Below are 111,807 nucleotides of genomic sequence, written 5' to 3' on the forward strand. Positions count from 1 at the left end.
TCGACCTGCCGGGCGATCGCGGTGCGCAGCGCCTCATCGGCCTCGCCGATCAGTCGGATCCGGGGCTGGGGGAGCGCAGGGACGCGCGCCGCGAAGGCGGCGGCGTCCTCGAGGTGCACGGCCTCCGCGCCCACGCCAGCGGTGCGGGCCGCGTCCGCGAGCCCCGGCGAGTCCGCCGAGACCTCGACCTCGGCGCCGACGGTCGCGGCGGCGTGCAGCACCCGCTCGAGCTCGTGCGGCGCGGCGCCCGCCGCGGCGCGGATCATCACCGGCAGAGGCAGGTGCCGCAGCACGTTGATCTCGCCGTGCAGGTCCTGGACGTCGCGCGGTGCGAAGGCGCCGGTCCAGTGCTCGCGGTCGCTGTGCCGTGCCTCGGCGAGCCAGTCGCCGGTCGCGGCACGCGCATCGGGGACCTGCTCCCCATCGGCCCAGTCCATGAGATGGACCAGGTAGTTCGGGCCGCCGGCCTTCGCGGTCTGACCGATCGCGGAGCGCTTCCAGCCGCCGAAGGGCTGGCGCTCCACGATCGCGCCGGTGATGCCGCGGTTGACGTACAGGTTCCCGGCCTCGACGTGCTCGGTCCAGTAGGCGATCTCCGCCGGCTCCAGGGAGTGCAGGCCCGCGGTGAGCCCGAACGCCGTGCCGTTCTGGATCCGCACCGCGTCCTCGAGGGTCTCGGCGTGGATCACGCCCAGCAGCGGGCCGAAGTACTCGGTGAGATGGAAGGTGGAACCCTCCGCCACGCCGGTGCGCACGCCGGGCGAGAACAGGGTGTCGGAACCGTCCAGCGCCTGCGGCGGGGACAGCCACGTCTCCCCGGGGGCGAGCTCGGTCAGTCCCGAGCGCAGCTTCTCCCCGGGCGGTTCGATCACCGGTCCCATCTGCACGGTGGGATCGGTGGGCCGGCCGACGTGGAGGCTCAGCACCGCGTCGGCGAGCTGCGCGGAGAAGCGCCTCGAGACGGTCACCGAGCCGACGGTGATCACGAGCGAGGCCGCCGAGCACTTCTGACCGGCGTGCCCGAAGGCGCTCGCGGCCACGTCGCGGGCGGCCAGGTCGAGATCCGCCTGCGGGGTCACGATGATCGAGTTCTTGCCGCTGGTCTCGGCGAGGATCCGCAGCTCCGGCCGCCAGGACGCGAACAGGGCGGCGGTGTCCGAGGCGCCGGTGAGGATCAGCTGCGAGATCCGCGGATCGGCGATCAGCGCCCGGCCCACCTCGTCCTCCGGCACGTCCACCAGGGTGAGGACGTCCTGGGGGACCCCCGCCTCGTGGAGCAGGCGGCCCAGCAGGGCGCCGCAGCGGCGGGACTGGGGAGCCGGCTTCATGATCACGGCGCTGCCGGTGACCAGCGCGGAGAGCATGCCGCCGACGGGGATCGCGACGGGGAAGTTCCAGGGCGGCGTGACCAGGGTCAGCGGGCGCGCGCTCGGGACGAGATCGCTGCGCCGCGCGAGCTGCTCGGCCTGCTCCGCGTAGAAGAGGGCGAAGTCGATCGCCTCGCTGACCTCGGGATCGCCCTGCTCGAGGGTCTTGCCCGTCTCGGAGGCCATCACCTCGAGCAGCTCCGCGCGGTGGGCGGCGAGGGTCCCCGCGACGCGGCGCAGGATGCTCGCCCTGCGCTCGACGCCCTGCTGCTCCCAGGCGGGCTGCGCGGCGAGCGCCCGGGCGACGGTCGCCTCCACGGCCTCGACGGACTCGAGGCGAGCGGCGCGCGCCTCCTCGACGCCGAGCTCGGAGCCCCGGATGCGATGGGTGATCCGGGCCGCCCACTGCTGGTTGGCGGGGGTCGACAGGTCGGTGTCCGGGGTGTTGCGGAAGGCGCCCGGCACCGCGGGCAGGGCGGGGGTGCCGAGCTCGAGCCGCCCCCCGCTCCCAGCGACCTCCGCGGCGCGGTCCTGATCGCGGTGGGTGGTCGCGGAGGTCTCCGTGAGCGCCCGTGCGAGGGACGCGGCGAAGCGCCGCCGCTCGCGATCGAAGAGCTCCTCGGAGCGGTCGAGCTCGAACGCCGCGGAGAGGAAGTTCTCCGAGGACGCGTTCTCCTCGAGACGACGCACCAGGTACGAGACGGCCACGTCGAAGTGCCGGGGGTGCACGATCGGCACGTACAGGCGCATGGTGCCGGTCGCCTCGCGCACCACGGCCTGCTGACCGGGCGCCATGCCGGCCAGCATCTCGAACTCCACGCCGTGCCCGGGGCCGGCGGGGATGGCGCGCTCCTGCATCAGCAGGTGCGCGAAGGCGACGTCGAAGAGGTTGTGCCCGGCCACCCCGAGCTGCACGGCCTCGAGCCGCTGCGGGTCCAGCGCCTCGAGCAGCATCCGCTTGTACTGGGCGTCGGTCTCCTCCTTGGACAGCAGCGGCGCCTGCGTCCAGCCGTGGACGGAGGCGTCGACCTGCTCCATCGCCAGGTTCGCTCCCTTGACCAGGCGCACCTTGAGGGGGGCGCCGCCCTCCGCGACGCGACGCTCGGCGAATCGGCGCAGGCGCTGCATCGCCGAGGGCGCATCGGGCAGGTAGGCCTGCAGCACGACCCCGGCATGCAGCGAGGAGAGCTCGGGACGGTCCAGCAGCGTCTCGACGACCCGCAGGGTCAGCTCGAGGTCCCGGTACTCCTCCATGTCCATGTTCACGAAGGTGGGCCGCTGTCCGCGGGAGGCGTCGAGGTACAGCGGCAGCAGGGTCTCGACGATGTGGTCGACCGTCTCCTCGGCCGCCCACAGCGGCAGATGGTCCACGATCGAGGACACCTTGATCGAGACGTAGTCGACGTCCTCACGACCCACCAGCTCGCGCACGCCCTGCAGACGGCGCGCGGCCTCCTGGGCGCCGAGCACGGCCTCGCCGAGGAGGTTGATGTTCAGGTTCGTGCCGTCGGCCGTGAGGCGAGCGATCGCCGTGCCCAGCGGGCGCGGGCGCGCGTCGAGGATGAGATGCGAGACCATCCGGCGCATGGCCGCCTGCGCGAGGGGCACCACGAGCGAGGGGGCGAGGGCCGAGGTGGCTCCGCCGAGAGCGATCACGCGACGCAGCGGCGCAGGCAGGAAGGCGGGCGGATCCTGCGCGAGCCGCCGCAGCTCGACGGCGGCGGCGCGGGGGTCCTCGGGCCGGATCACGCGATCCACGAAGGCGAGCGTGAAGTCGAGACCCTTCGGGTCCTGGAGCAGGTCGGACAGCATCCGCGCCGGTCCCGGCACGGGACGGGCGGCCGCCGCGTCCACCCAGGAGCGGACCTGCGTCGCGACGTCCTCCACGGTGACGGAGGTGGGGTCCGGGGTGTCGTGGGGGGACTGCGGAGGGAGTTCAGGGGACAACGGAGGCTTCTCCTCGATCACTGCGCCGGTGCGGTGGGACAGGGCTGAGGGATGACGAGATGTGAACGCCTCCGCCCTGCCTCTGATGGTATGACCTCCGTGGCCCGCCGGCCGCCCGGACGGGGCTCCCGGGTGGGGAGAACCTGTGATGGAGTCGGGACCGTTCGGTAGGTCCGCCGCACGCGCGGCGAAGCGGCTGTGGCACGATGCAGGGCACACACCGGACGATCCTGGAGGCAGAGATGAAGAAGCTCATTTTCGTGGCCGGACTCGCGATCGGCTTCGTGATCGGCTCCCGCGCCGGTCGCGGCCCCTACGAGTCCCTCGAGCGCACTGCGCAGCGGGTGGCCGAGGACCCCGAGGTCCAGCGACGCGCCACCCAGGCCCGGGAGACCGCGACGAAGGTCGCCAAGGACTCCGCCGAGACGGTGAAGGAGAAGGGTCCGGAGGTCGCCGCCAAGGCGCAGGGCGCGGTGGCCGGTGCGGCCGACTCGGCCAAGGAGCGCCTCGGCGGCGGCGAGGAGGCCCTCGACGAGGGTGCCTCGGCCGTCGCGGAGAAGTCCGCCGACAGCGCACGGGCCGGCGGCGACGCCGAGGTCGGCGAGGACGAGCCGCTGAGCTCCTGAGCCGCTGATCACCCGAGCGCGTCGGCCCCGGGGCCGACGGACCCGGACGCGCCGGGGTCACCCGAGGACGGCGACCCCGGCGCTCTCCTGTTCGTGCAGGAAGCACGGACCGCACAGCGACATGTACGTCACCTCGGCACCGTCGATCGCGACCTGCTCGCCCTCGAAGACGAAGCGCCCCCCGACGACGCGGCAGTTGAACTCGGCCTGCGAGCCGCAGCGGCACATCGTGGGGAGCTTCTCGATGTTGTCGGCGAGCTCGAACAGACGCGAGGCGCCCGGGAACATCGCGGTGCGGAAGTCGGCGCGCAGGCCGTAGCAGATCACCGAGATGCCGTCCTGCTTCGCGATCCGGAACAGGTCGTCGATCTGCGGCGGCTCGAGGAACTGCGCCTCGTCCACCAGCACGCAGTGCAGCGGACGCAGCGAGCGCTCGTCGGCCGCGGCCCTGACCCGCGCGCGCAGGTCGTCCCCCGTCGCGGCGAGCACGTCCACCCGCCGTCTGGCGCCGCCGCGCGCGACCACCCAGTCCTCGCCCTTGGTGTCCAGCGCCGGCTTCACGGTGAGCGTCGCCAGCCCTCGCTCGTCGTAGTTGTACGCCGTCTTGATCAGGGTGTCGGACTTCCCGGAGTTCATCGCTCCGTACTTGAAGTGCAGCTTGGCCATGCGCGGTGCTCCAGGGATCGGGGGAGGGCGGGGGTCAGAAGGCGTCCAGCACGCTGGGCCGCGGCCCGGCCAGGAGCGCGTCGACGAAGGACTCGGCGGCCGGGTCCGCCGCGGCGACCAGGCCCTGGCGGCGCGCGTCGGCGAGCGTGCGACCGCCCACCAGCAGCAGGGAGGCGGCGTGGACGTCGAGGCGCACGGTGCCGAGCACGGGGGGATCCGCGATGCCGGGCGCCGCGGCACCGGAGGATCGGGCCTCGAGGGGACGGGCGACGATCTCCCCCTCGGCGGCGGAGACCAGGAAGTCACCGGCCGCGGCGCAGGTGCCGGCGGGGACGGTGCCGTCCTCGACGACCAGGCGGACGGCGCCCGCGAGACCCGCCGGGGCGGTGCGGGCGCGCAGGGTCGCTGCGGTGTCGACGACGCGCATCATCACCAGCGGGACCGGCGACGGGTCGGGGCGTGCGCGGCCGCCGGGCAGCACGTCCAGCAGCGGGTCATCGGTCCGCAGCCGCAGGCGCACCAGCTCCGTCACCGTCGCCCACGAGCCGAGCGAGCGCAGCAGCGCCAGCCTGTCCTCGCGGGTGCGGCCGAGGATCTCGTGCACGTCGAGGCCCACGCCGTCCCCGGCGTCGCCGCGGCGGGTCCAGGAGAGGTATCCCTGGTCGTCACCGTCCTCGTCGACCAGCAGCAGGGCGGACCATCCTCCGCCGGGGAGCCCCTCGGGGAACAGCGGGCCCTCGCGGCGCAGCATGGCGTTGTCCTCGGCGCACAGGCGGTGGTACAGGTCCCTCACCCGCGGCATCGTCCCGGCGGTGACGGGGACCAGGTGCCGCCGCGGCACCGGTGCGATGCGCTGCAGGTCCAGCAGCGGCACGATCAGCGACTGGCCGCGGGCGACCACCTGGTAGCCGTAGCGGCGGTAGATCGCGGGATTCGAGGGGTAGAGCATCGACAGGGGCATCGACTCGGCATGGCAGCGCGCCACGACGGCGGTGAGGAGCCGACCGAACAGTCCCTCCCCGCGGTGCGCCGGATGCACGGCCAGACCGCCGACGCCGCCGCAGCGTGCCGTGGCGCCCCCGAGCATGATCCGGTCATGGCGGATCCGGGCACCGGCGGCGAGCACGGCGCCCTCCCCTGCGGACAGGGAGGAGGAGTCGATGCCGATCGCGGTCTGTCCGGGAGCGAAGTCCCGTGCCGCGTCCGGGGCGGTCGGATCGAAGGAGCCGCCGAAGGCGTCGGCGGTCATCGTCGCGTAGGCGAGATGGTCCTCGGCGGTGAGATCGCGTACCGGCATGCGGGAGAGTCTAGGGGCGCGGCCTGATGCATACTGACCACGCCCGCCCCGTCCCGAGGAGATGCAGTGAGTCCACGCCGTGACCGCAAGCCCTATACACGGGCGAACAGCGCCGGTCGCTCCGCGAAGGAGAAGCTGTCCAACCGGCTCTCCGCCGGCGATCCCCGCAGCGAGCAGGATCCGCAGCGGCGCATCCCGGTGGGCCTGTCCACCTCCTCGGTGTTCCCCTCCGGCGTCGAGGAGGCCTTCCGCCTCGCGCACGAGATCGGCTACGACGGCATGGAGGTCATGGTCTCCTATCCCAAGGACAGCCAGGACCCGTCGATCCTGCGCGAGTACTCCGAGCGGTACGAGCAGCCCATCCTCTCCCTGCACGCGCCCACCCTGTTCTTCCTGCAGGGGCTGTGGGGACGGGATCCCTGGGTGAAGGTCGAGCGCACGATCGAGATCGCCCAGGAGCTCGAGGTGCCCACGATCGTGGCGCATCCGCCGTTCCGCTGGCAGGGGAAGTACGCGCGGGGCTTCGTCGAGGGCGTCGCGGCGCTCGAGGAGGAGCACGGCATCGCGATCGCGGTGGAGAACATGTATCCCTGGCGGCTGGGGCTGCGCGAGGTGCTGAACTACCTGCCGGACCACGACCCGACCGACGAGGAGTACGAGCACGTCACGGTCGACCTCTCCCATGCCGCGACCGCGGGCGACGACGCGCTGGAGATGATCGAGCGCCTCGGGGACCGGCTCACGCATCTGCACCTGGCCGACGGCTCCGGCCGGTCGACCAAGGACGAGCACCTCCCGCCCGGCGAGGGCAATCAGCCCTGCGCGGAGATCCTGCGCCGCCTGGCCAACCGGGGCTGGGAGGGGTCCGTGCTGCTCGAGGTCACCACCAGCAGCAACGCCGTGATCCGGGAGCGCACCCTGCGCCAGAGCCTCGCCTTCGCCCGGCACCATCTCGGCCATCACCTCGAGGACGAGGAGGACGTGGGATCCACCACCACCTGAGGGCGTGCCCAGGCGCAGGTGTGACAATGACGGATGCATGAGCAGAGCCGCGACGGCCTCCTGCATCGACGACACGGACTGACGAGGTAGCGCACGCAGATGGGGAACGGGAACACAGGGATCGTCCACAGGAACACCAGCCTGCTGGCGGTCGAGATGACCCTGCCGCAGGTCACCGTGACCTCCGACGAGATCGACGAGATGCTCGCCCCGGCCCGCAAGCGACTGCGCCTCCCCAAGGGCGTGCTGCAGCGGGTGGCCGGGGTGTACGAGCGCCGCTGGTGGCGCGATCGCGAGAACGGCTGGAAGCAGGGCGTGGTGCTCGCCGCCGAGCGCGCCATGGCCAAGGCCGGGATCATGCGCGACCAGGTGGGCCTGCTGATCAACGCGTCCGTCTCCCGCCAGCACCTCGAGCCGGCGGTCTCCACGGGCATCCACCACTCCCTGGGGATGCCCACCAGCTGCATGAACTTCGACATCACCAACGCCTGCCTCGGCTTCGTCAACGCGATGGCGATGGCCGCGGGCATGATCGACAGCGGCCAGATCAAGTACGCCGTGATCGTCGGCGCCGAGGACGTCGAAGAGGTCCAGCGCGGCACCATCTCGCGGATCAACGCGAAGAACTCCACCCGCGCGGACTTCAACAACCAGTTCGCCTCCCTGACCCTCGGCTCCGGTGCCGCCGCGGCCGTTCTCGGCCCCGCCGACGAGCATCCCGAGGGCCACCGCCTGACGGTCACCCAGGCCCGCGCCGGCACCGAGCACCACGAGCTGTGCGTCGCGGACATGCAGGACATGCGCACCGACTCCAACGGACTGCTCGAGAACGGCATCGGCCTGATCGTGGACACCTGGAAGGGGGCCAACGAGGCAGGGCTGGACTTCAAGAGCATCGACCACGTCATCCCGCACCAGGTCTCGATGGTCTACACCCGCAACTTCTCGAAGATCACCGGGGTGGGGATGGACCGGATCCCGGTCACCTTCCCGGACTGGGGGAACATCGCCGCCGAGGCGGTCCCGATGACCCTCGCCCACATCCAGGACGACGTGAAGCGCGGTGAGCGCGTGCTGCTGATGGGCGTCGGCTCCGGACTGAACACGGCGATGATGGAGGTCCAGTGGTGAGCACCACCCGCAGCCCGGGACGGCGACGCGCCGCGACCCCCGAGGAGCCCCAGCGCCCGACGCTCGAGCATCCGCAGATGCCGGGCGTGGACCCGCGCCTGCACCGCAGCCTCGAGGTGCGCGACCACACGGGCGAGCTGCGCCGCTGGCACCTGCTGGACTCCGGCCCGCTGCTCGCCGAGCAGGGGATCCGCCCCCGCGGCACCCTGCTGGCCGTCCACGGCAACCCCACCTCCTCCTTCCTGTTCCGCTCGCTGGTGCGCGCGGACATCCCCTGGCGCCTGATCGCGGTGGACCAGCTCGAGATGGGCTGGTCCGAGCGCACCGGCGTCACCCGCCGCTACCAGGACCGCGTCACCGACCTCTCCCTGCTCACGGACGCGCTGTCCCTGCGCGGGCCGGTGGTCACCGTCGGCCATGACTGGGGCGGTCTGATCTCGAGCGGGTGGGCGCTCGACAACCGTCACGACCTGGCCGGGATGATCCTCACCAACACCGGCGTGCACCAGCGGCTCGAGGAGGCGCTGCCGAAGGCGCTGCAGCTCGCGACCGCTCCGGGATTCCGCACCGCCTCGACCTCGGTGACCGACGCCTTCCTGCGCACCACTCTGGCGCTGTCCCGGCCCCCGCTGCCCGCCGAGGTGCAGGACGCCTATCTCGCGCCCTACCGCTCTCGTGCTCGGCGCCGCGGCATCGACCAGTTCGTCGCCGACATCCCCGCGCACGCCGACCACCCCTCCCGCGCCACGCTCGAACGGGTCGCCGAGGGCATCACCGAGCTGCACGTGCCCACCCTGTTCGCCTGGGGACCGCGGGACATCACCTTCTCCGACCGCTTCCTGCGCGATCTGATCGAGCGGGTCCCGCATGCGGACGTGCATCGCTTCGAGTCCGCGTCCCACCTGGTGTGGGAGGACGCCGACGTCGCGGGTCTGGTCGCCGACTGGCTCGAGACCACCTTCGGCACCGCCGAGGAGCCCCGCGACCACGCCCCGGACCGGCGCCCCGTCTCCGCCTTCGCGGAGCAGGCCCCCGAGCGGCCCATCGGCGCGCGCATCACCGAGCTCGCCGAGGACCCGCACCACGCCCACCGCTCCGCCGTCGTCGAGCTCGGCGGCGAGGACGGCGAGGGGCGCGAGATCTCCTGGTCGCTGCTGAGCCGCCGGATCGACGACATCGCCGCCGGGCTGCTCGCCCACGGCGTGAGGCCCGGCGACCGGGTGAGCCTGCTGATCACCCCCGGCGCGGACCTCACCGGCGTGCTCTACGCCTGCTTCCGCATCGGGGCCGTGGCCGTGGTGGCCGATGCGGGGCTCGGCGTGCAGGGCCTGACCCGCGCCGTGATCGGCTCCCACCCGGACTGGTTCATCGGCATCAAGCGCGCCCTCGTGGGCGCCCGGGCGCTGGGCTGGCCGGGCCGGCGGCTCTCGGTCGAGCAGCTGCCCACCGTGGACCGCGCCGCGCTCGGCGTGGAGACCTCGATCGCGGAGCTCGCCCGCTCCGGGTCGCTGATGCGGGACCTGGGCGCGCCGCTGGACGCCCCCTGGCCCGCGCCCGACGCCGACGCCGCGATCCTGTTCACCTCCGGCTCCACCGGACCCGCCAAGGGGGCGGTGCTGACCCATCGCCAGCTCGGCGCGATGTTCGACGCGGTCGGGGACACCCTGCAGCTGGCCCCCGAGCGCGGACTGGTGGCGGGGTTCGCGACCTTCGCGCTGCTGGGCCCGGCGCTCGGCGCGCCGACCGTGGTGCCCGACATGGACATCACCCGTCCCGGCGAGCTGACCGCCCCGGCGCTCGCCGCCGCCATCGCCGCCCTCGGCCGACCCGCGGTGTTCACCGCCCCGGCCGCGCTGCGCAACATCATCGACACCGCCGACCAGCTGGACGACGCGGGCCGCGCCGCGATGGCCCGCGCGGCCAGCTTCTTCTCCGCCGGCGCCCCGATCCCCGCGCACCTGCTGCGGGAGCTGCGCGCCCTGATGCCGCAGGCGCGGACGCTGACGCCCTACGGCATGACCGAGTGCCTGGCCGTGGCCGCCATCGACCTCGAGGGCATCGAGGAGGCGGGCGAGGGATCGGGCGTGTGCGTGGGCCGTCCCGTGCCGCGCGTCGAGATCGCGATCGCGGTCATGGACCCGCAGGGACGCACCACCGGGGAGATCACCCGCGACGCCGACGTGACCGGCGAGATCCTGGTGCGGGCCCCGCACGTGCGCGACCGGTACCTCATGCTCTGGGGCACCACCCGGACGTCCATGCGCTTCGAGGGCTGGCACGCCACCGGCGACGTCGGCCATCTCGACCCCGCCGGCCGACTGTGGGTCGAGGGCCGCGCGGCGCACGTCCTCGCGACGGCCGACGGTCTCCTCACCCCCGTCCGTGTCGAGGAGGCCGCGGAGTCCGTGCCCACGGTGCGGCGCGCCGGCGCCGCCGTCGTCGGCCCCCGCGGCACCCAGCAGGTGGTCGTGATCCTCGAGACCGAGGACGGCTACCGCCCCGGGAAGCCCGGCAGGCCGCGCCCCGCCGACCCCTCCCTGCAGGAGGCCGTGCGCCGCGCCGTGCGCGAGCGCTGCGGCACCGAGGTGGTGGCGGTGTTCACCACCCGCTCCCTGCCCACCGACATCCGCCACAACTCCAAGATCGATCGGGCGGCCCTGTCGCGCTGGTCCGAGCAGACCCTGCGCGGAGAACGGGCGGACGCCCTGTGAGCGCGTCGACCGTGCTGGTCACCGGTGCCTCCGGGATGCTCGGCGGGGCGGTCGCCACGGCCCTGCGCGATCGCGGGGCGACCGTGCGCGCCTTCCAGCGCCGTCCCGCCGGGATCGACGGCGTCGAGGACGTCACCGGCTCCCTCACCGAGGCGGCGGACGTGCAGCGAGCGGTCCGCGGTGCCGACGCCGTCGTCCACCTGGCGGCGAAGGTGTCGATCTCCGGCCCGGAGAGCGAGTACCGCGCCATCAACATCGAGGGCACCCGTCATGTGCTCGACGCGCTGCGGGCGAACGGGGGAGGGGCGCTGGTGAACATCTCCTCGCCCTCGGTGGCGCACCTCGGGCGCGCGATCGTGGGCGCCGACGCCACCGCCGCCGACCCGACGAAGGCCCGCGGACCCTACGCGCGCACCAAGGCCGCCGCCGAGCTGCTGGCGATGGAGGCCGACGGCGCCGACGACCTGCTGGTCACCTCGATCCGTCCCCATGTCGTGTGGGGACCGGGGGACACCCAGCTGGTGGGCCGCATCGTCGATCGCGCCCGCAGCGGCCGGCTGCCGCTGCTGGACGACGGGATGGCGCTGATCGACACCACCTATGTCACCAACGCCGCGGACGCCATCGTCGCCGCCCACGACCGCATCGAGGAGGTCCACGGGGAGAGCTTCGTGGTCTCCAACGGCGAGCCGCGCACGGTCCGTGACGTCTTCGCCGGCTGGTGCGAGGCGGCCGGGGTCCCGGCGCCGACGCTGCGCGTCCCCGGTGCCGCCGCCCGCTTCGCCGGGCGGGTCATCGAGCGGGTGTGGGAGAGGCGACCCGGCCACGACGAACCGCCGATGACCGAGTTCCTCGCCGAGCAGATGTCCACCGCGCACTGGTTCGACCAGCGTCGCACTCGCGAACGCCTGCGCTGGAGCCCGCGCGTGAGCCTCGACGAGGGCAATGCGCACCTCGCCGCGTGGTTCCGCGAGCACCCCGTCGTCTGACCGCCAGCCCTCGTCACAGGAGCACCGTCCACGATGACCGAGCACAGCACCCCCGAGACCGCAGGCGCCGCCGAGACCGCAGGCACCGCCGAGGACGAGGCGTCCCTGCGGGCCGAGATCGATGCGGAGCTCGCCGCGGAGCGCGCCGCCCGGCAGCGCGCGCCGCAGCGGCTCACCGGGCTGGTGCTGCTGATCGGCGGCCTGGTGGGATGGATCTCCGCTCTCGAGCTGCAGGTCGGCAAGGAGTTCCTGCTCCAGAACCCCGGCGCGAGCCTCTCGTGCGACGTGAACCCCTTCATCTCCTGCGGCAGCGTGATGATGACCTGGCAGTCCGCGGCGCTGGGGATCCCGAACATGGCGATCGGACTGGGCGGGTTCGCGATCATGGGCGCGACCGGTGCGCTGATGGCCACCGGCGCGGTCCTGCCCGCCTGGTATCGCTGGGCCCGGCTCGGCGGGATGAGCTTCGCCTTCGGCTACGTGCACTTCCTGGCGATCTCCGCGATCTTCGCGATCCGGGCCCTGTGCCCCTGGTGCATGGTCGTCTGGGCGGTCACGGCCCCCATGTTCTTCGCGACCCTCGCCCGCACGATCGAGAGCGGTGATCTGCGCCTCCCGTCGCCCCTGGCGAGCGTGCTGCGCCGCTGGGTGGTGCTGACCCTGCTGTGGTACCTGCTCGTCGTGGTGGTGATCGCGGCGGTGTTCTGGCGCCAGTGGCTGGCGGTGCTCGGGATCGCCTGAGGCCCCTCGCACGCTCCGCGATGGACGACCTCTCCTCCACAGCTCCGCGCCGTCCCCAATCTGCCGTGCGACGGTGAGCGGAACGCTCCCGCGCGCCTAGGTTCGAGGGCATGGGAGCACAGGAGCGGTCCACGAGGGGTCGCGCCGGGAGGCACCGCCGCACCGGCCGGGCCCTCATCGAGCGCCGGGACCACACCGAGGGGGACTCGACGAGGCGCCGATCCCTGCCGGCGCCCTCGCCGTCCGCACTGATCGGCCTCGCCGTGCTCGTGCTCATCGGTCTCGGAGCCGTCCACCTCTCCGGCTCCGGCACCGCGGTCCCGCTCGAGGCCGAGCCGGTCCAGGAGGAGCCTGCCGCGACGGTCCCTGCCGCCACGGCGACGGACGCGACGGCGCCGGACGACGCCCCGGAGCGCGAGGCGGAGCCGGCCGCCTCGGCGACGCCGCAGGAGGTGGTCGTCCACGTCTCCGGCGCGGTCGCCGCCGCCGGGGTGGTGCGCCTCCCCGCCGGTTCCCGCGTCGACGACGCGCTGGAGGCCGTCGGCGGGCCGACGCAGGAGGCGGACCTCACCGCCGTGAACCTCGCCCGTCCCCTCGCCGACGGAGAGCAGATCCACGTGCCCGTCCCCGGGGAGGCGCCGCCGCCCCTCGCCGGCCCGGACGCCGGCGAGGAGGCCGCACCGGGTTCCGCGGAGGGCGGCGCGTCCGGGGACGGCCAGGGCGACCGGGCCGGCACGATCGATCTGAACGCCGCGAGCGCCGCCGAGCTCGAGGAGCTGCCGGGCGTGGGACCCGCGATCGCGCAGCGCATCGTCGAGCACCGCGAGCGGAACGGTCCCTTCACCGCGGTCGAGGGACTGCTGGAGGTCTCGGGCATCGGCCCCGCCACCCTCGAGAAGATGCGCGATCGGGCGACCGTATGACGCGCTCCGACCTGCGTCTGCTGCCCGGCGCCACCTGCCTCTGGGCGCTCGCGGTGCTCGGGATCACCGCGGGCGCCGCGGCGGCCGTGGCCGCCGCTGCCCTGCTGGTCGCACTGGCCCTGACCGCCCTCACCCTGGTGGGCCGCACCCCCATGGCCCGCGCCCTCTCCGCGCATCTCGGCATCGTGGTGCTCGCCGGGGCGCTGCTCGTCCCGGCGCTGCAGCGCCACGGCGCCGCCGAGGAGCAGCTCGCCGACGCCGCCTCGCGCGGTCTCACCGTCGAGCTGACCGTCGTCGCCGCGGCGGACCCGTCCGCGCCGCGCGGCGGACCCGCATGGGCGCGCGACGGGGTGCAGCTGCGCGCCCGCACCGTGGCCGGTCCGGCGCGGATCGGGCGCGGGCAGGTCGCCCTGCCCGCCTCCGTGCCGGTGCTGGTGCGCGCCTCCGACGGGAGCATCGAGGAGCTGTCGCGCGTGAGAGACGGGGACCACGTCCGGGTGCGCGGCGCGGTGGCCACGAGCGGCTCGCTGGTGGTGCTGCGCGCCCGGGAGGTCCGGGCCGTGGCCCGCTCCGGCGCGGCCGGCGCGGCTCAGGACGCTCGCCATGCCCTGCGGCAGCAGGCGCGGGAGGCGACCGCGCACCTGCCCGACGACGAGGCGGCGCTGGTGCGCGGCATGACCACGGGCGACACGCTGGGGATGGGGGAGCGGACGGAGGAGATCATGCGGCGCGCCGGCATCTCCCACCTGGTCGCCGTCTCCGGCGCGAATATCGCCATGGTCCTCGGCGCGGTGCTGATCCCGCTGCTGCTGCTCGGCGTGCGCCGCCGCCCGCGACTCGTCGCGGCCGCGCTCGTGATGACCGGATATCTGTGGCTGGTCGGCGACGAGCCGAGCGTCCAGCGTGCCGCCACCATGGCCGCGCCCCTGCTCGCCGCCCGCTTCGCCGGGGTGCGCGCCTCCCCGGTCGCAGCCCTCGCCCTCACCGTCGCGCTGTGGTCCGTGCTCGACCCGGTCACCGCCGCGTCCGTCGGCTTCCTGCTCTCGGCGCTCGCGACCGCCGCCATCCTGATCGCCTCCCCGCCGCTGGCCACCGCGATCACCGAGCTGAGCGGGGGAAGGCTCGGGCGCACCGCGGCCCTCGTGCTCGCCGTCCCCCTGGTCGCGCAGCTCGCCTGCAATCCGGTGCTGATCCTGCTCACCCCCGAGGTGTCGATCTGGGCGGTGCCGGTGAACATGGCGGTCGCCCCGCTGGTGGGCCCTTCCACCGTGATCGGCCTGGCCGCCCTGGTCCTCGGGGCGGTGTGGTCCCCTGCCGCCACGGCGCTGTACACGATCGCGTCGGGCGGCGCCCACCTGATCCTGCTGATCGCCCGGACCGCCGACGCCCTGCCGGGCTCCCGCATCGCCGTTCCCGAGGGCGCCCCCGGCGCGCTGGCCGCGATCCTCGTGCTGCTCATCGCTGCGCTCGCCCTGGTGGGCCGGCGCCGGCGCCCGGTCCGCTGGGCGGTCGCCGTGCTCCTGGTCGTGGCGCTCGCCCCGGGAATCGGCCGTCAGCTGCCCCACGGCGGGCCACCGCCCTGGACCGTCGCGCTGTGCGCCGTCGGCCAGGGGGACGCGATGCTGCTGCGCCCCGCCGGATCGGCGCGCGAGCGGCCCACCGTGCTGGTGGACACCGGTCCCGATCCCTCCGCGCTGCGCGGATGCCTGGACCGGCTCCAGGTGCGCCGCATCGATCTGCTCGTGCTCACCCACCCGCACGCCGACCACACCGGGGGACGGGAGGCGCTCGACGGCGCGCTCGCCCCGCAGGAGCAGTGGATCTGTCCGCTGCCCGAGGCGGCGGCGCAGGTGGTCCCGCAGACCCCGGTGGTCGCCGCGGTGACCGGACAGCAGTGGCGCCGCCCCGGCGTGGCGCTGCGGGTGCTGTGGCCCGGCTCGGCCGAGGACGCCCGACGGGCGAGCGCCGCCGAGAAGGGCTCGGGGGAGGGGGACGCCGCGAACGACTGCTCGCTCGTGCTCGAGGTGCTCTGGGAGGACGGCACGCGCCTGATCGCGCTGGGCGATCTCGAACCCTCCGCGCAGCGGGAGCTCGCGTCCCAGGACCCGGGCCCCGCGGACATCGTGAAGGTCGCACATCACGGCTCCCGGTTCCAGCACGCCCCGCTCTACGAGCAGCTCGACGCGGACCTCGCCCTGGTGCCCGTGGGCCGCGAGAACAGCTTCGGCCATCCCACGGGGGAAGCGCTCGCGCTGCTGCACGGCACCGGCGCCCAGGTGGTGCGCACCGATGAGCACGGCACCGTGGTGCTGCCCGCCGCACCGGACGCGCCGCCCCGGAGCGTCGGTCCGGCCCGATAGGATCGACCAGTCCCCTGAGCAGTGAAGGAGCCCGCCGTGAGCGATGTCGAGTGGCACAGCGTCGCCCTCGCACCGATCGTGCTGGTCCACGGCACCGAGACCCTGATCGCCGACAGGGCGGTGCAGCGACTGCGCGCCCTGGCGCGCGAGGCGGATCCCACGGTCGCCCTGCACGAGCTCTCCGGCGACGCCGCGGGGCCCGGAGCGCTCGCCCAGGTCGCGAGCCCGTCCCTGTTCGGCGAGCCGCGCCTCGTGGTGGTGCCCGAGCTGCAGTCGGCTCCGGACGCCCTGGTGCTCGAGCTGCTCGACTACGTGGGCTCTCCCGCACCCGACGTGACCCTCGTGCTGGTCCACCGCGGGGGCAACCGCGGCAAGAAGCTGCTGGACGCGCTCAAGAAGGCCGGAGTGCCGCGGGTCGACGCCGCCCCCGTCAAGCGGGCCGGGGACAAGCAGACCTTCGTCGCTGCCGAGTTCGCCCGCGCCCAGCGCCGCATCCAGCCCGAGGCGCTGGTGGCCCTGGTCGACGCCTTCGGCACCGATCTCGCCGAGCTCGCTGCCATCAGTCGGCAGCTGATCGAGGACACCACCCCCGATCCGGGCGAGCAGCCCGCCCAGGTCACGGTCTCGGACGTGCACGCCCTGACCGCCGGCCGCGTCGAATCCACCGCCTTCGCCGTCGCGGACGCCGCCATCGCCGGCCGTGAGCAGGAGGCGCTGCAGCTGCTCCAGCAGGCCCAGCTCTCCGGCGCCGACCCGGTGCCGATCGTCGCCGCGATCGCCTCCAAGACGAGGTCGCTGGCCAAGGTCACCGTGCCCGGGGCGAGCGCCCGCACCCTCGGCATGCCCGACTGGATGCTGCGCAACCTCTCCCGGGAGGCGCGGAGCTGGAGCGACCGCTCCCTGGCGCGTGCCCTGGAGGCCGTGGCCCGGGCGGACCACGAGGTCAAGGGCGCCGGGAGGGATCCGCAGTGGTCGGTGCTGCGGATGGTGATGGAGATCTGCCGCGCCCGCCGCGCCCGCTGAGCGCGACCCGCCCGGTCGCACTGCAGTCGTGGGATCGCGGGATCGCGCACCTGCGGCGACGGCCTCCGCAGACGCAGGAGCGCCCGGTGCGGACCGTTCCGTACCGGGCGCTCCCGGGAGGGCAGCTCAGCTGCCGGAGATCACTTCGAGACGCCCTCGACCAGCTTCGCGAGACCGGACTTGCGGTTCGCGGCCTGGTTCTGGTGGATGACGCCCTTGGAGACGGCCTTGTCGAGCTTGCGGGAGGCGCTCTTGAGCGCCTCGCCCGCCGCGTCGGCGTCGCCGGACGAGACGGCGGCCTTCACCTTGCGGGTGTAGGTCTTGAGCTCGGACTTGACGGCACGATTGCGCAGGCGCGCCTTCTCGTTCGTCGTGTTCCGCTTGATCTGGGACTTGATGTTTGCCACGAAGACTCTTCTCTTGTGCTGCTGCGGTGGATCATCCGAGACGGCCGAGGAACGGAGCCGACGGGGACGGCGGTGGGGATTCGCCTGGAGACGTCGGTCCCGGGTCGCTGCCACGGGTACTCGCCCGGGTCGCACGAGACGTCATCCCTGACACGGCGGAATCACGTCATGCGCACACCGAACGGTATGTCACACATACGGTGCCAGACCTTACCAGAGCCACGGTGCCGAGGAGCAGCCGGTGTGCGGCGTGTCTCGTCGGTGTCCGGCCAGGTCATCCCCGTCCGGCCAGGTCATGCCCGTCCGGCACCGTGCCCGTGCGAGCTCAGCGGCCGTGGACCTCCTGCACGGCGGCGGCGACCCGCTGGTACCGGTCGAGGTCCAGGCGGCCGCCCTCCCGCCGCACAGCGCGCGGGGCCAGGCGCAGCAGCCGATCGGCCCGGACCTCCGAGGGGCGGCCCTGACGGTCCCAGTCGCCGGTGCCGATGTCGACCCAGGTCGCCCCGTGCTCATCGGTGCTCACCCCGCCCTCCTCGGTGCGATCGCGCGAGGTGAGCATGAGCGCGACCAGCACCTGCCCCGAGCCGTCGGCGCCGCCCGCGGAGGCGTCCTCCTCGGCGATCACCAGCACGGGGCGGTCCTTGCCGCGCGAGAGGTCCTCCTCGAAGGGCACCCAGGCCCACACCACCTCGCCCGGATCCGGGCGGTCGTCCTCGTGCGGGGAATAGTCCAGGCGCAGGGGCGCGGGACCGGTGCGGTCGGCGAGCGCCGCGGTCCCGTCCCCGGTCCGGGTTCCGTTCCCGGTGGCACCGCCCCCGGTGCCGGGCGCGTCGGCCGGCTCGGGGCCGCGTCGCTGCCGAGCGCTGCGCACGGCGGCCCGGCTCAGGTCCCGGGCCCCGCGGCGGACCGCAGGACTGCGGGCGGCGGAGCGGAGGGCGGAGCTCAGACGGGACACCAGGGACATGGTTCTCGCTTCCTGGGCGGAGGAGCCGCACGGGATCGGGGACGATGTGAGAATGGTAGGCATGTCTGCCTCCTCCTCGCTGTTCCGCAGCGCCCGGACCGGTGCCGGCGGTGACGAGATGTTCACTCCCGACGGGACCGTGCGCCCCACCTATGCCGCGCTGCACGACGCCCTGTCCGGACTCGGCCTCGAGGAGTTCCGCTCCCGCTCCGACTCCCTCGCCCGCAGCTACCTCGACCAGGGCATCACCTTCGACTACGCCGGGGAGGAGCGCCCCTTCCCGATCGATGCGATCCCGCGGGTGATCGCCGCCGAGGAGTGGGGCCGCGTCTCCGCCGGGATCGGCCAGCGCGTGCGCGCCCTCGAGCGCTTCCTCGACGACCTCTACAACGACCAGCAGGCGATCGCCGACGGCGTGATCCCCGAGGAGCTGGTCACCTCCTCGACCTACGTGGTCGACGCGATGCGCGGCTACACGCCCCCCAACGGCGTCCGCATCCACATCTCCGGCATCGACCTGGTGCGCGACGGGGAGGGCGAGTTCCGGGTCCTCGAGGACAACGTGCGCACCCCGAGCGGGGTGAGCTACGTGCTCTCCAACCGGCGCGCCATGGCGCAGGGCTTCCCCGAGCTGTTCGCCGCCCGGCCCGTGCGCCGGGTGGGGGAGTACCCCGGCCGGCTGCTCGCGGCGCTGCAGGCCGCCGCCCCGGACACCGCCGGCGAGGAGGCCACCGTCGTGGTCCTCACCCCCGGCCGCTACAACAGCGCGTACTTCGAGCACTCGCTGCTGGCCCGCACCATGGGCGTGGACCTCGTCGAGGCCTCCGACCTCGTCGAGCGCAACGAGCGCATCTACATGCGCACCACCGCCGGACTGCGCCGCGTGGACGTGATCTACAAGCGCACCGACGACGACTTCATCGACCCCGAGGTGTTCCGCCCCGACTCGATGCTGGGGGTGCCGGGCCTGGTGCGCTCCGTGCTGGCCGGGAACGTGGTGGTCGCCAACGGGATCGGCAACGGCATCGGGGACGACAAGCTCACCTACACCTACGTCCCCGATCTGATCCGCTACTACCTCTCCGAGGAGCCGATCCTTCCGAACGTGGACACCTGGCGGCTCGAGGAGCCCGACTCCCTCGTCGAGGTGCTCGACCGGCTCGAGGAGCTGGTGGTCAAGCCCGTGGACGGCTCGGGCGGCAAGGGCATCGTCATCGGCCCCGCCGCGAGCACCGAGGAGCTGGAGGCGCTGCGCGCACGGCTGCTGACCGATCCGCGCGGCTGGATCGCCCAGCCGGTGGTGCAGCTGTCCACCATCCCCACCCTGGTCGAGGAGGGACCCGAGCCGCGGCATGTCGACCTGCGTCCCTTCGCCCTGAACAGCGGAGACGACGTGTGGGTGCTGCCCGGCGGACTCACCCGGGTGGCGCTGCCGCGGGGCGAGATGATCGTGAACTCCTCCCGCGGCGGCGGTTCCAAGGACACCTGGGTGTTCGCCGCGGACCGTGCAGCAGGCCCGTCGGACGCGCTCTCCGGGAGCCAGGAGCGCACGGACGAGGGCATCGAGGACCCGACCGACGAGGCGTACGAGGAGTTCGACGACCTCCGCGAGGAGCACGTCGAGGAGCGCGCGGAGGAGCCCGATCCGGTGACCTCCGCGATCCCGATCATCGACGTCGAGACGGACATCAACACCGACGACGCCTCCGACGCCGAGAACGGGGCGGACGCCCGCACCGCCCAGGACCGCACCGACGAGGAGGCCTCCCATGATGCTCAGTAGGATCGCCGACTCGATGTTCTGGATCGGCCGGTACGTCGAGCGGGCCGACCAGACCGCCCGCATCCTCGACGTGTCGCTGCAGTCGATCACCGAGGACGCCTCCCTCGACGAGGGCGAGGCCTGCGCCGGGGTGTACCAGATCTTCGGCGTGGACGGGCTCGAGGAGTCCGACCGCTCCGTCCAGCGGGTGCTGGACCGTCTGGTGACCGACCGCCAGAACCCCTCGTCGGTCGCCGGGGCGCTGCTGACCGCGCGGGAGAACGCGCGGGGAGTGCGCGAGGCGCTGTCCACCGAGGTGTGGGAGTCGCTGAACACCACCAGCCTGGGCCTGCCGCGCGGGGTGCGCCCCTCCCGCATGCACGGCGCCTTCCAGTTCGCCAAGGACCGCTGCGCCGTCGTCGGCGGGCTCATCGACTCCTCGATGACCCGCGACGAGGCCTGGCTGTTCCTGCGCATCGGCCAGCTGCTCGAACGGGTCGACATGCTCGCACGGAACCTCCAGGCGCACGACCTCGAGGACTCCTCGGACGCCTCGACCGTCATGCTGCTGCGCTCCTGCAGCGCGCACGAAGCATATATTCGCTCCTACCGGGGACGGGTCCGCGCCGCCCGTGCCATCGAGTTCCTGCTGCTGGACTCGATCTTCCCGCGCTCGGCCGCGCACTGCCTCAGCGAGATCGACGAGGCCCTGGACACGCTGGCGAAGCTGCACGGCAACAGCTTCGACCGCCTCGGCACCGCGGAGCCGAGCCGCCGCATCATCGGCCGCGCCCTGGCGAGCCTGCGCTTCCGGCAGCTCGACGACATCGTCGAGGACTTCGACGACGAGATGGAGCAGCTGCAGATGGTCACCGGCGCCGTCACCCGCGCGCTCGGCTCGACCTACTTCCACCCCGCGGCCTGAGCCGGGGCGCGGTGAGATGACGGCCCCGCTCCGACTTCGCAGCCCGCTGCGCGGCCGGTCGCAGGTCCGGAACAGCCCGGCCGACCGCGTCCCCAGCCACGGCACCGATCTCGGCGCCTCGTCCCACGCGATCGACCTCGTGCCGGTCGACGACGAAGGGCGCAGCGGCCGATACACCCTCATCTCTCTGCTGCGCCCCGAGCCTGCGGATGCCTTCGCGGGATTCGGTCGCGACGTGCTCGCGCCGATCGCGGGCGTCGTGCGGTCCGTGCACGACGGCGAGGACGACCATCCCGCCCGGCGAGGGCTGCCCTCGGTCGGCTACGCGCTCACCCAGGCGCAGCGGCTGCGCGAGGGATGGCCGGCCCTCGCGGGCAACCACGTGATCCTGGAGACGCAGCACGAAGGCGGCGCGGCATTCGTGGCGCTGTGCCACCTGCAGCGGGGGAGCATCACCGCGCGGGAGGGGGAGCAGGTCTCCGCCGGCGAGCAGATCGCGCGCTGCGGCAACTCCGGCAACAGCACGGAGCCCCACGTCCATCTGCAGGCGATGGACGCCCCGGACCCGGCGCGCGCCCGGGCGGTGCCGATCTGGTTCCCCGGCGGGGTGCCCCGCAACGGCGAGCTGCTGGAGGGCTCCGGGCCCGACCCGCTGTGACGTCGGCCCGTCCGGTGCGGAGCGACCGGCGCGCTCCGCACCGCCCGTGAGACGATGGGCCGATGCCCGGCGCACGTGCGCCGGGCGCGCCATCGACGAGAGGACGAATGCCGGTGACCCCGAGGATCGCGGCCGATGAGGCCCGGGACATCCTTCCCGCGTCGACGCCCCAGGAGCGGCTCCGCAACTTCTGCATCATCGCGCACATCGACCACGGCAAGTCCACGCTCGCCGACCGGATGCTGCAGATCACCGGGATCGTCGACGAACGCGCCATGCGCGCCCAGTACCTGGACCGCATGGACATCGAGCGGGAGCGCGGGATCACCGTGAAGTCCCAGGCCGTGCGCATGCCCTGGCAGGTCGACGGCACGAACTACGCCCTGAACATGATCGACACCCCCGGGCACGTCGACTTCACCTACGAGGTCTCCCGCTCGCTCGCCGCCTGCGAGGGCGCGATCCTGCTCGTGGACGCCGCGCAGGGCATCGAGGCGCAGACGCTGGCGAACCTCTACCTCGCGATGGAGAACGACCTCACCATCATCCCGGTGCTCAACAAGATCGACCTGCCCGGCGCCGAGCCCGACAAGTACGCCGCCGAGATCGGCCAGCTGGTGGGCGTCGAGCCCGACGAGGTGCTGCGCGTCTCCGGCAAGACGGGCGTGGGCGTGCCCGAGCTGCTCGACCACGTCGTGCGGACCCTGCCCTCCCCGCAGGGCGAGCCCGACGCCCCCTGCCGCGCCATGATCTTCGACTCCGTCTACGACACCTACCGCGGCGTGGTCACCTACATCCGCGTGATCGACGGCTCGCTGAAGTCCCGCGACCGCATCGACATGATGTCCACCGGCGCCCATCACGAGCTGCTCGAGATCGGCGTCAGCTCCCCGGAGCCCCACCCCACCCGGGGGATCGGGCCCGGGGAGGTCGGCTACCTCATCACCGGGGTGAAGGACGTGCGCCAGTCGAAGGTCGGCGACACCGTCACCACCTCCGTGCGCGGCGCGACCGAGGCCCTCGCCGGCTACGCGGACCCCAAGCCGATGGTGTACTCGGGGCTGTTCCCCATCGACGGCTCCGACTACCCGGTGCTGCGCGACGCGCTGGACAAGCTCAAGCTCAACGACGCGGCGCTGGTCTACGAGCCCGAGACCTCCACCGCGCTCGGCTTCGGCTTCCGCGTCGGCTTCCTGGGCCTGCTGCACCTGGAGATCATCCGCGAGCGCCTCGAGCGCGAGTTCGCCCTCGAGCTCATCTCCACCGCCCCCTCCGTCGTGTACCAGGTGGTGATGGAGGACCGCACCGAGGTCGAGGTGCTCAACCCCTCCGACTTCCCCGAGGGGAAGGTCCACGAGATCTCCGAACCGGTCGCCAAGGCCACCATCCTGGTGCCGAGCGAGTTCATCGGTGCGGTGATGGAGCTGTGCCAGTCCAAGCGCGGGAACCTCGGCGGGATGGACTACCTCAGCGAGGACCGGGTCGAGCTGCGCTACACGCTCCCGCTGGCGGAGATCGTCTTCGACTTCTTCGACCAGCTGAAGTCGAAGACCCGCGGCTACGCCTCCCTGGACTACGACGTCTCCGGATCCCAGATCGCGGACCTGGTCAAGGTCGACATCCTGCTGCAGGGCGAGCCGGTGGACGCCTTCAGCGCCATCGTGCACCGCGACAAGGCCTACGCCTACGGCGTCGAGATGGCGGGGAAGCTGAAGAACCTCATCCCGCGCCAGCAGTTCGAGGTCCCGATCCAGGCCGCCATCGGCTCGCGCATCATCGCGCGCGAGAACATCCGTGCGATGCGCAAGGACGTGCTCTCGAAGTGCTACGGCGGCGACATCTCCCGCAAGCGCAAGCTGCTCGAGAAGCAGAAGGAGGGCAAGAAGCGGATGAAGAACATCGGCTCGGTCGAAGTGCCCCAGGAGGCCTTCATCGCCGCGCTCTCCTCCGACGCCGCCGAGACCTCCAAGGACGCGAAGAAGAAATGAGCGCCCTCCCCGTCGAGCTGGACCGCTCCGGACCTGCCCGCCTCGGTGCCGTGTGCACCGTGGCGCAGCTCTTCCCTGTCCCCGCCAGCGGGCTCATGAGCGGTATCGACAAGCGGCCCGTGGACGGGCCGGTCCGTCTGCTCACGCACGGCGTGCTGGGCGACGTCCAGGGGGACCGCGAGCACCACGGCGGTCTCTTCAAGGCCGTCTACGCCTATTCGCGCGAAGTGCGCGAGGCCTTCGCCGCCGAGCGCGGGCAGGACCTGCCCGACGGTGCCTTCGGCGAGAATCTCGTCACCGTCGGCCAGGACACCGACGAGACCGTCATCGGAGAGCGGTGGCGGATCGGCACCGCCGAGCTCGAGGCGACCACTCCGCGCAACCCCTGCGGCACCTTCGCGGCGTGGATGGACGACCGCCGCTGGGGCCGTCGCTTCACCGCCGAGGGGCGCGCCGGCTCCTACTTCCGCGTGCTCGTGGAAGGGAAGGCCTCCGCCGGCGACCGGATCGAGCTGCTCGCCCGGCCGGACCACGGCGTGAGCATCGGCGATGCATTCCGGGGCCTGAGCCCTGCACAGGCCCGAGCTCTGTTCGCCTGGTCCCGGGACTCCGGGACCGTGCTCTACGAGTCGCTCGTGCGCCCCGCCCGTCTCGCCCTCGAGAAGGCCGGGGAGAGCAGCGACTTCCCCGACCGCCTGATCTCGACCGGGCGCGGACTCGGGCTCGGCATGGGGCTGTGAGCGCATGACCGGCCCCGTGGGACGGGATCTCTCCGTCTACGTCCACGTCCCGTTCTGCGCTGTGCGCTGCGGGTACTGCGACTTCAACACCTACACCGCGACCGAGCTCGGCGGCGGCGGCTCGCAGGCGGAGTATCCCGTCAACGCGATGGCGGAGATGGACCTGACCCTGGCTGCGGACCGTGCCACCGGCTACGAGTACTCCCAGGTCTCCACCGTCTTCTTCGGCGGCGGCACCCCGACCCTGCTGCCGGCCGACGACCTGGTCGCGATGCTCGACCACCTGCGCTCCCTGACCCCGCTCGCCGCGGACGCCGAGGTCACCACCGAGGCGAACCCCGACTCGGTCACCCGTGCCTCGCTCTCGCGCCTCGCCGACGGCGGGATCACCCGGGTCTCGATCGGCATGCAGTCCGCCGTCCCGTCGGTGCTCGCGACCCTGGACCGCACCCACGATCCCGAGCGCATCCCGCAGGTCGTGCAGTGGGCGAAGGAGGCGGGCCTGCAGGTCAGCCTCGATCTCATCTACGGCACGCCCGGGGAGACCCTCGCCGACGTCGAGACCTCCGTGCGCGCCGCGCTCGCGTGCGAGGTCGATCACCTCTCCGCCTATTCCCTGATCATCGAGGGCAACACGGCCATGGCCCGGCAGCTGCGCCGCGGCGAGCTCGAGGCGCCCGACCCCGACGACATGGCCGACAAGTACGAGCTCGTCGACGACCTCGCCACCGCGGCGGGACTGTCCTGGTACGAGGTCTCCAACTGGGCCCGGACCCCCGAGCACCGCTCACGGCACAACCTCGCCTACTGGCGCGGCGAGGACTGGTGGGGGATCGGACCCGGCGCCCACCGACACCGCGACGGCCTGCGCGCCTGGAACGTCAAGCACCCCAGTCGCTACGCCCGGATGATCGCGGCCGATGAGGCGCCGGTGGCGGACTCCGAGCAGGTCGATCCCCAGGACCGGCTGGTCGAGCGGATCATGCTCGAGCTGCGGATCGCCGACGGTCTCGACGTCGAGGTGGTCCCGCCCGACCGCCGGTCCCTGCTCGAGGTGCATCGCGACCGAGGTCATCTCGACCCGGTGGCACTCGAGGGCGGCCGCGCCGTGCTGACCCGCTCCGGGCGCCTGCTCGCCGACGCGGTGATCCGGGACCTGGTGCCCTGAGCCAGCGGGCGCGACCGAGCGGCGGGAGGTCCGGAGGGCGGACGTGCGAGAGCCCCGGGATCGTGATGACCCCGGGGCTCGTCGGTGCGGGCGAGCTCACCTCATGCGGCGCGGCTCACTTCACCAGGCGGATGTTGAACGGGTAGTTCCAGTACTCGCCCTGGTTGGCCTTGACGGCGCCGATGATCGAGAAGATCAGCTGCAGCAGGGCCGGCAGACCGGCCAGCGGGAACAGCGCCCAGCCGAAGCCGATGGTCACGACGCCGAAGATCGCGATCGCGATGGTCAGCACCACCTGCGCGATGACCACGGCGATCGCCCCGTTCAGGGCCTCCGCGGCGTGGAAGCGCACGAAGCGGTCGCGATCCTTGTACATCAGGAAGATCACCAGCGGCCCGATCCAGCCGAGGAATCCCCAGCTGACCACGTGCCCGAGGACCACGGCGAGCTGGGAGAACATCGCCCACAGGCGGGAGTCGGAGCGGCTGATCGGCTGTCCGGACAGCGCGCCCTCGTACACGCCCTTGGCACCGGGGCCGGGCTCGTCGGGACGCTCGCCGCCGGCGGCGACGTACGGCTCCGGAGCCGAGCCCGGGTGCGGGGGCGCGGCCTGCGCCGAGGTGTGCTGCTGCGACGGCTGTGACTGAGACGGCTGCGGCTGCGGCGGCTGCTGGGCCGCGAAGGGCGCGGCCGCGGGGTTCGGGGAGGGGGCCGACGGCGCGGAGGCGGAGCTCGCGTCGTAGGCGTAGGGATCGTGCGGGTGGAGAGCGGGATCCGAGGTCGGGGCGCCCTGCTCGGCGGAGGGGCCGGGCTCGGTGCCGTACGGATCGTGCGGATGCGGAGTCTGGCTCATGATTCCTTCTTCCTCGACGGTCGGCGCGGATGCCGACGACGTTGCTGATGGGACCAGCCTAGTTCCGCGGTCCGAGGCGGTCTGCGCGGTGAGCCGCCGCGTCGAGCGGGGGATAACCCCCAGTCGTGACCGTCACTCGACCAGGGGACCGTCCCAGGACCCGGCTGGATCAGGCAGGACCCGGCAGGATCAGGACCGGTCGACGGTCACGAAGTCGATGAGCTCCTCGATCCGGCCCGAGAGGGTCGGCTCGACGTCGGCGTAGGAGCGCACGGTGGCGAGGATCCGCTTCCAGCCCAGTCCGATGTCGGCCTTGTCGGCGTGCGGCCAGCCGAGCGCGGCGAGGGTCCCGACCTTGATGTCGGTGCCCTTGGGGACGTGCGGCCACTGCCGGATCCCGACCCGAGCGGGCTTGACCGCCTGCCACACGTCCACGTACGGATGGCCGAGCACGGTGACGTTGCCGCGGGCGCCGGGCAGCGCGAGCACCTCGGCCGCGATGCGCGACTCCTTCGACCCTGTCACCAGGTGGTCCACGAGGATCCCCAGCCGACGCCCGGGCGCGGGGCCGAACTCCTGGACGCGCTCGACGAGATTGTCGGCGCCCTCGAGCTGCTCGACGACGATGCCCTCGATGCGCAGGTCATGACCCCACACCTTCTGCACCAACTCCGCGTCGTGGGTGCCCTCGACCCAGATCCGGGAGGCGCGGGCGGTGCGTGCCTTCGCGCCCTGCACGTAGACGGAGCCCGAGGCCGAGCGCCGGCGGGCCGGAGCCGTGGCGGACCGCGCGATCGCCCGGGTCAGCACCACCGGCCTCCCGTCGATCATGAACCCGGGCCCCAGGGGGAAGGTGCGGCGCACCCCGCGGCCGTCCTCGAGCTCGACCACGAGCTCGCCGGCGATCTTCTCGACCCGGGTCACCGCGCCGGTGAATCCGGTCGCGGCCTCCTCGACGACCAGGTCCCGCTGCGCGGGCACCTCACGGGCCGCGGGTCGACGGCGATGATGAGCGGGTGGACCGGAGGAGAGCACGTCACGGCCGTACCGGTCGGGGAAGTCAGCAGGCACGCGCGACACCGTACACCCGTGGCGAACACCTCCCCGCGCAGCACGCCGGGGACGCGTAGGATTGGCACTTGGCACCGAGGAGTGCCAATGTCCGAGGCCGGCCCCGCCCGGGGTGCACGCAGCGCAGGAGGTGAGCGAGATGGACCCGCGCAAGCTCCAGATCCTCGGTGCGATCGTGGAGGACTACGTCGCGACCCGCGAGCCCGTCGGCTCGAAGTCGCTGCTGGAGCGGCACGAGCTCGGCGTCTCCGCCGCGACCGTGCGCAACGACATGTCCCTGCTCGAGGAGGAGGGGCTGATCCATCAGCCCCACACCTCCGCCGGCCGCGTCCCCACCGACAAGGGCTACCGTGCCTTCGTCGACCACGTGGCGACGGTGAAGCCCCTCTCTGTCCCCGAGCGCCGTGCGATCCGCGCCCTGCTCGAGGACGTCGGCGACGTCGAGGAGCTGCTGGCCCGCACCGTGCGTCTGCTCGCCCAGCTCACCCAGCAGGTGGCGATGGTCCAGTACCCGGCCCGTCGCCAGGCCCGGATCCGCCACGTCGAGCTGGTCAAGGTCGCCGACTCCCTGCTGCTGGTGGTGCTGATCCTCGAGTCCGGCCGCGTCGACCAGCGCACCGTCCCGATCAGCGCCGGCAAGCCCGCCGAGCACTACGCCGGGCTGCGGGACCACCTGAACCGGGTGGTCTCCGGTCGCGAGGTCACCGACCTCGCCGGCCCCCTCGCCGAGTACCTCGAGGCGCTGCCCCGGCCCGAGCGCCCCGCCGTCGCCGAGGTGGCCGAGGCCCTCGTCGCCCTCGCCGCGAGCCGCGCCGAGGACCGCATCATGATGGCCGGGACGGCGAACATCGCCCGCTCCGCCCAGGACTTCGCCCGCGACGTCGAGCCGCTGCTGGACGTGCTCGAGGAGCAGCTCGTCCTGCTGCGGCTGTTCACCGAGATGCACGCCTCCCCGGGCGCGGTGGAGGTGCGCATCGGCTCCGAGCTCCATGACCGCGCCCTCCACCAGGCCGCGGTGGTCGGGGCCGGCTACGGCGCGGGGTCCCATCTCGCGATCCTCGGCCCCAGCCGCATGGACTACGTCACCGGGATCTCCACCGTCCAGGCCATCGCCCGCTACGTCTCCCGCTACCTGGAGTAGCCTGCCGCGGGTCCGTGCGGTCCTCCACCCCGCGCAGCCCCCGCCCCGGCACTCCTGCAACTCGCCTCTCCGCGAAGGAACCCTCACCTGTGAACGACGACTACTACGACCTGCTCGGCGTGTCCCGCGACGCCTCCACCGAGGAGATCAAGAAGGCGTACCGCAAGCTCGCGCGCACCCTGCACCCGGACGTGAACCCGGATCCGGAGGCCGCCGAGAAGTTCAAGCGGGTCTCCCAGGCCTACGAGACCCTCTCCCACGCGGACAAGCGCCGCCAGTACGACATGGGCGGAGGCCCCGGCATGGGCGGCTTCCCCGGTGGGGGAGCGGGCTTCGACTTCAACGACATCTTCGACATGTTCGCCGGTGCCTCCGGCATGCGCGGGCGCTCCCAGGGGCCCGTGCCCCGCCAGCGCCGGGGCGGCGACGTGCTGCGCCGGGTGCGGATCGAGCTGCGCGACGTCGTCTTCGGCACTGAGGAGAAGGTCACCTTCCGCACGGCGGAGCTGTGCGATCGCTGCTCGGGCTCCTGCTGCGAGCCCGGCACCAGCCCCAGCCGCTGCACCGCCTGCAACGGCTCCGGCCACGTGCAGCGGGTCGCCCAGTCGCTGCTGGGCCAGATGGTGACCATGGCTCCGTGCCCCACCTGCGAGGGCCACGGTGACGTCATCGAGAGCCCGTGCACCCAGTGCTCCGGCCACGGTCGCACCGCCGCCGAGCGCACCGTCACCGTACGAGTCCCCTCCGGCGTCGAGAACGGCACCCGCATCCAGCTGCGCGGCGAGGGGGAGACCGGCGAGGCGGGCGGCCCCTCCGGCGACCTCTTCGTCGAGCTCACCGTCACCGACCACGAGATGTTCGACCGTCACGGCGACGACCTCGTGACCACCATCGCGGTGCCCATGACCACTGCCGCCCTCGGTGCGACCATCCCGCTCGAGACCTTCGACGGAGAGCAGGAGCTCGACATCCGCCCCGGCTCCCAGCCGGGCGAGGAGATCACGCTCAAGGGGCTGGGCGTCACCCCGCTGCGCCGCGAGCGCCGCGGCGACATCCGCGTCGTCCTCGACGTGGACGTCCCCGCCTCGCTCAGCGAGGAGGAGCGTGAGCTGCTCGAGCAGTTCGCCGCCCTGCGCGGGGACGAGACCACCCGCCGCAGCAAGGGCCAGCGCGGACCGTTCGCGAAGCTGCGCGAGCGCCTGCGCGACCTCTGAGCCCGCGCGATCTCCGAGCCTGACGGGAGGGACTGCGCCGTGCCGACGACGCCACCGGGTTTCCTGATCCTCGACGACGCCCTGGGAGCGGCGCGCGCGGACGATCGCCTCGTCCTGGACGGCGAGGAGGGGCGCCACGCCGCGAAGGTCGCACGGATCGGGGTGGGGGAGCAGGTGCTGCTCACCGACGCCCCGGGGCGTCAGGCCCTCGCCGAGGTGACCGGTGCTCGCAAGGAGGCGCTGGAGCTGCGACTGCTCGCCGACCCCTCCCCGGCCGTGCAGCGACTGCCGCGCCTCACCCTGGTGCAGGCCCTGGCCACCGGTGGCCGTGACGAGCAGGCGATCGAGTCGGCGACGGAGCTGGGCGTGGACCGGGTGGTGCCGTGGATCGCGCAGCGCTCGGTGTCCGTCTGGCGCGGGGAGAAGCTGCGCAAGGGCCGGGCGAAGTGGGCCGCGACCGCGCGAGCCGCCGTGAAGCAGTGCCGCCGCCCCGGGATCCCGGAGGTCGACGAGCCGGTCACCACGGCGCAGCTCGTCACGGCTCTGCAGGGCCGTGCGGCCGAGGGACGCCTCGTGCTGGTCCTGCATGAGCAGGAGTCCGTCGGCCTGATGAGCCTCGCCCCGCTGCTGCGCACGGCGAGCGAGGACGGGCTGGAGGAGATCGTCGTGATCGTCGGCCCCGAGGGCGGCATCGACCCCGCCGAGCTCGACGCGCTGCGCGAGGCCGGGGCTCGCAGCGTGCTGCTGGGCCCCGAGGTGCTGCGCACCTCGACGGCGGGCCCCGCCGCCCTCGCCGTGCTCAGCGCGATGGTGGGCCGCTGGGGCTGACCGGCCGGATCCGAGGAGATTTCGGGAAACCGCTTGTGCGGCCGACGGGGCCCTGGAAGGCTCCTGGCCCATGCGAGTCAGTGTCGACGCCTTCGTGGCCAGCCCCGGATTCGGGGGATTCATCAGCTACATCGGCGGGCTCTGCGCCGCCCTCGCCGGCCGCGGCGACGTGGAGCTGGACATCCTCCTGCCTGCGGAGCAGGAGGTGCCGGAGTTCGCCGACCTCCCCGCGTCGGCGAGGATCCACCGGTTGGATCTCCCTGCCGCGACGGAGCGACGACCCGGGGTCACCTGGACCGATCGGGTGCTTCCGGCCGCTCTCGACGAGCTCTCGCCCGAGGTGCATCTCGGCCCGGCGTTCATGCTCCCGCCCGGGCACGCCCGTCCCCAGGCCGTCACCGTCCATGACGACATGTTCGAGCGCTTCCCGCAGTTCTACGGTGAGCAGACCCGCGCTTACCTGCGCGAGCAGACCCTGCGCGCCCTCGCGGTCGCCGACGTCGTCCTCGCGGTCTCGGAATCGACCCGCGAGGACGCCATCGAGCGCTGGGCCCCGCGGTCCCCGGTCGTGGTCACCCCGCTCGCGCCGAGGCTCGTGGGCGAGCCCGGGCCCCTCCCACCGGCCGGCGCGCCCCCGTCCTCTCTGCTCAACGTGGGCGGAGCTCACCGCCGCAAGCGTCTGGACGACCTGATCGAGGCGTTCTCCCGTGCCGCGACCGCGGGCGCCATCCCGGAGGACGTGCACCTGGTGCTCATCGGTGTCGAGGGCGACGAGCGCGTCCGATCGCTGCGCGCCGCCAGCCCGGTCCCCGAGCGGATACTGCTCACCGGCCGGATCCCGGACGCGGAGCTGCCGGCCTGGTACCGGCACTGCGAGCTGTTCGTGTACCCGAGCGAGTACGAGGGCTTCGGGCTCGGCCCGCTCGAGGCGATGGCTTCCTCCGCCCCCGTGCTCACCTACCGCAACTCCGCCCTGGCCGAGGTGCTGGGCGGGGCGGCGGCGTTCGCGGATCCCGGGGTCGACGGTCTCTCACGGGCGATCGTCTCGCTGCTCGGCGACAGGGCGGAGCTCGAACGGATGCGGGAACGGGGCTCCGAGCGCTCGGCGGCCTTCACCTGGGACCGGACCGCCGAGACCACGGTCCGGGCACTGCGCGGCGCGATCGACCGCTTCGCCGGTTCCGCGCGATGATCCGCGCAGAGCACCTCGTCAAGGAGTTCACGAGGCCCCGACGCGTCGAGGGGCGCTTCTCCGGACTCCGCTCGTTCCTCAGCACCGACACGGTCCTCACTCGCGCGGTGGACGACGTCTCCCTCGAGCTGGACGACGGCGAGATCGTCGGCTACCTCGGTCCCAACGGCGCCGGCAAGTCCACCACGATCAAGATGCTCACCGGCATCCTGGTGCCCACCTCGGGACATGTCGAGGTCGAGGGCATCGTGCCCTGGAAGGACCGTCGCGCGAACGCCCGCAGCATCGGCGCCGTCTTCGGCCAGCGCACCCAGCTGTGGACCGACCTGCCGCTGCGGGAGTCCTTCGAGCTGATCTCGCGGCTGTACGGACTGGACCGCGCCGACTACCGCCGCTCGCTCGAGGGCTTCGTGGACCTGCTGGACATGGGGCCGTTCCTCGACACCCCGGTGCGCTCCCTCTCCCTCGGACAGCGCATGCGCGGGGACATCGTCGCCGCGATGCTCTACCGGCCCCCGGTGCTCTACCTCGACGAGCCCACCGTCGGGCTGGACGTGGTCGCCAAGGGGCGCATCCGCGAGTTCATCGCGGAGCAGAACCGCACCGAGGGGACCACCGTGCTGCTGACCACCCACGACATCGCCGACATCGAGCATCTCGCCCGGCGCGTGGTGATCATCGATGACGGACGGATCCTCTACGACGGCGCTCTGGACGCGCTGCGTGCCCGCTACGCCCCGTATCGCGAGATCGTGGTGCGGGCCCCGGACGTCCCCGGGGACCTCCGGGTGGAGGGGCCGGAGCTGGTCGGCACCAGATCCGACGGCACCGACCAGCTGGCCACCTTCCGCTTCGACCCGCAGGTGATCTCCGCACCGGCGGCGATCAACCGGGTCACCGCCGCGCTCGAGGTCACCGACATCACCTCGCGCGAGCCCGGCATCGAGGACGTCATCCGCCGGATCTACCTCGACGGCGAGGCGCGCCGATGAGCATCGCGCCACCGCGTGCCCGCCGCTCGGAGTCCGTGACGCACCTCGGCGCGAGGGGGACGATCCGTGCAGTGCTCGCCTGCGCCCTGCAGGCGTGGAGGGCGCAGTTCGTGTTCCGTGCCGCCACCTGGAGCGGCATCATCGGGACCACGCTGCAGGTCGTCCTGGTGCTGCTGGTGTGGACCGCGGTCTACGGCGCCCGCACCGAAGTGGCCGGCGTCGCGCAGCACGATGCGATCACCTACGCCGTGCTCGGCGCCGTGATCGCCACCGTGTTCCAGCCCTTCGTCTACGACACCCTCTACGGGAGGCTCCGCACCGGGGCGATCGCCTTCGACGTCATGCGCCCCCTCTCGGCGGTGCCGATGACCCTGGCCCAGCAGGTCGGCGCCGCTGCCGCGCAGCTGCCGGCCGCCGCCGTCGCGGTGACCGTCGGGCTGCTGCTCGGCGCCCTGGGCGCGCCGGGATCCGTGCTCTCCGCCCTCGCGTTCACCCTCTCGATCGTGCTCGGGTTCGCGATCGCCCAGATCCTCAACTTCATGATCGGCCTGGTGGGGTTCTGGACCCTCGAGGTCTCCGGCGCCTTCCATATCTACCGGATGTTCGTCCAGTTCAGCTCCGGGGCGCTGATCCCGCTGTGGTTCATGCCGGAGTGGCTGAGCGGCGGGCTCTCCCTGCTGCCCTTCTCCTCCCAGGTGTTCGTGCCGCTGACGATCTACGTCGACGCGTCCCCGGGAGCGCACACCCTCGCCGCGATCGGGCTGCAGCTGGTGTGGATCCTCGTGCTCACCGTCCTGGCCGTCCTCCTCTGGCGCCGGGCGATCCGCAGGCTGGTGATCTTCGGTGGCTGAGATCCGTCCGGGACGGGGCACGCTGGCCCGGCCGATCCCGGCGTGGAGGACCTACCTCGTCCTCGTGCAGGGCACCTGGCGCAGCATGCGGGTGCACCGGGTGAACCTGATGATGATGTTCCTGGGCAGTGCGGCCATCCAGGGCACGCAGCTCGCCTTCATCTCGGTGCTGCTCGGTGCGTTCGGGGCGATCGCCGGGTGGAGCGTGGGCGAGGTCGCGTTCCTGTACGGGCTGCGGCTGACGGCGCACGGAGTGTGCACCATCAACTTCGGCCAGCACCGCGGCAGCGCCCAGGCGATCCGCAACGGCGACTGGGACCGGTTCCTGCTGCGCCCCGCAGGCCCCCTCATGCAGCTGCTGACGCGCCACTTCAACCCCGGCACGATAGGGGACCTGGTGCTGGGACTGGCCATCCTGGTCACCGCCGCGAACCTGATCGGGATCCCGTGGAGCGCAGGCATGGTCCTGTTCCTGGCCCTCGCCGCGCTCGGCGGCGGCCTGGTCGAGGCCGGACTGCAGATCGCGCTGTCCGCCCTGGACTTCCGCTGGGGGCCGCTGGTGCGCATCAAGGACATGGTCGATCGCGTCCTGACCGATTTCGGTGCCTATCCGATGACCATCTTCGGCACGGCCGGGACCTGGCTGCTGACCGTCCTGATCCCGCTCGCGTTCATGGCGTACCTGCCCACCACGGTCCTGCTGGGCCGCACCGACGAGCTCGTGGTGCCGGTGTGGACGGCGCAGCTGTCCCCCCTGGCAGGCCCGCTCCTGCTCGTCCTCGGCATCGCGTTCTTCCGGTACATGTCCCGCTTCTACGCGAGTCCTGGGCACTGAGACGGGCACTGAGACGGGCGCTGAGCGGAGCGCCGCGCGGAAGGACCCCGCGGCCTCTCCTCGGGGCGGCGGGGTCCTCGGCGGGTGCGGGAGGTGCTCAGCCGACGGGGGCGAGGGCCTTCCGGGCGAGCAGCTCGAGCTGCTCGCGCAGCAGGGTCGTCTTCTCCTCGGCCACGAACATCTCGCCCTCGACCGAGAGGTCCTCGCGGAAGCCGAGGCCGATCGAGCCGACGACGTCCGCGCCGACCCTGCTCATCAGCGTCTCCAGCATCGGCAGCACCTCGTTCGCGGCGCCCCAGCCGTAGCCGACCAGCAGGGTGGGCAGCTGCTCCCACTCGGCGTAGAGCCAGTCGACGGCGTTCTTGAGGGATCCGGGGTAGGCGCCGTTGTACTGCGGAGTGAGGATCACCAGGGCGTCCAGCGCCTCGATCCGCTCGCTCCAGGAGATGCCGTGGGCGGTGGCCTTGGGCTCGCCCTGCTTGGGACTGGTGACCTCGTCGAAGGCGGGCAGCGCCACGTCGCGGAGGTCGATGAGGTCCACCTCGACGTCGGCGGGGACATGGGTGCGGACCCACTGGGCGACATGCGCTCCCACGCGGTTGGGGCGGGCACTGGCGAGGATGATTCCGAGCTTCGTCATAGTGATCAAAATTTCTCATACTTCCGGCCCCGCCCCCAAGTGCGGGTGGTGTTCCTCGCTCCCGTAGACTCGAGCGCATGGGAAGCACCGACACCGAGCACCGGGATCCCGACTGCGTCTTCTGCAAGATCGTGGCCGGGGAGATCCCCTCCGAGCGCGTCCATGAGGACGAGCGCGTCATCGCCTTCGCGGACCTGCATCCGCAGGCGCCGGTGCACGTGCTCGTCGTCCCGCGGGAGCACCGCCGCGACGTCACCGAGCTCGCCGCCGACCCCGCCCTGCTCGCCCACACCGTGCAGGTCGCCGCCCAGGTGGCGGGCGCCCGGGCCGACGGGGACTTCCGTCTGGTCTTCAACACCGGTGAGAGCGCCGGTCAGACGGTCTTCCATGTGCACGCGCACGTCCTCGCGGGCGGGAAGCTCGCAGAAGGAGAACTGTGACGGACGCCCTGTCCCCGGCCCCCGGCCGCGCCCCCGAGGCGCGTGAGCGGAAGCTGGCCATCCCCGATCATCTCAGCCCGTTCCAGGTCCTCGGGGAGAACGACCAGGCCCTCGCCGCCCTCGAGGACGCCGTCCCCGACACCGACGTGCACGTGCGCGGACACCAGGTGACGCTGCGCGGCACCGAGGACGCCCTGCGTCGCACCGAGCACATCATGCGCTCCCTCATCGAGCTGGCGAGCTCCGGCCAGGCCGTCACCGCGGAGGCCGTCCAGCGGGCCGCGAGCCTCTACGGGGACGACCGGGCGAGCGGGCGGAAGCTCGAGCAGGTGCTCTCGCGCACGATCCTGTCCTCCCGGGGCCGCACCATCCGCCCCAAGACCATGGGGCAGAAGAGCTACATCGAGGCCATCGAGTCCTCGACGGTGACCTTCGGGATCGGCCCGGCCGGCACCGGCAAGACCTACCTTGCCGTGGCCATGGCGGTGCAGAAGCTGCTGAGCAAGGAGATCAACCGGATCATCCTCACCCGGCCCGCGGTCGAGGCGGGGGAGCGTCTGGGCTTCCTGCCCGGCGGCCTCAACGAGAAGATCGACCCCTACCTGCGCCCGCTCTACGACGCGCTGCACGACATGCTCGATCCGGAGTCGATCCCTCGTCTGATGGGCGCGGGCACCATCGAGGTGGCACCGCTGGCGTACATGCGCGGACGCACCCTGAACGACGCGTTCATCATCCTCGACGAGGCCCAGAACACCACGCCCGAGCAGATGAAGATGTTCCTCACCCGTCTCGGGTTCAACTCCACCATGGTGGTGACCGGTGACGTCACCCAGGTCGATCTTCCGGGCGGCCAGCAGAGCGGGCTGCGCGTGGTCGAGCAGGTGCTCTCGGGCATCGACGACATCTCCTTCTGCCGTCTGTCCTCGCGGGACGTCGTGCGCCACCGGCTGGTCAGCGACATCGTCGAGGCCTACGGTCGCTGGGAGATCCGCCCGGGAGGCAGCCGAGACTCCCGACACCGCCCGAGCACGGGGAGCTGAGCATGACCATCGAGATCCGCAACGAGACCACCGCCCTCGTCGACGAGCGGGAGTTCGTCGAGCTGGCCCGCTTCGTGTTCGAGGCGATGCACCTCCACCCGTCCACCGAGATGTCGATCCTGTTCGTCGACGAGGACGCGATGGAGAAGCTGCACGTGCAGTGGCTGGACCTCCCCGGCCCGACGGACGTGATGAGCTTCCCGATGGACGAGCTCACCCCGGGCAGCGCCGAGCACCCCGCCCCGGAGGGCCTGCTGGGCGACGTCGTGCTGTGCCCGAGCGTCGCGACGGCGCAGGCCGCGGAGGCCGGTCACAGCGCCGTCGAGGAGATGCTGCTGCTGACGGTCCATTCGATCCTCCACCTGCTGGGCTACGACCACATGGAGGAGGACGAGCGGACGGAGATGTTCGATCTCCAGCGCAAGCTCCTGCTGACCTTCCTCGCCTCCCGTCCGGCGCACTGACCGACGCCGACGTGGAACCTCCCTCGCAGCCGCACCCACTCCGCCCATGCTGACGCTCGCACTGCTGGTGCTCGTCCCGCTGGTCGTGCTCGCCGGCGTGGTCGCCGCCGTGCTCACCGCTGTCGACGCGGCCCAGATGTCCGTCTCCCGGGGTGTGCTCGAGAAGGCCCTCGCCGAGCGGCCCGTCGGGGTGCGCGAGCGGGTGCTCGCCCAGCAGGCCGACGCCGCGCGCACCCTCGCCTCGGTCTCGCTCGCCCGGATGCTCGCCGAGACCGTGATGGTCGCCGCCGTGGCGGGGATCGCGGTCGCCGTCCGGGACCGGCTCGGATACTCCGGCCTGGTGCTCCCGGGGATCGCCACCCTCGCGGTCGCGGGCGTGCTGGTGCTGATCGTGCTCGCGATCTCCCCGCGCACCATCGGGCGTCGTCGCCCCGAAGCGGTGCTGATCTCCAACCGGAACCTGGTCGCCGCGGTCCGCGCGATCCTGTGGCTGCCCGCCGGTGCGCTGACCACGGTCGGAGCGTCCCTCGCCGCGCGTCCCGGCTATCAGGAGAACCCGGGGGACGGGGCCGAGAAGGCTCGCCGCAACGTGGACCGCGCGCTCGAGGACGAGCACGTGCGCGACGGCGAGCGCGACATGATCCAAGGGGTCTTCGAGCTGCGGGAGACGATGGTCCGCGAGCTGATGGTGCCCCGTCCCGACATGGTCGCGATCAGCGCGGACTCGAGCGCGGACGCGGCCATGCGGCTCTTCGTCCGCTCCGGGTACTCCCGCATCCCCGTCATCGGGGCCAGCGTCGACGACCTGTGCGGGATGCTGTACGTCAAGGACGTGATGCGTGCGATCCACTCGCCCTGGGACCCGCGCCCGCAGCGCCCCGTGCACGAGATCATGCGCGCGGCCCGCTTCGCCCCGGAGTTCGTGGCGGCGGACGAGGTGCTCGCGCAGATGCAGACGAGCCACGTGCACATCACCGTGCTGGTCGACGAGTACGGGGGTGTGGCCGGGATCGTCACCATCGAGGACATCCTCGAGGAGATCGTGGGCGAGATCGCCGACGAGCACGATCCCCGGGAGCCCGAGATCGAGGAGCTCGGGGACGGCCGCTACCGGGTGCCCGCCCGTGCCGGTCTCTCCGAGGTCGGGGACCTCTTCGACCTCGAGATCGAGGACGACGACATCGACAGCGTCGGCGGACTGCTGGCCAAGGTGACCGGTCGGGTGCCGATCCCGGGAGCCCACGCGGTCGTCCACGGCCTCGAGCTCGAGGCCGAGAAGACCGCCGGACGGCGCAAGCGGCTGTCCACCGTGCTGGTGCGCAGGGCCCCGCAGGGCGACCAGATCCCGAAGACCGACCAGGAGGATGACGATGAGCGCTGACCGAGACCCCGACACAGATCCCGACAGGGGTCCCGACACGGATCCCGACCGAGATCCCGGCGCGGCCCCCGATCCGGAGACGGGCGCGCCGCGCACCGACGGAGGATCGCCGGTGCACCGCGCCGGCTTCGTCGCCCTGGTGGGGCGGCCCAACGTCGGCAAGTCCACGCTCACCAACGCGCTGGTGGGGGAGAAGGTCGCGATCACCTCCTCCAAGCCGCAGACCACGCGCCGCGCCATCCGCGGGATCGTCACCCGGGAGGACGCCCAGATCATCCTCGTGGACACCCCTGGCGTGCACCGGCCCCGCACCCTGCTCGGAGAGCGGCTGAACGATCTGGTGCGCGAGACCCTCGGCGAGGTGGACGTGGTGGGCCTCTGCCTGCCGGCGGACCAGAAGATCGGGCCCGGGGACCGATTCATCGCCGAGGACCTCCAGGAGATGCGCAGCGGTCGGCGCGGCCCCAAGGTGGTCGCGATCGTCACCAAGACCGACCTGGTGGGGCGGGACGTGCTGGCCGAGCACCTGATGAGCGTGGACCAGCTGATGGACGTCGACGAGATCGTGCCGATCTCCGCGGTCACGGGAGAGCAGATCGACGTGCTGCTCGAGGTGATCTCCGCCCAGCTGCCCGAGGGCCCCCAGCTCTACCCCGACGATCAGCTCACCGAGGAGACCCGCGACGACCGCATCTCCGAGCTGATCCGGGAGGCCGCCCTGGAGGGGGTGCGCGAGGAGCTGCCGCACTCCATCGCCGTGCTCGTCGAGGAGGTGGTCGAGGTCGACCCGGACGGCGACGCCTTCACCCCGGTCGAGCCGGGCACCGGCCGTGTGGTGGTGCGCGCGAGCCTGTTCGTCGAGCGCGACAGCCAGAAGGGCATCATCATCGGCCGTGCCGGCTCTCGCCTGAAGGACGTCGGCTCCCGCGCCCGGCAGGAGATCAACGCCCTGCTGGGCCGCAAGGTCCACCTCGATCTGCGGGTGAAGGTCGCCAAGGAGTGGCAGCGGGACCCCAAGCAGCTGGGCCGGCTGGGCTTCTGAGGCGAGGAGAGCGGGGGAGTGGCGTTCGCATCGTGGCCGTCGCCGAACGCTCGCCCCGGCGGTGCTACGGTGACCCCGTGCGTGGATCGCTGCTTCTGCTTCGCCGCCGCGACGGGTCCTGAACCGCCGGGAGCCTGTCGCGGCTGACGTGCTGTCCGGCGACCGGTACCCCCAGCGAGAAGGACCTCCACAGATGACTGACCCCACGATCACCACCCCCGCCCTCGCCGCTGTCGCCGCGGAAGGGGACCCGTCGGCCCCCGTCGTCGGCCCCACCGGCGACGCGCCCCAGCAGCCCTCGGGCATGCCGACCCACAAGTACCTGCCCTTCCACGAGCAGATCCGGGTCGAGCTGCCGGACCGCACCTGGCCCACGCGCCGCATCACGCGCGCGCCGCGATGGTGCGCCGTGGACCTGCGCGACGGGAACCAGGCGCTCATCGACCCGATGAACGCCGAGCGCAAGCTGCGGATGTTCGAGCTGCTGGTGCGTATGGGCTACAAGGAGATCGAGGTCGGATTCCCCTCCGCCTCCCGCACCGACTACGACTTCGTGCGCGCCCTCATCGAGGAGGACCGCATCCCCGAGGACGTCACGATCCAGGTGCTCACGCAGTCCCGCGAGCACCTCATCGAGCGCACCTACCAGGCGATCGCCGGGGCGAGGCGCGCGGTGGTGCACCTGTACAACTCGACCTCGGTCGTGCAGCGGGACGTCGTCTTCCGCGCCGACCAGGACGCGGTGCTGGACATCGCCGTGCAGGGCGCGCTGCTGTGCAAGAAGTACGAGGAGACCATCCCGGACACGGCGGTCACCTACCAGTACTCCCCGGAGTCCTACACGGGCACCGAGCTCGAGTATGCGCTGCGGGTGTGCAACGCCGTGATCGAGGTCTTCAAGCCCACCCCCACGGACAAGATGATCGTGAACCTCCCGGCGACCGTCGAGATGGCCACCCCGAACGTCTACGCGGACTCGATCGAGTGGATGCACCGGAACCTGGACCGCCGCGACTCGATCGTGCTGTCCCTGCACCCCCACAACGACCGCGGCACCGGCGTCGCCGCGGCCGAGCTCGGCTACCTGGCCGGCGCCGACCGCATCGAGGGATGCCTGTTCGGCAACGGCGAGCGCACCGGCAACGTGGACCTGGTGACCCTGGGCCTGAACCTGTTCAGCCAGGGCATCGATCCCCAGATCGACTTCTCGGACCTCGGGGAGGTGCGGCGCACCGTCGAGCACTGCAACCAGATGCCGGTGCCCGAGCGCAGCCCCTACGGCGGGGACCTCGTCTTCACCGCCTTCTCCGGCTCCCATCAGGACGCCATCAAGAAGGGCCTGGAGAGGATGGAGTCCGACGCCGAGAAGGTCGGCAAGGACGTCGACGACATGGTCTGGAGGGTCCCCTACCTGCCGGTGGACCCCAAGGACCTGGGCCGTTCCTACGAGGCCGTGATCCGTGTGAACTCGCAGTCCGGCAAGGGCGGCATGGCCTACCTGCTGCGCACCGAGCACGGACTGGACCTCCCGCGCCGCCTGCAGATCGAGTTCTCCGGCATCGTCCAGGAGCGCACCGACTCCGACGGCGGCGAGGTCAGCCCCGAGACGCTGTGGGACGTCTTCACCGACGAGTACCTCCCCACATCCCAGGAGGAGCGTCGCTGGGGCCGCTACAGCTTCCGCGACGTGCATCAGGAGTCCACCGGCGACGGCGCGGACCGGATCACCGTCACCCTCGTGGTCGACGGCGAGGAGCACCGGGTCACCGGGATCGGCAACGGCCCCCTCGACGGCTTCGTCAAGGCCCTGGCCGAGCGCAAGATCGACGTGCGGATCCTCGACTACGCCGAGCACGCCCTCACCGAGGGCGACGACTCGCTGGCCGCCTCGTACATCGAGTGCGAGATCGACGACCGCATCTTCTGGGGCGTGGGCATCGACGGGTCGATCACCCGCGCCTCGCTCGAGGCGATCACCTCGGCGCTGAACCGGAACGCCCGGTCCCGCGCCTGAGCGGAGGGTGAGCAGGGCGATGCCCCCGTCGGGACCGCAGCTCCTCGATCAGCAGCTCCTCGAGCAGCTGATCCTCGAAGCGCTGCGCTCGGCGGGGGATCCCACCCCTCCCGATCAGGTGGAGACCGTCGAGCACGGCACCACCTCCCACGTCGTGCTCACGGACCGGACCGCAGTACGCATCGCTCGCCACCGCCCAGCGGGAGAGCAGCTGCTGCGCACCCAGCGTCTCGTCGACGCCCTGCCCCGACTGCCGTTCGACGTGCCGGTGTCCCGCGGCGAGCCGGTCGTGGCAGAGGGCGTGACCGCGGTGCCGACCGCCCGGCTCCACGGACGACCCCATCCTCCCGGCCACGGGGAGAGCGCGCCTCTGCGGGAACTGCTGGAGGCGATCCACGAGCTGCCGATCGACCCGCAGCACCCGGACCTTGCTGTGCGCAGGGCTTTCGCCGGCGGTGAGCGGTGGCAGGAGGTGCTCCGCGACGAGGTGCCGCCGCTCCTGCCCGCCCGGGTCCGAACCGAGGCCCGGCGGCGCGCCGATGCGCTCTGCGCGCTCGAGATCCACGATGAGGGGACCTGCTTCTCCCACGTCGATCTGGGCGGGGAGAACGTGCTGTGGAGCGAGGGGAGGGTCTCCGCCGTGCTCGACTGGGATCTCGCGACCCACGAGGACCCGGCGGAGGACATCGCCTCGCTCGCCTGGTGGCACGGCTGGGACGTGATCGGCGAGCTCACCGACGAGCCGACGGCCGCGCGCGCTGCGGTGCACCGGGACGCGTTCCCGCTGCAGATGGTCGCGTTCCGGATCGTCTCCGGCGACGATCGCCGTGCGCTCGAGAGGACGATCGATCGGATCGTCCCCGTCCTCGAGCGATGAGGCGGGCCCGGTGGATCCGCCCGTGGACGCCGCTGCTCAGTCCCGTTCCGCGCCGTCGGCGTCGGAGGATCTCAGGTCCTCCTCGCTGAGCAGCGGCATCTCCCCGGTCACGGTCGCATGGGTGGGGGTGGGCAGGTCCCAGCCCGGGGCTTCGTCCGCCGGCTGCGGCTCGGCGGCCGGGGTGCTGCGCGCGGTGAGGGTGACCCCGACGCTCGCGGCCACCACGAGCAGCGCGGCGGTGATCCGCAGCGCGGTCGCCTCCTGGGCGAGCAGAAGCATCCCGGCCAGCAGTGCGACGACCGGCTCGAGACTGAGCATGATGCCGAAGACGTGGCGAGGGAGCCGGCGCAGGGCGGCGAGCTCGAGGGTGTAGGGCAGCACGGAGGCGAGCACCGCGGTGCCCAGCGCGATCAGCAGCAGGGAGGGGTCCAGGAGGCCGCTCACCGCGCCCGGCGCCCCGAACGGCAGCACCGTGAGAGCTCCCACGGCCATCGCGACCGCGAGGCCGTCCTGCCCGGCCACGAGCCTTCCCACCCGCGCGCTGGAGAGCACGTACAGGCCCCAGAAGACGGCCGCGACCAGTGCGAACAGGACACCGAGCAGATCCAGGGAGGCGGCGCCGGTGGCCGATTCGAGACCGAACAGGCCCACGCCGCCGAGAGCCAGGATCACCCACAGCAGATCCGTGCGGCGGGTGGAGAGCACCGCCGCCACGGTGAGCGGGCCCAGGAACTCGATCGCCACGGCGGTGCCCAGCGGGATCCGCGCGATCGAGGCGTAGAACGCGCCGTTCATCCCGCCGATCACGACGCCGAAGACGATCACCGCGAGCCACTGCTGCCGGGTGAACCGGTGCACCTTCGGGCGCACCAGGAGCAGCAGCACCACCGCGGCGATGCCGAGGCGGAGCGCCGTGGTGCCCCACGAACCGATCGCGGGGAACAGCTGGGTGGCGAGCGCGGCGCCGATCTGCAGCGAGAGGCACGAGCCGAGGATGAACAGCACCGGGGTCAACGGCACGCCCGAGGAGGGGCGCGGCGCGCCGGACGTCGAGACGGAGGCCGTGGTCGCGGTGGAGGAGGAAGTCGTCACCGCTCCACTGTGCACAGCGTGGACGAGTCAGGTCCAGCGAATGTTCTCGACCTGTATCGTGAAGCAGAACTTCACGAAGGGAGAGTGGTCCGTGCTGAGCCTGCATCGCCTGTTCCTGCTGCGTGAACTGCACAGGCTGGAGACCATGTCGGCCGTGGCGAGAGCGCAGTCGATGTCCCCCTCCGCGGTCTCCCAGCAGCTCGCCCTGCTGGAGCGGGAGACGAGGGTCACCCTGTTCGAGCAGGTGGGCCGACGGGTCGTGCTCACCGACGCCGGGGTCCGTCTCGCCCGGCGCGCCGAGGAGATGCTCGCCCTCGCGGAGACCTCTCAGGCCGAGCTCGCCCTCGCGGAGGGCGAGGCCGCGGGCGTGCTGCGGGTCGCGTCCTTCCAGACCCCGATGATCGCCCTGGCGCCGGCGGCGGTGGGGGTGCTAGCACGGCACCACCCCCAGCTGCAGCTCGAGATGGCGCAGCAGGAGGTCGAGGATGCGTACGAGGGACTGCTCGCGCGCCGGTACGACGTGATCCTCGGGGAGGACTACCCGGGCGGCCAGCGGGTGGTGCGCCGCGGCACGGACCGCGAGGCGCTGCTGCGCGACCTGCTGCTGCTGGTGCTCCCGGACACCGGCTCCTGGACGGAGGCGCGCACCCTCGCCGATCTCACCGAGGCCCCCTGGGCCCTGGATCCCTCGACGAGCCGCACCGGCCTCTGGGAGCGCACCTACCTGCGCTCGGCGGGGTTCGAGCCGCACGTCCGCTTCACCACTCCGGATCCCCTGCTGCAGGTGCACCTGGTCCGCTCGGGGCATGCCGTCGCCGTGGTGCCGGGCATCATCGCCGCCGAGCATCTCGGCGGCACTCGGGTGCTGCGACTGCCCGGTCACCCCCACCGATCGCTCTACACCGCCGCCCGCGCCGGCGCGGCCGGCCATCCCTCGCTGCTGGCGTTCCGGGCGGCACTGCTCGAGGCGGCCGGCCAGCTCTCCGACCTGCAGGGCCTCGAGACGCTGAGCGGCTGACGGTCCGCCCCGGCTGGGGGCCGTGTGGCCGCGGCGCCGGGCCAGGAACGTGCCTCTCCTCCGCCCGGACGATGCGCACGGAGCGGGCGGGCTGTAGAAAGTTCTCATGACGAGACCTCCCGGCGACGACGCCGTGCCCGCAGCTGCCCCCTCGACGGCGGAGGGCGCCGCCGCAGCGACCGCACCGCGGTGGCAGGCGGCAATGCTGCTGCTGGTCCTGCTGGCGACGGTCTGCGCCGGCGTCGCCTCCCGCGGCACCACCGCCCCGCGGGGGGCCGATGCCCCGGCGGAGGAGTTCAGTGCGGAGCGCGCCGCGGGGGCCGCGGCCCCGATCGTCGCCGAGCCCCGCCCGGTCGGCACGGCCGCGAACGATCGGGCACGGGAGGAGCTCGCCTCCCAGCTGACCGAGCTCGACGTCGAGACCCGCACCGTCGACGGCGTCGGGGCGAGCGCGCAGGGCGCCGAGGCGAGCGCCGGCTACGTGCGCACCCTCGTCGCCACCCGTCCCGGCAGCGACCCCACCGGGACCATCGTGCTGGCCACCCATATCGACTCGGTGCCGAACGCTCCGGGGGCGGCCGACGCCGGCGTCGGCCTCGCGGTGATCCTCGAGACCGTGCGCGCCCTGGGGCCCGAGGCGCTGCGCAACGACCTGGTGGTGCTGCTCGTGGACGGCGAGGAGCGCGGGCTGCTGGGCGCCGAGCACTACCTCGCGGAGGAAGCGGATGAGCTCGTCGAGCCCGTCGTGGTGCTGAACCACGAGGCGCGCGGCATCTCGGGGAGGCCGCTGATCACCCGCACCAGCGGCCCGATGCACACCGTGATCGGCGCCGCGCCGAGCCCCGAGTTCGAGTCCTTCAGCGATGCGCTGTTCGCCCTCATCCCCAACGACACCGACTTCACCGCCTACCGGGAGTCCGGCTGGTGGGGGATGGACATGGCGATCATCGGCGAGGCCTGGGCCTACCACTCCGCCCAGGACGACGTCGAGCACCTCGATCCCGGCACCCTGCAGCACTACGGCGAGCTGACTCTCGCCCTGACCCGGGAGCTCGGGGAACGGGACCTGGGCGCACTCGCCCACCGCGAGGCGGAGGACCCGGTCCAGACCACTGCGCCCTGGGGCGTGGTCCGGATCCCGCCGACCGTGCTGAGCATGCTCGGCCTGCTCGCGCCCCTCGCGGTGCTCGCCGCGGTGCTCGTGCGACGTCGTCGGGGCGAGGTGGGAGGGGTGGCCACCGCCCTCGGGGCCGTGGTCACCCTGCTGGTCATCCCCGCCGCGGTTCTCGGAGCCTTCGCGCTGTGGCGGATGACCGCCCAGGTCACGCCCGAGATGCTCTCGCAGACCGCACGCGAGCCGGTGCGCGCCGAGCTCTTCCTGCTCGCGGAGCTGGTGGCCGCCGCCGCGGTGGCGAGCGCGGGCTGGGTGCTCGCCCGCATGCTCGTCCCGCGCGCCGCGGTGCTGCTCGGCGCCTCCTTCGTGGTCACCTTCCTGCTCGCGGCGCTCGGGCTGTACTCGCCGGCTCTCGGCGCATCGATGATCCTGCCCGCCGCGATTGCGGCCGCCGGGATCCTGCTCGCGACGCTGCTCCCTGGACCGGCGGGCCTCCTCGTCCGGGCTCTCGCCCTGGCACCGACGGGCTGGCTGCTCGGCACGCAGCTGCAGTCGCTGGGGGAGTTCGGCATCGCCTCCTCCGCCGGCGGGCTGGCCGGGACCGCGCTGGTCGCCCTGGCGGCGGCCGGCCCGCTGCTGCTCGGCAGCGCCGCCCCCGGACGCCGTACGGGGCCTCGCCCCCAGCGGCTGCTGATCCCCGTGCTCCCCGCGGCGCTCGCGCTCGGCCTGGCCGTCGCGGGCACCGCCTGGACCCTCGCCGCTCCCGAGCCCACCCAGGAGGAGGCGGTCGCCCATGTCGACGGCGCCGACGGGAGCACCCGCTGGGAGGTCTCCGGGAGCACCGAGTGGGGTCGCGCCCTCGACGGGACCCGGTCGACCTCCGCCCTCGACCTGCCCGAGGTCGAGGTCGAGCACCTCGGGGACGGGCGGGCGCGCCTGGCGATCACGGCACCGCGGGAGGGCTCGGCGCTCACGCTCGAGCCTGCGGCGGGCGTCCTCGCCGATGTCACCGTGGACGGGACGGAGGTGGACTCCGCCGATGGTCTGACCAGCCTGTCCATCCACGGTCTCCGCGCCGGGCAGAGCATTCGCATCGACGCGACCGTGGCCTCCGGCACGGAGCTCACCGTGGTCGAGACCGCCTACGACCCCGCGCTCGCAGGCGGCTGGGTCGCACCGGGCGAGGAGGTGTCGCTCGTCCAGCCGCGCACCGAGGTCACCGTCACCGCGCCGCTGTGAGGGGACGGTGCGCGGCGCGGCCCCTCCTTGCCACCCGGACCGATCAGATATATCTTGACGTCAAAATATTTTACGATCGAGGGAGTGCCGATGCCTCATGAGTGGGACCCGGAGCAGTACCTGCGCTATGGGGACGAGAGGGCTCGCCCGTTCCTCGAGCTCACCGCCCGCCTCCGTGCCGAGGCACCGCGACGGGCGGCCGACCTCGGGGCGGGACCGGGCACGCTGACCGCGCTGCTCGCCGAGCGCTGGCCCGCGGCAGAGGTCATCGCCGTGGATTCCAGCCCGGCGATGATCGAGCGCGCCCGTGAGCGCCCGGGCATCCGAGCGGAGCTCGCGGACCTGCGGGACTGGGAGCCGTCCGCGCCGCTGGACGTGCTCGTCAGCAACGCTGCTCTGCAGTGGGTGCCGCGGCATCTCGAGCTGCTGCCGCGCCTGGCCGGGATGCTCGCCCCTGGCGGATGGTTCGCGATGCAGGTCCCGGGAAACTTCGAGGAGCCCAGCCACACGATCCGGCGCGAACTGGCGGCACGGCAGCCCTACGCGCAGCATCTGCGGGACGTGGCCGTGCCCTCCTCCCATGACGCGGCGACGTACCTGCGCGCCTTCCAGGACCTCGGCCTCGAGGCCGACGCCTGGGAGACCACCTACCTGCACGTGCTGCACGGACCCGATCCGGTGTTCGAATGGGTCAGCGGCACCGGCGCCCGGCCCACGCTGCAGGCGCTGCCCGATCAGCTCCGCCCCGCCTTCGAGGAGGAGTATCGCGCGCGCCTGCGCAGCGCGTACGCCGACACCGGGCACGGCGTCGTGCTGCCCTTCCGTCGGATCTTCGCCGTCGGCCGCCGGCCCGGCTGACACCGTTGCCAGGGGCACTGTTACCAGGGACGCCGACCCGCCCGGGCGCCGGTCCCTCAGCCGCCCAGCGGGACGCTCGCGAGGACCTCGTGTCGCGGGCCGCCGCCGCGGCCCTCGCCGAGCCGCGAGGAGACCAGCTCGATCTCCTCCGCCGGCCAGCTCGGCCCTCGGTACACCGACAGCGCCCGCACCGCGTCGTCCAGACGCCGCCGGGTGGGATCCGGCGGCGGGGTCCGGTCGCGGCGACGTCGACGAGGCGCTCGGGGAGCGCGGGCGGAGACGCGCGCGACGGTGAGATGGGCGCGTCGTCGTTCGCGGCCCCGCTCCTCCAGGAGGTCCTCGTCCAGGAGCGACGAGAGGGCCCCGGTCTCGCCCCCGACACCGATCCACAGCGTGCGGCCGCGGAACGCTCCCGCCCCGCTGAGGTGCAGGGTGAGGGGCTCGTGGCACGCCGCGACCGCGGCGAGCCGGTCGAGGGTCTCGGGCAGCGCACCCTCGGGCAGGTCCGCCCGGAAGGCGAGGGTCAGATGCCGCTGCTCGGGATCGACGAGGCGGAGCCCGGTCCCGTCCCCGCACCGCACGCTCGCGAGGGCGGAGTCCAGGTGCTCGAGCGCCGCCGGTGCGGGGCGCAGTGCGGCGAAGACCCGCATCACGCAGCCGGCGGGAAGCCCTTCGTCGCCGCCGCCGCGATGCGGTTCAGCTGCTTGCGATCCGAGAGGGCGCCGACCACCCCGCCGAGGCCCGGGATCGCCTTGCCGAACAGGCGCACCGAGCGCAGCCCGAAGCGGCGCACCAGGCGTCCGCCGATCGCGCTCACGAGCTCGGACTGGGGATTCGCGGGCAGCTTCCCGGCGACGCCGCGGGCCGCGGCGCCGGCGACCGGCCCGAGGCCGACGTTCCTGAGCACGTCCCCGGACTCCTCGCCGACCAGGGCGGCCAGCACCCGGACCCGCACCTCCTCGTCCTCGAGGTCGTGGCCGTTCACCGCCGCGATCGCGCCCACCATCCGGGTGGACTGCACATAGAACTCGAGCACGTTGGTGGGCAGCAGCACCGGCAGGGTGACGAAGCCGCCGAGCCCGGTGAGGAACCCGCCGGCGGTCACCCCTCGGCGATGACGGCGCACGATCCGGCGCACCGCGACCTCGGGTCGCCTCTTCCCCCGACCGCGCTGCGCCCGGCGGGCGGTGTCCGCGGCTGAGGCGTAGGTGAGCTTCCCGTCCAGGCCGATGTCGCGGATCATCGTCACCGCGCGGTCGAGCGCACCGCCGGACGGGGCGTCCCCGCCCCGGCGCGCCTCCTTCATGGCCTCGCGCGCGGTGGTCCTGGCCGATTCGTCACGGCGCAGCATCGAGAAGATCCCCATGCCCTGCCTCCCTCTGGTCGAGCGCCGCGACGGGCACGGCACGACGGATGATGCGACCCATCATGCCGTGCCGCGCTGCGTCGGACCCTCCTGCCGACCGCTCGGTGGGCCGTCCGGAATCGCCCCGAGCCGTCTCGTGGCCGTCCCGCGCACGTCCGCGTGACGGAGTTCCTGCCCGACACCGCGCGGGCCTGCGGCACGGCGTCTCCCCGCCGCCGTAGGCTCGGTGCACCATGCAGCAGAAGCTCTACCGCGACGATGCGATCGTCCTGCGCACCCACCCGCTGGGCGAGGCCGATCGCATCATCACGCTGCTCACCCGCCGCCACGGCAAGGTGCGCGCGGTCGCCAAGGGCGTGCGCCGCACCGGCAGCCGCTTCGGCGCGCGGCTCGAGCCCTTCAACCTCGTGGACGTGCAGCTCCACGCCGGCAAGAGCCTGCACACCGTGACCCAGGTGGTCACGATCGAGGCCTTCGCCGTGGGCATCAGCGCCGACTACAGCCGTTTCACCGCCGCCAGCGCGATGCTGGAGACCACCGACCGACTCACCGACGAGGTCGTCGATCCTCATCAGGGCGGGTTCCTGATGCTGGTCGGGGCGCTGCGCTCGATGGGGGAGGGCAGGATCGCCCCTGCGCTGGTGCTGGACTCCTTCCTGCTGCGCACCCTCGCCGTCTCGGGCTGGGCGCCCGAGCTGCGGGTCTGCGCCGCCTGCGGCGCGGAAGGACCTCACCACGCCCTCGACATCCGCGCCGGCGGCCTGGTGTGCACCTCCTGCCGTCGGCCCGGCGCGATCGCCGTGCGCCAGTCCGCGATCGAGCACATGATCTTCCTGCTCGCCGGCGACTGGGAGAACGTGCTGACCGCCGACGAGACCGTCATGCAGGAAGCGGGACGACTGATCACCGACACGGTGACCTGGCACCTCGAGCGGTCCGTGCGCTCCCTGCAGTATGTAGAGCGCTGAGAGCGCGGCCCGGCGGAGACCGCGCCACAGACGCCACCGAAGCCATCGACCACATCGACGACACCGACGACACCGACGACACCGACCAGGAGGACCCGATGCCCGGTCCAGCCCGTCACGGCTACCAGGAGCCGTCCCCGCATCCCAGCGGGGCACGGCCCCCGCAGCTGCCCGCCCCCACCGTCCCGGGGCACGTGGCCGTGGTGATGGACGGCAACGGGCGCTGGGCGAACCGGAGAGGGCTGCCCCGCACCGCAGGGCACGAGGCGGGCGAGGCGGCGCTGCTGGACGTGGTCGCCGGAGCCCTCCAGATCGGCGTGACCCATCTGTCGGCGTACGCCTTCTCCACCGAGAACTGGAAGCGCTCCCCGGACGAGGTGCGGTTCCTCATGGGCTTCTCCCGCTCCGTGCTGCGCCGCCAGCGCGACACGTTGAACGCGTGGGGGGTGCGGATCGTGTGGATCGGCCGCGAGCAGCGTCTCTGGGGCAGCGTGATCAAGGAGCTGAGGGAGGCCGAGGAGCTCACGCGCGGCAACACCCGCATGACGCTCTACATGTGCGTGAACCACGGCGGGCGAGCGGAGATCGTCGACGCGGTCCGGGAGATCGCCGAGCAGGCCCGGGCCGGGACGCTCAGCCCGAAGGGGATCACCGCCCGGAGCTTCTCACGCCACCTGGATGATCCCGACATGCCTGACGTGGACCTGTTCCTGCGCACCAGCGGCGAGCAGCGGACATCGAACTTCCTGCTCTGGCACGCCGCCTATGCCGAGCTGGTCTTCGTGCCCGAGCTGTGGCCGGACGTGGACCGCGTGGTGCTGTGGCGCGCGATCACCGAGTACGCGCGCCGGGACCGACGGTACGGAGCAGCGGTGGACGCGCCGGACGGTCAGCCGACCGAGCGCTGATCCGCGCCCTGCTCGCCGGGTCCTGCCTGCCCGGAGCGGCCCAGGACCTCGGACTGCTCGGCCGCGAGCACCAGCGGGGCCGCCGCGGCCGGGACGTCGGCGGAGGTCTCCTGCGAGGAGCCCTCGGCCGTCGAGCGCCCCCTGCGACGGCGGTGCCGCAGCAGCACCGCGATCAGCACCACGGCCAGCGCGGCCACGGCGACGGCGCCGGCGGGCGAGACGAGGAACAGCTGGAACCAGGCGCCGACGGCCACCAGTCCCACGGTGGCGTAGATGACCGACCAGGCCAGACCACCGACCGCGAGGGCCGGGAGGTAGCGCCTCGCCGGCATCCCGGTCAGCCCGGCGGCGGCGTTGGCGGCGGTCTGGAAGCCGACGGTGAGGAAGCTCAGCGCGACGACCCACGCCCCCCAGCGGTTCACGAGATCGGTGGCCCGCGCCACCCCGGGGGAGTCGAGGAAGGCGGCGACCCGCCCGCGGTGCGCAGCCCGACGGGCACCCCGGCCGAGCAGGTACGTGCCGCCGGCGCGGCACCAGATCACCACGTACAGGAACGCCACGGCCGGCAGCAGCGGCAGATCCTGGACCCACTGCATCATCGTGCGTCGGCCCCGTCCCCGCGCCCGGAGTCCCCGTCGGCGCCGGCGGAGGCGTCGATGCCCGAGTGGTCGGCGCACAGGCCGAAGACCTCCAGGGTGTGGTCGACGTCGGTGAAGTCGTGCTCGTGGGCGATCGCCGTCATCGACGCCTCGAGCCTGGGGGCCAGGAACTCGACGGTGCGACCGCACTCGCGGCACACCAGGTGATGGTGATGCCCGGTGTCCTCGCACTGACGGTAGAGGGACTCGCCGTCCCCCGCCACCAGCACGTCCAGCCGCCCCGATCGCGAGAGCGCCTGCAGGTTGCGGTACACGGTCGCCAGGCCCACGGTCTCGCCGTCGGCCCGCATCTGCTCGTGGATCTGCTGGGCGGAGCGGAAGTCGTCCTGCCGCGAGAGCGTCTCGAGGATCGCGGAGCGCTGGCGGGTGTTCCGTTGCATGCCGCCATTGTCGCCCACCGCCGGCGGGACCTCCATCACTCGTGGGGCGTCGCACGTGCGCGGGCGGGTGCCACGCCCGCGCGGGCGGGGCCCGGGCCGCCGGGTGCGGTCGTCGGGCGGGCGGTGCGCAGCGAGCGCGCGAGCAGTCCGAGGACGTACACGGCGATGGTCAGCAGCACGATCACGCCGCCCGGCGGAAGGTCGACGTACACCGTGATCAGCAGCCCGCCCAGCGAGCACGCCACGGCGATCACCATCGCGGTGCGCATGGTGCGGGTGAAGCCCACCACGAGGTGCTGGGCGGCGGCGACCGGGACGATCATCAGCGCCGAGACCATCAGCGCGCCGACGATCCGCATCGAGAGGGTGACGGTCAGCGCCGCCATCACGGCGATCAGCACGTTGACCGTCCGCACCGGCAGGCCGGAGGCGCGCGCGAACTCGTCGTCGGCGGTGACCGCGGCCAGCAGGCCGGCCAGGCCCACCCCGATCGCCAGCACCACCACGGCGAGCACGAGGGAGATGACGGTGTCGAGACCGGTGACCGTGGACAGCGAGCCGAAGAGATAGCCCATGAGGTTCTGGGAGGTGCCGCCGGCGAGCTGGATGATCACCACGCCGCCGGCGATGCCGCCGTAGAAGAGGATCGCCAGCGCGACGTCGCGGCTGGTGTGGCTGACCTCGCGCACGTACTCGATGAGCACGGCGCCGATCACGGAGGCGGCCAGGGCGCCGGGGATCGCGAGCAGGTCCGCCGGGGTGGCGGTGATCCATGCCCCGACCAGCCAGCCGACCGCGACACCGGTCAGGGCCACGTGCCCGAGCCCGTCGCCCAGCAGCGAGAGCCGCTTCTGCACCAGATAGGTGCCGACCACGGGGGCGGTCAGGCCGATGAGCACCGCGATGATCAGCGGATAGCGCAGCAGGTCGGAGGTGAGGAGGTCGATCGGCGAGATCATAGGGGGTGGATCTCCTGTCCCAGGCATTCGTCGAGCGGGGCGGCGTCCTCAGGGTGGTCGTGGCCCGGGTCCAGACGCGGGCGCTCGCTCTCCGCGCCGTCGTGGACCACGCGGCCGTGGTCGAGCTCCACGGCGCGCCGGATGTCGCCCGCCAGCGGCCCGGTCTCGTGGAGGACGACGAGGATCGTGGTGCCCGCGGCCGAGAGCTCGCGGAAGAGACCGGCGATGAGCTCCTGGGTGGGCAGGTCCACGCCGGAGAACGGCTCGTCCAGCACCAGCAGCTCCGGGGCGCGGACCAGGGCGCGGGCGATCATGACCCGGCGACGCTGCCCCCCGGACATGCGGGTGATGGGCCGACCGGCGAGATCCGCCATCCCCACGGCCCCGAGCGCCTCCTCGACACGGGGGTCCCGGCTCCTGGGCCGCCAGGACCGGGCGCTCAGCAGACCGCTCGCGACGGTCTCGCGGGCGGTGGCGGGGATCGAGCCGGCCTCTGTCGAGTCCTGCGGCACGTAGCCCAGACGGTCGTGGGCGATGCCCTGCCGCACGGACCGGCCGAAGAGGCGGGCGGTCCCGGCCTCCAGCGGCAGCACCCCGACCACGGCGCGCAGCAGCGTCGACTTGCCGGAGCCGTTGGCCCCCAGCAGCGCCACCAGCTCACCGGGCACGATGCGCAGGTCGACGTCGTGCAGGACCCGCTGTCCGCCCCGGGAGACGGAGGCCCCGCGGACCTCGACGACGGGCTCGTGCCCGGTGCTCATGCCCAGCTCTCCACCAGGGCGTCGCGATTGCTCCTCATGACCTGAGCGTAATCGGCGTCCTCGGACTGCCGGGTCTCGAGGTTGTCGAGCTCGGCGCTGTCGATCCCGAGGTTCTGCGCGAGGGTCTGGGCGACCTTCGGGGAGGCGCTCGTCTCGAAGAAGACGGTGGTGACGCCCTCCTCCTGCACGACCTGCTCGAGGGCGAGCAGACGCTGCGGGGAGGGCTCGGTCTCGGGGTCCACGCCGGTGATCCCGACCTGGTGGAGCCCGTAGCGCTCGGCGAGGTAGGTGTAGGCGGCGTGGCTGGTGATGAAGGTGCGCCGCCCGCCCGCCGCGGCGTCCGCGGCACCGAAGGACTCCTCGAGCTCGACGTCCAGCTCCTCGAGCTCGCCGCGCAGCGCGGACGCGGCCTCGGTGAACTCCTCCGCGGCGTCCGGGGAGAGCTCGCCCAGACGCGCGGCGAGGGCGTCGGCCAGGTCGGCCATCAGCAGCGGGTCGTGCCAGAAGTGGGGGTCGTCGGGCCCGTGGTCGTGCTCCTCTCCCTCGTCACCCTCCTCACCCTCGTCCTCGTGCTCGGCGTGCTCCTCCTCGCCCTCCCCGCCGTGGTCCTCGTGCTCGCCGGCCGCGCTGGCGGGCAGCAGCTCGATCACGGAGGAGACATCGAGCACGTTCTCGCCGTCCTGGGTGGAGATCGCGTCGTCCAGCGCCGTCTGGAAGCCGGGGATCTGCAGCACGAGGTCCGCCTGCTCGACGGTCATCGTCTGCTTGACGGAGAGCTCGAGCCCGTGGGCGTCCGCTCCCGGGGTGGTGAGATCGGTCAGGGCGACGTGCTCGCCGCCCACCCGCGCGACGAGGAAGGCGAGCGGGTATGCCGAGGTCACGACCCTCAGTCCGTCCCCCTCCGACGCTCCGCCCTCCCCGCAGGCGGACAGGACGGCGGCGCCGGCGCCGAGTCCGACGGCGGCGAGCAGGGTGCGGCGAGTGGGGCGCGAGGCGAACGACATGACAATCATTCTCACGAGTGCCTGAGGGTCGTGCAAGTCGGGGACCGTCGCAGAGGCTCCGACGTGGGGACGCTCACAGGCCGACGATGACTATGCTGGAGAGGTTCTGATACCGCACCGTCACCAGGAGAATCCCCGTGGCCAAGGCCCCCGCCAGCACGCTGGACAACGTCATCGCCCTCGCCAAGAAGCGCGGCTTCGTGTTCCCGGCCGGTGAGATCTACGGCGGCACCCGCTCCGCCTGGGACTACGGGCCCCTGGGCGTGGAGCTCAAGGAGAACATCAAGAAGCAGTGGTGGCGCACCTTCGTGCAGTCCCGCGGCGACATGGTGGGCCTGGACTCCTCGATCATCCTGCCCCGCCAGGTGTGGCAGGCCTCCGGCCACGTCGACACCTTCACGGACCCGCTGGTGGAGTGCAAGAGCTGCCACAACCGCTTCCGTGAGGACCACCTGCTGGAGGCCTTCGCGGCGAAGAAGGGCCGAGCCCCCGAGGGCGGCATGGCCGAGATCGCCTGCCCCAACTGCGGCACCCGCGGCGAGTTCACCGACCCGCAGGAGTTCTCGGGTCTGATGAAGACCTACCTCGGCGCCGTCTCGAACGAGTCCGGCCTCGCGTACCTGCGCCCCGAGACCGCCCAGGGCATCTTCGTGAACTTCCTCAACGTCGTCACCGCCACCCGGCAGAAGCCCCCCTTCGGGATCGGCCAGGTCGGCAAGGCGTTCCGCAACGAGATCACCCCCGGCAACTTCATCTTCCGCACCCGCGAGTTCGAGCAGATGGAGATCGAGTTCTTCACCCCGCCGGCGGAGGCGGACCAGCATTTCCAGGAATGGGTCGAGGCCTGCTGGAACTGGTTCCTCGACCTCGGCATCGACGAGGACAACCTGCGTCGCTTCGACGTGCCCGAGGGCGAGCGCGCCCACTACAGCGCCGGCACCATCGACCTCGAGTACCGCTTCGGCTTCCAGGGCAGCGAGTGGGGCGAGCTGATGGGCATCGCCAACCGCACCGACTTCGACCTCACCAGCCACACCGACGGCTCGGGCACCAAGATGCAGTACTTCGACCAGGCCGCCAACGAGCGCTACACCCCGTACGTCATCGAGCCCAGCTTCGGCCTGACCCGCTCGATGATGGCGTTCCTGGTGGACGCCTACACCGAGGACGAGGCCCCCAACGCCAAGGGCGGGGTCGACAAGCGCACCGTGCTCAAGCTCGATCCGCGACTCGCCCCGATCAAGGCCGCCGTGCTTCCGCTGTCCAAGAGCGAGGACCTCGTGCCCCGCGCCGAGGAGCTCGCCGCGCGGCTGCGCACGCACTGGAACGTCGACATGGACGTCACCCAGGCCATCGGCCGCCGCTACCGCCGCCAGGACGAGATCGGCACCCCGTTCTGCATCACGGTCGACTTCGAGACCGCCGAGGACCAGTCCGTCACCATCCGGGAACGGGACTCCATGGCGCAGGAGCGGGTGGCGCTGGACCAGGTCGAGTCCTACCTCGCCGCCCGGCTGCTCGGCGCCTGAGCGGGCCACCGCCGCGGGGGCCGACGGCCCCGTGCGGCGGGACGGGGCGAGCCGGACGTCCTCACCGGGCTCAGGGTGCCGCGGTCGGCGACGTGGGAGAGTTCCACTCATGACCAGCGTCACCGGCCTCGAGCTCTCCGTCGCCTACCACGAGCAGGTGGTCGCACCGCTGCTGGACCGCGCACTGCCCGGCCTCGCACATGCCGCGGCGCGGCTCGGCTCCGGGTCCGACGTGCTCGGGTTCGACGATTCTCAGTCCCGCGACCACGACTGGGGGCTGCGGCTCACCCTGCTCGTCGAGGGCGGGGCCGCCGAGGAGATCGATGCCCTTCTCGAGCGGGAGCTGCCCGAGAGCTGGGAGGGCGAGCCCACCCGGTTCGCGACCACCTGGGACCCCGTCGTGCGCCAACGGGTCGAGGTCGCCTCCGCCGCGGACTTCGCCGCCTCCCGGCTCGGGATCGCGCCGGAGCGCCTCGGCGGGGCCGAGCCCTTCGCCGTGGAGGACTGGCTGCAGCTGACGGGACAGGCGGCCCTCGAGGTCACCGCGGGGCCCGTGTTCCGGGACGATCCGGGCGTGCTCACCGCGATCCGGGAACGATTGGCGTGGTACCCGCGGGACGTGTGGCTGTACGCGCTGGCCGCGGACTGGCACCGCCTCGGCCAGGAGTTCCCGGACGTGGGCCGCGCCGGGCTGCGCGGCGACGAGGACGGCTCCGCGGTGATCGCGGCCAGGCACGTGCGCACGATGCTGCACCTGGCCCATCTGCTGCACGGTCGGTGGGCGCCGTACGGGAAGTGGCTGGCCCGCTCGGCGGCGGCCCTGCCCGGCGGTGAGGCTCTGAGAGGCGCCCTCGGCGAGGTGCTCGGCGCGCGCGACTGGCGCACGCGGCAGACGGCCCTCGCCGTGGCCGCCGAGCAGCTCGCGGCGAGCCAGGGGGCGCAAGGGCTGCCGACCCTGGACCCGGTGACCGAGCCCTTCTTCGACCGCCCGCACATCGGGATCCGCGGGGGCCAGGCCGCAGGGCTGCTCGCCCGCCTCCGGGACCCGCAGGTGCGTGCGCTGCCTGCCGGGGTCGGCACCGCCGAGCAGATCAGCGACAACGTGACGGTGCTGGTCGATCCGGCGGCGCGGCGGCGGCTCGTCGGCGGCTGAGGATCCAGGGGTGTCGCGGGCGGCCGCCCCCGCGCTCAGGCGATCGCGCCGAGCAGCTCCGGCACCACCCGGCGTGCGAAGGTCCCGAGCATCGACCGCTGGTCGGAGGGCGGGGCCCCGACGGGGAGGACCAGCACGATCTCGTCGGCGGCCCGCACCACCGGGTCCGCGCTCAGCGCCCGGGCGACGCTGGAGGGCTCGTCGAGCACGATCGAGCTGAACACCGCGTCGTGCCCTCCGATCTCTCGCCCATGGTGCTCGGCCACGACGCCCGGAGCGGCGGCCCGCTCCCGCGGGAGCAGCGAGACGAAGCGCTCGAGCTCCGCCTCGCTCTCCACCGGCATCATCTGCCGGCTGACCATCACGTGGCCCTCTCCGAAGCCGGCCGCTGCCGAGGCCTCCCGGTAGGCCTCCAGCGCCTCGAGCTGCAGCTGCTCGAAGGATCGCCCGGACCCGTCGTCCGGCGCCATCGTCGCGAGCTGCAGACCCAGACCGAGCCGACCGGCCAGCGCCGCTCGCCGGGGGCCCGCCGCACCGTAGGCGAGGCGCGATCGCACCCCGGGCGACTGCGGGCGGACCCGCAGCGGCGACCCGCGCTCGACCCCCTCGACATGCTCGTCGGCGCCCGCCACGATCTCGCCGTCCAGCAGGGAGACCAGGTCGTGCAGCACCCGGTCCACGTGCTGCGCGCGCTCGTCGCGGAGGGCGCCGAAGGCGCGCGCGTACATCGCGTCATGGGCCGAGTAGCCGGAGCCGACGCCGGGACGCAGACGCCCACCCGTGAGCAGGTCCGCGGTCGCGAGGTCCTCCGCGAGCCGTCCCGCGTTCTCGAAGCGCAGGGGGATCACCGCGGTGCCGAGCTCGATCCGGTGGGTGCTCCGGCCGACGGCGGCGAGGAAGAGCAGCGGGGAGGCGAGGGCGTCCTGGAGGTGGCGCACGCGCACATAGCCCACGTCGAACCCGAGCTCCTCGGCGGCGACGAAGGTCGACCGGCCCTCGTCGAGCCCGGAGCTCGAGAGCGCGGGCGCGTCGACCGCGACGCCCTGGTGATCGCCGGCGTGGTCGCCGGGGTGGTCCACGATGCCGGTGTGCTCCGCGATGCCGGTGCGGTCCGCGATGCCGGTGTGCTCCACCTGGCTGACGAAGCCGATGCGCGGGGTCCGCCGGCCGGCGGGGACCGGAGGCGCCGAGGACGCTGGACGTGACGGTGAGGCTGAGGCGGACATCCCACTCTCCTTCGACGGGGGCCGAGCGGCGCGGGGGAGGGGAACGGGGAGCGTCGCTGCGTCCATTGTCCTCCGGCCCCGGCCTCCTGCTCGGGACCAACTGCCCGGGCACCGCACGGTCCCCGTCCCGGAGCCCGCCCCGGCCCTCGCCCGTGCCCCGTCCGCGCGCTCCGCGGGTGCACACCGCCCCGCTGTGCGCTGATCAGCCCACGACGGAGAACGGCCCGTCGGCGCTCGTGGAGGTCGAGGCTGGGTCCATGACCCCATCGATGACACGACGCCCCTCCCCACCGCACCTCGCCGAGCCCTCCGAGACCGGCTCGTCCCCTCCCTTCGGGACGCTCACCGCGACCCGGCTGCTCCATCACCGGGTGCTGCTGCTCGATCGAGAGCTGGACCAGGACAACGGTGCCCAGCTCGGCGCCCAGCTGCTGATGCTGGCCGCCGAGGACCCCCGGCAGGACATCACGCTGCTGATCAACTCCCCGGGCGGTCTGGTCCCCGCGATGCTCGCCATCGGGGACCTGATCGATCTCGTCCCCTGCGACGTGCGCACCGTGGCGCTGGGCATGGCCTACAGCGCCGGGCAGTTCCTGCTCACCCACGGGACGCCCGGCAAACGCCTGATCCTGCCCCACGGACGGGTGCTCATGCATCAGGGCTCGGCCGGGTTCGGAGGCAGTGCCGCGGACATCGAGCTGCAGGCCGAGGACCTCCGTCGCGGCCGCGACCTGCTCATCCGCCTCACCGCCGAACGGACCGGCCAGAGCGAGGAGACCATCGCCCGGGACTCCGACCGGGACCGGATCTGGGAGGCGGCGGACGCCGTGGAGTACGGCTTCTGCGACCGCGTGGTCACCTCCCTCGAGGAGATCCTCCCGCTGGGGGCGGACGGCGGCGGCCCTCGACGAATCGCTCTGGGCGGTCCCGCTCCGAGCCCCGCGGACGACCCGGAGGACGATCCCCGATGAGCAGCTACACCATCCCCAGCGTCATCGAGCGCACCCGCACCGGCGTGGAGCGCTCGGCCGACGTCTACTCGAGACTGCTGTCCGACCGCATCATCTACCTCGGCACGCCGATCGACGACGGCGTCGCCAACACCGTCATCGCCCAGATCCTCCACCTCGAGAACGAGTCGTCCGAGGCGCCCATCCATCTCTATCTCCATTCGAGCGGCGGCGACGCCCAGGCGGTGCTCGCGATCTACGACACGCTCGCCTACGTGCGCAGCCGCGTGGCGGTCACCTGCGTGGGCCAGGCCGTCGCCGCCCCCGTGGTGCTCCTCGCCGCCGGCACGCCCGGCCTGCGCACGGTCCTGCCGCACACGCGCGTGGTGCTGCATCCCCTCGAGGCCCAGGGCCGCGGTGCGATCCCCGATCTCATCCTCGCCACCGAGGAGGTGCAGCGCGTGCGCAGGGCGCTCGAGACCCTCATCGCCGAGCACTCGGGGCGGCCGCTCGAGCAGGTGCGTCGGGACCTGGAGCGGGAGCAGGTGCTGGACGCCGAGGCGACCGTGGCCTACGGGCTGGCCGACGAGGTGCTTCTCAGGCGGCCGACAGGAGGGTGAGCGGGCCGGCCGTGGGCCGGGCCCGCTGGTGGCCGTGCATCTGCAGGTGGTCGTGCACCTGCAGGTGCTCCCGGCGCCGGTCGCGCTCGTCGGACGTCGGGGCGGCGAGCGCTGAGTCGCGTTCCGCGCCCCGGGCCGCGACCGCGGCGCCGTCGACCATGGGGTCGAGGGCCTCGTGCAGCAGCTCCTGGAGCCTCCAGTCGAGGGCGCCGGTGATCGCGGCGAGCATCTCGGAGGAGGGGTCCTTGCGTCCCCGCTCGACGTCCGAGAGGTGCTGCATGCTCATCCCGGCCTGCGCGGCGACGGCGGCGAGCGTGCGCCCCTGGCGTCTGCGCTCGGCGCGCAGGAGCGATCCGATCAGTTCGCGCAGCAGCGGCTCGACGGTCCCGTCCATGGTCCGAGCCTACGCACCCGCGAGGTCGGGCACCCGGCGCTCCGCTGTGAGCGGAGAGGACGGTGCGACCGGTCCTCCACAGTCCCTCCCGATGCACATCACCCCCGACTCCCCTCCCGGGAGCAGGGGCCAGGTGGGACAATCAGGGCGATGACCCTTCTCGACGCCCCGACCGCCGCGCCCGCCGTGAACGCCGGCGCGTCCCGTCGCACCCTCACCATCGGCCCGCACACGATCGACACCCCTGTCGTGCTCGCCCCGATGGCGGGGATCACCAACATGGCCTTCCGGCTGCTGTGCCGCGAGTTCGGCGCGCTGCACAGCCAGCACGACGGCGGCCTGTACGTCTCCGAGATGGTCACCACCCGCGCCCTGGTCGAGGACCACCGGGAGTCCTGGCGCCTCGTCACGATGGGGGAGCGCGAGACCCCGCGCTCCGTGCAGCTGTACGGCGTGGACCCCGCCACGGTGCGTCGCGCCGTGGAGATGATCCGCGAGCGCGACCTCGCCGACCACATCGATCTGAACTTCGGCTGCCCCGTCCCCAAGGTCACCCGCCGCGGGGGCGGCGGGGTGCTTCCGTGGAAGACGGAGCTGTTCACCCGCATCGTGGAGGGTGCCGTCGAGGCGGCAGGGCCCGAGGTCCCCGTCACCGTCAAGACCCGCATCGGCATCGACGAGGACCACCAGACCTACCGCGACGCCGGGCTGATCGCCCAGGAGGTCGGCGCCGCAGCGATCGCGCTGCACGGGCGCACCGTCGTCCAGCACTACTCCGGCACTGCCCGGTGGGACGCGATCGGCGAGCTCAAGGAGCTGGTCACCGACATCCCCGTGCTCGGCAACGGGGACATCTGGTCCGCCGAGGACGCGCTGGAGATGATGGAGCGGACCGGCTGCGACGGCGTCGTGGTGGGCCGAGGCTGCCAGGGGCGCCCGTGGCTGTTCGCGGATCTCGCCGCCGGCTTCGCCGGGAGGCCCGACCGGGTGCGGCCCACCCTGGGCGAGGTCGCGCAGATCCTCCGCCGCCACGCCGAGCTGCTCGTCGAGTTCTTCGAGGACGAGGGGCGCGCGCTGCGGGACCTGCGCAAGCACGTCGCCTGGTACTTCAAGGGCTATCCCGTCGGCGGCGAGATGCGCCACCGCCTGGCGACCATGGAGTCCCTCGCCGATCTCGACGCCAAGATCGCCGAGCTGGACCACTCCAGCCCCTACCCGGGAGCCGCCGTCGAGGGTCCTCGCGGCCGCGCCGGCACCCCGAAGAGGGCCGTCGTCCCCGAGGGATGGATGTCCTCGCGGGAGCTGAGCGACGCGCACGCCACCCGCCTCCACGAGGCCGAGCTCGACACCTCGGGGGGCTGAGCGCATGACCCTCTCGAGGACGCCGGGACCTGCCCTCCCGGCCGACGCGCGGCCGCCGAGCGGCTACACGGCGCACGATCTGGAGCGGTGGATGCCCGAGCCGCCCAAGTCCCAGGCCCGCACCCCGTTCCAGCGCGACCGGGCCCGGGTCCTGCACTCCTCGGCGCTGCGCCGCCTCGGCGCCAAGACCCAGGTGCTCGGCGCCGGTGCCGACGACTTCGTGCGCACCCGGCTCACCCACTCCCTCGAGGTCGCCCAGGTGGGACGTGACATCGGCGCGGAGCTCGGCTGCGACCCCGACGTCGTGGACACCGCCTGCCTGTCCCACGACCTCGGACACCCGCCCTTCGGACACAACGGCGAGAAGGTCCTGGACCGCCTGGCCGAGGACTTCGGCGGCTTCGAGGGCAACGCCCAGACCCTGCGCCTGCTCACCCGGCTCGAGCCGAAGGTCGTCGGCGAGGACCGTCCCTACGGGCTGAACCTCACCCGCGCCAGCGTGGACGCCGCGGTCAAGTACCCCTGGGCGCGCGGCGAGGGCCCGGACCCGACCTCTCCGAAGTTCGGTGCCTATGCCGACGACCACGACGTGTACAGGTGGGCGCGCCAGGGCGCGGTGGAGGGCCGCAAGTGCTTCGAGGCGCAGGTGATGGACCTCGCCGACGACATCGCCTACTCGGTGCACGACATCGAGGACGCCATCACCGGGCGCACCCTCGACCTCGAGCGCCTGCGCGATCCGATGGAGCGCGCCGCCGCCCTGTACGTGGTGCAGGACTGGTACATGCCCGGAGAGCCTATCGACGCGCTCGACGAGGCGCTGTCCCGCCTCGAGGCGGAGCCGTACTGGATGGACACCTTCACCGGCACGATGCGCTCCGCCGCCGCGCTGAAGGACATGGCCAGCCAGCTGATCGGGCGCTTCACCCGCTCGGCGATCGGCGCCACCCGCACCGCCCACGGACCGGACCCGCTCTCGCGGTACGCCGGCGACGTGGTGGTGCCCGCGCAGACGCATCTCGAGATCGCGGTGCTCAAGGGACTGGCCGCCGCCTACGTCATGTCCTCGGCCTCGCAGCAGCCCGTCTACGAGGCGCAGGAGGAGATCATCCGCGACCTCTACTCGCGGCTGTGGAACACCGGCACCCAGTACCTCAGCCCCCTGTTCGCGGAGCTCTGGCACGGCGCGGCCGACGACGACGCGCGCCGCCGCGTGATCGTCGACCAGATCGCCTCGTACACCGACGTCACCGCCCGCCGCCTCCACGAGGTGCTGTTCGACCGCGCCCTCACCCATCTCACCGCCGCGGACACCCCGCTGCCCGGCCTCGGATCGGAGCTCTGAGCGGGTGGCCCAGGGACTGATCCGACGCTCCGACGTGGACCTCGTGCGGGAGCGCTCGCGACTGGACGAGGTGGTCTCCGAGCACGTCACCCTGCGCACGGCCGGGATCGGGTCGATGAAGGGGCTGTGCCCCTTCCACGACGAGAAGACGCCGTCGTTCAACATCCGCCCGCAGCTGGGCCACTGGCACTGCTTCGGCTGCGGTGAGGGCGGGGACGTCATCTCCTTCGTCCAGAAGATCAACCACCTCAGCTTCGTCGAGGCGGTCGAGATGCTCGCCGGCCGCTACGGCGTCCAGCTCCATTACGAGGACGCCGGGGGTGACGGGACGGGCGATCGGCCCGACTTCGGCACCCGTCGCCGCCTCATCGACGCCCATGCGATCGCCGAGGAGTACTTCCGCGAGCAGCTGGGCACGCCCGCCGCCGAGATCGGACGCCGCTTCCTCACCGAGCGTGGCTTCGACCAGGCCGCCGCCGAGCACTTCGGGGTGGGCTTCGCCCCCGAGGGCTGGGACTCGCTGACCGGGGTGCTGCGCTCGCGCGGGTTCACCGAGGCCGAGCTCACCGCGAGCGGGCTGGTCTCCCAGGGGCAGCGCGGGGTCTACGACCGCTTCCGGGGCCGTCTGGTCTGGCCGATCCGCGACATCACCGGGAACACCATCGGCTTCGGCGCCCGGCGGCTGCTCGAGTCCGACAAGGGCCCGAAGTACCTCAACACCCCCGAGACCGCGATCTACCACAAGTCCACCGTGCTGTACGGGCTGGACATCGCGCGCAAGGAGATCTCCTCGCAGCACCGGGTGGTGGTGGTCGAGGGCTACACCGACGTGATGGCCGCGCACCTGGCCGGGGTCACCACCGCGGTCGCCTCCTGCGGCACGGCCTTCGGCACCGAGCACGTGAAGATCGTGCGCCGGGTGATGGGGGACTCGAACCCCTCGGCCGGACTGCGGCTGAGCACCGACGGGCGCGGGCTGGCCGGCGAGGTGATCTTCACCTTCGACGGCGACGCGGCCGGGCAGAAGGCCGCGCTGCGCGCCTTCGAGGAGGATCAGCGCTTCGTCGCCCAGACCTACGTCGCCGTCGAGGCCAGCGGCATGGACCCCTGCGAGCTGCGGATCGCCCAGGGCGACCAGGCCGTGCGCGAGCTCATCGACACCCGTCGGCCGCTGTTCGAGTTCGCGATCCGCACCGCCATCTCCCAGGTCGACCTCGACACCGTCGAGGGGCAGGTCACCGCTCTGCGGATGGCCGCCCCGGTGGTCGCTCGGATCCGGGACCGGGCCATGCGGCCCGAGTACGCGCGGCGCCTGGCCGGCTGGCTGGGGATGGACGAGTCCACCGTGCTGCGCGCGGTGCACGACGCCGCCCGCAGCGAGGGCCGCGGCGGGCACCGGGCCGCACCGTCCGCGCCGACGGACCAGGCCGCCCCGGGCGGTGCCGGTGGGGAGGCGGAGGCCTCGCCGATCGCGACGGCGCGGCTCGCGGACGTGGTCAGCCCGCGAGATCCCGTCGGGCAGGTCGAGACGCAGGCGCTCGCGGTCATGCTCCAGTCGCCGCAGCTGCTGGACGCCGAGAAGGTGGCCTCGCTGCCGGACGACTCCTTCCACGTGCCCGCCCTGCAGGGGGTGTGGGACGTGATGCTCGCCGCAGGGACGCTGCTGGACGCCGTCGAGGGGCGTCTCCACGCCGCCCGCTATCTCGAGCAGGTCCTCGAGATCGCGGGGGAGACGGTGCGCCCGCTGATCGTCGAGATCGCGAACCTGGACCTCCCGGCACGCACGGAGGAGTCCCTCGGGCGTCTCGCGCACTCCCTGCTGGACCGCCTCTCGGAGCTGTCCATCACCCGCGAGTACTCGGTGCTCAAGCAGCGCCTGCAGCGCACCGATCCCTCCGACGTCGAGCGCCATCAGGAGATCATGAGCCGTCTCGCGCAGGTGCAGGGCAGACGACGGGCGCTGCGCTCCGGCGACGAGTGAGCGCAGCCGCTCCCGTCGGACCGGTGCACCGCGCGCGCCGGCGACGCAGGGAGCGGCCCAGCTCGATCAGGCCGCCCAGCACCACGGCCAGCCCGATCCCGAGGGCCACTCCGAGCAGGGGGTCCTGTCCGAAGGCCGCGCCGCCGAGCATCCCGATGCCCACGTAGTACAGCGACCACGCCAGCGCCGCGATCGCGGAGAACAGCGCGAAGCGGGCCCGGGGGTAGGCGATCGCCCCGGAGGTGACGTTCACGGCCGTGCGCCCGCCGGGCACGAACCGGGCGGCGATGATCAGCGTCCCGCCCCGGGACCTCAGCGCCTGCTCCGTCCGCTCCACCACCGCCGCGCTGCTGCGGTGGCGGCGCAGCCAGGCGGTGAGCGGCCCGGCGCCGCGGCCGATGTGGTGGGCGAGCACGTCTCCGAGCAGGGCTCCCGCCCACGCGGCGAGCATCAGCAGCGGCGCGTGCGGGTCCCCGGTGACCGCGAAGGCACCGGCCGTGATCACCACTGTCTCGGCCGGCACGATCGGCGCGATCCCGTCGAACGCCGCGAGTGCCAGCACCAGGACGAACAGCCAGGGGGAGGCCATGAGGCCCTCGGCCAGCTGCAGAACGGATTCCATGTGTGCACTCCTGAGGGGTGGGGCGCGGCCCGGTGCCGTGCGTCCTCGACGCTAGGCGGACGGCGCCGCCGCGCAGAACGGGGCGGGCCCTGCACAGCGGCGCGGGGAACCGCGGAGGAACCCTGCGGATAACCGTCACCGCGCGGGGGGAGCGCCCCCTGCTGGAGCGGGGGGCGGCGTTGGTACCGTCGAGCGTCCGCCCCTCGCGGATCCCCCTCCCGCCCCTCCCTTCCGCCCGTCACTCCCACGGAGCCGCCCCATGCGACTGCCCGACCTCTCCGGCATCCAGGTGCCGCGCGAGCCTGCCCGGCTCGCGCGGCGTGCGGTGCGGCAGGTGCTCGGCACGCTGCTCGGGCTGGTGCTCGGCCCGCTCCTGGTGCTGACTGCGCTGTTGCTGCCGCTGCACGTGCGGGCCCCTTTCCGCCGGGTGCGGGGGTGGGAGCTGCTCCGCCTGCGCCGCGCCTACCGGGTCCGTCTCGCGCAGGACGACGGACACTTCCTGGGCGGGCGTCGAGCGCTGCTGCACGGACTGGCCGCGACGGTGCTCGGCTATGTCATGTTCGATCTGCTGCTGCTGGCCACCGGGGTCGTGGTGGGCAGCTTCTTCCAATCCTTCTACGGCTCGCCGGTCCGGTTCGAATTCGACTTCTGGGTGATCAGCCGCCCGGCCCCCGCGGTGCTGATCGTCGTCGGCCCGGCCTGTCTGCTGGCCGCCGCCCTCTACGCCGAGGGCGCCGCGTGGGTGCAGGCGACGCTGCTGGGCCGCTGGACGTCCGTGGTGCGCGAGGACGCGCTCGAGAGCCGGATGAGCAGTCTGCTCACCACGCGACGCGGGGTGGTGCTCGCGATCGATGACGAGCGCCGACGGATCGAGCGCGATCTGCACGACGGCGTGCAGCAGAACGTGGTCTCCCTCTCGGTGGCCCTCGCCCGGGCCCGCCGCGCCGAGGACCCGGCGCGCTCCGCCGAGCTGCTGGGTCAGGCGCACCGCCAGTCCCAGGACCTCATCCAGGAGGTCCGCGAGGTCGCCTGGAGGGTGTATCCGACGGCGCTCGACGAGCACGGACTGGCCAGCGCCCTGGACGTGATCGCCGAGACCTGCCCCCTGCCGGTACGCACGGAGGTGGACGTGACCATGACGCTCCCGTCGCAGGTGGAGTCGGCCGCGTACTTCGTCGCCCGGGAAGCGGTCACCAACGTGGTCAAGCATGCCCGGGCGAGCAGCATCGACCTCGCCGTGGTCGCGCCGGGCACGACGCGGCGCCCCACCCTCCGACTGACCGTGCGGGACGACGGGCTCGGGGGCGCCGACCCAGCCGGAGGCGGACTGCAGGGCCTCGCTCGCCGGGTCGCGGCCCTGGACGGTAGCGTGGAGGTCGACAGCCCGCCCGGCGGCCCCACCGTCATCACCATGGAGATCCCCTGTGACCGAGACTCCTGAGACAGAGTCCGCCGTGAACCGGACCGCTGAGGACCGGACCGGTGAGATGCCTCGAACGGCGCCGCTGAGCGTGGTCCTGGCCGACGACGCGGTGCTGCTGCGCGAGGGTGTGCGCAGCCTGCTCGAGGACGAGGGCATCGAGGTCCTCGCCTCGGTCGGGGACGGCGAGGCGCTGCTCGGCGCGGTGGCCGAGCACCGCCCGCGCCTGGCGATCGTGGACGTGCGGATGCCGCCCACCCATACCGACGAGGGCCTGGTCGCGGCGCTGCGGATCAAGAAGCAGCACCCGGAGGTCGCGGTGCTGGTGCTCTCCCAGCACGTCGCCCGCGAGTACGCGAGCGAGCTGCTGGGCGCCGAGACGCCCGGCATCGGCTACCTGCTCAAGGACCGCGTCACCGAGATCGACAGCTTCCTCGATGCCGTGCTGCGGGTCGCCGACGGCGGCACCGTCATCGACCCCGCCGTGGTGCGCGCCCTGCTGCGCACGCCCGAGCGGCGGGAGGGCGTGGAGCGCCTGACGCCGCGCGAGGTGGAGGTCCTCGAGACGATGGCGGAGGGCCTGTCCAACCGCGGTATCGCCGAGCGGCTGTTCCTCTCCCTGTCCACCGTGGAGAAGGCGATCAGCGCGATCTTCGACAAGCTCGAGCTCACCGGCGACGAGCAGACCAGCCGCCGGGTCCAGGCCGTGCTCCGCTATCTCGACGCGCGCCCGTCCTCCTGATCATCTCGTACTGGTCGGCGGAGCAGGCTCTCCTCCCAGCAGCCCCAGCGCACGATCGACGAGCATGTTCCGCCGGTCGGCGAGGGCGGACTCCAGCGCTCCGAGCGCTGCGGGGTCGACGTCGCCCGGACCCGCGGCGACCGCGGGGGAGCCCAGGAACTCGAGGCCGATCACCGTGTCCTGCAGGGCTCCGAGCATCGCCTGGACCGGTTCGGCCTCGGCCAGGTGCGCGGCGGCGGTCGGTTCGATCGGGACCAGCAGCTCGGCCGCATAGCGCCAGCGCTTGGCGGCCTTGCGCGCCGAGTGGAGGGCCTTCGGTCGTCCGCTCGAGTCGGCGATCCGCTCGCGCAGCGTGTCCCGTGCCTCGTCGAGCACCCGACGGGTATCCGTCGTCGGCAGCGCCGGCGGGGTCCGGATCCACTGCTCGACCTGCCCGACCGTCCGGCCCCAGGCGGCCTCCTGCGCCGCGGCGGTGAGCTCCCCGAGCGCGCGGAGGCGGACCGTGCGGAGCTCCTCGGCCAGGGCCGTGCTCAGCGGAGGCACCGCGGTCCTCCCCGCGACCTCCTCGGCCAGGGGCAGCAGGGTCTCGGCGAGGACGTCGGCGTCGCGGATCCCGCCGAAGGCGAGCGCGACGCGACGCAGGTCCGCGTCGCCCGCCGTCGCCTCCACGAAGGCCGCCGGAAGGGTGCGCACCGTGGCGCGCAGCCGGCGCAGGGAGGTGCGGGTGTCATGGACGAGCCCGACCGGCAGCTCGCCGCGGACGTGCCGGAGCCCCACCAGCGCGCGCGCCGCATGCTGCGCCACATAGGCGGGCAGCGGATCCTCGGCGGTCGTCATCGGCCTCCTTCGACGTCATGACCATCGCACGTCCCGACCATCGCACGTCCCGACCATCGCACGGGGGCGGGCGGCGCGAGCCAGGTCGGTGCATGCCGCCGTGGTAGCCCAGGCGGGGCTTGAACCCGCGACCGACGGATTATGAGTCCGCTGCTCTGACCGGCTGAGCTACTGGGCCGTGACCCCGCGGCGGGGCCGGGAGGAATCTACCACGGGTGCGCCGTGACCTGGATCGATGCAGGTCGTGGGGCGGCGGGGGAGCGACGGTCAGGCACGTGACCGAGTGGCGGCGGCACCACCGGTGCGGGTGTCACCGGCGACCGTGCGCTCGGCATGCTCGCGCAGCACGTGCACCGTCGGCCGTTCGCCCGCGCGAGAGGCCTCCATCCACTGCTCGAACACCGAGCCTCCGGGGGCGGCGGCGCTGCGATGCAGCAGGGTCCCCGGCCCCACCGGCAGCTCGATCCCCCGGCCGCGCGGGGCGGGGGCGGGCGCCTCCTTCGCGGCGGCGACCGCGTCGCGGAAGGCGGCGCCGGCGCTCTTGAGTCGTCCGTCCTCGTCGAACAGCCCCAGGGTGTGCTCGAGCGGCGGGAAGTCCGCGAGGGAGCGGGAGACGTCGTGCGAGCACCACCAGGTGATGCCCCACAGATCGGGGCAGTCCAGCGAGTTCTCGACCGTGCTGTGCACGAACCACGGCACGTCGCGCTCCTCCAGGATGCTGCGCGGGGCGCCCACCTCCTGCAGCCACAGGGGGCGGTCGGGGACCGGTGAGAAGCCGCGGGCGAGCTCGAGGTAGTACTCGGTGCGGTGGGCCACCTCGTAGGAGCGCGCCCCGTAGCGCTGTCCGGTGCCGTCGAAGATCCAGGAGTGGACCACGGTCGCCTCCCCGCAGGTCGCCGACTGGTCGGGGGTGAAGGCGTGGTCGTCCATGAACCAGGCGGCGTCGTAGTTGGCGACCGTGTGCATCCCGTGCGGCGCGCCCTCGCGCGCCGCGGCCAGCAGGCTCCGGGTCCAGGTCTCGGCCTGGGGGACGGTGAGCGGATCCGGATCGGGGTGGTTGGAGGCGGAGAACTGGTTGACCTCGTTGCCCAGCGTGAGACCGAGCAGGTTCGGCGCGTCCGCCAGGCGATCCGCGAGTGCCCGCACCAGAGCCGCGGTGGCCGCGACGACCTCGGGATCGGTGAACATGTTGCGCCGATGCCAGGAGGCCAGCCAGCTGGGGACGAAGTCGAAGCTCGACAGGTGTCCCTGGATCGCGTCCACCACGACGTCCAGCCCGACCGCGGCGGCGACGTCGACGACGGCGCGCACGTCGTCCAGGCCGCGCGGGCGGATCAGCGTGCGGTTGGGCTGCAGCAGCGGCCACAGCGGGAAGATCCGCACGTGGTCCGCGCCGAGCGAGGCGATCGCGGCGAGGTCCTCCCCGACGGCGTCGAGGTCGAGATCCAGCCATGAGTGGAACCACCCCTGGCGAGGCGTGTAGTTCACGCCGCATCGCACGGGAGCTCCGGGGCGCTCGGAGCGGACGGGAGCCGGGGAGGGAGGAAGCGCGGACATCGTGTCCTTCCGTCGGACGGTGCTGGGTGTGCCGAGCGCGGCGAGCGATGATGAGCTCGGTCGACGGCGGTCGGGGGCCGTGTCGTCACCGACTGTTACTATAGCGCTTTAGTGATGGGTGCGGGTGCGAACCGCGCGGGCACCGGAGAGGGTGGACGATGACCGCCAGCAAGCAGTCGCGCCCGCGGGGGAGCGGGCGGGGTCAGCGCGTCACGATCGCGGACATCGCGAGCCGCGCGGGCGTGACCTCCGCCGCGGTCTCCCTCGCCGTGAACGGCCGGCCGGGCGTCTCGGACGCCACCCGGCAGCGGATCATGGCCATCGCCGAGGAGCTGCAGTGGGAGCCGTCCCCGGCCGCGCGCGCCCTCGCGGGCGCCCCCGTGCTCACCGTCGGCATGGTGCTGGCCCGGCCTGCGGAGGTGCTCGGCAACGAGGCGTTCTTCGGGGCCTTCGTCGCGGGTCTCCAGGAGGTGCTCAGCGCCCATGACTACGCGCTGCAGATGAAGATCGTCGAGAGCCCCGAGGCGGAGATCGACACCTTCCGCCGCTGGTTCTCCCAACGCCGCGTGGACGGCGTGGTCGTCGTCGACCTCCGCCGGGACGATCCGAGGGTCCGGGCGCTCGAGGAGCTCGACCAGCCCGCGCTGGTCGTCGGCGGCCCCGGTCACCACGGCGCCCTGCCCGCGGTCTACGTCGACGACGCGCACGCCACCCGGCTGCTGGTCGACCACCTCGCCGAGATCGGGCACCGCCGCATCGCCCGCGTGGCCGGCGACGAGGAGTTCCTCCACACGATCCAGCGCGACACCGCCTTCCAGGAGCGCTGCGCCCACGCCGGCGTCCAGGGCGTCCTGCAGGGAGCGGGCTTCGGGGCGCAGGGCGCGGAGGTCGCCACCGCGCAGCTGCTCTCCCGCGACGACGCGCCCACCGCGATCGTCTTCGACAGCGACGAGATGGCGCTGGCCGGATCGCACGTTCTGGCGGAAGCCGGTCTGAGCATCCCCGGGGACGTGGCCGTGGCGAGCTACGAGGACTCGCCGCTGGCCCGCACCCACCGCCCTCCGATCACCGCCCTGGGTCGCTCCGCGGTCGAGTACGGCAGGGTGAGCGCCGCGCGGCTCCTCGGGGTGATCGCGGAGAGGCGCGAGCGCGGGGGAGCGAGCCCGGGCCCGGCCGAGTCGGCCCCCGAGGTGCCCGCGATCGTGCCCGAGCTCCTGATCCGCGGCTCCACGCGGCCCGACGACGGAGTCTGAGAGCGCGGCGCCACCCCCTCCGCACGGACGGCCATGGCGGGTTACCTTCGTCATAGTCCCCGGTGAGCACCGGTTCCGGGATGCGGAGCGCCCGGCCTTCCTGCTAAAGTCGTCGTGGTCGATCCCGCATAGCTCAACGGCAGAGCATTCGACTGTTAATCGAAGGGTTGTTGGTTCGAATCCAACTGCGGGAGCCCACGGGCGCACAGCCCCGGATCATTCCGGGGCTGTCTCCATGTCCGGCCGCGCACGGCCGGCGGAGCACGTCCGGCAGAGCGCGTCCGGTGGTCTCCGCCTCCGACCGTCCCCGGCCCCAGGGTCCCGTCGAAGGAGCACGAGCATGTCCACTCCTCCCGTCCTCCCCGACGACGGCTTCGCGCTGCCCGAGAACGTCGGCCCCGGCAGCGTCTGGGCGGATCGCACCGGGCCGCGCTCCCTGACAGGACGCAACCAGCGGGGCGTCGAGATCCCGATCGGCAAGGGCGAGGGGGAGATCGATCCCGGGGAGCTGCTCAAGCTCGCCCTCATCGGCTGCGCGGGCATGAGCAGCGACGTCAACCTCTCCCGCCGGCTCGGCGACGACTTCGCCCTGCGACTGTGGGCGCACGGCACCGCCGACGAGACCGAGAACCGCTACACCGCGGTCGCCGAGGAGGTCCAGCTGCCGCTGGAGGGCCTCAGCGAGCAGGAGATCGCTGCGGTGGTGAAGGTCTTCGGGCGCGCCGTCGCCGCCGGCTGCACCGTCGAGCGCACCGTGGTCCCCGGCACGCCGGTCACCCATCGGATCCTCGGCGCCGAGCAGGAGTCGCCCTCATGACCATCCGCCCCATCCGCATCGTCGGCGATCCGGTGCTGCGCACGCCCTGCGACCCAGTCCGGCAGGTCACCGACGGCACCCGCGCGCTCGTGCGCGACCTGCTGGACACGGTGGACGACGAGGCTCGGGCCGGGGTGGCCGCCAACCAGATCGGCGTGAACCTCCGCGCCTTCTCCTGGCACCTGGTGGAGACCGGCGAGCTCGGCTACATCCTGAACCCCGTCATCGTCGAGCTCTCCGAGGAGCTCCAGCACGACGACGAGGGCTGCCTGTCCGTGCCCGGTCTGTTCTACCCCCGCACCCGCTCCGCCCACGCCCGCTGCGTGGGCACGAACCTCGAGGGCGAGGAGGTGGAGCTCGCAGGGGAGGGGATCGTCGCCCGGCTCATCCAGCACGAGGTGGCACACCTCGACGGCGAGCTCTACATCGACGGGCTGGAGCGCTCGGTGAGGAAGCGAGCGTTGCGCGAGATCAGGGAGACCCTCTAAGCTCAGCACCGACAGGAACCCTCTGTCCCTCGTCCCGCACGCGGTACCGATTCGTTGGGGAAGACGCATCGGAGACCGGAAGGAACGAGATGACTCAGGGCGTTCTGTACATTCACTCCGCGCCGCGTGCCCTCACACCGCACATCGAATGGGCAGCCAGCGGAGTTCTCGGCATGCCCGCACGGATCCGCTGGGAGGACCAGCCCGTGGGACGGGGGCTCCAGCGCGCCGAGATGACCTGGCGCGGCCGGGAGGACACCGGGGCACTGCTGGTCAGCGCCCTGCGTGGCATGCACGAGGTGCGCTTCGAGGTCACCCAGGAGGCCAGCGCGTCGGTGGACGGCGCCCGGTGGAGCTGCACCCCGGAGCTCGGCATCCACCACGCGGCCACCGACCACGCCGGCAACATCGTCCTCACCGAGGATCACGTGCGCGGGTGCATGGAGAGGGCGGGGGAGGACCCGCTGGCGCTCCGCCGCGAGCTCGGCATCGCCCTCGGGTCGCCCTGGGACGAGGACCTCGAGATCTACCGGCACGCCGGCGAGGGCGTGCCGATGCGTTGGTTGCACCGCGTGAGCTGAGCTGCGGCCGACGGGACCGCGAGACGCCCGCGGCTCCCGGTGGGAGCTGCGGGCGTCTCGCGGTCGAGCTGCGCTGCGCCGGGTCGATCAGGCGCTGGTGAGCACCACCGCGATGTCGTGACCTCCGAAGCCGAAGGCGTTGTTCAGCACGGCGATGTCGCCGCCCGGGAGCTCCGCCGGGGCGTTCTGCGCGATCCGCATCGGGGTCTCGGGATCGAGGTTCTCGATGTTGATCGTGGGCGGCGAGATGCGGTGGTGCGCCGCGAGTGCGGAGAACACGGTCTCCAGCGCACCCGCACCGCCCAGCAGGTGACCGGTCATCGACTTCGTCGAGGTGACCACGATCTGATCCGTCGTGCCGCCCAGCGCATCGGAGACGGCCCGCAGCTCGCCGATGTCGCCGAGCGGGGTCGAGGTGCCGTGCGCGTTGACGTGCACGACGTCCTGCGCGGCGAGGTCGGCGTCCTCCATGGCCTCGCGCACGGCGCGCGCCTGCCCCTCGGCCGAGGGGGCCGAGATGTGGTGGGCGTCCGAGGCCATGCCGCGCCCCGCGACGCGCGCGTAGACCCGGGCGCCGCGGGCCGCGGCGTGCTCCTCGCTCTCGAGGACCAAGATGGCCGCGCCCTCGCCGAGGACGAAGCCGTCGCGGTCCACGTCATAGGGACGGGAGGCGTGCTCGGGGTCGTCGACCCGCCCCGAGAGGGCACGGATGTTCGCGAACGCGGCGAGGGTCATGGGGTGGATGGACGCCTCGGTCCCGCCCACGACGACCACGTCGGCGCGGCCCTCGCGGATCATGGCCGATCCCAGCGCGACGGCCTCGGCCCCCGAGGCGCACGCGGAGACGGGCGTGTGCGCACCGGCGCGCGCTCCGAGCTCCATCGAGATGTGGGCGCTCGAGGAGTTCGCCATCAGCATCGGGACGGTGAAGGGGTTGACCCGGCGGGCACCGCGCTCGCGCACCACGTCCCACTGGTCCAGCGTGGTCCAGATGCCGCCGATGCCGGAGCCGACCACGACGCCGAGACGGGTCGGGTCCACCTCGGGGGCGCCCGCATCGGCCCACGCCTCGCGCGCGGCCACCATCGCGTACTGGCCCGAGGGGTCGAGCTTCTTGGCCTCGGGACGGGTGAGGGAGTCGAGCGCCCCGGGAACGAGCTGGCAGGCGAAGTCCACGGACAGCCCGTAGGTCTCCTTCCAGTCGTTGTCCAGCGTGTGCGCGGTGGACGTCCCGGCCAGGGCGGCCTCCCAGGTGGAGGCGACGTCAGCACCCAGCGGGTTGACGGTGCCGAGGCCGGTCACGGCGACACGGGAACGGGGAGCGGACATACGGACCTCCGGGTCTGGTCGGGGCGACGGGACGGCGACGCCCGGGACGGGATCGTCCCGGGCGTCAGGCGGGGCTCAGTTCTGAGCGCCCTCGATGAACTTGACGGCGTCGCCGACGGTCGCGAGGTTCTTGACCTCTTCGTCGGGGATGCGGACGTCGAACTTCTCCTCGGCGTTGACCACGATCGTCATCATCGAGATGGAGTCGATGTCGAGGTCGTCGGTGAAGGACTTCTCGAGCTTGACGTCCTCGGTGGCGACACCGGTCTCCTCGTTGACGATCTCGGCGAGGCCCTCGAGGATCTCGTTCTCGGTGTGTGCCATGGGTGCTCCTTCAGGTGTGCGGATGAGTGGCGGTCACAGACTACCTGCGCGAGGGGAGGTAACCGGGCAGCATCGATGATGTCGTCGCCGCCGCGTGATGCGGGTGACAGTCCACCCGCGGAGGGGTCAGGGCAGGATCAGCACCTGACCGGCATAGGCCAGGCCCGCCCCGAAGCCGAACTGGACCAGGACGTCGCCGCTCTTCGCGGCGCCCTCCTCGAGCAGACGGTGGGTGGCCAGGGGGATCGAGGCCGCGGAGGTGTTGCCGGTCTCGGCGATGTCGCGCCCGATGACGACGTCCTCGGGCAGCTTCAGCTGCTTGGCGAGCTCGTCGATGATGCGCATGTTCGCCTGGTGCGGCACGAACACGTCGACGTCCTCGATGCCCAGGCCGGACTTCTCGAGCATCTCGCGGACCTTCTGCGCGGTGTGCCAGACGGCCCAGCGGAACACGGTGCGGCCGTCCTGCTCGAGCGTGGGCCACTCGACCTTGCCGTCGCGGAAGTCGATCGAGGAGCCGGTCATGCGGATCGTGCTCCAGTTCTCGCCGTCGCTGCCCCAGACCGTCGGGCCGACCTTGGGGGTCTCGCTGGGCCCGACGACCGCGGCGCCGGCGCCGTCGCCGAGCAGGAAGGAGATCGAGCGGTCGGTGGGGGAGACGAAGTCCGAGAGCTTCTCCGCGCCGATCACCAGCACGTTGCGGGCGGAGCCGGAGCGGATCAGGGCGTCCGCCTGGCCGATCCCGTAGGCGAAGCCCGCGCACGCGGCCGAGATGTCGTAGGCGATGACGTCCGGACGGCCCAGCTCTCCCGCGAGCAGAGTGGCCAGCGAGGGGGTCGCATAGGGGAAGGAGATCGTCGAGACGATGATCGCGTCGAGGGTCTCGAGGTCGATGCCGGAGCGGGCGATCGCCTCCTTCGCCGCGGTGAGCGAGAGGTCCTTGACGCCGACGTCCTCGCTCGCCCGGGTGCGGGTGACGATGCCGGTGCGCTGCCGGATCCACTCGTCGGAGGAGTCGATCGGACCGACCAGGTCGTCATTGGGGACGAGCAGGTCACCACGGGCCGCCCCGTAGGCGAGGACCTGCGAGCCGGCGACGGTGGGGTGGGTGGTGAGGGAGACGGCCATGTCAGTTCTCCTGGTCGGCGGGGGCGGTGCCGGCGTGCTCGCGCACCAGGGTGCGGGCAGCCTCGAGATCGTCCGGGGTGTTCACGTTCGCCAGCGCGATGCCCTTGAGCTCGCGCTTGGCCAGCCCGGTGAGCGTGCCGGCGGGGGCGAGCTCGACGAGGGCCGTGACCCCGCGGTCGCGGAGGACGGCCATGCAGGACTCCCAGTCCACCGGAGAGGCGACCTGGGTGACGATCAGGTCGAGGTACCTCGACCCCGAGGTCACGAGCTCTCCGCCGGCGTTCGAGACCAGCGGCGTCGACGGGTCGGAGGGGGTCAGCGACGGGGCGAAGGCCGCGAGCTCCTCCCGGGCCCCGGCCATGTACGGGGTGTGGAACGCGCCCGCGACCTGCAGGGGGATCACCCGCGCCTTCGCCGGGCCGTCCTCGACGAGGGCGGAGATCGCCTCGCTCGCACCGGCGGCGACCACCTGCGCCGCGGAGTTGATGTTGGCGGCGTGCAGGCCGTGGCGCTCGATCGCGGCGAGGACGTCCTCACGGGCGCCGCCGACGACTGCGGCCATGCCGGTCGGCTCCGCGGCGGCGGCCTGCGCCATCGCACGGGAGCGCACGGCGACCAGGCGCATCGCCTCCTCGTCGGAGAGGACCCCGCCGAGCGCGGAGGCCGTGAGCTCTCCGACGCTGTGCCCGGCCAGCACGTCGGCGGGCGGCAGGTCCGGCTCCGTGCGCAGCTGGGCGTCGGCGACGATGCCGGCGGCCACCAGCAGGGGCTGCGCCACGGCGGTGTCGCGGATCGTCTCCGCGTCGGACTCGGTGCCGTGGCGCAGCAGGTCGATGCCGGCGGCCTCGGAGAGCGAGGACAGCGCCTCGTCGACGCCGGGCAGCTCACGCCACGGGCTCAGGAAGCCGGGCTTCTGGGCCCCTTGGCCGGGGCAGACGATCGCGAGCACGGGAACCTCCAGGGGGAGAGAGAAGAGGGACGGCCCGCTCGGGGGACGAGACGGGCCGTCGACGGGGGATGGGGGGGACCGTCGGGCCGCCCGTCCTCAGGACGGGCGACCCGACGGGGCGATCAGGACTCGCCGCCGAAGGAGCCGGACTGGCCGGCGTTCACATTCGTCAGGTCGTACTTGTCGATGGCCTGGCGGACGAGGGCGGGGTCCACCGCGCCGTCCTTGGCGAGCAGCTGCAGCGCCTTGACGACCATGGAGTGCGCGTCGATCTTGAGGTGGCGACGGGCGGCGGGACGGGTGTCCGAGAAGCCCCATCCGTCGGCACCCAGCACGCCGTACGGGCCGGGGACCCACTCGCGGATCATGTCGGGGACCATGAAGTCGTAGTCGGAGGTCGCGACGAAGGGCCCCTCGACGCCCTCGAGACGCTGGGAGATCCACGGGGTGCGCTGGTCCTCCGGGTGGAGGAGGTTGTGCTTCTCGGCCTCCTGGGCCTCCTTGCGCAGCTCCGTCCACGAGGTCACGGACCACACGCTCGAGCGCACGCCCCAGTCCTCGGCGAGCAGCTCCCGGGCGTGGCGAGCCCACGGCACGCCCACGCCGGAGGCGAGCAGCTGCGCCACGGGCCCGTCGCCCTCGGGAGCGCCCTCGAGCACGTACATGCCCCGGAGCAGCCCCTCGACGTCCAGGTCCTCGGGCTCGGCCGGCTGCACCATCGGCTCGTTGTAGACGGTGATGTAGTAGAAGACCTCCTGCAGGCGGTCGTCCTCGCCGTACATGCGCTGGAGCCCGTCGCGCACGATGTGCCCCAGCTCGTACCCGTAGGCGGGGTCGTAGATGACCGCGCCGGGGTTGGTCGCGGCCAGGATCGGGGAATGCCCGTCCATGTGCTGGAGGCCCTCGCCGGCGAGCGTGGTCTTGCCGGCGGTCGCACCGATCACGAAGCCCTTGGCCATCTGGTCGCCGGCGGCCCAGAAGAAGTCGCCGGTGCGCTGGAACCCGAACATCGAGTAGAAGATGTAGAACGGGATCATCGGGAAGCCGTGCGTGGCGTACGAGGTGCCCGCCGCGGTGAAGGCCGCGGTGGAGCTGATCTCGTTGATGCCCATGTGCTTGATCTGGCCGGAGGTGGACTCCTTGTAGGCCAGCAGCAGGTCGCGGTCGACGGAGAGGTAGTTCTGCCCGTCGGGGTTGTAGATCTTCGCCGTGGGGAACAGGGAGTCCATGCCGAAGGTGCGGGCCTCGTCGGGGACGATCGGGACCCAGCGCCTGCCGGTCTCCTTGTCCCGCATGAGGTCCTTCAGCAGTCGCACGAGCGCCATGGTGGTGGCGATCTCCTGCTTCCCGGAGCCGCGCTTGACGACCTCGTAGGCCTTGTCGCCGGGCAGCTGCAGCGGGGTGTGCTCGGTGCGGCGCGAGGGCACCGGTCCGCCGAGCGCCTCACGATGCTCCTTGAGGTACGTCATCACCGGGGAGTCGTCGCCGGGGAGGTAGAAGGGCGCGTCGTAGACGCTGCCCGACTCGAGCTGGTCGTCGCTGATCGGGATGCGCAGGGTGTCGCGCAGGGCCTTGAGGTCCTCGAGGGTGAACTTCTTCATCTGGTGGGTCGCGTTGCGGCCCGCGAAGTTCGTGCCCAGCCGGTAGCCCTTGACCGTGTGGGCCAGGACGACGGTCGGCTTGCCGTTCTTGAGGGTCGCCGCCTGCTGGAACGCCGCGTAGATCTTCTTGTGGTCGTGACCGCCGCGGTTGAGCTTCCACCAGATGTCGTCGTCGGAGAGGTTCTCGACCAGCGCCTTGGTGCGGGGGTCGCGCCCGAAGAAGTTGTCGCGGATGAACGCGCCGTTCTCGGCGCGGTAGGTCTGGTAGTCGCCGTCCGGGGTGGCGTTCATCAGGTCGATGAGGGCGCCGTCGGTGGACTCGGCCAGCAGCGGGTCCCAGCCCGAGCCCCAGATCACCTTGATGACGTTCCAGCCGGCACCGCGGAACTGGCTCTCCAGCTCCTGGATGATCTTGCCGTTGCCGCGGACGGGTCCGTCCAGCCGCTGCAGGTTGCAGTTGACCACGAAGGTGAGGTTGTCCAGGTGCTCCTTCGCGGCGATGTGCAGCGCGCCGCGCGACTCGACCTCGTCCATCTCGCCGTCGCCGAGGAACGCCCAGGTGTGCTGCTCGCTGGTGTCCTTCAGATCGCGGTTGTGCAGGTACTTGTCGAAGGAGGCCTGCTCGATCGCGGCCACCGGGCCGATGCCCATGGAGACGGTGGGGAACTCCCAGAAGTCCTGCATCGCGCGCGGGTGCGGATAGGAGGGCATCCCGTTCTCGTGGGAGACCTCCTGGCGGAAGCCGTCGAGGTCCTCCTGGGTGAGGCGGCCCATCATGAACGCGCGGGAGTAGATGCCGGGGGAGGCGTGGCCCTGGAAGAAGACGTGGTCGCCGCCGCCGGGGTGGTTGCGCCCGCGGAAGAAGTGGTTGAAGCCGACCTCGTACATCGTGGCGATCGAGGCGTAGCTGGAGAGGTGCCCGCCGACGGACACCCCCGGCCGCTGCGCGCGGTGCACGACCATCGCCGCGTTCCAGCGGTTGATGTTGCGCAGCTCCTTCTCGACCTCCGCGTCGCCGGGGTACTCGGGCTGCTGATCCTCGGAGATCGTGTTCACGTAGTCCGTGGTCAGCGAGTCCGGCAGGTGCAGATCCTCGTCGCGCGCGTGCTGGATGAGGCTCTGGACGATCTCGGCCGCGCGGTCGGGGCCGCGGTGTTCGACGAGACCGTCGAACGAGTCCAGCCACTCCCGGGTCTCCTCCGGGTCCGGGTCCTGCGCGTGGCTCGGCAGGTTGATGCCGATGGGACGAGGGGTCTCGTGCGAAGTCACACTGTCCTTCTCTCTGCTGGAGGCGATGGACCGGCCGTGGGAGCTGAGGATCGCCGGCGGGCTCGGCTCCTGGGCCTCGGTCCCGCAAGCCTACCGTCGCCGAGTGCGTGCGGGACCTTCACACTCCCTCCGCAACTGTGACTCGTCGGACATCGGTTTTCTCGGGCCCGTCCCCGGACCTCCCGGCGCGGAGTGCGCCGAGGTGTGGCGTGACATAGAATCGGGCCCGCGCAGCACGGCTCCGGGACGTCCCGGCACGTCGACACCGCGCCGAACGCACTGCCCCCACTCGTGAGGAGTCCTTTCTTGTCACCGTCGTCCGACGCCCCTTCGTCCAGCTCCCTCCCCGAGGTGCTGAACTTCACCACGGGCCAGATCGTGCAGGAGATCGGGTACGACGACGACGTCGACCTCGACCTGCGCGACGCGATCGAGGACCTCGTCGGCGGTGAGCTCGAGGACGAGGACACCCAGGAGATCGTCGACGCCGTGGTGCTGTGGTGGCGCGACGGCGACGGTGACCTCACCGACGCGATGGTGGACACCCTGCGCAACATCGAGCCCGGCGCCCCCGTGTGGGTGATGACGCCGAAGGCGGGCCGCGACGGGCACGTGATGCCGGGCGAGATCCAGGAGAGCGCCGGCATCGCCGGGCTGCGGGTGATGAGCTCGGTGAGCCTGGCCCCGGACTGGACCGGCACCCGCCTGGCCAGCCGCACCAACTGACCGTCGTCGGCCGCGGGGTCCGCCCCCGCTCGGGTCGTTAGCTCAGCTGGTCAGAGCGTCTGGTTTACACCCAGAAGGTCGGGGGTTCGAGCCCCTCACGACCCACCCGGGAGAGACCCCCGGTCGGCACGGACCGTGCCGACCGGGGGTCTCTCGGTGGCGTCCCTCTCGGTCGGGCCTCTCGCCGTCGGGTCCCTCGCCGCCGGGTCCCTCTCGGACCGCTCCACGGAGGCGGTGGAGATGTGGATACGGTTGATCCATGACTCAGACTGCTTCTCCGCCTCGACGGAACCCGATCGGCCTCGCGTCGCTCGTCGCCGGGATCCTGCTGCTCCTCGTCGGCTTCGTCGTCCAGTCGACCACTCCCGCCATCCCGCTGCTCGTCGAGAGGTACGGGCTCTCGTACCAGCTGCTCCCGCTCCTGTACGCGATCCCTCAGGCGGTCATCGCGGTGATCGCGACCGCTCTCGGCGTCGTCGGCCTGGTGCTGCGCGACCGGCCGCGCGCGGCGGCGATCATCGGCACCACCCTCGGCGCCTCGCATCTCGTCGTCGGGCTCGTCGGCATGGTCGGCTCCTTCCTCGTCGGCGCGGCGCTCGGCTGAAGCGTGCACGGCCGAAGCCCGTTCGGCCGAGCCGCGCTCGGCTGAACGGAGTGCGGTGCGCCACGCCCGCGACCTCGGGGAGGCAGGAGCCGGCGCCGAGGAGCCCGCGTCGGCGTGATCCCGTCCGCCTCGCGCCCGGCAGCTCTCTCGCGGGAGCGTGCACGCGTGCGAGGATGCTCCGCATGTCCGGCACGGGAACGTCCTCCTCTGCACGGGCGCGCGTCGAGATCGTGGACTGCATGCGCCTGGCCGCGGCGCTGTCGGTGATGGCGTACCACTACCTGTACAACGGGATCCGCAACGGCAAGGTCACCAGCATCTCGCACGAGCCGATCGCCCACATCGCGCAGTACGGCTACCTCGGCGTCAACCTCTTCTTCATGATCAGCGGGTTCGTGATCACCGCCTCGGTGCGGGGGAAGACGGCCCGCCGGTTCGCCGTGGGCCGCGCCCTGCGCCTCTACCCGGCGTTCTGGGTCGCCCTCGGGATCACGACCGTCTTCGCGCTGGTGCTCGGCGGTGATCGAATGGGGGTGACCGCCACGCAGGTGCTGGTCAACCTCACGATGATCCCCTCGGAGCTGGGGCAGCCCTACGTCGACGGGGTGTACTGGACGCTGCTGTACGAGCTGCAGTTCTACGTCATGGTGTTCGTGCTGGTGGTGTGCGGACAGGGACGACGTCTCGCCGCGCTCATGCCCGCCTGGGCGCTGCTGATGCTCTACATCGACGTCGCCGCCCCGCAGCTGGGCGGCGCCGCTCCCTACCTGGGCGGCTACTTCGTGTGGTTCGCGGCGGGAGCGGTGATCGCCTCGATCGTCGAGTCCGGCTGGAGCCTGTACCGGGGGGCGGGTCTGCTCGCCGCCCTCCTCTCGATCACGGACCTCGAGATGAGCCTGACCTCGGGTCTGGAGACGCTCGTGTTCCTCATGATGCTCTCCACGGTGATTCCGCAGGTGCGCTCCCTGCGCGTGCCGGGATCGGCGACGGCCGGGGCGCTCACCTACCCCCTCTACCTGCTCCATGCCCACATCGGCTACATGCTGCTGGACCGCTTCGCCACCGAGTCCACCAAGTGGCTCGCCTACGCCCTGGTGACCGGGTTCGTCCTCGCGCTCGCCTACCTGCTGCACGTGACCGTCGAGCGCCATCCGCTCTCCCGGCGCTTCTGGCACTGGCTGCTGGACGGCACCGTGGGCCGAGCCGCGGGACTGCTCGAGGCGGGGGCCGAGGCGCTGCGCACGGCGGAGGGCCGCCGGAGGCGTCGGCGCGAGACGCTCAGCGCGTGAGTTCCGGCGTGTGAGCTCCGGCGCGCGAGTTCCAGCGGGTGCGATTCAGCGTGTGACGGCGTAGAGCAGCACCAGCACGGTCGGGACCGCGAGCGCCAGACAGCCCCAGACGATCCCGGTCCTGCGGTCCCTGGCCTTCCCCTCCTCGGTGCGGGGGTGCTCGCGGGAGGCGTCGGGGTCATCGCGCCGGCGCTGTCGGCGCAGCAGCATCTGACCGATCAGGAGCACCAGGGACACCAGGATCGCCACGAACAGCGCGAGCAGGATCGGAGTGTTGATGACGCATCCTCCAGAGTGGTCGACGGCCGACGGATGTGCACAGGGTCTCACGGCCCGACCCCCGTCCCTGGGCAGTTCCTATACTGGCCGGGCCGCCACGGCCGAGGCCTCCCGCACCGCCGGGAGCCGCGAACGGCCCAGATCCGAGGAGGAACCGCGCCGGTGAGTGCACCCCAGCCAGAGCTCGACATCGAGGCGATCCGAGCGGACTTCCCGATCCTGGACCGCATGCTCGACGAGGACACGCCGATGATCTACCTCGACGGCGGCGCCACCTCGCAACGACCCCGACAGGTCATCGACGCGGAGGTCGCCTACCTCACCCGTGACCACGCCGCGGTCAAGCGCGGCGCCCATCGCATGGCCGCCGCGGCGACCGATGCCTACGAGGGGTCGAGGGAACGTGTCGCGGACTTCGTCGGAGCTCCCTCGCCCGACGAGATCGTGTTCACCAAGAACGCGACCGAGGCGCTGAACCTCGTCTCGCACTCACTGGGCAGCGGAGACGCCTCGACCCCCGACCATCTGCGAGTGCGCGAGGGCGACGAGATCCTGGTGACCGAGATGGAGCACCACGCGAACCTGGTGCCGTGGCAGGAGCTGGCCCGGCGCACCGGCGCCACGCTGCGCTGGATCCCGCTCGCGGAGGACTTCACCCTCGACCTCACCGACCTCGGCTCGCTCCTCACCGAGCGCACCCGGGTCCTCGCCCTCACCCACCAGTCCAACGTGCTGGGCACCGTGAACCCCGTCGGCCGCCTGGTCGAGGCGGCCCGCGCCGTCGGCGCGCTCACCGTGCTGGACGCCGCGCAGTCCGCTCCGCACATGCCCTTCGACGTGGCCGCCCTCGGAGCGGACCTGGTGGCGCTGTCCGGACACAAGATGCTCGGGCCCACCGGCATCGGCGTGCTGTGGGGACGTCGGGAGCTGCTGGCCCAGATGCCCCCGTTCCTCACGGGCGGGTCGATGATCGAGACGGTCCACATGGACCGCACCACCTATGCGGAGCCGCCCGCCCGCTTCGAGGCCGGCACCCCGCCGATCTCCCAGGCCGTCGGGCTCGCCGCCGCCTGCGACTACCTCGACGCGCTCGGCATGGACCGCATCGCCGCGCACGAGCAGGCGCTCACGCAGCAGGCGCTGAGAGGCCTGGCGAGCATCGAGGGAGTGCGGATCATCGGCCCGGCCGCCTCCCCGCAGCGCGCCGGCGCGGTCTCCTTCGACGTCGCAGGCCGCCACCCGCACGACATCGGCCAGGTGCTGGACTCCCTCGGCATCGAGGTCCGGGTGGGCCACCACTGCGCCTGGCCCCTGCACCGCCGCTACGGACTGCACGGCACCACTCGTGCGAGCTTCTCCGTGCACACCACCGCCGCCGAGGTCGACGCCCTCGTCGCCGGCGTCGCCCATGCCGTCGACTTCTTCGGATCCCTGTGATGAGCAGCAACCTCTCGGCCCTCTACACCGAGCTCGTCGTCGAGCACGACAAGCGCCCCCTCCACGCCGGCCTGCGCGAGCCGTTCGGCGCCGAGGTGCATCACGTCAACCCCACCTGCGGGGACGAGATCACCCTGCGCCTGCAGCTCTCGCACGACGGTGCCGAGCGCATCGAGGACGTCTCCTACGAGGCCGTCGGCTGCGCCATGAGCCGGGCCTCCGCCTCGATCATGGCGGACCTCCTGATCGGACGCACCGTCACCGAGATCGAGCCCGTGCAGAACCACTTCCAGGAGGCGATGGGCTCGCGCGGCCGCATCGAGGGGGACGAGGACCTCATCGGCGACGGCATCGCGCTGCTGGGCGCGGCGAAGTTCCCGGCCAGGGTCAAATGCGTGCTGATGCCCTGGAAGGCGTACCAGGCCGCGCTGGTCGAGACCCGGGCGCTGGGCGCATGAGCGCGCGCTCCGAGACCGCTGCCGTCCCGGATCCGGTGGCGGGCACCGCCACCGTCGCCGCGGCGGTCGAGGTGCTCGAGGCCGCCTATCCGCCGGCCTGGGCGGAGCCGTGGGACCGGGTGGGCCTGGTGCTGGGCGAACGGGACGCCGCCGTCTCCCGCGTGCTGCTCGCCGTGGACCCGACCGTGGCCGTGGCCCGCGAGGCCGTCGAGCGCGACGCCCAGCTGCTGGTCACCCATCATCCGCTGCTGCTGCGCGGCGCGAGCTTCCTGCCGGCGGACGAGGGCAAGGGCGCAGTGGTGACCTCGCTGCTGCGACACGGCACCGCTCTGTGGTGCGGGCACACCAACGTCGATCGCTCCACCCGCGGCACCGTGGGCGCGTGGATCACGCTGCTGGACCTGCAGGGCGCCCGGCCCCTGGTCCCGGGCGAGGAGAGCGCCGAGGCGGCGCACGGCTCGCAGCGCTTCGGGCTCGGTGCGGTCGGCACGCTGCCCTCGGCGACCAGCGTGGGAGAGCTCGCCGCCACGATCGCGGCGCGGGTGCCGAGGACGGCCCGCGGCATCCTGCACACCGGGCCGGCGGACCGACCCGTGCGCACCGTGGCGGTCTGCCCCGGGGCCGGGGACTCGTTCCTGGAGGCCTCGGCGGAGTCCGGGGCCGACGTCTACATCACCTCCGACCTCCGGCACCACCCGGCACTCGAGCACCTCGAGTCGGCAGCGGACCCGTGGGCCGTCCCCGCCCTCGTCGACGTGCCCCATGCCGCGAGCGAGGCGCTGTGGCTCCCGTCCGCCAGGGACCTGCTGACCCGTGCGGTGCCCGGCCTCGAGGTGCTGCTCCACGAGGGCACCACCGACCCCTGGGGCGGTCGCGCCGGCTGACGGTGCGGCCGGGCCGCTCAGCTGACGCGGTCGATGATCACCAGCGCGTCCCCGTCGAGCTCGACCTCGAGCCCGCGCCCGCGGGCGGACGCGCCGGGGGACGCGGCGAAACCGGCGCGCAGCTGGTCCACCACGTCCTCCGGGCCGGCTGCGGTGACCGGGGCGGCCAGGAGCAGCGCGGTGACGATGCCGCGGTAGCGCTTGGCGTCGTGCGAGACCACCGTCCGTCGGCCGTCCTTCTCCTGCACCGGCGCGACCTCGAGCACCCGCACATCGGGCGTGCTGCGCAGGCGCATCATCGAGCGGTAGGAGCCTGAGCGACAGTCGATGACCACGGGGGAGCGGCCGTCGGCCTGCTCCCGGATCAGCTGCGTCGCGGGATCCTTCAGGCGCGGCGCCCACCACGAGCCGGCCTTCCCGAGGCGGGAGAGGTGCGATCCCGCGGAGAGCCGGTAGGCGGGGATGCGGTCGTGGGCGGCGTCGACCAGGCCGAGCAACGCGCTCTGCACCATCACCCGTCGGTCCTGCGTGGGGGCCGAGGCGGCGTCGAGCTGGTCGTAGAGCACGCCGGAGTAGACCGCCAGCGGCGCGGCGATGGGCTCGAGGTCCAGGTGGAGCATCCGGCCCACCAGCTCGGGCGACGAGGCCGGCACTCCGAGCCGGGCGGCGGCGTCCTGGCCGGCGGCGGTGCGCTGGGCCGCGCGGAGCACCGTCTCGCGCGCCGAGCGGAGCTCGGGCAGGGCCATCGCGGCGACGTCGAGGGTCCCTGTCCCGACCTCCGAGGGTCGGGTCTTCGTCTCCGAGGGCGGCAGCAGGATCAGCATCCGACCATTGTGCGGGGCGCCCGGGCAGGGTCCGGGCATCGACGAGGGAGAGGTCGAGCACGTCAGCGCCGCCCGCGGCCACCAGCTCACGCGCGGGCAGGGCGGCGGCGGCGTAGACTTCGCAGCGGACCAGTCGGCCGGGCAGCCGCGTCCTCGGAGCTCACGCTCCGGGGCCGAGGAAAGTCCGGGCTCCATCCGGCACGGTGGTGGGTAACGCCCACCCGGAGTGATCCGCGGGACAGTGCCACAGAGAGCAGACCGCCCTCGTGCCCCACGGGGCACGGGGGTAAGGGTGAAAGGGTGGTGTAAGAGACCACCGCGGCCCCGGTGACGGGGTCGGCACGGTAAACCCCACCGGGAGCAAGGTCAGACAGGGAACGTTCGAGGGCGCCGGCCCGAGTTCCCGGGTGGACCGCTGGAGGTCGTCGGCGACGACGATCCGAGAGGGATGGCTGCCGATCACAGAACCCGGCTTACAGGCCGGCTGGTCCGCCCCACGGGGCCTCGCGAGGCGAGGGCCCGGCGCTCAGCCCTTCGAGGACGACGAGCCGGTCCTCTTCCCCGACTTCTTGTTCCCGGACTTCTTGTTCCCGGACTTCTTGTCCGTGGACGCCTTCGCGGACTTCTTGCCGGACTTCTTGTCGGACTTCTTCGCGTCGGCCGTCTTCTCGCCGGCCTTCTTCTTCGCCTTCTTCTCCGCCTTCTTCGCGGCCTTGCGCAGCGCCTTCTCCTCGGCGTGGGCGAGGGCGGCGGCGCCGACGATCCCTGCCTCGTTGCGCAGCTTCGCCGGGACCGTCTCGGTCTTCAGGTCGAGCAGCGGGAGGAACTTCTTGTGCTTCTTCGAGACCCCGCCGCCGATCACGAAGCGGGTGGGGCTGAACAGGAACTCGATGTGCGAGAAGTACTCCTGGAGTCGCCCCGCCCAGGTCTCCCAGTCCAGGTCCTCCCGTTCACGGATGGAGCTGGCCATGTACTTCTCGGCGGAATCCCCGTGCAGCAGCACGTGCCCGAGCTCCGTGTTCGGCACCAGCGTGCCGTCCACGAAGGTCGCGCTGCCCACACCGGTGCCCAGGGTGACCACCATGACCACTCCCGAGGTCTTGCGCCCGGCCCCGAACTCCATCTCGGCGATGCCGGCGGCGTCCGCGTCGTTGACCACGAACACGTCGTGGCCCGTTCGCTCGGTGAGCAGCGCGTCCACGTCCGTGCCGATCCACGACCTGTCGACGTTCGCGGCGGTGAGCGCGACGCCGTCCTTGATGACGGCGGGGAAGGTGACCCCGATCGGCATGTCCTCGGAGATGTCGAACGAGCCGATCAGCTCGGCGACGGCTTCGGCGACCGCATCGGGGGTCGAGGGCTGCGGCGTGGCGATGCGCACGCGGTCCGCGGCCAGCGTCCCGGTGTCCAGATCCACGGGCGCGCCCTTGATGCCGCTGCCGCCGATGTCGATCCCGAAGGCCTTCTTGCTCATGGTGTCTCCTGGTTCCGTGGCCGAGGCGAGGTCGCCCCGCCGCTGCGGGCACCGCCGCCCGCGGGGCGCCCGGCGGCCCACGATACCTGCGCAGGGAGCACCTGGAGAGTCGGTTCCGGCGGTCAGACGACGGTCAGCAGCTCGGGCCCCTCCGCCGTGATCAGCATGGTGTGCTCGAACTGCGCGGTGAAGGAGCGGTCCCTGGTGACCACGGTCCAGCCGTCGTCCCACTGCTCCCACTCCTGGGAGCCGATGGTCACCATCGGCTCGATCGTGAAGGTCATGCCCTCGGTGATCACGTCGTCGAACATCGGCGCGGAGTCGTAGTGGGGGATGATCAGCCCGTTGTGGAATCCCTCGGCGACGCCGTGGCCGGTGTAGTCCCGCACCGATTCCATGCCGTGACGAGACACGAACTTCTCGATCACGCGACCGATCACGTTGACCTCGCGGCCGGGACGGGCGACCTTGATGCCGCGCATCATCGCCTCGTGCGCCTTCTCGACCAGGTCCTGTGCGCGGGGATGCACGTCGCCCACCAGGAAGGTGGCGTTGCAGTCCCCGTGCACGCCGTGGAGGAACGCGGTGACGTCCACGTTGAGGATGTCGCCGGACTGCATGACGGTCGAGTCCGGGATGCCGTGGCAGATCACCTCGTTCAGGCTCGTGCAGCAGGACTTCTCGTAGCCGAGGTACCCGAGCGTGGAGGGGTAGGCGCCGTTCTCGATCAGCACCTCGTGCACCACCGCGTCGACCTGGTCGGTGGTCACGCCGGGGCGGGCGGCCTCGCCGGCGGCCTGCAGGGCCAGGGCTGCGATCCGGGACGCCTCGCGCACCCGCTCGATCACGTCCGGGGTCTGCACGTGGGGTCCGCTGTCCGAGACCGCCTCGTCCTTGCCGACGTACTCGGGACGTTCGATGCCCGCGGGCACGCTGCGGCGGGGCCCGACGGTGCCGGGCGTCAGCAGCTCGCGGCCTTCGGGACGGATCCATTCCTGCTCTACAGTCATGCCCACCAGTCTCTCACCGACTTCGAAGGAGACCGACGTGACCGAGGGCACGCAGTTCTACTACAACCTGAGCACCGGCGCCGTGGAAGAGGGTCCGCAGTCGCAGGTCACGGACCTGATGGGTCCCTACGCGACGCGGGAGGAGGCGCAGCGCGCCCTGCAGACCGCCGCGTCGCGCAACGAGAAGTGGGACGAGGACGACGAGGCCTGGGAGTCGTTCGGCGCCGAGGGCGAGGAGAAGCGCTGAGAACGGCGCACCGAGTGCCACGAGGCGTGCTCGGAGCTCCCGGCCCCGTCGGGAGCGGTCTCACTCGAAGGAGTGCTCGGGCCCGGGATAGGCGCGCTCGCCCACTTCGGCCCGGTACCGCTGGGCCGCATCGCGCAGCTGGTCGCCGAGGTCCGCGAAGGCTTTGACGAACGTGCCGTGGAAGCCGGACAGGCCCGCCATGTCCTGCCACACGAGCACCTGGCCGTCGCAGCGCGGGCCGGCCCCGATGCCGATCGTCGGGATCGCGAGGGCCTCGGTGAGCTCGCCGGCGACCTCGGCCGGCACCAGCTCGAGCACGACCCCGGCGGCTCCCGCCTCCTGCAGGGCGAGCGCGTCCCGGCGGAGCTTCGCGGCGGTGGCCTCGTCACGTCCCTGCACCCGGTGCCCGGACAGGGCGTTGACGGACTGCGGCGTGAAGCCGAGATGTCCGATGACGGGGATGCCCGCCCCCACCAGCGCCCGGACCTGGGGAGCGATCTCTGCGCCGCCTTCGAGCTTGACCGCCTCGGCGCCCGCGCGGACCAGCTCCACGCCGTGACGCAGCGCGTCGGAGGGTCCGCTCTCGTAGGTCCCGAAGGCGAGATCGGCCAGGACCAGCGGCCGGGTCACGCTGCGGGCGACCGCGCCGGTGAAGGTGAGCATGTCCTGATGGGTGGTCGCCGTGGTCGAGGCGTGCCCGAGCACCGTGGTCCCCACGGAGTCGCCGACCAGCAGCACCTCGATCCCCGCCTCCTCGAAGGCGCGGGCGGAGAACTGGTCGTAGGCGGTGAGCATCGAGAACGGGCGGCCCTTCTGCTTCGCCCGCTGCAGATGGCGCAGTCGGATCTTCGCCGGACGGACGGCGTCGGACGAGGGCCCGACGGGGGACTCAGTGCTCACGGAGCGCTCCTGGACGGTCTGGAGGAGGTAGGGGGCCTGTTCAGCCTATCCCCGTCGCGGTCGGCCGGGGTATGCCACCCTGGTCCGTGATCGCCGCATCGGCCGGCGAGGAGGAGGCGTTCCCGTGAGGTCCCCCAGGCGCAGAGCCCTGCATCGCCCCGTGCTCCTGCGCGCCGCCGGAGCACTGGGCGCCATCGCGCTCGTGCTCGGGACCGCGGCGTGCACCGGTGACGAGGACCCCTCTGCCGAGGGGTCCCCCTCCACCCAGGACCAGGAGCCGGGAGCGAACCCGGGTGACGGCGAGGAACCCGCCGCGAGCGACGGCGGGGGAGAGAGGGGCACGAGCCCCTTCTCCGACGAGGAGCTGGACGATGCCTCCGTGCGCTTCGTCGAAGCGCTGCAGGCGCTGGACGACGAGGACTGGGAGACCGCCTGCGAGCTCGTGGTCGACCCCTCCACCGGCACGGCCCCGGAGGGCGATCGCCTCCAGGAGTGCGTGGACGGCGTCGAGCCCGCGCTCGCGGAGCACGCGGACCTGCTCGTCCCAGGCATGTTCGACGTGATCGAGCCGGAGATGGTGACCGCGGAGGACAACGACGACGACACCGTCTCGATCACCGTCATCGACCAGGAGATCGACATCCCCATGACCCAGGGCGAGGACGGCCTGTGGTACCTCTCCGTGCCCTTCTGAGCGGGGGCGTCCCACCGCGAGCACCGGCGTGGGGAGTTCTCCCCATCTCCTCCGCCGTCGTCCTGTGCCACGATTCTCGCAACGGCTGCAGGGGCAGCGGGGATCGGCGATCAGGAGGACGGGACGATGACCACGATCATGCGCAGGACGGTGCGGGGCGCGTCGGCAGGGCTCGGTGCGCTGGCGATCATCGCGGGGACGGCCGCGTGCGGCGGCCTCCTCGACGGGGACGAGGGGCAGGGCGGCGACGACCCGGCGGTCGAGGAGCCCGCGGACGACGGTGCCGAGGAGAACGGTGCGGGCGACGACGGCACGGAGAATGACGGGGCCGAGGACGATGGGGCCGCCGGTGAGTCGGACACCGACACCGACGACACCGATTCCGACGGCACCGATTCCGTCGACACCGATTCCGACGGCACCGAGGAGGGGGACGAGGGCGCCGCGGCCGGCGGAGACGACGATGCTGCCGGTGGCTCCCTCTCGGAGGACGACCTCACGGCCGCCGGCGACCGGTTCATGGAGTTCTTCGAGGCCATCGGCGAGGAGGACGCCGAGGGGGCCTGCGAGCTGCTCATCGATCCCGACACCGGTGCTCCGGCCGAAGGCTCGGGCCTGGAGCGCTGCGCCGCGGAGTTCGAGAAGGGGCTGGGCGAGGACTTCGACCCCTCCCTGGTGAGCGTCATCGACCGCGCGATGATCGATGCCGTGGACAACGGCGACGGCACCGCCGGCATCACCCTGATGGACGAGCCCAGCGACATGACCATGGCCCTGGTCGACGGCGAGTGGTACCTCGTCGTCGAGGGCGATTTCTGAGGTCTGCACCCGGACCACTCTCGCGCATCCCTCAGGATCTGCGTCGCGCCCCGGACTCCGCCACGGAGACCGGGGCGCCGTGCGTGCCGCACAGCAGACCGCCTGAGGCACACTGGGAACATGGGACATCTCCACGACGACGTCATCCGCACCGTCTCCGACCAGGACGTGCGCTTCATCCGGCTGTGGTTCTGCGACATCGCGGGAACGCTGAAGTCCATCGCGATCTCCCCCTCGGACCTCGAGATCGCGTTCACCGAGGGCATCGGCATCGACGGCTCGACGATCGAGGGCCTGACCCGCAGCTACGAGTCGGACATGATCCTGCGACCGGACCCCGGCACCTTCGAGCTGCTCTCCTGGCGCGGGGAGACCAATGCGACCGGTCGCATGATGTGCGACGTGCTGACGCCGGACGGCGAGCCCGCCGCCTCCGATCCCCGTCGTGTGCTGCGTGAGGCGCTGGGTCGCGCGGAGGAGAAGGGGCTGGAGTTCTTCACCCATCCGGAGATCGAGTTCTACCTCTTCGAGGAGCCGTACGCGCACGGCGATCCGCTGCGCCCGATCGACAACGCGGGCTACTTCGATCACGTCCACCGCGGCCAGGGCCAGGACTTCCGCCGCACCGCGATCCAGCACCTGGAGGCGATGAACATCCAGGTCGAGTTCTCCCATCACGAGAACGGGCCGGGGCAGAACGAGATCGACCTGCGCTATGCCGACGCGCTGACCACCGCGGACAACATCGTCACCCTGCGCACCGTGGTCAAGGAGGTCGCGCTGTCCATGGGGCAGGTGGCCACCTTCATGCCCAAGCCGATGATCGACCAGCCGGGCTCGGGGATGCACACCCATCTCTCGCTCTTCCAGGGCGGGAAGAACGCCTTCCACGAGCCGGGCGCCGAGTACGGCCTCTCGCGCACCGGGCGGCAGTTCATCGCCGGCCTGCTGCGTCATGCTCCCGAGTACAGCGCGGTGACCAACCAGTGGGTGAACTCCTACAAGCGGCTCTGGGGTGCGCAGGAGGCCCCGAGCTACGTGTGCTGGGGGCACAACAACCGCTCCGCCCTGGTGCGGGTGCCGTTCCACAAGCCCACCAAGGGCACCAGCTCGCGCGTCGAGTTCCGCGGGCTCGACTCCGCCGCCAACCCCTACCTCGCCTTCGCGGCGCTGCTGGCCGCGGGCATGGCGGGCATCGAGGGGGAGTACGAGCTGCCCGAGGGGGCGGAGGACGCCGTCTGGGAGCTCACCGAGCGGGAGCGCCGGGCGATGGGCATCGATCCTCTCCCTTCGGACCTCTTCCGCGCACTGGAGTCCTTCGAGGGCTCGGAGCTGATGGCGAGCACCCTCGGCGAGCAGGTCTTCGAGTTCTTCCTGCGCGACAAGCGCCAGGAGTGGCAGCGCTACCGCGAACAGGTGACCGATCACGAGCTCCGCTCGACCTTCAGCCGCGTCTGAGAGGAGCCGGGACATGGACGAACAGCCCGACGGACCGACCGCAGCCACCGGATCATCGGGGTCGACCGGATCATCGGGGTCCACCGGGCCCTCCGAGCCCTCGACCACCACGGGAGCGCTGGCCCGACTGGGATTCAGCCGCACCGATCGCGTGCACCGCTTCCTGGCGGAGCCCGCCCTGGCCGGTCTCGGCGAGGGGGCCGCGCGGGCGCTCGGCCGCACCGCGGACGGCGACGACGCGGTGCTGGGTCTGCTGCGCCTGGCCGAGGCCGCCCAGGAGGCGGGCCAGGACGCGCTGCTCCAGGAGTTCTTCGACGGCATCGGGACCGAGGGGAGCTCCGGACAGCGGCTGATCACCCTGCTGGGCAGCTCCGTCGCGCTCGGCGACTTCCTCACCCGGCATCCCGAGCATCTCACCCTGCTGCGGGAGGGCGACGACGGGCTCGCCATGCCCGCGAGCGCGGTGCGCGAGACGCTGCTCGAGGCCGTCGGCGCGGATCCTGCGGCGAGGGTCCCGGTCGCCGACGACGGCGGCCGGGAGGTGCGGGACGCGCTGCGCATCGCCTATCACGGTCGCCTGGTGCAGATCGCGGCGGCGGACGTCGGCTCCGCGGATCCGATCGCGCTGCAGCCGCGGGTCTCCGTCGCGATCAGCGATCTCGCCGATGCCGCCCTGGAGGCCGCCTGCGCGATCGCCCGGGCGACGGTCGAGGGCCACGAGATGGTGCGCTGGTCCGTGATCGCGCTCGGCAAGACGGGAGCGAGGGAGCTCAACTACATCTCCGACGTGGATGTCATGCACGTCGTCGCCCCCGCCGCGCCGACGGCCGATGCGACGGGTGCCGAGGGGGTCGAGGGGGCAGCGGCGGCCGACGAGGAGGCCGGGACCTCCGTGGAGGAGGACGTCATCGCCATCGGGGGAGCCCTGGCCCGTGAGCTCGCCCGCGCCTGTTCGGAGCGCACCGGCGAGGGATCCCTGTGGCAGGTCGACGCGAACCTCCGCCCCGAGGGCAAGGACGGCCCGCTGGTGCGGACCATCGGCTCCTACCGCCGCTATTACACGGAGTGGGCGAAGTCCTGGGAGTTCCAGGCGCTGCTGAAGGCGCGCGCCGCCGCCGGGGACAGGAAGCTGGGGCTCGAGTACGAGCGGATGGTGGAGCCCTGGGTCTGGCAGGCCTCCACCCGCGACGGCTTCGTCGAGGACACCCGGGCCATGCGCCGCCGGGTGGTGGCCCACATCCCGCGGGCCGAGGTCGAGCGGAACATCAAGCTGGGCCCCGGAGGTCTGCGGGACGTCGAGTTCACGGTGCAGCTGCTGCAGATGGTCCATGGTCGCGCCGACGAGGTGCTGCAGGGTCGATCCACCCTCGAATCGCTCGCGCGACTGGGCGAGGGCGGCTACATCTCGCGCGGGCACGTGAGCGAGATGGACACCGCCTATCGGTTCCTGCGCTGCGTGGAGCATCGTCTGCAGCTCCACCGGCTGCGCCGCACCCAGGTGCTGCCCACCGCCGCTTCCGACCTGCGACGGCTCTCGCGCAGCATGGGCCTGTCCACCGACGACTTCCACCAGCGGTACCACCGCACCCGTCGCCTGGTGCGGCGACTGCACGAGGACATCTTCTACCGTCCCCTGCTGCTCACCGCCTCGCAGCTCAGCGACGGCGAGATCCGGCTCAGCGAGCAGTCCGCCGAGGCGCGCCTGGCGGCGATCGGCTACCGCGACCCCTCGCGCGCCCTCGGCCACATCTCCGCTCTCACCGAGGGCATCTCCCGCCGCGCCAGGATCCAGCGCCAGCTGCTCCCGGCGATGCTCGAATGGTTCGCCGACGGCGTGGACCCGGATCTGGGTCTGCTCTCCTTCCGCCGACTCTCCGATGCGATCGGCTCCGCCCACTGGTACCTGGGTCTGCTGCGGGACTCGGGCCTGGCGGCCAAGCGTCTGACGCGGGTGCTCGCCTCCGGTCGCTTCGTCGGCGAGCAGCTCGAGCAGATCCCCGAGGGAGTGCGCTGGCTGGCCCGCGACGAGCAGCTGCGGCCGCTGTCCCGCGACGTGCTGGGCAGGGAGTTCCTCGCTGTCATCTCCCGCGTGGACGATGTGGCGATGGCGCGCGACGTGCTGCGCCGTACGCGCAGCCGCGAGCTGCTGCGCATCGCCCTGGCCCATCTGACCGGCACCGCCTCGCCGCCGGAGGTCGCCCGCGCCCTGACCGATCTCGCCGAGGCCGTGCTCGAGGCGGGCATGCTGGTCGCCCTGCACGTCGTGGCCCGGGACCGGGACGTGGTGGGGGAGGGTGCGGAGACTCTCGACGACGTCGACGAGGTCGACGTCGGCACGGCCCGTCGGCTGCGGGAGAAGCGCTCGGACCCGGCCCGCGCGCTGGGGATCGAGATGGCGATCCTGGCGCTGGGAAGCTTCGGGGCCGGGGAGATGGGGTACTCCTCCGATGCGGACGTCCAGTTCATCGCGATCGACCGCGGTGCCGGCACCAGCACCGTGGAGATCGCCGTCGCGGTCGCGACCCAGACGCAGAAGATCCTCAACGCCCCCTCCGCACGCTCCGACATGAAGGTCAGCGCGGACCTGCGCCCCGAAGGCCGGATGGGCCCGCTGGCGCGCAGCCTCGAGTCCTGGGCCGACTACTACCGTCGTGATGCCGAGACCTGGGAGAAGCAGGCCCTGCTGCGTGCGCGGCCGGTCGTCGCCTCCGAGGCGGTCGCCGCGCGGCTGCGCGAGGAGATGGACTCTCACCGCTACCCCAGGGCCGGTCTCGAGGAGACGGCGCGACGGGAGATCACCCGGATGAAGGCGCGTGTGGAGTCCGAGCGGCTGCCGCGCAACGCCGAGCCCGCCCGGCACGTGAAGCTCGGCCGGGGTGGGATGACGGACGTGGAATGGTGCGCCCAGCTCCTCGCCCTCGAGCACGCCCACGAGGTCGAGGCCCTGCGCACGCCCCGCACCCTCGACCAGCTCGAGGCGGCCGCCGCGGCGGACCTCATGCCGGCCAGGGAGGTCCACGAGCTCTCCGACGCGTGGACCCTGGCCTGGCAGATCCGCCGCGGCCTGTTCCTGTGGAAGGGGCGAGAGGGTGACGTGCTGCCCACCGACCGCCATGACCTGCGGGCGCTCGCCCTGCTGATCGACGGCGAGGAAGGCTCCGCCTCCGAGCTCGAGGAGCGGTATCTGCGCCTGACCCGTCGGGCGCGCAACATCGCCGAGCGTCTCATCTTCGGGGTCGACGAGTGACCCCTGCCCGGAACACCTGTGATCCGTGCATCCGACCCGGCGTGTACCTCACTCGCCTCACCCCGCGCGGTGACGCCGCGGCGTAGCGTGGCCGTCGATCGTCCATCACGTCGGCCCGCCGACGCCCGCACCCTGCCGAGGATCCATGACCACCCCCTCTCTCAGCGCCGACACCCCGCGCGGACGCATGTACCGGCTCGAGCCGGACGGCCCGCTCATGTACCCCTCGATCACCACCGTCGCGGGGATGCGCGCGAAGGACTTCCTGCAGGGCTGGTACGCGACCATGGCCTCCAAACGTGCTCTGGACATGTACGCCTGGCTGGACCGCAACCCGGACCGCGCGGCCGCCGAGATCTCGCGGGTGGCCCGTGACCGCTGGGGGACGCAGAAGCGGATCGCGGCCGCGGCCCCCGAGTACACCCGCACCGCCTCCGACTTCGGCACCCTGGTCCACGCCGTCTGCGAGGACTGGGGGCGCAGCGGAGCCCGTCCCGACCCGGCGCACATCGGGGAGATCGCCGAGCAGATGCGCAGCGGGCAGGGGGCCTTCGCCGCCGAGAAGGATCCGCAGGCCCTCATCGCCCGTGCGCAGGTGCGCCTGGACGGCTACGCCCGCTTCCTGGACGAGTACCAGCCCGACTTCCTCGAGGTCGAGCAGACGGTGGTCAACCACACCGTCGGCTACGCGGGCACCACCGACGCGATCGTGAGGATCGGCAACACCGTGCTCAGCGCGGACATCAAGACCTCGAAGAAGGTGCGGGGCGACTACGCGCTGCAGGGCGTGGCCGTGTGCCGCGCGGAGCTGCTCCTGGACGGTGACGGCTCCACGCGCGAGATGCCGGACCTCACCGGCGCCTTCGTCATCCACCTGCCCGAGGCGGGCGGATACCAGGCGGTGCCGCTGCGCACCGGTGACGCCGAGTTCGAGGTGTTCCGCTCCCTGCGTGCAGCCTGGTCGTTCGAGCCCGACGAGTGCGCGCTCGAGCCCGCCGCCGGTCCGAAGGAGCTGCTCCTGTCCCTGCTGCGCAGCAAGGGCGGGATCGACGCCCTGAGCTGAGCCGGACGGCGCCCGGCGCCCGACTCCGCGTGCTCCCTCATGCCCTGACCACCTCTGGTCATCTCCGCGCGGCGGTCCTGTGACCTCTCGAGCGCAGCAGTCCCTTGCCTCGGATTGAACGCGCGTATAGTCTATTGAACATCAGTTCAATCGTGCTGGAGGTGCGCCGTGGAACCGAGACCGCCCGCCGAGGAGCGGATCCTCCGGGCCGCGCTGCGACGCTTCGCCGTCGACGGTCTCGCGGCGCCGCTGCGCGCCGTCGCCCAGGACGCCGGGGTCAGCGCCGGGCTGATCATCCATCACTACGGATCCCGCGATCAGCTCCTCGCCTCCTGCGACCGGCGTGCCTTGGAGGTCACACGGGAGCAGAAGCTCGAGGTCATGGCCGGGGGATCGGGCGTCATGCTCGCCCAGATGGCGGAGGCCGAGCGGTACGCGCCCATCGTGGGCTACGTGCTGCGGCGACTGCAGGCCGGCGGCCCGCTGGCCCACCAGCTGGTGGGGCGCTTCGTCGCCGACGCGCAGGAGTACATCGAACAGGGCGTCCGCGCGGGCCTGATCACTCCCAGTCGCGATCCCGCGGCGCGTGCCCGGGTGCTCATCGAGATGACTCTCGGTGCGCTGCTGCTCCAGCTGCCCGCACAGCGCGAGCACCTGGACCTCGAGGAGCTCCCCGCCTGGCTCCGCGCCTACTCCGAGGCGCTCCTGCCGCCCGTGCTCGAGCTGTACACCGAGCCCCTGCTGGCGGACAGCTCGATGCTCGACGCCTATCTCGCCACTGACCAGGGCAGCACCGCCGCGCCGCCCACGACCGACGGGAGAATGCCATGACCACCACCGACACGACCGACACCCCCGACCGCCCTGCCGGCCCCGTGCGCGCGCCCCGCGCGAGCGACCGGGGCGACGCCGCCGTCGTGGTCCGCGACCTCACCAAGACCTTCGGCGCCACCCGCGCGCTCGACGGCTTCAGCCTCACCGTGCCCCGCGGCCAGGTCACCGGCTTCCTGGGCCCCAACGGAGCAGGGAAGTCCACCACCATCCGCATCCTGCTGGGACTGCTGAAGGCGACCTCCGGAGAGGCCGAGGTGCTCGGCCGGGACCCCTGGAAGGAGGCCGTCGGGATCCACCGGCAGCTCGCGTACGTGCCCGGGGACACCAATCTCTGGCCGAACCTCACCGGGGGAGAGGCGATCGACGTGCTCACCCAGGGCGAGCAGGGCACCGCGCACCGGCGCCGCCGAGAGGAGCTCGTCGAACGCTTCGAGCTCGACCCCACCAAACGCGCCCGCACCTACTCCAAGGGCAATCGGCAGAAGGTGTCCCTGGTCGCGGCGCTCTCCCGGGACGTGGAGCTCTACATCATGGACGAGCCCACCTCCGGTCTCGACCCGCTGATGGAGGCGATCTTCACCGACGAGGTGAGCCGCCTGCGCGCGGACGGACGCACGGTGCTGCTCTCCAGCCACATCCTGGCCGAGGTCGAGAAGCTCTGCGACACGGTGACGATCATCCGCTCGGGCGAGGACGTCGAGACCGGCACCCTGGCGCAGCTGCGCCACCTCACCCGTTCCACGGTCGCCGCCACCACCACGGCCGATCCCGCCCCGCTCGCGGCGCTCCCGGGCGTGCACGACCTCAGCGCCGACGGGGACCATCTGCGCTTCGACGTCGACGACGCGGCCCTGCACGAGGTGCTGCCCGTGCTCACCCGGATGGGGGTCACCGGCCTGACCATCACGCCGCCGTCGCTCGAGGATCTCTTCCTGCGCCATTACGGCGACGATCTCCGCACGCAGGATGGCGAGGAGGGGAGCTCATGAGCACCGCGACCCGCGACGCCGGTGCGCCGACGCACCGCCGTGCGCCCGACTCCGCCGCCCCGCTGACGGGACTGGCAGCGCTGGTGCGCCTCTACGGGCGCATCTCCCGCCGTCAGATCATCATCTGGACGCTCGCGATGCTCGCGCTCGTGCCCTCCTCGATCCTCGCGATGGAGGAGGCCTACCCGGACCAGCGCGCCCTCGACGCGCGCGCGATGCTGTTGGACAACCCCTCCGCGGTCATGATGACCGGTCCCTACTTCGCGCACGACCAATACACCTTCTGGGCGATGGTCGCCAACGAGCTGGTGCTGTACCTCCTGCTCGCGGTCGCCATCATGAGCATCCTGCTGACCGTGCGCCACACCCGCGCGGAGGAGGAGGCCGGGCGGCTCGAGATGACTCGCGCCCTTCCCACCGGACGGCTCGCCGCCCCCGCCGCCGCGCTCGCCATCGTCGCACTGGCGAATCTCGCAGTCGGCGCCGCTGTCGCGGTCGGCGCCCTCGTGGTGGGCAGCGAGGTCACCGGAGCTCTGGCCCTCGGCCTCGCCACCGCGCTGACGGGTCTGATGTTCGCCGCCATCGCTGCGGTCACGGCCCAGCTCACCGAGCATGCCGGCAGCGCCTCCGGGATGGCGTTGGGCGTTCTCGCCCTCGCCTTCATGGTGCGCGGGGTCGGGGACGTGATCGACCGCCAGGGCTCGTGGCTGTCCTGGACCTCGCCCCTGGCCTGGGCGCAGCAGACCCGCATCTACGTGGACCTGCGCTGGTGGCCGCTGCTGGTCTCCGTGGCCGCGATCGTCCTGCTGCTGGTGCTCGCCGGCGCCCTGTCCCGTCGCCGGGACGTCGGCGCAGGACTGCGCGCGCCCGCCCCCGGCCCCGGCGGCGCCTCCGCGGCCCTGCTCGCCCCTGGGGGCCTGGCCCGGCGCCTGGTCACGCCCATGATGATCGCCTGGGGCATCGGCCTGTTCCTGTTCGCGATCGCCTTCGGCTCGCTGGCCTCCTCGCTGACGGACTTCTTCGCGGAGACGCCGGCGATCGGGGAGTGGGCGCCGATCACGATCGATGATCTCACCGGCTCCTTCTCCGCCTTCATCCTCACCATGCTCACGATCGGCCCCATCGGCCTGGGCGTCTCGGGCGTGCTGCGGATGCGCACGGACGAGCAGGAGGGGCGTCTCGCTGGGGTCCTCCTGGCCGGCACCTCGCGACTCGCCCTCGCACTGGGCTGGTTCGTGGTGGTCCTGCTCCAGATCGTCGTGATGCAGGCGCTGCTCGGTCTCGGCGTCGGGCTCGGGGTCTGGCAGGCCACCGAGGACGCCTCCTGGATCGGGGAGCTGACCCTCGCCTCCCTCGCCTACCTGCCGGCGATCGCGCTGTACACGGCGTTCGCGCTCGCGCTCTACGGCCTCGGCCACCGCCTCACCGGCCTCGCCTGGCTGCTGGTGATCTACACGGCGCTGGTCACCTTCCTCGGCGACCTCCTGGGCATGCCGGGCTGGGCACGGGACCTCTCCCCGCTGGAGCACGTGTCCCTGGTCCCCTCCGAGGACCTCGACCCTGGACCGCTGCTGGTGATGGGCGCTCTGGCCGTCCTGCTCGTGCTGCTCGGACTGCTCGCGCTGCGCCGGAGGGACCTGGTGGCGGGCTGAGGTCCGCCGGCGGGAGCACCCTCCGGGACCGCTCCGTGCTCCGCTCGGCGGGGCGGCTCACCGGAACTGCTCCGCGTTCTCCGCGGCCCACTGCGCGAAGGTGCGCCCCGGCCCTCCGGCGACTCGCTGCACCGTGTCCGTCGGGGTCGCTCCGATCGGGCTCTCCCAGGTCCACGTCATGAACTCGACGGCCTCGTCGTCGAATCCCCAGGAGCGCCAGCGTTCGATGGCCTCCTCGTCGCTCAGCTCGCGAAAGGTGATCTCCTGTCCGATCGCCTCGGCGAGGATGCTCACCTGCTCCGCCGTGGACACGGCCTCGGGACCCGTGATCACGTAGCTCCGTCCGCCGTGGCCGGCCTCGGTGAGCGCGGTGGCGGCGACGTCCGCGACATCGGCCTCGTGGACGATCGCGCCGCGGCTGTCGCCCCGAGGCTCGGCGACCTCTGCCTCGGTGCGGATGGCCTCCGCCCACCACAGCGCATTGGCCATGAACCCCACCGGGGCCAGCACGGTCCACTCCAGGGACGAGTGCTGCACGGCCGCGTCCATTCCCCCCGGGATCCCGTTGTGCAGCACGGTCGCGCGCCGTACCCCGGCGCGTTCGGCGGCCTCGACGACGGCGGGAGCCGTCGTGAGGGCGTCACCGCCTCCGGCGCCGCGCGGTGCATCGAAGCCGATCAGGTGCACCGCGCTCACGCCGTCGAGAGCGGCGGCGAGGCTCGGTGGATCCGTCAGGTCTCCCTGGACCACCTCCACCTCCGTGGGCAGATCGGCGGTGCTCGGGTCCCTGCTCAGGGCTCGGACGTGCTGTCCGCGCTCCGTCAGGGCGCGGACGAGGGCCCGACCGATGGTCCCGGTCGCTCCGGTGACGAGAATGGTCATGGGGTCTCCTGGCGTTCGTGGCGGCGGTGCGAGAGGGTCCCCATCGTAGGGAGCAGCGCGGACACGACCTGTCCGGAGAGCCTCGGCCATCTCGTGCGGAGCCGAGCTTCCGACCATGTCAGGAGCCCTGCCCTGGCGTCCGGCAGCGGAAGGGAGGAGACTTCCGACCCCCACCGCGCCCCCGCGAGGACCGTGCGCCGGGACCGACGAGAGGCCGATCCGATGTCGAAGTACCTCATCTCCTTCCCCAGCAGCGCGATGACCGTCTCCGAGCAGGAGATGCCGGACGTCGTCGCGGACTCCCACGCCGTGGTCCGCGACGCCAGGGATGCCGGGGTCTGGGTGGTCGGCGGTGGTATCGACGGGAGCATCCCACCCGTGAGGGTCGACGGTGCCGGCACCGTGCTCGAGGGCACCTACCCCGAGACGCGTCGGATCGAGGGCGGCTATGCCGTGCTCGAGGTCGGCACGCGCGACGAGGCGATCGAGTGGGCGAGGAGGATCGCCGTCGCCTGCCGCTGCGCCCAGGAGGTGCGGGTGTTCGGGGACGACCCGGAGAGCTGAGTCGCTGACGGTCCGCCGAGGGCACCGTTGCCTCCCCGGCGCCGTGGCACCGCGCCCGGGCCGTTCTGAGCCTCCGTGCCCGGGGTGCCCGGGCAGCGGAACGGCCCGCACGCCCCCGGGATCCGGGAGCGTGCGGGCCGTCCGTCGACCTGGCCTCGCGGCTCAGATGTCGTAGTACAGCTCGAACTCGTGGGGGTGCGGGCGGTAGCGGAACGGATCGATCTCCGTGGTGCGCTTGAGCTCGATCCAGGTCGAGATGAGGTCCTCGGGGAACACGTCGCCCTCGGTGAGGAAGTCGTGGTCCGCCTCGAGGGCGTCCAGGGCGGCGCCGAGCGAGTCCGGGAGCTGACGGATCTGCGCGTGCTCCTCCGGGGGCAGCTCGTAGAGGTCCTTGTCGATCGGCTCGGGCGGCTCGATGCGGTTGCGGATGCCGTCGATGCCGGCCATCAGCTGCGCGGCGAAGGACAGGTACGGGTTGGCCGAGGGGTCCGGCGCACGGAACTCGATGCGCTTGGCCTTCGGGGAGGAGCCGGTGACCGGGATGCGGATCGCGGCCGAGCGGTTGCGGGCCGAGTAGACCATGTTCACCGGGGCCTCGAAGCCGGGCACCAGGCGCTTGAAGGAGTTCACCGTGGGGTTGGTGAACGCGGTCAGCGCGGGGGAGTGCTCGATGATGCCGCCGATGTACCAGCGGGCGATGTCGGAGAGGCCGCCGTAGCCGCGCTCGTCGAAGAACAGCGGCTCGCCGTCCTTCCACAGCGACTGGTGGGTGTGCATGCCCGAGCCGTTGTCGCCGAACAGGGGCTTGGGCATGAAGGTCGCGGTCTTGCCTGCGTCCCACACGGTGCTCTTGACGACGTACTTGAACTTCATGACGTCATCGGCCGCGTTCAGCAGGGTGTTGAAGCGGTAGTTGATCTCCTGCTGACCGGCGGTGCCGACCTCGTGGTGGGCGCGCTCGACCTGCAGGCCGGTGTCCTCGAGGACCGAGCAGATCTCGTCGCGCAGATCCGCCATCTGGTCGTTCGGCGGGATCGGGAAGTAGCCGCCCTTGAGGCGGGTCTTGTAGCCCTGGTTGCCGCCGAACTCGGACTCGTCGCGGTCGGTGTTCCACACCGCCTCGTCGGAGTCGATGCTGTAGAAGCCGGAGTTGACCGAGGTCTTGAAGCGCACGTCGTCGAAGATGTAGAACTCCGCCTCGGCGGCGAACAGCGCGGTGTCGGCGATGCCGGTGGACTTCAGGTACTCCTCGGCCTTCGACGCGACGGTGCGCGGATCCCGGGAGTAGGGCTCGTCGGTGAAAGGATCGACGATCGAGAAGTTGATGATGAGCGTCTTGCGCTCGCGGAACGGATCCAGGTAGGCGGTCTCCAGATCCGGGACCAGCTTCATGTCCGACTCATGGATCGCCTGGAACCCGCGGATCGAGGAGCCGTCGAAGAGCTGCCCGGTGGCGATGGCCTCCTCGTCGAAGGTGCTCGCGGGGATGTTGAAGTGCTGCATGATGCCGGGAAGGTCGCAGAAGCGGATGTCGATGAACTCGACGCCCTCTTCCTCGACGTACTTCGCGACCTCGCTGGGATTGTTGAACACATCTCCTCCATCCGCGCCGTTCGGCGCGTCTTGTGCTGTCTGACCCCGAGGGGCGTCTCCTGGCGAGCACCGAGGACCCGCACGGGGCCCGGACTCGGGTGAGGCCAAGTCTAGGCGCAGTGGTGCGCGGCACCTGCGGGAGACCTCCGGCTCCCAGCCGCGGGAACTAGGGTCGGGGGCGTGATCGATCGCAAGGACCTCGGCTCGTGGATGGACGGCACTCCCCATGAGGAGGACTACGTCAAGGGCTCGGCTCTGGGCCTGCCCGCGGAGGGCAACGGCTCCGTCGCGCCCATCTGGCGCCGCCCGGTCTCCCTTGTGATCGACTGGGGACTGTGCCTTCTGCTGTCGGCGCTGACGATGCAGGGGGACCCGCTCGCGAACCTGGCGCTCTTCGTGGTGGTGAACGTGCTGTTCCTGACCCTTTTCGGGGCCACGCCGGGTCAGTTCGCGATGCGGGTGCGGGTGCGACCGGTCAGGGGTCGTTCGCCGATGCTGCTGCGCGCCGTGGTGCGCACCCTGATGATCCTCCTGCTGCTGCCGGCCGTCTTCTGGAACCGGGATGCGCAGCCCTTGCACGACGTGGTGGCCGGGACCGCCGTCGTCACCGTCTGATCGCTTCGCACGACGGTCCGGCGAGGTCTCGGGCCCGTCCCGAGAGCTCTCGCGCGTCGTCCCCTCCTGCGGTCCTGCGCGCTCCACCGAGTGCTGTGACCAGGGATGATGGAAAAGATCACGAAACGGTCACGGAGGTCACGGGGAGATAACGCCTCCCGTCGACCGCGGGGAGGGGCGGCGGAGCGACCGGCCGCCGTCCGCCGGCCGGGACGGGTGACGGCGCAGGCATGACGAGGCCCCCTCCCGTCGGAGCGGAAGGGGGCCTGCGCGAGCCGCGATCGATCAGCGCCCGCGCATCGCCTTGCGGTTGGGGCGGGCGCGCATCGGATCCACGCCCTTGGGGATCGACTGGCGCAGCGAGCGGTGGAGCGCGTTCAGGCGCTTGGAGACCTGTGCCGCCTCGTTCTTGGTGAGCTGCTTCTTCATCCGCTGCATGTGGGAGGGCAGCTTGTGCAGCGGCACCTCGCCCTCGCCGTCACCGACCACGATCTGGTGCACGGGCACGTTGTCGTGCTGGAGGACGCGACGGATGCTGCGGCGCTCCTTCTCCAGCAGCTTCATGGAGAGCGCGGAGGAGTCCTCGGCCACCACCGCGATGCCGGCCCGCCCGGAGGCGCGGAACAGCATCTTCTGGCTGCGGGGATCGATCTGGACGGGCTCCTCCTCGACGTTCCATCCTCGCCGGATCGACTGCATCGCGGCGAGCGGGGCGCCGGGCTGGCCCTTGATGCGGCTGAAGGCGGCGCGCTCGGCCTTGCGGGCCAGGATCATCATCGCGATCAGCAGGCCGATCGCGAGCCCCATGAAGATGCCGTACCAGGGGCTGGAGAAGATCAGCATCGTCAGCACGACGGCGACCACGACGGAGGCCGCCACGGCGACCAGCATCAGCGGCAGCGTGCTGCGGTCGATCTCCTGGGTGTACTTGTACACCTCGACGATCTGCTTGATCCGCCCCGGCTTCTTGGTGCCGTCGGCGTTCTTCTTGTTCTTCTTCTTCGAGCCCTTCTCGGGCTTGGTCTCGGACGTGCGAGCCATGGGCGGTGGGTCCTCTCGGGGCCTGGCGGGCGTCAGCTCGCGGCGGCCTGCTGGGTGCGGGCGACGACGCTCGCAGCTTCCTGACGGGCGGGCTGGTTCGAATCGAGATGCCGGAGGTTCTCCGGGATCTCCCGGCCGAGCTTCCGCATCGCCTGCGCCCAGAGCTTCCCGGCGCGGTACGAGGAGCGGACCATCGGCCCGGCCATGACCGCGAGGAAGCCCATCTCCTCCGCGGCCTCGGACAGTGCGACGAACTGCTGGGGCTTGACCCAGCGGTCGATCGGGTGGTGCAGCTTCGAGGGTCGCATGTACTGGGTGATCGTGATGATGTCGCAGCCCGCGTCGTGCAGGCGCTGCAACGACTCGAGGATCTCGTCATCGGTCTCGCCCATCCCGAGGATCAGGTTCGACTTGGTGATCATCCCGGCGTCCTTGCCCATCGAGATCACGTCGAGGGAGCGCTCGTAGCGGAAGGCGGGCCGGATCTGCTTGAAGATCCGCGGGACGGTCTCGAGGTTGTGGGCGAACACCTCGGGGCGGGACTCGAACACCTGCTGCAGCGCCTCGCCGGAGCCCTTGATGTCGTCGATCAGCAGCTCGACGCCGGTGCCGGGATTCATGGCGTGGATCTGCTCGCAGGTGCGGGCGAAGAGGCCCGCGGCGCCGTCGGCCAGGTCGTCGCGCGCGACGCCGGTGATGGTCGAGTAGCGCAGCCCCATCTCCTTCACGGAGGTCGCGACCTTGAACGGCTCCATCGGGTCGACCGGCAGGGGCTTGCCGGTGGCGATGTTGCAGAAGTCGCACCGCCGGGTGCAGGTGTCGCCGCCGATGAGGAAGGTCGCCTCGCGGTCCTCCCAGCATTCGAAGATGTTGGGGCATCCCGCTTCCTCGCACACCGTGTGGAGGCCCTGGCCGTGCACGCGCTTCTTCATCGCGGTGTACTCCGGGCCCATCACGGCGCGCGTCTTGATCCATTCGGGCTTGCGCTCGATCGGGGTCTCGGCATTGCGCGCCTCGACGCGCAGCATGCGTCGGCCTTCGGGGGCGAGTGTCACCCTGATGCCTCCTCATCTCGACGTTCCATGGAGTCTATCGACCGGGCTCGGTGCCCGTGCGCCTCAGACCGGCCGCGGCGAGGTGCGGTGCGCCACCAGCTCGGTCATCGCCTCGGCCGCGATCTCCACGACGTCGGCCACGGCGACGCGGCGCCCCGCCTCCTGGGTGAGGCTCGTGACCCCGGCGTCGTCGATGCCGCACGGGATGACGTTCTGCGCCCAGGAGAGATCGTTCGCGCAGTTCAGCGCGAAGCCGTGCATGGTCGCCCGCCGGGAGACCCGCATCCCGATCGCGCACACCTTGCGCGGGTCCTCGCCCTGCGGGGCGACCCAGACGCCGCTGCGCCCCGGGACGGGGACGCCCTCCACCCCCACGGCGGAGCAGACCTCGATGATGCTGCGCTCGAGGTCGCGCACGAAGCCCACCACGTCGATCGGTATCGGCAGCTTCACCAGCGGATAGCCCACCAGCTGCTGCGGACCGTGCCAGGTGAGCTTGCCCCCGCGGTCGATGTCGATCACCTCGGCCCCGTCGCGCGGGCGCTCGTGGTCCTCGGTGAGCTTCCCCGCGGTGTACACCGGCTGGTGCTCGAGCAGCAGCAGGGTGTCGGGGCGCTCCCCGGCGACCACTTCCGCATGGAGACTGCGCTGGAGCGCCCAGGCGGCGCGGTACTCGACGGGGCCGGGGGGAAGGTCGAACTCCTGATGACGGTCCCCGCCGGGCAGGGCTTCGCTGAATCCGAGGCGTATCACGTCGAGCACCCACCCAGGCTACTCCGCCCCTCACCTGTGCGTTGTGGATGACCGCGGAGATGCTGCCGGGGGTGGGGTTGACTGCTGTCATGGACGAGGTCGACGACGAGAGGTTCTCCCGCGGAGCGCACTGGCCGCCTCCCGGGCCGCCGCCCGCAGGGGGAGCAGAGGTGCCGGGGGAGCGGGAGGAAGTGCCGGGGGGAGCACCGCAGCACCCGGATGCCGTGCAGGTGCGCGGACACGGCTCGCAGGGGGAGTCCCGGGTGCGGGCGGAGCTGCAGCTGCTGGCAGCGCTCGAGGTCGCCGGGATCACGGCCGCTCCGGCCGTCCTGGAGATCGAGGACGACGGGTACGTGCGAGAGGCCGCCCCGGTCCTCGTGCACCGCTCGGGGCGTCGCAGCGCGGGCGTCAGCACGCCGCCCACCGCGGAGCGCCTGGCCCTGGCCCGTGCCCGGACGGAGCTCGATGCCCTGATCGAGTCGCTCCACGAGCGGGGATGGGTGCTGGGTGCACCCTCCGGCTCCGGCCTCGGCGTGCGCGAGGACGGTGGAGTGGTGGTGCTGGATCTCTCGGGCCTCCGTCGCGGGAGAGGGCTCGCCGAGCGCCGGGCGGACCGACGCTGGGTCGACTCCGTGCTCGGGGACCAGGAGCGCACGCTGCGCCGCCGCGTGGACCACCCCGGCCGGCCCTGGGACGGGGCGCGGATCGACCCCGGAGCTGTCGGAGAGGGCAGCGGCCGACAGGACCGGGCTCGCTCCCCGGCCGGGAGCAGTCCCCCGGCGGTGCCCGTCCCCGACCCGGCACCGGGCCCGGGGCACGTCCCGACTCGTCCGCCGACGTCGCGTGCGCTGCCTCCGCGCAGCCGGAGGGGGCACCGCGCCGCGGCTCGGCACCTCTCCGCGGTGCGTGAGGTGCTCGCGCAGCCGCGTCAGCGGCGCATCGCCTCCGCGAGCGCGCTCGCGGTGCTGCTGCTGGGAGCCGTGATCGGCGGTGGGCTCTGGTGGGGGCAGGAACAGGCTCCCGCGGAGGTGCCCACGAGCGCCGGCGCCGCGCCCTCCGCCGACGGGCCGGAGCGCACGCAGCCACCGCGGATCGAGGATCCGTGGTCGCTGGCGGCGGACGTGGCGGGCGCGCGGCACGCCTTCGTCACCGGGGTCTCCGACCGGCCGGCGGCCGTGGCCGACAGCGCTGCCCTCGCCGCGGACGAGGACCTCCGCGTCGCGTACCGCGGCCTGGAGGTGCACGGCGGAGGCCCGGTGGTCCATGCGGCGCAGCTGGTGGAGGGCCCGGGACCGGACGGCGTCGCCGTGCTGCGGGCCGAGACCTCGATGGCCGCGCACCGGATCGAGGACGCCGACGGCGCGATCACCGACGTCGCGGCGACCGGGCGCGTCACCGTGCTGCTGACCCTGCGATGGGAGCGGGAGGGCTGGCTGATCGAGAGCGTGGAGGAGATCTAGGTCGGGGACGGGGCCTGACCTCTCCGCTGCGGACGCCACGGAGCCCCGGCACCGATCAACGACGGTGCCGGGGCTCCTGCGTCGCCCTCAACGCGCGGGGCGTCGTGACGAGACGTCGCTCAGAGACTCACAGCCCCAGCTCGGCCTCGAACGCTCCCTCTTCGAGCCGCTTCTTCATGAAGGTGAGGAAGCGGGCGGCGTCTCCGCCGTCGACCAGGCGATGATCGTAGGAGAGGAAGAGGTACATCATCGAGCGGACCGCGATGACGTCATCCCCCTCGGCGTCCTGGATGACCGCCGGGCGCTTGACGATGGTGCCGCAACCGAGGATCCCGACCTGCGGGCTCGGCACGATCGGGGTGTCCCAGAGGGCCCCGCCCGATCCGGTGTTGGTGATCGTGAAGGTCGCGCCCTGCAGATCGTCGGGCGTGAGCTTGTTGCCCTTCGCCCGGGCGCCCAGATCGCCGATCTGCCGGGCCAGGCCCGCCAGGTTCAGGTCGCCGGAGTTCTTGATCACCGGCACGACCAGGCCGCGCTCGGTGTCCGCCGCCATGCCGATGTTCTCGCTGGCCGCGTACTTGATCACGTCCTCGTCGATGGAGGCGTTGATCTTCGGGTAGGTCTTCAGACCCTCGACCGCGGCCTGCATGATGAACGGCAGGAAGGTGAGCTTCGCGCCCTCGCGCTGGGCGAAGGCGTCCTTCGCACGGCCGCGCAGCTTGGCGATGCGGGTCATGTCGACCTCGACCGCCGTGGTGAGCTGGGCCTGACCGTGCAGCGACTCCATCATCCGCTTGGCGGTGACCTTGCGGATGCGGCTCATCTTCTCCTCGGTCCCGCGCAGCGGCGAGACCTCGACCTTCGCCGGGGCGGCGGCCGGGGCGGAGGCGGGAGCGGAGTCCGCAGCGGGAGCCGCGGCAGCCGACTTCTGCGCATCGATCGCCTGCTGCACGTCCTGCTTGCGGATGCGGCCGCCCAGGCCGGATCCCTTCACGGACGACAGGTCGACGCCGGCCTCCGCCGCCATCTTGCGCACCAGCGGGGTCACGTAGCCGGAGGACTCGGCGCCGGAGACGGAGTCGGCGGCCTTCGGGGCCGGAGCGGAGGACTGCGACGGCGCCTTCTGCTCGGCCGCGGACTCTTCCGCCGTGGGCTTCTCAGCCTTGGGCTCCTCGGCCTGGGGCTTCTCAGCCTTGGGCTTCTCAGCCTTGGGCTCTTCCGCCGTCGGCTCCTCGGCCGGCTCCTCCTCGGCTGCGGGCTCCTCGGACGTCGGTGCCGGGGCGTCGCCCGAGCCGATGACGGCCAGCACGGAACCGACCTCGGCGTCCTCGTCCTCCTGGACGCGGATCTCGAGCAGGGTGCCGGCGACGGGCGAGGGGATCTCGGTGTCGACCTTGTCGGTCGAGACCTCGAGCAGCGGCTCGTCGACGTCGACGCTGTCGCCGACCTCCTTGAGCCAGCGGGTGACGGTGCCCTCGGTGACGGACTCGCCGAGCGCCGGCATGGTGACGTCCTCGCCGGAGGCCTCGCCGTCGCCGGACGGCCCGGAGGCGCCCGAGGACCCCTCGCTCTTCTCCTCGGCAGGGGCGTCGTCCTCTGCCGGGGACTCCTCCTCGGTGGAGGGGGCGACGGTCTCGTCGGAGGCGAGGTCCTCGCCCTCGGCGGGTGCCTCGTCCGTCTCCTCCTGGGCGCCGGAGTCGTCGGATCCGGAGTCCTCGGAGCCGGAGCCGTCGCCGATGACGACGAGATCGGCGCCGACCTCGGCGTCCTCGTCCTCCTCGACCAGGATCTTCTCGATGGTGCCCGCGACGGGCGAGGGGATCTCGGTGTCGACCTTGTCGGTCGAGACCTCGAGCAGCGGCTCGTCGACGTCGACGCTGTCGCCGACGGACTTCAGCCAGCGGGTGACGGTGCCCTCGGTGACGGACTCACCGAGCGCCGGCATCTTCACGGTTTCAGACATGGGGTTCTCCTCCTGGGAAGGCTCAGGCGTGGGCGTGCAGGGGCTTGCCGGCGAGCGCGAGCGCCGCCTCGCCCATGGCCTCGTGCTGCGACGGGTGACCGTGGATGAGGGAGGCGACGTCCTCCGGGTAGGCCTCCCAGTTGACGATGAGCAGCGCCTCGCCCATCAGCTCGGAGGTGCGCGTGCCGATCATGTGGACGCCGATGATGGGCCCGTCCTTCTCGCGCACCAGCTTGATGAAGCCGGTGGTGCCGAGGATCTGGGACTTGCCGTTGCCGCCGAGGTTGTACTCGTAGGCCTCCACGGCGTCCTCGCCCAGCTGTTCCTTGGCCTGCTTCTCGGACAGGCCGACCGAGCCGAGCTCCGGCTCGCAGTAGGTGATCCGCTCGATGCCGGACTCGATGATCGGGGCCGGGTTCAGGCCGCCGATGCGCTCGGCCACGAAGATGCCCTGGGCGAAGCCGCGGTGGGCGAGCTGGAGACCGGGGACGATGTCGCCGACGGCGTAGACGCCGGGGACGTTGGTCTCGAGGGTCTCCTTGTTCGCGAGCACGAAGCCGCGATCCATCTCGATGCCCTGCTCCTCGTAGCCGAGTCCCGAGGTGTTCGGGCCGCGACCCACGGCGACCAGCAGGTAGTCGCCCTCGAAGACCTTGCCGTCGGCGAGGGTGACCTTGACGCCGTCCTCGGTCTGCTCGGCCTTCTCGGTGAAGACGCCCAGGGAGAAGGTGATGCCGCGCTTCTTGAAGGCGCGCTCGAGGGCCTTGGACAGCGCCTCGTCCTCGTTGGCCACCAGGTGGGGGAGTCCCTCGACGATGGTCACGGACTCGGCGCCGAGCGACTTCCAGATCGAGGCGAACTCGACGCCGATGACGCCGCCGCCCAGGATGATCGGGTTCTTCGGGACCTCGGGCAGC

103 protein-coding genes, 3 tRNA genes and 1 other RNA gene (2 of these 107 running past the window's edge) are annotated in these 111,807 nt (G+C 72.2%); 68 read left to right on the top strand and 39 right to left on the bottom strand.

Annotated elements, in window-relative coordinates; all coding sequences use genetic code 11:
- Nucleotides 1-3,314, bottom strand: partial view of a bifunctional proline dehydrogenase/L-glutamate gamma-semialdehyde dehydrogenase gene (locus ACT3SP_RS02245; protein ID WP_444585609.1) — the 5' portion only. 163 nt of this gene lie to the left of the window's left edge; only the first 3,314 of its 3,477 coding nucleotides appear in the window; its start codon is at nt 3,312-3,314; its stop codon lies beyond the left edge, outside the window.
- Nucleotides 3,315-3,556: 242 nt separating this feature from the next.
- Here ACT3SP_RS02245 and ACT3SP_RS02250 point away from each other — a divergent pair, with 242 nt between their 5' ends.
- Nucleotides 3,557-3,940, top strand: coding sequence for a hypothetical protein (locus tag ACT3SP_RS02250; protein WP_444585610.1), 384 nt, complete (start codon nt 3,557-3,559; stop codon nt 3,938-3,940).
- Between the two features lie 57 nt (nt 3,941-3,997).
- On the opposite strand, the gene ACT3SP_RS02255 is transcribed toward ACT3SP_RS02250, so the two are convergent.
- Together ACT3SP_RS02255 and ACT3SP_RS02260 are read right to left on the bottom strand one after the other, a co-directional pair.
- Nucleotides 3,998-4,606 carry a thymidine kinase gene (locus ACT3SP_RS02255; protein ID WP_444585611.1) on the bottom strand — a complete coding sequence of 203 codons (609 nt, stop codon included), beginning with the start codon at nt 4,604-4,606 and terminating at the stop codon, nt 3,998-4,000.
- A gap of 34 nt (nt 4,607-4,640) precedes the next feature.
- On the bottom strand, nt 4,641-5,903 hold the full coding sequence (locus ACT3SP_RS02260; protein WP_444585612.1) for a GNAT family N-acetyltransferase: 1,263 nt from the start codon (nt 5,901-5,903) through the stop codon (nt 4,641-4,643).
- A gap of 66 nt (nt 5,904-5,969) precedes the next feature.
- Between ACT3SP_RS02260 and ACT3SP_RS02265 the strand changes: the two genes are divergently transcribed.
- The 8 genes from ACT3SP_RS02265 to holA all read left to right on the top strand — a co-directional run bounded on the left by ACT3SP_RS02265 (nt 5,970) and on the right by holA (nt 16,783).
- The gene (locus tag ACT3SP_RS02265; protein WP_444585613.1) at nt 5,970-6,905 is read left to right on the top strand and encodes a sugar phosphate isomerase/epimerase family protein; all 936 of its coding nucleotides are present in this window, start codon (nt 5,970-5,972) and stop codon (nt 6,903-6,905) included.
- 99 nt (nt 6,906-7,004) lie between these two features.
- Nucleotides 7,005-8,036, top strand: coding sequence for a 3-oxoacyl-ACP synthase III (locus tag ACT3SP_RS02270; protein ID WP_444585614.1), 1,032 nt, complete (start codon nt 7,005-7,007; stop codon nt 8,034-8,036).
- Nucleotides 8,037-8,113: 77 nt separating this feature from the next.
- Nucleotides 8,114-10,747: an alpha/beta fold hydrolase gene (locus tag ACT3SP_RS02275; protein ID WP_444585916.1), complete on the top strand. Its 2,634-nt coding sequence runs from the start codon at nt 8,114-8,116 to the stop codon at nt 10,745-10,747.
- The gene (locus tag ACT3SP_RS02280; RefSeq protein WP_444585615.1) at nt 10,744-11,736 is read left to right on the top strand and encodes an NAD-dependent epimerase/dehydratase family protein; all 993 of its coding nucleotides are present in this window, start codon (nt 10,744-10,746) and stop codon (nt 11,734-11,736) included. Before ACT3SP_RS02275 ends, ACT3SP_RS02280 begins: the two co-directional genes overlap by 4 nt.
- 33 nt (nt 11,737-11,769) lie before the next feature.
- Nucleotides 11,770-12,477, top strand: coding sequence for a vitamin K epoxide reductase family protein (locus ACT3SP_RS02285; RefSeq protein ID WP_444585616.1), 708 nt, complete (start codon nt 11,770-11,772; stop codon nt 12,475-12,477).
- A 110-nt stretch (nt 12,478-12,587) separates the two neighbouring features.
- Nucleotides 12,588-13,400 carry a helix-hairpin-helix domain-containing protein gene (locus tag ACT3SP_RS02290; RefSeq protein WP_444585617.1) on the top strand — a complete coding sequence of 271 codons (813 nt, stop codon included), beginning with the start codon at nt 12,588-12,590 and terminating at the stop codon, nt 13,398-13,400.
- Nucleotides 13,397-15,760, top strand: a complete 2,364-nt coding sequence (locus ACT3SP_RS02295) for a ComEC/Rec2 family competence protein (RefSeq protein ID WP_444585618.1) — start codon at nt 13,397-13,399, stop codon at nt 15,758-15,760. Before ACT3SP_RS02290 ends, ACT3SP_RS02295 begins: the two co-directional genes overlap by 4 nt.
- A gap of 36 nt (nt 15,761-15,796) precedes the next feature.
- A complete protein-coding gene (holA, locus tag ACT3SP_RS02300) occupies nt 15,797-16,783 on the top strand; it encodes a DNA polymerase III subunit delta (RefSeq protein WP_444585619.1) in 987 nt (328 codons plus the stop codon).
- Nucleotides 16,784-16,923: 140 nt separating this feature from the next.
- Here holA and rpsT read toward each other — a convergent pair whose 3' ends face one another.
- Both rpsT and ACT3SP_RS02310 read right to left on the bottom strand, forming a co-directional pair.
- Complete coding sequence (gene rpsT / locus ACT3SP_RS02305; RefSeq protein WP_444585620.1) at nt 16,924-17,190, bottom strand: 30S ribosomal protein S20; 267 nt, start codon at nt 17,188-17,190, stop codon at nt 16,924-16,926.
- Nucleotides 17,191-17,515: 325 nt separating this feature from the next.
- Complete coding sequence (locus ACT3SP_RS02310; protein WP_444585621.1) at nt 17,516-18,154, bottom strand: type II toxin-antitoxin system PemK/MazF family toxin; 639 nt, start codon at nt 18,152-18,154, stop codon at nt 17,516-17,518.
- Nucleotides 18,155-18,206: 52 nt separating this feature from the next.
- Here ACT3SP_RS02310 and ACT3SP_RS02315 point away from each other — a divergent pair, with 52 nt between their 5' ends.
- The 6 genes from ACT3SP_RS02315 to hemW all read left to right on the top strand — a co-directional run bounded on the left by ACT3SP_RS02315 (nt 18,207) and on the right by hemW (nt 25,395).
- Nucleotides 18,207-19,937: a circularly permuted type 2 ATP-grasp protein gene (locus ACT3SP_RS02315; RefSeq protein WP_444585622.1), complete on the top strand. Its 1,731-nt coding sequence runs from the start codon at nt 18,207-18,209 to the stop codon at nt 19,935-19,937.
- On the top strand, nt 19,924-20,841 hold the full coding sequence (locus ACT3SP_RS02320; RefSeq protein ID WP_444585623.1) for an alpha-E domain-containing protein: 918 nt from the start codon (nt 19,924-19,926) through the stop codon (nt 20,839-20,841). Before ACT3SP_RS02315 ends, ACT3SP_RS02320 begins: the two co-directional genes overlap by 14 nt.
- A 16-nt stretch (nt 20,842-20,857) precedes the next feature.
- Nucleotides 20,858-21,499: a M23 family metallopeptidase gene (locus ACT3SP_RS02325; protein ID WP_444585624.1), complete on the top strand. Its 642-nt coding sequence runs from the start codon at nt 20,858-20,860 to the stop codon at nt 21,497-21,499.
- A gap of 107 nt (nt 21,500-21,606) precedes the next feature.
- Entirely contained in the window at nt 21,607-23,487 is a 1,881-nt protein-coding gene (gene lepA, locus ACT3SP_RS02330) for a translation elongation factor 4 (protein WP_444585625.1), read from the top strand.
- Nucleotides 23,484-24,227 carry an MOSC domain-containing protein gene (locus tag ACT3SP_RS02335; protein WP_444585626.1) on the top strand — a complete coding sequence of 248 codons (744 nt, stop codon included), beginning with the start codon at nt 23,484-23,486 and terminating at the stop codon, nt 24,225-24,227. The genes lepA and ACT3SP_RS02335 overlap by 4 nt, the downstream gene beginning before the upstream one ends.
- A 4-nt stretch (nt 24,228-24,231) precedes the next feature.
- Complete coding sequence (gene hemW / locus ACT3SP_RS02340) at nt 24,232-25,395, top strand: radical SAM family heme chaperone HemW (RefSeq protein ID WP_444585627.1); 1,164 nt, start codon at nt 24,232-24,234, stop codon at nt 25,393-25,395.
- Between the two features lie 115 nt (nt 25,396-25,510).
- On the opposite strand, the gene ACT3SP_RS02345 is transcribed toward hemW, so the two are convergent.
- Both ACT3SP_RS02345 and ACT3SP_RS02350 read right to left on the bottom strand, forming a co-directional pair.
- A complete protein-coding gene (locus ACT3SP_RS02345) occupies nt 25,511-26,248 on the bottom strand; it encodes a DUF4870 domain-containing protein (RefSeq protein ID WP_444585628.1) in 738 nt (245 codons plus the stop codon).
- A gap of 189 nt (nt 26,249-26,437) precedes the next feature.
- Nucleotides 26,438-27,319, bottom strand: a complete 882-nt coding sequence (locus ACT3SP_RS02350) for a DUF3097 domain-containing protein (protein ID WP_444585629.1) — start codon at nt 27,317-27,319, stop codon at nt 26,438-26,440.
- Nucleotides 27,320-27,458: 139 nt separating this feature from the next.
- Here ACT3SP_RS02350 and hrcA point away from each other — a divergent pair, with 139 nt between their 5' ends.
- The 7 genes from hrcA (at nt 27,459) to ACT3SP_RS02385 (ending at nt 34,372) form a co-directional block, all read left to right on the top strand.
- Nucleotides 27,459-28,460, top strand: coding sequence for a heat-inducible transcriptional repressor HrcA (gene hrcA, locus ACT3SP_RS02355; RefSeq protein ID WP_444585630.1), 1,002 nt, complete (start codon nt 27,459-27,461; stop codon nt 28,458-28,460).
- Between the two features lie 89 nt (nt 28,461-28,549).
- Nucleotides 28,550-29,674, top strand: coding sequence for a molecular chaperone DnaJ (gene dnaJ, locus ACT3SP_RS02360; RefSeq protein WP_444585631.1), 1,125 nt, complete (start codon nt 28,550-28,552; stop codon nt 29,672-29,674).
- A 39-nt stretch (nt 29,675-29,713) separates the two neighbouring features.
- Entirely contained in the window at nt 29,714-30,502 is a 789-nt protein-coding gene (locus tag ACT3SP_RS02365) for a 16S rRNA (uracil(1498)-N(3))-methyltransferase (protein ID WP_444585632.1), read from the top strand.
- A gap of 70 nt (nt 30,503-30,572) precedes the next feature.
- Nucleotides 30,573-31,694: a glycosyltransferase family 4 protein gene (locus ACT3SP_RS02370; protein ID WP_444585633.1), complete on the top strand. Its 1,122-nt coding sequence runs from the start codon at nt 30,573-30,575 to the stop codon at nt 31,692-31,694.
- Nucleotides 31,691-32,686, top strand: a complete 996-nt coding sequence (locus tag ACT3SP_RS02375) for an ABC transporter ATP-binding protein (RefSeq protein ID WP_444585634.1) — start codon at nt 31,691-31,693, stop codon at nt 32,684-32,686. The genes ACT3SP_RS02370 and ACT3SP_RS02375 overlap by 4 nt, the downstream gene beginning before the upstream one ends.
- Nucleotides 32,683-33,537, top strand: coding sequence for an ABC transporter permease (locus ACT3SP_RS02380; protein WP_444585635.1), 855 nt, complete (start codon nt 32,683-32,685; stop codon nt 33,535-33,537). The genes ACT3SP_RS02375 and ACT3SP_RS02380 overlap by 4 nt, the downstream gene beginning before the upstream one ends.
- Entirely contained in the window at nt 33,530-34,372 is an 843-nt protein-coding gene (locus ACT3SP_RS02385; RefSeq protein WP_444585636.1) for an ABC transporter permease, read from the top strand. Before ACT3SP_RS02380 ends, ACT3SP_RS02385 begins: the two co-directional genes overlap by 8 nt.
- Nucleotides 34,373-34,469: 97 nt before the next feature.
- Here the strand turns inward: ACT3SP_RS02385 and ACT3SP_RS02390 are convergent, their stop codons facing one another.
- On the bottom strand, nt 34,470-35,012 hold the full coding sequence (locus tag ACT3SP_RS02390) for an NADPH-dependent FMN reductase (protein WP_444585637.1): 543 nt from the start codon (nt 35,010-35,012) through the stop codon (nt 34,470-34,472).
- Between the two features lie 77 nt (nt 35,013-35,089).
- Between ACT3SP_RS02390 and ACT3SP_RS02395 the strand changes: the two genes are divergently transcribed.
- From ACT3SP_RS02395 to ACT3SP_RS02425, 7 genes are all read left to right on the top strand, one after another.
- Nucleotides 35,090-35,452, top strand: coding sequence for a histidine triad nucleotide-binding protein (locus ACT3SP_RS02395; protein WP_444585638.1), 363 nt, complete (start codon nt 35,090-35,092; stop codon nt 35,450-35,452).
- The gene (locus ACT3SP_RS02400; RefSeq protein WP_444585639.1) at nt 35,449-36,495 is read left to right on the top strand and encodes a PhoH family protein; all 1,047 of its coding nucleotides are present in this window, start codon (nt 35,449-35,451) and stop codon (nt 36,493-36,495) included. The genes ACT3SP_RS02395 and ACT3SP_RS02400 overlap by 4 nt, the downstream gene beginning before the upstream one ends.
- Before the next feature lie 2 nt (nt 36,496-36,497).
- On the top strand, nt 36,498-36,959 hold the full coding sequence (ybeY, locus tag ACT3SP_RS02405; RefSeq protein WP_444585640.1) for an rRNA maturation RNase YbeY: 462 nt from the start codon (nt 36,498-36,500) through the stop codon (nt 36,957-36,959).
- Between the two features lie 46 nt (nt 36,960-37,005).
- Nucleotides 37,006-38,340 carry a hemolysin family protein gene (locus ACT3SP_RS02410; RefSeq protein WP_444585641.1) on the top strand — a complete coding sequence of 445 codons (1,335 nt, stop codon included), beginning with the start codon at nt 37,006-37,008 and terminating at the stop codon, nt 38,338-38,340.
- Nucleotides 38,330-39,382 carry a GTPase Era gene (gene era / locus ACT3SP_RS02415; RefSeq protein ID WP_444585642.1) on the top strand — a complete coding sequence of 351 codons (1,053 nt, stop codon included), beginning with the start codon at nt 38,330-38,332 and terminating at the stop codon, nt 39,380-39,382. Before ACT3SP_RS02410 ends, era begins: the two co-directional genes overlap by 11 nt.
- 304 nt (nt 39,383-39,686) lie before the next feature.
- Nucleotides 39,687-41,396, top strand: a complete 1,710-nt coding sequence (gene leuA / locus ACT3SP_RS02420; protein ID WP_444585917.1) for a 2-isopropylmalate synthase — start codon at nt 39,687-39,689, stop codon at nt 41,394-41,396.
- A gap of 19 nt (nt 41,397-41,415) precedes the next feature.
- Nucleotides 41,416-42,273 (top strand): phosphotransferase family protein, encoded by an 858-nt coding sequence (locus ACT3SP_RS02425; protein ID WP_444585643.1) that lies wholly within the window; start codon nt 41,416-41,418, stop codon nt 42,271-42,273.
- 36 nt (nt 42,274-42,309) lie between these two features.
- On the opposite strand, the gene ACT3SP_RS02430 is transcribed toward ACT3SP_RS02425, so the two are convergent.
- A complete protein-coding gene (locus ACT3SP_RS02430) occupies nt 42,310-43,365 on the bottom strand; it encodes an EamA family transporter (protein WP_444585644.1) in 1,056 nt (351 codons plus the stop codon).
- Nucleotides 43,366-43,405: 40 nt separating this feature from the next.
- Here ACT3SP_RS02430 and ACT3SP_RS02435 point away from each other — a divergent pair, with 40 nt between their 5' ends.
- The 3 genes from ACT3SP_RS02435 (at nt 43,406) to ACT3SP_RS02445 (ending at nt 47,594) form a co-directional block, all read left to right on the top strand.
- Nucleotides 43,406-44,383 carry a LysR family transcriptional regulator gene (locus ACT3SP_RS02435; protein WP_444585645.1) on the top strand — a complete coding sequence of 326 codons (978 nt, stop codon included), beginning with the start codon at nt 43,406-43,408 and terminating at the stop codon, nt 44,381-44,383.
- A 106-nt stretch (nt 44,384-44,489) separates the two neighbouring features.
- Nucleotides 44,490-46,736: a M28 family peptidase gene (locus tag ACT3SP_RS02440; protein ID WP_444585646.1), complete on the top strand. Its 2,247-nt coding sequence runs from the start codon at nt 44,490-44,492 to the stop codon at nt 46,734-46,736.
- 90 nt (nt 46,737-46,826) lie between these two features.
- Complete coding sequence (locus ACT3SP_RS02445; protein WP_444585647.1) at nt 46,827-47,594, top strand: methyltransferase domain-containing protein; 768 nt, start codon at nt 46,827-46,829, stop codon at nt 47,592-47,594.
- 56 nt (nt 47,595-47,650) lie between these two features.
- Here the strand turns inward: ACT3SP_RS02445 and thpR are convergent, their stop codons facing one another.
- On the bottom strand, nt 47,651-48,244 hold the full coding sequence (thpR, locus tag ACT3SP_RS02450) for an RNA 2',3'-cyclic phosphodiesterase (protein WP_444585648.1): 594 nt from the start codon (nt 48,242-48,244) through the stop codon (nt 47,651-47,653).
- Nucleotides 48,244-48,960 carry an EcsC family protein gene (locus ACT3SP_RS02455; protein WP_444585649.1) on the bottom strand — a complete coding sequence of 239 codons (717 nt, stop codon included), beginning with the start codon at nt 48,958-48,960 and terminating at the stop codon, nt 48,244-48,246. Before ACT3SP_RS02455 ends, thpR begins: the two co-directional genes overlap by 1 nt.
- A 233-nt stretch (nt 48,961-49,193) precedes the next feature.
- Here ACT3SP_RS02455 and recO point away from each other — a divergent pair, with 233 nt between their 5' ends.
- Nucleotides 49,194-49,928, top strand: a complete 735-nt coding sequence (recO, locus tag ACT3SP_RS02460) for a DNA repair protein RecO (protein ID WP_444585650.1) — start codon at nt 49,194-49,196, stop codon at nt 49,926-49,928.
- Between the two features lie 98 nt (nt 49,929-50,026).
- Nucleotides 50,027-50,836, top strand: a complete 810-nt coding sequence (locus ACT3SP_RS02465; RefSeq protein WP_444585651.1) for an isoprenyl transferase — start codon at nt 50,027-50,029, stop codon at nt 50,834-50,836.
- On the opposite strand, the gene ACT3SP_RS02470 is transcribed toward ACT3SP_RS02465, so the two are convergent.
- The 5 genes from ACT3SP_RS02470 to ACT3SP_RS02490 are packed head-to-tail and all read right to left on the bottom strand — an operon-like array spanning nt 50,818 to nt 54,599.
- Nucleotides 50,818-51,435 (bottom strand): DedA family protein, encoded by a 618-nt coding sequence (locus ACT3SP_RS02470; RefSeq protein ID WP_444585652.1) that lies wholly within the window; start codon nt 51,433-51,435, stop codon nt 50,818-50,820. The genes ACT3SP_RS02465 and ACT3SP_RS02470 overlap by 19 nt on opposite strands.
- A complete protein-coding gene (locus ACT3SP_RS02475; protein WP_444585653.1) occupies nt 51,432-51,875 on the bottom strand; it encodes a Fur family transcriptional regulator in 444 nt (147 codons plus the stop codon). The genes ACT3SP_RS02470 and ACT3SP_RS02475 overlap by 4 nt, the downstream gene beginning before the upstream one ends.
- A gap of 35 nt (nt 51,876-51,910) precedes the next feature.
- Entirely contained in the window at nt 51,911-52,834 is a 924-nt protein-coding gene (locus ACT3SP_RS02480) for a metal ABC transporter permease (protein WP_444585654.1), read from the bottom strand.
- Nucleotides 52,831-53,595 (bottom strand): metal ABC transporter ATP-binding protein, encoded by a 765-nt coding sequence (locus tag ACT3SP_RS02485; protein ID WP_444585655.1) that lies wholly within the window; start codon nt 53,593-53,595, stop codon nt 52,831-52,833. Before ACT3SP_RS02485 ends, ACT3SP_RS02480 begins: the two co-directional genes overlap by 4 nt.
- Entirely contained in the window at nt 53,592-54,599 is a 1,008-nt protein-coding gene (locus ACT3SP_RS02490; protein WP_444585656.1) for a metal ABC transporter substrate-binding protein, read from the bottom strand. Before ACT3SP_RS02490 ends, ACT3SP_RS02485 begins: the two co-directional genes overlap by 4 nt.
- A 137-nt stretch (nt 54,600-54,736) precedes the next feature.
- On the opposite strand from ACT3SP_RS02490, the gene ACT3SP_RS02495 reads away from it, so the two are divergent.
- Nucleotides 54,737-56,128, top strand: coding sequence for a glycine--tRNA ligase (locus ACT3SP_RS02495; RefSeq protein ID WP_444585657.1), 1,392 nt, complete (start codon nt 54,737-54,739; stop codon nt 56,126-56,128).
- A 109-nt stretch (nt 56,129-56,237) separates the two neighbouring features.
- Complete coding sequence (locus ACT3SP_RS02500; protein WP_444585658.1) at nt 56,238-57,281, top strand: DUF4037 domain-containing protein; 1,044 nt, start codon at nt 56,238-56,240, stop codon at nt 57,279-57,281.
- 35 nt (nt 57,282-57,316) lie between these two features.
- On the opposite strand, the gene ACT3SP_RS02505 is transcribed toward ACT3SP_RS02500, so the two are convergent.
- A complete protein-coding gene (locus tag ACT3SP_RS02505; protein ID WP_444585659.1) occupies nt 57,317-58,507 on the bottom strand; it encodes an LLM class flavin-dependent oxidoreductase in 1,191 nt (396 codons plus the stop codon).
- A gap of 257 nt (nt 58,508-58,764) precedes the next feature.
- Between ACT3SP_RS02505 and ACT3SP_RS02510 the strand changes: the two genes are divergently transcribed.
- Both ACT3SP_RS02510 and ACT3SP_RS02515 read left to right on the top strand, forming a co-directional pair.
- Entirely contained in the window at nt 58,765-59,478 is a 714-nt protein-coding gene (locus ACT3SP_RS02510) for a ClpP family protease (RefSeq protein WP_444585660.1), read from the top strand.
- Nucleotides 59,475-60,077, top strand: coding sequence for a ClpP family protease (locus tag ACT3SP_RS02515; RefSeq protein ID WP_444585661.1), 603 nt, complete (start codon nt 59,475-59,477; stop codon nt 60,075-60,077). Before ACT3SP_RS02510 ends, ACT3SP_RS02515 begins: the two co-directional genes overlap by 4 nt.
- Here ACT3SP_RS02515 and ACT3SP_RS02520 read toward each other — a convergent pair.
- The gene (locus ACT3SP_RS02520; RefSeq protein WP_444585662.1) at nt 60,055-60,471 is read right to left on the bottom strand and encodes a helix-turn-helix domain-containing protein; all 417 of its coding nucleotides are present in this window, start codon (nt 60,469-60,471) and stop codon (nt 60,055-60,057) included. The two genes, ACT3SP_RS02515 and ACT3SP_RS02520, sit on opposite strands and share 23 nt — an antisense overlap.
- 150 nt (nt 60,472-60,621) lie before the next feature.
- Here ACT3SP_RS02520 and dusB point away from each other — a divergent pair, with 150 nt between their 5' ends.
- Genes dusB through dnaG form a run of 3 tightly spaced genes read left to right on the top strand, consistent with a single transcriptional unit; the run spans nt 60,622 to nt 65,159 of the window.
- Nucleotides 60,622-61,833 (top strand): tRNA dihydrouridine synthase DusB, encoded by a 1,212-nt coding sequence (gene dusB, locus ACT3SP_RS02525; protein WP_444585663.1) that lies wholly within the window; start codon nt 60,622-60,624, stop codon nt 61,831-61,833.
- Between the two features lie 4 nt (nt 61,834-61,837).
- Entirely contained in the window at nt 61,838-63,178 is a 1,341-nt protein-coding gene (locus ACT3SP_RS02530) for a deoxyguanosinetriphosphate triphosphohydrolase (RefSeq protein WP_444585664.1), read from the top strand.
- Nucleotides 63,179-63,182: 4 nt separating this feature from the next.
- Nucleotides 63,183-65,159: a DNA primase gene (dnaG, locus tag ACT3SP_RS02535; RefSeq protein WP_444585665.1), complete on the top strand. Its 1,977-nt coding sequence runs from the start codon at nt 63,183-63,185 to the stop codon at nt 65,157-65,159.
- On the opposite strand, the gene ACT3SP_RS02540 is transcribed toward dnaG, so the two are convergent.
- Nucleotides 65,098-65,781, bottom strand: coding sequence for a DedA family protein (locus ACT3SP_RS02540; RefSeq protein WP_444585666.1), 684 nt, complete (start codon nt 65,779-65,781; stop codon nt 65,098-65,100). The two genes, dnaG and ACT3SP_RS02540, sit on opposite strands and share 62 nt — an antisense overlap.
- Nucleotides 65,782-66,040: 259 nt before the next feature.
- On the opposite strand from ACT3SP_RS02540, the gene ACT3SP_RS02545 reads away from it, so the two are divergent.
- Complete coding sequence (locus tag ACT3SP_RS02545) at nt 66,041-67,222, top strand: sensor histidine kinase (protein WP_444585667.1); 1,182 nt, start codon at nt 66,041-66,043, stop codon at nt 67,220-67,222.
- Nucleotides 67,206-67,943: a response regulator gene (locus ACT3SP_RS02550; RefSeq protein WP_444585668.1), complete on the top strand. Its 738-nt coding sequence runs from the start codon at nt 67,206-67,208 to the stop codon at nt 67,941-67,943. Before ACT3SP_RS02545 ends, ACT3SP_RS02550 begins: the two co-directional genes overlap by 17 nt.
- On the opposite strand, the gene ACT3SP_RS02555 is transcribed toward ACT3SP_RS02550, so the two are convergent.
- From ACT3SP_RS02555 to ACT3SP_RS02565, 3 genes are all read right to left on the bottom strand, one after another.
- Nucleotides 67,944-68,780, bottom strand: a complete 837-nt coding sequence (locus tag ACT3SP_RS02555; RefSeq protein ID WP_444585669.1) for a CHAD domain-containing protein — start codon at nt 68,778-68,780, stop codon at nt 67,944-67,946.
- 101 nt (nt 68,781-68,881) lie between these two features.
- Nucleotides 68,882-68,958 (bottom strand) — tRNA-Ile (locus tag ACT3SP_RS02560).
- An 89-nt stretch (nt 68,959-69,047) separates the two neighbouring features.
- A complete protein-coding gene (locus tag ACT3SP_RS02565; RefSeq protein WP_444585670.1) occupies nt 69,048-70,268 on the bottom strand; it encodes a glycoside hydrolase 5 family protein in 1,221 nt (406 codons plus the stop codon).
- Nucleotides 70,269-70,495: 227 nt separating this feature from the next.
- On the opposite strand from ACT3SP_RS02565, the gene ACT3SP_RS02570 reads away from it, so the two are divergent.
- The 5 genes from ACT3SP_RS02570 (at nt 70,496) to ACT3SP_RS02590 (ending at nt 73,476) form a co-directional block, all read left to right on the top strand.
- The gene (locus tag ACT3SP_RS02570) at nt 70,496-71,590 is read left to right on the top strand and encodes a LacI family DNA-binding transcriptional regulator (protein ID WP_444585671.1); all 1,095 of its coding nucleotides are present in this window, start codon (nt 70,496-70,498) and stop codon (nt 71,588-71,590) included.
- Nucleotides 71,591-71,712: 122 nt separating this feature from the next.
- Nucleotides 71,713-71,784, top strand: a tRNA-Asn gene (locus ACT3SP_RS02575).
- Nucleotides 71,785-71,930: 146 nt separating this feature from the next.
- Entirely contained in the window at nt 71,931-72,407 is a 477-nt protein-coding gene (locus tag ACT3SP_RS02580; protein ID WP_444585672.1) for an OsmC family protein, read from the top strand.
- On the top strand, nt 72,404-72,895 hold the full coding sequence (locus ACT3SP_RS02585) for a peptide deformylase (RefSeq protein WP_444585673.1): 492 nt from the start codon (nt 72,404-72,406) through the stop codon (nt 72,893-72,895). Before ACT3SP_RS02580 ends, ACT3SP_RS02585 begins: the two co-directional genes overlap by 4 nt.
- A gap of 89 nt (nt 72,896-72,984) precedes the next feature.
- Complete coding sequence (locus ACT3SP_RS02590; protein WP_444585674.1) at nt 72,985-73,476, top strand: DUF3145 domain-containing protein; 492 nt, start codon at nt 72,985-72,987, stop codon at nt 73,474-73,476.
- Nucleotides 73,477-73,563: 87 nt separating this feature from the next.
- On the opposite strand, the gene ACT3SP_RS02595 is transcribed toward ACT3SP_RS02590, so the two are convergent.
- The 5 genes from ACT3SP_RS02595 to aceE all read right to left on the bottom strand — a co-directional run bounded on the left by ACT3SP_RS02595 (nt 73,564) and on the right by aceE (nt 80,076).
- Complete coding sequence (locus tag ACT3SP_RS02595) at nt 73,564-74,805, bottom strand: beta-ketoacyl-[acyl-carrier-protein] synthase family protein (RefSeq protein ID WP_444585675.1); 1,242 nt, start codon at nt 74,803-74,805, stop codon at nt 73,564-73,566.
- A gap of 75 nt (nt 74,806-74,880) precedes the next feature.
- Nucleotides 74,881-75,129 (bottom strand): acyl carrier protein, encoded by a 249-nt coding sequence (locus tag ACT3SP_RS02600; protein WP_087485275.1) that lies wholly within the window; start codon nt 75,127-75,129, stop codon nt 74,881-74,883.
- Between the two features lie 126 nt (nt 75,130-75,255).
- The gene (locus tag ACT3SP_RS02605; protein WP_444585676.1) at nt 75,256-76,257 is read right to left on the bottom strand and encodes a beta-ketoacyl-ACP synthase III; all 1,002 of its coding nucleotides are present in this window, start codon (nt 76,255-76,257) and stop codon (nt 75,256-75,258) included.
- A gap of 1 nt (nt 76,258) precedes the next feature.
- Entirely contained in the window at nt 76,259-77,206 is a 948-nt protein-coding gene (locus tag ACT3SP_RS02610) for an ACP S-malonyltransferase (RefSeq protein WP_444585677.1), read from the bottom strand.
- Nucleotides 77,207-77,328: 122 nt separating this feature from the next.
- The gene (gene aceE, locus ACT3SP_RS02615; RefSeq protein ID WP_444585678.1) at nt 77,329-80,076 is read right to left on the bottom strand and encodes a pyruvate dehydrogenase (acetyl-transferring), homodimeric type; all 2,748 of its coding nucleotides are present in this window, start codon (nt 80,074-80,076) and stop codon (nt 77,329-77,331) included.
- Nucleotides 80,077-80,382: 306 nt separating this feature from the next.
- On the opposite strand from aceE, the gene ACT3SP_RS02620 reads away from it, so the two are divergent.
- The 4 genes from ACT3SP_RS02620 to ACT3SP_RS02635 all read left to right on the top strand — a co-directional run bounded on the left by ACT3SP_RS02620 (nt 80,383) and on the right by ACT3SP_RS02635 (nt 82,695).
- Nucleotides 80,383-80,802: a DUF3052 domain-containing protein gene (locus ACT3SP_RS02620; protein ID WP_444585679.1), complete on the top strand. Its 420-nt coding sequence runs from the start codon at nt 80,383-80,385 to the stop codon at nt 80,800-80,802.
- A gap of 31 nt (nt 80,803-80,833) precedes the next feature.
- Nucleotides 80,834-80,907: transfer RNA gene (locus ACT3SP_RS02625), tRNA-Val, on the top strand.
- 154 nt (nt 80,908-81,061) lie between these two features.
- A complete protein-coding gene (locus ACT3SP_RS02630; RefSeq protein ID WP_444585680.1) occupies nt 81,062-81,406 on the top strand; it encodes a hypothetical protein in 345 nt (114 codons plus the stop codon).
- 182 nt (nt 81,407-81,588) lie between these two features.
- Entirely contained in the window at nt 81,589-82,695 is a 1,107-nt protein-coding gene (locus ACT3SP_RS02635) for an acyltransferase family protein (RefSeq protein ID WP_444585681.1), read from the top strand.
- A 45-nt stretch (nt 82,696-82,740) separates the two neighbouring features.
- Here ACT3SP_RS02635 and ACT3SP_RS02640 read toward each other — a convergent pair whose 3' ends face one another.
- Entirely contained in the window at nt 82,741-83,025 is a 285-nt protein-coding gene (locus ACT3SP_RS02640; protein ID WP_444585682.1) for a hypothetical protein, read from the bottom strand.
- Nucleotides 83,026-83,136: 111 nt separating this feature from the next.
- Between ACT3SP_RS02640 and ACT3SP_RS02645 the strand changes: the two genes are divergently transcribed.
- From ACT3SP_RS02645 to ACT3SP_RS02655, 3 genes are read left to right on the top strand one after another with little or no spacing between them, the layout of a single operon-like run.
- On the top strand, nt 83,137-84,411 hold the full coding sequence (locus ACT3SP_RS02645) for an aminotransferase class V-fold PLP-dependent enzyme (protein ID WP_444585683.1): 1,275 nt from the start codon (nt 83,137-83,139) through the stop codon (nt 84,409-84,411).
- The gene (sufU, locus tag ACT3SP_RS02650) at nt 84,411-84,869 is read left to right on the top strand and encodes a Fe-S cluster assembly sulfur transfer protein SufU (protein ID WP_444585684.1); all 459 of its coding nucleotides are present in this window, start codon (nt 84,411-84,413) and stop codon (nt 84,867-84,869) included. Before ACT3SP_RS02645 ends, sufU begins: the two co-directional genes overlap by 1 nt.
- Complete coding sequence (locus ACT3SP_RS02655) at nt 84,866-85,753, top strand: Nif3-like dinuclear metal center hexameric protein (protein ID WP_444585685.1); 888 nt, start codon at nt 84,866-84,868, stop codon at nt 85,751-85,753. The genes sufU and ACT3SP_RS02655 overlap by 4 nt, the downstream gene beginning before the upstream one ends.
- Before the next feature lie 17 nt (nt 85,754-85,770).
- Here the strand turns inward: ACT3SP_RS02655 and ACT3SP_RS02660 are convergent, their stop codons facing one another.
- A complete protein-coding gene (locus ACT3SP_RS02660; RefSeq protein WP_444585686.1) occupies nt 85,771-86,577 on the bottom strand; it encodes a YaaA family protein in 807 nt (268 codons plus the stop codon).
- 129 nt (nt 86,578-86,706) lie between these two features.
- On the opposite strand from ACT3SP_RS02660, the gene rnpB reads away from it, so the two are divergent.
- Nucleotides 86,707-87,069: RNase P RNA component class A (gene rnpB, locus ACT3SP_RS02665), an RNA gene on the top strand.
- 34 nt (nt 87,070-87,103) lie between these two features.
- On the opposite strand, the gene ppgK is transcribed toward rnpB, so the two are convergent.
- Together ppgK and map are read right to left on the bottom strand one after the other, a co-directional pair.
- A complete protein-coding gene (ppgK, locus tag ACT3SP_RS02670; RefSeq protein WP_444585687.1) occupies nt 87,104-88,051 on the bottom strand; it encodes a polyphosphate--glucose phosphotransferase in 948 nt (315 codons plus the stop codon).
- Between the two features lie 122 nt (nt 88,052-88,173).
- The gene (map, locus tag ACT3SP_RS02675; protein WP_444585688.1) at nt 88,174-89,061 is read right to left on the bottom strand and encodes a type I methionyl aminopeptidase; all 888 of its coding nucleotides are present in this window, start codon (nt 89,059-89,061) and stop codon (nt 88,174-88,176) included.
- A gap of 37 nt (nt 89,062-89,098) precedes the next feature.
- Here map and ACT3SP_RS02680 point away from each other — a divergent pair, with 37 nt between their 5' ends.
- Nucleotides 89,099-89,308 carry an SPOR domain-containing protein gene (locus tag ACT3SP_RS02680; protein ID WP_444585689.1) on the top strand — a complete coding sequence of 70 codons (210 nt, stop codon included), beginning with the start codon at nt 89,099-89,101 and terminating at the stop codon, nt 89,306-89,308.
- Between the two features lie 60 nt (nt 89,309-89,368).
- Here ACT3SP_RS02680 and panB read toward each other — a convergent pair whose 3' ends face one another.
- A complete protein-coding gene (panB, locus tag ACT3SP_RS02685) occupies nt 89,369-90,208 on the bottom strand; it encodes a 3-methyl-2-oxobutanoate hydroxymethyltransferase (protein WP_444585690.1) in 840 nt (279 codons plus the stop codon).
- A 124-nt stretch (nt 90,209-90,332) separates the two neighbouring features.
- Between panB and ACT3SP_RS02690 the strand changes: the two genes are divergently transcribed.
- The 8 genes from ACT3SP_RS02690 (at nt 90,333) to ACT3SP_RS02725 (ending at nt 100,964) form a co-directional block, all read left to right on the top strand.
- Nucleotides 90,333-90,902, top strand: coding sequence for a hypothetical protein (locus ACT3SP_RS02690; RefSeq protein WP_444585691.1), 570 nt, complete (start codon nt 90,333-90,335; stop codon nt 90,900-90,902).
- Between the two features lie 126 nt (nt 90,903-91,028).
- On the top strand, nt 91,029-91,721 hold the full coding sequence (locus ACT3SP_RS02695; protein ID WP_444585692.1) for a hypothetical protein: 693 nt from the start codon (nt 91,029-91,031) through the stop codon (nt 91,719-91,721).
- Between the two features lie 120 nt (nt 91,722-91,841).
- Nucleotides 91,842-93,179 (top strand): glutamine synthetase family protein, encoded by a 1,338-nt coding sequence (locus ACT3SP_RS02700; protein ID WP_444585693.1) that lies wholly within the window; start codon nt 91,842-91,844, stop codon nt 93,177-93,179.
- Nucleotides 93,180-93,192: 13 nt separating this feature from the next.
- Nucleotides 93,193-96,426 (top strand): bifunctional [glutamine synthetase] adenylyltransferase/[glutamine synthetase]-adenylyl-L-tyrosine phosphorylase, encoded by a 3,234-nt coding sequence (locus tag ACT3SP_RS02705; protein ID WP_444585694.1) that lies wholly within the window; start codon nt 93,193-93,195, stop codon nt 96,424-96,426.
- A 145-nt stretch (nt 96,427-96,571) separates the two neighbouring features.
- Nucleotides 96,572-97,489: a PD-(D/E)XK nuclease family protein gene (locus ACT3SP_RS02710; RefSeq protein ID WP_444585695.1), complete on the top strand. Its 918-nt coding sequence runs from the start codon at nt 96,572-96,574 to the stop codon at nt 97,487-97,489.
- A gap of 168 nt (nt 97,490-97,657) precedes the next feature.
- Complete coding sequence (locus ACT3SP_RS02715) at nt 97,658-98,320, top strand: TetR family transcriptional regulator (protein WP_444585696.1); 663 nt, start codon at nt 97,658-97,660, stop codon at nt 98,318-98,320.
- The gene (locus ACT3SP_RS02720; RefSeq protein WP_444585697.1) at nt 98,317-99,312 is read left to right on the top strand and encodes an ABC transporter ATP-binding protein; all 996 of its coding nucleotides are present in this window, start codon (nt 98,317-98,319) and stop codon (nt 99,310-99,312) included. Before ACT3SP_RS02715 ends, ACT3SP_RS02720 begins: the two co-directional genes overlap by 4 nt.
- On the top strand, nt 99,309-100,964 hold the full coding sequence (locus ACT3SP_RS02725; protein ID WP_444585698.1) for an ABC transporter permease: 1,656 nt from the start codon (nt 99,309-99,311) through the stop codon (nt 100,962-100,964). The genes ACT3SP_RS02720 and ACT3SP_RS02725 overlap by 4 nt, the downstream gene beginning before the upstream one ends.
- Before the next feature lie 57 nt (nt 100,965-101,021).
- Here the strand turns inward: ACT3SP_RS02725 and ACT3SP_RS02730 are convergent, their stop codons facing one another.
- Nucleotides 101,022-101,846, bottom strand: a complete 825-nt coding sequence (locus tag ACT3SP_RS02730) for an NAD(P)H-binding protein (protein WP_444585699.1) — start codon at nt 101,844-101,846, stop codon at nt 101,022-101,024.
- A gap of 222 nt (nt 101,847-102,068) precedes the next feature.
- Between ACT3SP_RS02730 and ACT3SP_RS02735 the strand changes: the two genes are divergently transcribed.
- Nucleotides 102,069-102,410 carry a YciI family protein gene (locus ACT3SP_RS02735; protein ID WP_444585700.1) on the top strand — a complete coding sequence of 114 codons (342 nt, stop codon included), beginning with the start codon at nt 102,069-102,071 and terminating at the stop codon, nt 102,408-102,410.
- Nucleotides 102,411-102,572: 162 nt separating this feature from the next.
- On the opposite strand, the gene glnA is transcribed toward ACT3SP_RS02735, so the two are convergent.
- Entirely contained in the window at nt 102,573-104,003 is a 1,431-nt protein-coding gene (gene glnA / locus ACT3SP_RS02740) for a type I glutamate--ammonia ligase (RefSeq protein WP_444585701.1), read from the bottom strand.
- A gap of 180 nt (nt 104,004-104,183) precedes the next feature.
- Between glnA and ACT3SP_RS02745 the strand changes: the two genes are divergently transcribed.
- On the top strand, nt 104,184-104,618 hold the full coding sequence (locus ACT3SP_RS02745) for an RDD family protein (RefSeq protein WP_444585702.1): 435 nt from the start codon (nt 104,184-104,186) through the stop codon (nt 104,616-104,618).
- Between the two features lie 285 nt (nt 104,619-104,903).
- Here ACT3SP_RS02745 and ACT3SP_RS02750 read toward each other — a convergent pair whose 3' ends face one another.
- The 3 genes from ACT3SP_RS02750 to lipB all read right to left on the bottom strand — a co-directional run bounded on the left by ACT3SP_RS02750 (nt 104,904) and on the right by lipB (nt 107,476).
- Nucleotides 104,904-105,659 carry a DUF4191 domain-containing protein gene (locus tag ACT3SP_RS02750; protein WP_444585703.1) on the bottom strand — a complete coding sequence of 252 codons (756 nt, stop codon included), beginning with the start codon at nt 105,657-105,659 and terminating at the stop codon, nt 104,904-104,906.
- A 32-nt stretch (nt 105,660-105,691) separates the two neighbouring features.
- A complete protein-coding gene (gene lipA, locus ACT3SP_RS02755) occupies nt 105,692-106,714 on the bottom strand; it encodes a lipoyl synthase (RefSeq protein ID WP_444585704.1) in 1,023 nt (340 codons plus the stop codon).
- A gap of 63 nt (nt 106,715-106,777) precedes the next feature.
- Complete coding sequence (gene lipB / locus ACT3SP_RS02760) at nt 106,778-107,476, bottom strand: lipoyl(octanoyl) transferase LipB (protein WP_444585705.1); 699 nt, start codon at nt 107,474-107,476, stop codon at nt 106,778-106,780.
- 80 nt (nt 107,477-107,556) lie between these two features.
- Between lipB and ACT3SP_RS02765 the strand changes: the two genes are divergently transcribed.
- Entirely contained in the window at nt 107,557-108,927 is a 1,371-nt protein-coding gene (locus ACT3SP_RS02765; protein ID WP_444585706.1) for a hypothetical protein, read from the top strand.
- 127 nt (nt 108,928-109,054) lie between these two features.
- On the opposite strand, the gene sucB is transcribed toward ACT3SP_RS02765, so the two are convergent.
- Both sucB and lpdA read right to left on the bottom strand, forming a co-directional pair.
- Nucleotides 109,055-110,890: a 2-oxoglutarate dehydrogenase, E2 component, dihydrolipoamide succinyltransferase gene (sucB, locus tag ACT3SP_RS02770; protein ID WP_444585707.1), complete on the bottom strand. Its 1,836-nt coding sequence runs from the start codon at nt 110,888-110,890 to the stop codon at nt 109,055-109,057.
- 22 nt (nt 110,891-110,912) lie between these two features.
- On the bottom strand, nt 110,913-111,807 hold the 3' portion of the coding sequence (lpdA, locus tag ACT3SP_RS02775) for a dihydrolipoyl dehydrogenase (RefSeq protein WP_444585708.1). 509 nt of this gene lie beyond the right edge of the window; 895 of the gene's 1,404 nt are visible here — the last part of the coding sequence; its start codon lies off the right edge, out of view; its stop codon occupies nt 110,913-110,915.

Source organism: Brachybacterium sp. AOP43-C2-M15 (genome assembly GCF_052446295.1).
In the GTDB taxonomy this organism is placed as follows: domain Bacteria; phylum Actinomycetota; class Actinomycetes; order Actinomycetales; family Dermabacteraceae; genus Brachybacterium.

Excerpts from the sequence above, each read along its gene's own strand:
- ACT3SP_RS02630 (WP_444585680.1), top strand. The coding sequence starts at position 81,062 with ATGACTCAGACTGCTTCTCCGCCTCGACGGAACCCGATCGGCCTCGCG.
- ACT3SP_RS02510 (WP_444585660.1), top strand. The coding sequence starts at position 58,765 with ATGACCCCATCGATGACACGACGCCCCTCCCCACCGCACCTCGCCGAG.
- ACT3SP_RS02470 (WP_444585652.1), bottom strand. The coding sequence starts at position 51,435 with ATGATGCAGTGGGTCCAGGATCTGCCGCTGCTGCCGGCCGTGGCGTTC.
- ACT3SP_RS02585 (WP_444585673.1), top strand. The coding sequence starts at position 72,404 with ATGACCATCCGCCCCATCCGCATCGTCGGCGATCCGGTGCTGCGCACG.
- ACT3SP_RS02555 (WP_444585669.1), bottom strand. The coding sequence starts at position 68,780 with ATGACGACCGCCGAGGATCCGCTGCCCGCCTATGTGGCGCAGCATGCG.
- ACT3SP_RS02255 (WP_444585611.1), bottom strand. The coding sequence starts at position 4,606 with ATGGCCAAGCTGCACTTCAAGTACGGAGCGATGAACTCCGGGAAGTCC.
- ACT3SP_RS02570 (WP_444585671.1), top strand. The coding sequence starts at position 70,496 with ATGACCGCCAGCAAGCAGTCGCGCCCGCGGGGGAGCGGGCGGGGTCAG.
- ACT3SP_RS02635 (WP_444585681.1), top strand. The coding sequence starts at position 81,589 with ATGTCCGGCACGGGAACGTCCTCCTCTGCACGGGCGCGCGTCGAGATC.
- ACT3SP_RS02375 (WP_444585634.1), top strand. The coding sequence starts at position 31,691 with ATGATCCGCGCAGAGCACCTCGTCAAGGAGTTCACGAGGCCCCGACGC.
- ACT3SP_RS02275 (WP_444585916.1), top strand. The coding sequence starts at position 8,114 with ATGCCGGGCGTGGACCCGCGCCTGCACCGCAGCCTCGAGGTGCGCGAC.
- ACT3SP_RS02440 (WP_444585646.1), top strand. The coding sequence starts at position 44,490 with ATGACGAGACCTCCCGGCGACGACGCCGTGCCCGCAGCTGCCCCCTCG.
- ACT3SP_RS02580 (WP_444585672.1), top strand. The coding sequence starts at position 71,931 with ATGTCCACTCCTCCCGTCCTCCCCGACGACGGCTTCGCGCTGCCCGAG.
- ACT3SP_RS02465 (WP_444585651.1), top strand. The coding sequence starts at position 50,027 with ATGCCCGGTCCAGCCCGTCACGGCTACCAGGAGCCGTCCCCGCATCCC.
- ACT3SP_RS02370 (WP_444585633.1), top strand. The coding sequence starts at position 30,573 with ATGCGAGTCAGTGTCGACGCCTTCGTGGCCAGCCCCGGATTCGGGGGA.
- ACT3SP_RS02765 (WP_444585706.1), top strand. The coding sequence starts at position 107,557 with ATGGACGAGGTCGACGACGAGAGGTTCTCCCGCGGAGCGCACTGGCCG.
- hemW (WP_444585627.1), top strand. The coding sequence starts at position 24,232 with ATGACCGGCCCCGTGGGACGGGATCTCTCCGTCTACGTCCACGTCCCG.
- ACT3SP_RS02295 (WP_444585618.1), top strand. The coding sequence starts at position 13,397 with ATGACGCGCTCCGACCTGCGTCTGCTGCCCGGCGCCACCTGCCTCTGG.
- era (WP_444585642.1), top strand. The coding sequence starts at position 38,330 with ATGAGCGCTGACCGAGACCCCGACACAGATCCCGACAGGGGTCCCGAC.
- ACT3SP_RS02250 (WP_444585610.1), top strand. The coding sequence starts at position 3,557 with ATGAAGAAGCTCATTTTCGTGGCCGGACTCGCGATCGGCTTCGTGATC.
- sufU (WP_444585684.1), top strand. The coding sequence starts at position 84,411 with ATGAGCAGCAACCTCTCGGCCCTCTACACCGAGCTCGTCGTCGAGCAC.
- ACT3SP_RS02530 (WP_444585664.1), top strand. The coding sequence starts at position 61,838 with ATGACCCTCTCGAGGACGCCGGGACCTGCCCTCCCGGCCGACGCGCGG.
- ACT3SP_RS02425 (WP_444585643.1), top strand. The coding sequence starts at position 41,416 with ATGCCCCCGTCGGGACCGCAGCTCCTCGATCAGCAGCTCCTCGAGCAG.
- ACT3SP_RS02320 (WP_444585623.1), top strand. The coding sequence starts at position 19,924 with ATGATGCTCAGTAGGATCGCCGACTCGATGTTCTGGATCGGCCGGTAC.
- ACT3SP_RS02595 (WP_444585675.1), bottom strand. The coding sequence starts at position 74,805 with ATGTCCGCTCCCCGTTCCCGTGTCGCCGTGACCGGCCTCGGCACCGTC.
- ppgK (WP_444585687.1), bottom strand. The coding sequence starts at position 88,051 with ATGAGCAAGAAGGCCTTCGGGATCGACATCGGCGGCAGCGGCATCAAG.
- ACT3SP_RS02380 (WP_444585635.1), top strand. The coding sequence starts at position 32,683 with ATGAGCATCGCGCCACCGCGTGCCCGCCGCTCGGAGTCCGTGACGCAC.
- ACT3SP_RS02435 (WP_444585645.1), top strand. The coding sequence starts at position 43,406 with ATGTTCTCGACCTGTATCGTGAAGCAGAACTTCACGAAGGGAGAGTGG.
- dusB (WP_444585663.1), top strand. The coding sequence starts at position 60,622 with ATGACCCTTCTCGACGCCCCGACCGCCGCGCCCGCCGTGAACGCCGGC.
- ACT3SP_RS02545 (WP_444585667.1), top strand. The coding sequence starts at position 66,041 with ATGCGACTGCCCGACCTCTCCGGCATCCAGGTGCCGCGCGAGCCTGCC.
- ACT3SP_RS02315 (WP_444585622.1), top strand. The coding sequence starts at position 18,207 with ATGGTAGGCATGTCTGCCTCCTCCTCGCTGTTCCGCAGCGCCCGGACC.
- ACT3SP_RS02345 (WP_444585628.1), bottom strand. The coding sequence starts at position 26,248 with ATGAGCCAGACTCCGCATCCGCACGATCCGTACGGCACCGAGCCCGGC.
- ACT3SP_RS02590 (WP_444585674.1), top strand. The coding sequence starts at position 72,985 with ATGACTCAGGGCGTTCTGTACATTCACTCCGCGCCGCGTGCCCTCACA.
- ACT3SP_RS02660 (WP_444585686.1), bottom strand. The coding sequence starts at position 86,577 with ATGCTGATCCTGCTGCCGCCCTCGGAGACGAAGACCCGACCCTCGGAG.
- ACT3SP_RS02270 (WP_444585614.1), top strand. The coding sequence starts at position 7,005 with ATGGGGAACGGGAACACAGGGATCGTCCACAGGAACACCAGCCTGCTG.
- ACT3SP_RS02390 (WP_444585637.1), bottom strand. The coding sequence starts at position 35,012 with ATGACGAAGCTCGGAATCATCCTCGCCAGTGCCCGCCCCAACCGCGTG.
- ACT3SP_RS02540 (WP_444585666.1), bottom strand. The coding sequence starts at position 65,781 with ATGGAATCCGTTCTGCAGCTGGCCGAGGGCCTCATGGCCTCCCCCTGG.
- map (WP_444585688.1), bottom strand. The coding sequence starts at position 89,061 with ATGACTGTAGAGCAGGAATGGATCCGTCCCGAAGGCCGCGAGCTGCTG.
- ACT3SP_RS02290 (WP_444585617.1), top strand. The coding sequence starts at position 12,588 with ATGGGAGCACAGGAGCGGTCCACGAGGGGTCGCGCCGGGAGGCACCGC.
- ACT3SP_RS02335 (WP_444585626.1), top strand. The coding sequence starts at position 23,484 with ATGAGCGCCCTCCCCGTCGAGCTGGACCGCTCCGGACCTGCCCGCCTC.
- ACT3SP_RS02260 (WP_444585612.1), bottom strand. The coding sequence starts at position 5,903 with ATGCCGGTACGCGATCTCACCGCCGAGGACCATCTCGCCTACGCGACG.
- recO (WP_444585650.1), top strand. The coding sequence starts at position 49,194 with ATGCAGCAGAAGCTCTACCGCGACGATGCGATCGTCCTGCGCACCCAC.
- sucB (WP_444585707.1), bottom strand. The coding sequence starts at position 110,890 with ATGTCTGAAACCGTGAAGATGCCGGCGCTCGGTGAGTCCGTCACCGAG.
- ACT3SP_RS02490 (WP_444585656.1), bottom strand. The coding sequence starts at position 54,599 with ATGTCGTTCGCCTCGCGCCCCACTCGCCGCACCCTGCTCGCCGCCGTC.
- lepA (WP_444585625.1), top strand. The coding sequence starts at position 21,607 with ATGCCGGTGACCCCGAGGATCGCGGCCGATGAGGCCCGGGACATCCTT.
- ACT3SP_RS02325 (WP_444585624.1), top strand. The coding sequence starts at position 20,858 with ATGACGGCCCCGCTCCGACTTCGCAGCCCGCTGCGCGGCCGGTCGCAG.
- ACT3SP_RS02710 (WP_444585695.1), top strand. The coding sequence starts at position 96,572 with ATGACCACCCCCTCTCTCAGCGCCGACACCCCGCGCGGACGCATGTAC.
- ACT3SP_RS02515 (WP_444585661.1), top strand. The coding sequence starts at position 59,475 with ATGAGCAGCTACACCATCCCCAGCGTCATCGAGCGCACCCGCACCGGC.
- ACT3SP_RS02730 (WP_444585699.1), bottom strand. The coding sequence starts at position 101,846 with ATGACCATTCTCGTCACCGGAGCGACCGGGACCATCGGTCGGGCCCTC.
- ACT3SP_RS02480 (WP_444585654.1), bottom strand. The coding sequence starts at position 52,834 with ATGATCTCGCCGATCGACCTCCTCACCTCCGACCTGCTGCGCTATCCG.
- hrcA (WP_444585630.1), top strand. The coding sequence starts at position 27,459 with ATGGACCCGCGCAAGCTCCAGATCCTCGGTGCGATCGTGGAGGACTAC.
- ACT3SP_RS02485 (WP_444585655.1), bottom strand. The coding sequence starts at position 53,595 with ATGAGCACCGGGCACGAGCCCGTCGTCGAGGTCCGCGGGGCCTCCGTC.
- ACT3SP_RS02520 (WP_444585662.1), bottom strand. The coding sequence starts at position 60,471 with ATGGACGGGACCGTCGAGCCGCTGCTGCGCGAACTGATCGGATCGCTC.
- ACT3SP_RS02705 (WP_444585694.1), top strand. The coding sequence starts at position 93,193 with ATGGACGAACAGCCCGACGGACCGACCGCAGCCACCGGATCATCGGGG.
- thpR (WP_444585648.1), bottom strand. The coding sequence starts at position 48,244 with ATGCGGGTCTTCGCCGCACTGCGCCCCGCACCGGCGGCGCTCGAGCAC.
- ACT3SP_RS02500 (WP_444585658.1), top strand. The coding sequence starts at position 56,238 with ATGACCAGCGTCACCGGCCTCGAGCTCTCCGTCGCCTACCACGAGCAG.
- ACT3SP_RS02735 (WP_444585700.1), top strand. The coding sequence starts at position 102,069 with ATGTCGAAGTACCTCATCTCCTTCCCCAGCAGCGCGATGACCGTCTCC.
- ACT3SP_RS02410 (WP_444585641.1), top strand. The coding sequence starts at position 37,006 with ATGCTGACGCTCGCACTGCTGGTGCTCGTCCCGCTGGTCGTGCTCGCC.
- ACT3SP_RS02285 (WP_444585616.1), top strand. The coding sequence starts at position 11,770 with ATGACCGAGCACAGCACCCCCGAGACCGCAGGCGCCGCCGAGACCGCA.
- leuA (WP_444585917.1), top strand. The coding sequence starts at position 39,687 with ATGCCGACCCACAAGTACCTGCCCTTCCACGAGCAGATCCGGGTCGAG.
- ACT3SP_RS02725 (WP_444585698.1), top strand. The coding sequence starts at position 99,309 with ATGAGCACCGCGACCCGCGACGCCGGTGCGCCGACGCACCGCCGTGCG.
- ACT3SP_RS02750 (WP_444585703.1), bottom strand. The coding sequence starts at position 105,659 with ATGGCTCGCACGTCCGAGACCAAGCCCGAGAAGGGCTCGAAGAAGAAG.
- ACT3SP_RS02455 (WP_444585649.1), bottom strand. The coding sequence starts at position 48,960 with ATGGGGATCTTCTCGATGCTGCGCCGTGACGAATCGGCCAGGACCACC.
- ACT3SP_RS02600 (WP_087485275.1), bottom strand. The coding sequence starts at position 75,129 with ATGGCACACACCGAGAACGAGATCCTCGAGGGCCTCGCCGAGATCGTC.
- ACT3SP_RS02310 (WP_444585621.1), bottom strand. The coding sequence starts at position 18,154 with ATGTCCCTGGTGTCCCGTCTGAGCTCCGCCCTCCGCTCCGCCGCCCGC.
- ACT3SP_RS02655 (WP_444585685.1), top strand. The coding sequence starts at position 84,866 with ATGAGCGCGCGCTCCGAGACCGCTGCCGTCCCGGATCCGGTGGCGGGC.
- ACT3SP_RS02720 (WP_444585697.1), top strand. The coding sequence starts at position 98,317 with ATGACCACCACCGACACGACCGACACCCCCGACCGCCCTGCCGGCCCC.
- ACT3SP_RS02505 (WP_444585659.1), bottom strand. The coding sequence starts at position 58,507 with ATGTCCGCCTCAGCCTCACCGTCACGTCCAGCGTCCTCGGCGCCTCCG.
- ACT3SP_RS02475 (WP_444585653.1), bottom strand. The coding sequence starts at position 51,875 with ATGCAACGGAACACCCGCCAGCGCTCCGCGATCCTCGAGACGCTCTCG.
- ACT3SP_RS02605 (WP_444585676.1), bottom strand. The coding sequence starts at position 76,257 with ATGGCCGTCTCCCTCACCACCCACCCCACCGTCGCCGGCTCGCAGGTC.
- ybeY (WP_444585640.1), top strand. The coding sequence starts at position 36,498 with ATGACCATCGAGATCCGCAACGAGACCACCGCCCTCGTCGACGAGCGG.
- ACT3SP_RS02695 (WP_444585692.1), top strand. The coding sequence starts at position 91,029 with ATGACCACGATCATGCGCAGGACGGTGCGGGGCGCGTCGGCAGGGCTC.
- ACT3SP_RS02395 (WP_444585638.1), top strand. The coding sequence starts at position 35,090 with ATGGGAAGCACCGACACCGAGCACCGGGATCCCGACTGCGTCTTCTGC.
- ACT3SP_RS02445 (WP_444585647.1), top strand. The coding sequence starts at position 46,827 with ATGCCTCATGAGTGGGACCCGGAGCAGTACCTGCGCTATGGGGACGAG.
- ACT3SP_RS02700 (WP_444585693.1), top strand. The coding sequence starts at position 91,842 with ATGGGACATCTCCACGACGACGTCATCCGCACCGTCTCCGACCAGGAC.